The organism is Chryseobacterium luteum (genome assembly GCF_000737785.1).
Lineage (GTDB): Bacteria > Bacteroidota > Bacteroidia > Flavobacteriales > Weeksellaceae > Chryseobacterium > Chryseobacterium luteum.
In genome coordinates, this window is record NZ_JPRO01000010.1 from 1 (window position 1) to 115,343 (window position 115,343).

Annotated in this window: 113 protein-coding genes and 4 pseudogenes (1 of these 117 running past the window's edge); 68 read left to right on the forward strand and 49 right to left on the reverse strand. The window is 35.9% G+C overall.

Annotated elements, in window-relative coordinates; translation table 11 throughout:
* The first annotated feature begins 325 nt into the window (after positions 1 to 325).
* Positions 326 to 3,069 (forward strand): annotated as a pseudogene (locus IX38_RS11730) (sodium-translocating pyrophosphatase).
* A gap of 57 nt (positions 3,070 to 3,126) precedes the next feature.
* Here the strand turns inward: IX38_RS11730 and IX38_RS11735 are convergent.
* Positions 3,127 to 4,266, reverse strand: a complete 1,140-nt coding sequence (locus IX38_RS11735) for an aminotransferase class I/II-fold pyridoxal phosphate-dependent enzyme (protein WP_034705417.1) — start codon at positions 4,264 to 4,266, stop codon at positions 3,127 to 3,129.
* A gap of 88 nt (positions 4,267 to 4,354) precedes the next feature.
* Here IX38_RS11735 and IX38_RS11740 point away from each other — a divergent pair, with 88 nt between their 5' ends.
* From IX38_RS11740 to IX38_RS11755, 4 genes are all read left to right on the forward strand, one after another.
* On the forward strand, positions 4,355 to 5,398 hold the full coding sequence (locus IX38_RS11740; protein WP_034705214.1) for a M28 family metallopeptidase: 1,044 nt from the start codon (positions 4,355 to 4,357) through the stop codon (positions 5,396 to 5,398).
* A gap of 183 nt (positions 5,399 to 5,581) precedes the next feature.
* Positions 5,582 to 6,016, forward strand: a complete 435-nt coding sequence (locus tag IX38_RS11745; protein WP_051884665.1) for a GNAT family N-acetyltransferase — start codon at positions 5,582 to 5,584, stop codon at positions 6,014 to 6,016.
* Positions 6,013 to 6,381 carry a VOC family protein gene (locus IX38_RS11750; RefSeq protein ID WP_034705216.1) on the forward strand — a complete coding sequence of 123 codons (369 nt, stop codon included), beginning with the start codon at positions 6,013 to 6,015 and terminating at the stop codon, positions 6,379 to 6,381. Before IX38_RS11745 ends, IX38_RS11750 begins: the two co-directional genes overlap by 4 nt.
* 6 nt (positions 6,382 to 6,387) lie before the next feature.
* Positions 6,388 to 6,888, forward strand: a complete 501-nt coding sequence (locus IX38_RS11755) for an endonuclease V (protein WP_034705218.1) — start codon at positions 6,388 to 6,390, stop codon at positions 6,886 to 6,888.
* Positions 6,889 to 7,170: 282 nt separating this feature from the next.
* On the opposite strand, the gene IX38_RS11760 is transcribed toward IX38_RS11755, so the two are convergent.
* Entirely contained in the window at positions 7,171 to 10,515 is a 3,345-nt protein-coding gene (locus IX38_RS11760; RefSeq protein ID WP_034705220.1) for a DEAD/DEAH box helicase, read from the reverse strand.
* A gap of 239 nt (positions 10,516 to 10,754) precedes the next feature.
* On the opposite strand from IX38_RS11760, the gene IX38_RS11765 reads away from it, so the two are divergent.
* From IX38_RS11765 to IX38_RS11790, 6 genes are all read left to right on the forward strand, one after another.
* Entirely contained in the window at positions 10,755 to 11,813 is a 1,059-nt protein-coding gene (locus tag IX38_RS11765; protein ID WP_034705222.1) for a 3-oxoacyl-ACP synthase III family protein, read from the forward strand.
* A gap of 223 nt (positions 11,814 to 12,036) precedes the next feature.
* Complete coding sequence (locus IX38_RS11770) at positions 12,037 to 12,834, forward strand: SDR family oxidoreductase (protein ID WP_034705224.1); 798 nt, start codon at positions 12,037 to 12,039, stop codon at positions 12,832 to 12,834.
* A 429-nt stretch (positions 12,835 to 13,263) separates the two neighbouring features.
* Positions 13,264 to 14,175, forward strand: coding sequence for a helix-turn-helix domain-containing protein (locus IX38_RS11775; RefSeq protein WP_034705226.1), 912 nt, complete (start codon positions 13,264 to 13,266; stop codon positions 14,173 to 14,175).
* A 291-nt stretch (positions 14,176 to 14,466) separates the two neighbouring features.
* Complete coding sequence (locus IX38_RS11780) at positions 14,467 to 16,194, forward strand: hypothetical protein (RefSeq protein ID WP_034705227.1); 1,728 nt, start codon at positions 14,467 to 14,469, stop codon at positions 16,192 to 16,194.
* A gap of 167 nt (positions 16,195 to 16,361) precedes the next feature.
* Complete coding sequence (locus tag IX38_RS11785; RefSeq protein WP_034705229.1) at positions 16,362 to 16,652, forward strand: DUF3781 domain-containing protein; 291 nt, start codon at positions 16,362 to 16,364, stop codon at positions 16,650 to 16,652.
* Positions 16,653 to 16,789: 137 nt separating this feature from the next.
* A complete protein-coding gene (locus IX38_RS11790; RefSeq protein WP_165570731.1) occupies positions 16,790 to 17,869 on the forward strand; it encodes a ligand-binding sensor domain-containing protein in 1,080 nt (359 codons plus the stop codon).
* Between the two features lie 261 nt (positions 17,870 to 18,130).
* Here the strand turns inward: IX38_RS11790 and IX38_RS11795 are convergent, their stop codons facing one another.
* The 5 genes from IX38_RS11795 to IX38_RS11815 all read right to left on the reverse strand — a co-directional run bounded on the left by IX38_RS11795 (position 18,131) and on the right by IX38_RS11815 (position 23,641).
* Positions 18,131 to 20,131 carry a M13 family metallopeptidase gene (locus tag IX38_RS11795; RefSeq protein ID WP_051884668.1) on the reverse strand — a complete coding sequence of 667 codons (2,001 nt, stop codon included), beginning with the start codon at positions 20,129 to 20,131 and terminating at the stop codon, positions 18,131 to 18,133.
* A 189-nt stretch (positions 20,132 to 20,320) separates the two neighbouring features.
* Positions 20,321 to 21,157 (reverse strand): helix-turn-helix transcriptional regulator, encoded by an 837-nt coding sequence (locus IX38_RS23405; RefSeq protein WP_316934143.1) that lies wholly within the window; start codon positions 21,155 to 21,157, stop codon positions 20,321 to 20,323.
* A 74-nt stretch (positions 21,158 to 21,231) separates the two neighbouring features.
* Complete coding sequence (locus IX38_RS11805; RefSeq protein WP_051884670.1) at positions 21,232 to 22,668, reverse strand: serine hydrolase; 1,437 nt, start codon at positions 22,666 to 22,668, stop codon at positions 21,232 to 21,234.
* A 69-nt stretch (positions 22,669 to 22,737) separates the two neighbouring features.
* Positions 22,738 to 23,109 carry a hypothetical protein gene (locus IX38_RS11810; RefSeq protein WP_034705231.1) on the reverse strand — a complete coding sequence of 124 codons (372 nt, stop codon included), beginning with the start codon at positions 23,107 to 23,109 and terminating at the stop codon, positions 22,738 to 22,740.
* The gene (locus IX38_RS11815) at positions 23,096 to 23,641 is read right to left on the reverse strand and encodes an RNA polymerase sigma factor (protein WP_034705233.1); all 546 of its coding nucleotides are present in this window, start codon (positions 23,639 to 23,641) and stop codon (positions 23,096 to 23,098) included. The genes IX38_RS11810 and IX38_RS11815 overlap by 14 nt, the downstream gene beginning before the upstream one ends.
* Before the next feature lie 104 nt (positions 23,642 to 23,745).
* On the opposite strand from IX38_RS11815, the gene IX38_RS11820 reads away from it, so the two are divergent.
* Both IX38_RS11820 and IX38_RS11825 read left to right on the forward strand, forming a co-directional pair.
* Positions 23,746 to 24,078 (forward strand): DUF6249 domain-containing protein, encoded by a 333-nt coding sequence (locus IX38_RS11820; protein WP_034705234.1) that lies wholly within the window; start codon positions 23,746 to 23,748, stop codon positions 24,076 to 24,078.
* Between the two features lie 96 nt (positions 24,079 to 24,174).
* The gene (locus tag IX38_RS11825) at positions 24,175 to 26,319 is read left to right on the forward strand and encodes an outer membrane beta-barrel protein (RefSeq protein ID WP_051884672.1); all 2,145 of its coding nucleotides are present in this window, start codon (positions 24,175 to 24,177) and stop codon (positions 26,317 to 26,319) included.
* A 245-nt stretch (positions 26,320 to 26,564) separates the two neighbouring features.
* On the opposite strand, the gene IX38_RS11830 is transcribed toward IX38_RS11825, so the two are convergent.
* Positions 26,565 to 26,999, reverse strand: a complete 435-nt coding sequence (locus IX38_RS11830) for a winged helix-turn-helix transcriptional regulator (protein ID WP_034705236.1) — start codon at positions 26,997 to 26,999, stop codon at positions 26,565 to 26,567.
* 129 nt (positions 27,000 to 27,128) lie between these two features.
* Between IX38_RS11830 and IX38_RS11835 the strand changes: the two genes are divergently transcribed.
* From IX38_RS11835 to IX38_RS11880, 9 genes are all read left to right on the forward strand, one after another.
* The gene (locus IX38_RS11835; protein ID WP_034705237.1) at positions 27,129 to 28,253 is read left to right on the forward strand and encodes an alkene reductase; all 1,125 of its coding nucleotides are present in this window, start codon (positions 27,129 to 27,131) and stop codon (positions 28,251 to 28,253) included.
* Positions 28,254 to 29,342: 1,089 nt separating this feature from the next.
* A complete protein-coding gene (locus tag IX38_RS11845; RefSeq protein WP_228377942.1) occupies positions 29,343 to 30,221 on the forward strand; it encodes a helix-turn-helix domain-containing protein in 879 nt (292 codons plus the stop codon).
* A 67-nt stretch (positions 30,222 to 30,288) separates the two neighbouring features.
* Positions 30,289 to 30,864 (forward strand): Crp/Fnr family transcriptional regulator, encoded by a 576-nt coding sequence (locus tag IX38_RS11850; protein ID WP_034705242.1) that lies wholly within the window; start codon positions 30,289 to 30,291, stop codon positions 30,862 to 30,864.
* Between the two features lie 50 nt (positions 30,865 to 30,914).
* Positions 30,915 to 31,331, forward strand: coding sequence for a tautomerase family protein (locus IX38_RS11855; RefSeq protein ID WP_034705243.1), 417 nt, complete (start codon positions 30,915 to 30,917; stop codon positions 31,329 to 31,331).
* 47 nt (positions 31,332 to 31,378) lie between these two features.
* Complete coding sequence (locus tag IX38_RS11860; RefSeq protein WP_034705244.1) at positions 31,379 to 31,921, forward strand: nuclear transport factor 2 family protein; 543 nt, start codon at positions 31,379 to 31,381, stop codon at positions 31,919 to 31,921.
* Positions 31,922 to 32,024: 103 nt separating this feature from the next.
* The gene (locus tag IX38_RS11865) at positions 32,025 to 33,110 is read left to right on the forward strand and encodes an alkene reductase (RefSeq protein ID WP_034705246.1); all 1,086 of its coding nucleotides are present in this window, start codon (positions 32,025 to 32,027) and stop codon (positions 33,108 to 33,110) included.
* A gap of 26 nt (positions 33,111 to 33,136) precedes the next feature.
* Positions 33,137 to 33,637 carry a cupin domain-containing protein gene (locus IX38_RS11870; protein ID WP_034705248.1) on the forward strand — a complete coding sequence of 167 codons (501 nt, stop codon included), beginning with the start codon at positions 33,137 to 33,139 and terminating at the stop codon, positions 33,635 to 33,637.
* 37 nt (positions 33,638 to 33,674) lie between these two features.
* Positions 33,675 to 34,580 carry an alpha/beta hydrolase gene (locus tag IX38_RS11875; protein ID WP_034705250.1) on the forward strand — a complete coding sequence of 302 codons (906 nt, stop codon included), beginning with the start codon at positions 33,675 to 33,677 and terminating at the stop codon, positions 34,578 to 34,580.
* A gap of 12 nt (positions 34,581 to 34,592) precedes the next feature.
* Positions 34,593 to 35,513 (forward strand): NADP-dependent oxidoreductase, encoded by a 921-nt coding sequence (locus IX38_RS11880; RefSeq protein WP_034705252.1) that lies wholly within the window; start codon positions 34,593 to 34,595, stop codon positions 35,511 to 35,513.
* 419 nt (positions 35,514 to 35,932) lie between these two features.
* Here the strand turns inward: IX38_RS11880 and IX38_RS11890 are convergent, their stop codons facing one another.
* The 9 genes from IX38_RS11890 to IX38_RS11930 all read right to left on the reverse strand — a co-directional run bounded on the left by IX38_RS11890 (position 35,933) and on the right by IX38_RS11930 (position 43,545).
* The gene (locus IX38_RS11890) at positions 35,933 to 36,739 is read right to left on the reverse strand and encodes a helix-turn-helix domain-containing protein (RefSeq protein ID WP_034705257.1); all 807 of its coding nucleotides are present in this window, start codon (positions 36,737 to 36,739) and stop codon (positions 35,933 to 35,935) included.
* A gap of 547 nt (positions 36,740 to 37,286) precedes the next feature.
* Positions 37,287 to 37,913 (reverse strand): hypothetical protein, encoded by a 627-nt coding sequence (locus IX38_RS11895; RefSeq protein WP_034705258.1) that lies wholly within the window; start codon positions 37,911 to 37,913, stop codon positions 37,287 to 37,289.
* Between the two features lie 131 nt (positions 37,914 to 38,044).
* A complete protein-coding gene (locus IX38_RS11900; protein ID WP_131368672.1) occupies positions 38,045 to 38,599 on the reverse strand; it encodes a hypothetical protein in 555 nt (184 codons plus the stop codon).
* An 87-nt stretch (positions 38,600 to 38,686) separates the two neighbouring features.
* Complete coding sequence (locus tag IX38_RS11905; protein WP_034705261.1) at positions 38,687 to 39,163, reverse strand: hypothetical protein; 477 nt, start codon at positions 39,161 to 39,163, stop codon at positions 38,687 to 38,689.
* Positions 39,164 to 39,220: 57 nt separating this feature from the next.
* Positions 39,221 to 40,216 (reverse strand): ankyrin repeat domain-containing protein, encoded by a 996-nt coding sequence (locus IX38_RS11910; protein ID WP_034705262.1) that lies wholly within the window; start codon positions 40,214 to 40,216, stop codon positions 39,221 to 39,223.
* Between the two features lie 171 nt (positions 40,217 to 40,387).
* Positions 40,388 to 41,479, reverse strand: a complete 1,092-nt coding sequence (locus tag IX38_RS11915) for a hypothetical protein (RefSeq protein ID WP_051884674.1) — start codon at positions 41,477 to 41,479, stop codon at positions 40,388 to 40,390.
* Positions 41,480 to 41,796: 317 nt separating this feature from the next.
* Positions 41,797 to 42,513 (reverse strand): hypothetical protein, encoded by a 717-nt coding sequence (locus IX38_RS11920; RefSeq protein WP_034705267.1) that lies wholly within the window; start codon positions 42,511 to 42,513, stop codon positions 41,797 to 41,799.
* Between the two features lie 172 nt (positions 42,514 to 42,685).
* On the reverse strand, positions 42,686 to 43,051 hold the full coding sequence (locus tag IX38_RS11925) for a hypothetical protein (RefSeq protein ID WP_034705270.1): 366 nt from the start codon (positions 43,049 to 43,051) through the stop codon (positions 42,686 to 42,688).
* Positions 43,052 to 43,062: 11 nt separating this feature from the next.
* Positions 43,063 to 43,545 (reverse strand): hypothetical protein, encoded by a 483-nt coding sequence (locus IX38_RS11930; protein WP_131368673.1) that lies wholly within the window; start codon positions 43,543 to 43,545, stop codon positions 43,063 to 43,065.
* A 442-nt stretch (positions 43,546 to 43,987) separates the two neighbouring features.
* On the opposite strand from IX38_RS11930, the gene IX38_RS11935 reads away from it, so the two are divergent.
* The 8 genes from IX38_RS11935 (at position 43,988) to IX38_RS23205 (ending at position 51,139) form a co-directional block, all read left to right on the forward strand.
* Positions 43,988 to 44,806 carry a GLPGLI family protein gene (locus tag IX38_RS11935; protein ID WP_034705431.1) on the forward strand — a complete coding sequence of 273 codons (819 nt, stop codon included), beginning with the start codon at positions 43,988 to 43,990 and terminating at the stop codon, positions 44,804 to 44,806.
* A gap of 212 nt (positions 44,807 to 45,018) precedes the next feature.
* Entirely contained in the window at positions 45,019 to 45,483 is a 465-nt protein-coding gene (locus IX38_RS11940) for a hypothetical protein (RefSeq protein ID WP_034705274.1), read from the forward strand.
* Between the two features lie 309 nt (positions 45,484 to 45,792).
* On the forward strand, positions 45,793 to 46,287 hold the full coding sequence (locus IX38_RS11945) for a hypothetical protein (protein WP_034705433.1): 495 nt from the start codon (positions 45,793 to 45,795) through the stop codon (positions 46,285 to 46,287).
* A 219-nt stretch (positions 46,288 to 46,506) separates the two neighbouring features.
* The gene (locus IX38_RS11950) at positions 46,507 to 47,529 is read left to right on the forward strand and encodes a HEAT repeat domain-containing protein (RefSeq protein WP_051884677.1); all 1,023 of its coding nucleotides are present in this window, start codon (positions 46,507 to 46,509) and stop codon (positions 47,527 to 47,529) included.
* 17 nt (positions 47,530 to 47,546) lie between these two features.
* Positions 47,547 to 48,701, forward strand: a complete 1,155-nt coding sequence (locus tag IX38_RS11955) for an immunity 26/phosphotriesterase HocA family protein (protein WP_034705277.1) — start codon at positions 47,547 to 47,549, stop codon at positions 48,699 to 48,701.
* A 70-nt stretch (positions 48,702 to 48,771) separates the two neighbouring features.
* Positions 48,772 to 49,446 (forward strand): hypothetical protein, encoded by a 675-nt coding sequence (locus tag IX38_RS11960; RefSeq protein WP_034705437.1) that lies wholly within the window; start codon positions 48,772 to 48,774, stop codon positions 49,444 to 49,446.
* Between the two features lie 35 nt (positions 49,447 to 49,481).
* Positions 49,482 to 50,438 carry an SMI1/KNR4 family protein gene (locus tag IX38_RS21950; RefSeq protein ID WP_051884678.1) on the forward strand — a complete coding sequence of 319 codons (957 nt, stop codon included), beginning with the start codon at positions 49,482 to 49,484 and terminating at the stop codon, positions 50,436 to 50,438.
* Between the two features lie 104 nt (positions 50,439 to 50,542).
* Positions 50,543 to 51,139 carry a hypothetical protein gene (locus tag IX38_RS23205; RefSeq protein WP_034705279.1) on the forward strand — a complete coding sequence of 199 codons (597 nt, stop codon included), beginning with the start codon at positions 50,543 to 50,545 and terminating at the stop codon, positions 51,137 to 51,139.
* A gap of 7 nt (positions 51,140 to 51,146) precedes the next feature.
* Here IX38_RS23205 and IX38_RS11975 read toward each other — a convergent pair whose 3' ends face one another.
* The 10 genes from IX38_RS11975 to IX38_RS12025 all read right to left on the reverse strand — a co-directional run bounded on the left by IX38_RS11975 (position 51,147) and on the right by IX38_RS12025 (position 59,317).
* Positions 51,147 to 51,620, reverse strand: a complete 474-nt coding sequence (locus IX38_RS11975) for a hypothetical protein (RefSeq protein ID WP_034705282.1) — start codon at positions 51,618 to 51,620, stop codon at positions 51,147 to 51,149.
* Between the two features lie 94 nt (positions 51,621 to 51,714).
* Positions 51,715 to 52,641 (reverse strand): DUF2262 domain-containing protein, encoded by a 927-nt coding sequence (locus IX38_RS11980; RefSeq protein WP_131368674.1) that lies wholly within the window; start codon positions 52,639 to 52,641, stop codon positions 51,715 to 51,717.
* Between the two features lie 130 nt (positions 52,642 to 52,771).
* On the reverse strand, positions 52,772 to 53,866 hold the full coding sequence (locus tag IX38_RS11985) for a hypothetical protein (protein ID WP_051884682.1): 1,095 nt from the start codon (positions 53,864 to 53,866) through the stop codon (positions 52,772 to 52,774).
* A 107-nt stretch (positions 53,867 to 53,973) separates the two neighbouring features.
* Positions 53,974 to 54,882, reverse strand: a complete 909-nt coding sequence (locus tag IX38_RS11990) for a hypothetical protein (protein ID WP_034705287.1) — start codon at positions 54,880 to 54,882, stop codon at positions 53,974 to 53,976.
* Between the two features lie 55 nt (positions 54,883 to 54,937).
* Positions 54,938 to 55,303: a hypothetical protein gene (locus IX38_RS11995; protein ID WP_034705289.1), complete on the reverse strand. Its 366-nt coding sequence runs from the start codon at positions 55,301 to 55,303 to the stop codon at positions 54,938 to 54,940.
* A gap of 1,111 nt (positions 55,304 to 56,414) precedes the next feature.
* Positions 56,415 to 57,011 (reverse strand): hypothetical protein, encoded by a 597-nt coding sequence (locus tag IX38_RS12005; protein WP_228377943.1) that lies wholly within the window; start codon positions 57,009 to 57,011, stop codon positions 56,415 to 56,417.
* Positions 57,012 to 57,042: 31 nt separating this feature from the next.
* A complete protein-coding gene (locus tag IX38_RS12010) occupies positions 57,043 to 57,579 on the reverse strand; it encodes a hypothetical protein (protein ID WP_034705296.1) in 537 nt (178 codons plus the stop codon).
* A gap of 170 nt (positions 57,580 to 57,749) precedes the next feature.
* Positions 57,750 to 58,307 carry a hypothetical protein gene (locus IX38_RS21955; RefSeq protein ID WP_051884684.1) on the reverse strand — a complete coding sequence of 186 codons (558 nt, stop codon included), beginning with the start codon at positions 58,305 to 58,307 and terminating at the stop codon, positions 57,750 to 57,752.
* An 80-nt stretch (positions 58,308 to 58,387) separates the two neighbouring features.
* Positions 58,388 to 59,071 (reverse strand): SMI1/KNR4 family protein, encoded by a 684-nt coding sequence (locus tag IX38_RS12020; protein ID WP_034705297.1) that lies wholly within the window; start codon positions 59,069 to 59,071, stop codon positions 58,388 to 58,390.
* A gap of 45 nt (positions 59,072 to 59,116) precedes the next feature.
* On the reverse strand, positions 59,117 to 59,317 hold the full coding sequence (locus tag IX38_RS12025; RefSeq protein ID WP_034705299.1) for a hypothetical protein: 201 nt from the start codon (positions 59,315 to 59,317) through the stop codon (positions 59,117 to 59,119).
* A gap of 436 nt (positions 59,318 to 59,753) precedes the next feature.
* Here IX38_RS12025 and IX38_RS12030 point away from each other — a divergent pair, with 436 nt between their 5' ends.
* The 4 genes from IX38_RS12030 to IX38_RS12050 all read left to right on the forward strand — a co-directional run bounded on the left by IX38_RS12030 (position 59,754) and on the right by IX38_RS12050 (position 62,638).
* The gene (locus tag IX38_RS12030) at positions 59,754 to 60,398 is read left to right on the forward strand and encodes a BON domain-containing protein (RefSeq protein WP_131368675.1); all 645 of its coding nucleotides are present in this window, start codon (positions 59,754 to 59,756) and stop codon (positions 60,396 to 60,398) included.
* Positions 60,399 to 61,067: 669 nt separating this feature from the next.
* The gene (locus IX38_RS12040; protein ID WP_034705306.1) at positions 61,068 to 61,478 is read left to right on the forward strand and encodes a hypothetical protein; all 411 of its coding nucleotides are present in this window, start codon (positions 61,068 to 61,070) and stop codon (positions 61,476 to 61,478) included.
* Positions 61,479 to 61,780: 302 nt separating this feature from the next.
* Entirely contained in the window at positions 61,781 to 62,128 is a 348-nt protein-coding gene (locus IX38_RS12045; RefSeq protein WP_034705308.1) for a hypothetical protein, read from the forward strand.
* Between the two features lie 51 nt (positions 62,129 to 62,179).
* Positions 62,180 to 62,638, forward strand: coding sequence for a hypothetical protein (locus tag IX38_RS12050; RefSeq protein ID WP_034705309.1), 459 nt, complete (start codon positions 62,180 to 62,182; stop codon positions 62,636 to 62,638).
* Between the two features lie 567 nt (positions 62,639 to 63,205).
* Here the strand turns inward: IX38_RS12050 and IX38_RS12055 are convergent.
* The 5 genes and pseudogenes from IX38_RS12055 to IX38_RS12075 all read right to left on the reverse strand — a co-directional run bounded on the left by IX38_RS12055 (position 63,206) and on the right by IX38_RS12075 (position 68,392).
* Positions 63,206 to 65,548 carry a TonB-dependent receptor domain-containing protein gene (locus IX38_RS12055; RefSeq protein WP_034705311.1) on the reverse strand — a complete coding sequence of 781 codons (2,343 nt, stop codon included), beginning with the start codon at positions 65,546 to 65,548 and terminating at the stop codon, positions 63,206 to 63,208.
* Between the two features lie 324 nt (positions 65,549 to 65,872).
* Positions 65,873 to 66,553 carry an aspartate/glutamate racemase family protein gene (locus tag IX38_RS12060; RefSeq protein WP_034705313.1) on the reverse strand — a complete coding sequence of 227 codons (681 nt, stop codon included), beginning with the start codon at positions 66,551 to 66,553 and terminating at the stop codon, positions 65,873 to 65,875.
* Between the two features lie 74 nt (positions 66,554 to 66,627).
* Positions 66,628 to 67,028, reverse strand: a pseudogene (locus tag IX38_RS12065) (GNAT family N-acetyltransferase).
* A 193-nt stretch (positions 67,029 to 67,221) separates the two neighbouring features.
* Entirely contained in the window at positions 67,222 to 67,785 is a 564-nt protein-coding gene (locus tag IX38_RS12070) for a Crp/Fnr family transcriptional regulator (protein ID WP_034705315.1), read from the reverse strand.
* A 244-nt stretch (positions 67,786 to 68,029) separates the two neighbouring features.
* Positions 68,030 to 68,392, reverse strand: coding sequence for a winged helix-turn-helix transcriptional regulator (locus IX38_RS12075; protein ID WP_034705317.1), 363 nt, complete (start codon positions 68,390 to 68,392; stop codon positions 68,030 to 68,032).
* A gap of 107 nt (positions 68,393 to 68,499) precedes the next feature.
* On the opposite strand from IX38_RS12075, the gene IX38_RS23350 reads away from it, so the two are divergent.
* The 3 genes and pseudogenes from IX38_RS23350 (at position 68,500) to IX38_RS22355 (ending at position 70,320) form a co-directional block, all read left to right on the forward strand.
* Positions 68,500 to 68,949: an MFS transporter gene (locus IX38_RS23350; RefSeq protein WP_262483446.1), complete on the forward strand. Its 450-nt coding sequence runs from the start codon at positions 68,500 to 68,502 to the stop codon at positions 68,947 to 68,949.
* Entirely contained in the window at positions 68,949 to 69,635 is a 687-nt protein-coding gene (locus IX38_RS23355; RefSeq protein ID WP_262483447.1) for an MFS transporter, read from the forward strand. The genes IX38_RS23350 and IX38_RS23355 overlap by 1 nt, the downstream gene beginning before the upstream one ends.
* Before the next feature lie 374 nt (positions 69,636 to 70,009).
* A pseudogene (locus IX38_RS22355) lies at positions 70,010 to 70,320 on the forward strand (RteC domain-containing protein).
* Positions 70,321 to 71,938: 1,618 nt separating this feature from the next.
* Here the strand turns inward: IX38_RS22355 and IX38_RS12095 are convergent.
* From IX38_RS12095 to IX38_RS12105, 3 genes are all read right to left on the reverse strand, one after another.
* Positions 71,939 to 72,550, reverse strand: a complete 612-nt coding sequence (locus IX38_RS12095) for a GNAT family N-acetyltransferase (protein WP_034705321.1) — start codon at positions 72,548 to 72,550, stop codon at positions 71,939 to 71,941.
* A 175-nt stretch (positions 72,551 to 72,725) separates the two neighbouring features.
* On the reverse strand, positions 72,726 to 73,316 hold the full coding sequence (locus IX38_RS12100) for a hypothetical protein (RefSeq protein WP_131368676.1): 591 nt from the start codon (positions 73,314 to 73,316) through the stop codon (positions 72,726 to 72,728).
* A gap of 388 nt (positions 73,317 to 73,704) precedes the next feature.
* The gene (locus tag IX38_RS12105) at positions 73,705 to 74,124 is read right to left on the reverse strand and encodes a hypothetical protein (protein WP_131368677.1); all 420 of its coding nucleotides are present in this window, start codon (positions 74,122 to 74,124) and stop codon (positions 73,705 to 73,707) included.
* 952 nt (positions 74,125 to 75,076) lie between these two features.
* Here IX38_RS12105 and IX38_RS22360 point away from each other — a divergent pair.
* Together IX38_RS22360 and IX38_RS12110 are read left to right on the forward strand one after the other, a co-directional pair.
* Positions 75,077 to 75,202, forward strand: a complete 126-nt coding sequence (locus IX38_RS22360) for an MPN domain-containing protein (protein ID WP_262483448.1) — start codon at positions 75,077 to 75,079, stop codon at positions 75,200 to 75,202.
* A 541-nt stretch (positions 75,203 to 75,743) separates the two neighbouring features.
* Positions 75,744 to 76,010 (forward strand): transposase, encoded by a 267-nt coding sequence (locus tag IX38_RS12110; RefSeq protein ID WP_034705326.1) that lies wholly within the window; start codon positions 75,744 to 75,746, stop codon positions 76,008 to 76,010.
* A 261-nt stretch (positions 76,011 to 76,271) separates the two neighbouring features.
* Here the strand turns inward: IX38_RS12110 and IX38_RS12115 are convergent, their stop codons facing one another.
* The 4 genes and pseudogenes from IX38_RS12115 to IX38_RS23460 all read right to left on the reverse strand — a co-directional run bounded on the left by IX38_RS12115 (position 76,272) and on the right by IX38_RS23460 (position 78,267).
* Positions 76,272 to 77,267 (reverse strand): MBL fold metallo-hydrolase, encoded by a 996-nt coding sequence (locus tag IX38_RS12115; protein ID WP_034705329.1) that lies wholly within the window; start codon positions 77,265 to 77,267, stop codon positions 76,272 to 76,274.
* 87 nt (positions 77,268 to 77,354) lie between these two features.
* Complete coding sequence (locus tag IX38_RS12120) at positions 77,355 to 77,924, reverse strand: Crp/Fnr family transcriptional regulator (RefSeq protein WP_034705330.1); 570 nt, start codon at positions 77,922 to 77,924, stop codon at positions 77,355 to 77,357.
* 122 nt (positions 77,925 to 78,046) lie between these two features.
* Positions 78,047 to 78,139, reverse strand: a pseudogene (locus IX38_RS23455) (peptide-methionine (S)-S-oxide reductase); the annotation flags it as partial.
* Between the two features lie 47 nt (positions 78,140 to 78,186).
* Positions 78,187 to 78,267: a peptide-methionine (S)-S-oxide reductase gene (locus IX38_RS23460; protein ID WP_394331187.1), complete on the reverse strand. Its 81-nt coding sequence runs from the start codon at positions 78,265 to 78,267 to the stop codon at positions 78,187 to 78,189.
* Between the two features lie 569 nt (positions 78,268 to 78,836).
* Between IX38_RS23460 and IX38_RS12125 the strand changes: the two genes are divergently transcribed.
* The 4 genes from IX38_RS12125 (at position 78,837) to IX38_RS12140 (ending at position 82,587) form a co-directional block, all read left to right on the forward strand.
* Positions 78,837 to 79,817: an NAD(P)H-binding protein gene (locus tag IX38_RS12125; RefSeq protein ID WP_034705332.1), complete on the forward strand. Its 981-nt coding sequence runs from the start codon at positions 78,837 to 78,839 to the stop codon at positions 79,815 to 79,817.
* 19 nt (positions 79,818 to 79,836) lie between these two features.
* On the forward strand, positions 79,837 to 80,748 hold the full coding sequence (locus tag IX38_RS12130) for a helix-turn-helix domain-containing protein (protein ID WP_034705334.1): 912 nt from the start codon (positions 79,837 to 79,839) through the stop codon (positions 80,746 to 80,748).
* Positions 80,749 to 80,767: 19 nt separating this feature from the next.
* The gene (locus IX38_RS12135; RefSeq protein WP_034705335.1) at positions 80,768 to 81,538 is read left to right on the forward strand and encodes a hypothetical protein; all 771 of its coding nucleotides are present in this window, start codon (positions 80,768 to 80,770) and stop codon (positions 81,536 to 81,538) included.
* Positions 81,539 to 82,053: 515 nt separating this feature from the next.
* Positions 82,054 to 82,587 (forward strand): VOC family protein, encoded by a 534-nt coding sequence (locus IX38_RS12140; protein WP_034705336.1) that lies wholly within the window; start codon positions 82,054 to 82,056, stop codon positions 82,585 to 82,587.
* 367 nt (positions 82,588 to 82,954) lie between these two features.
* Here IX38_RS12140 and IX38_RS12145 read toward each other — a convergent pair whose 3' ends face one another.
* Complete coding sequence (locus IX38_RS12145) at positions 82,955 to 83,317, reverse strand: winged helix-turn-helix transcriptional regulator (protein WP_034705337.1); 363 nt, start codon at positions 83,315 to 83,317, stop codon at positions 82,955 to 82,957.
* A gap of 104 nt (positions 83,318 to 83,421) precedes the next feature.
* Between IX38_RS12145 and IX38_RS12150 the strand changes: the two genes are divergently transcribed.
* From IX38_RS12150 to IX38_RS12175, 6 genes are all read left to right on the forward strand, one after another.
* Complete coding sequence (locus tag IX38_RS12150) at positions 83,422 to 83,793, forward strand: DoxX family protein (RefSeq protein WP_034705340.1); 372 nt, start codon at positions 83,422 to 83,424, stop codon at positions 83,791 to 83,793.
* A gap of 20 nt (positions 83,794 to 83,813) precedes the next feature.
* Entirely contained in the window at positions 83,814 to 84,455 is a 642-nt protein-coding gene (locus IX38_RS12155) for an NAD(P)H-binding protein (RefSeq protein ID WP_228377944.1), read from the forward strand.
* Positions 84,456 to 84,942: 487 nt separating this feature from the next.
* A complete protein-coding gene (locus IX38_RS12160) occupies positions 84,943 to 85,296 on the forward strand; it encodes a nuclear transport factor 2 family protein (RefSeq protein WP_034705343.1) in 354 nt (117 codons plus the stop codon).
* Between the two features lie 325 nt (positions 85,297 to 85,621).
* Complete coding sequence (locus IX38_RS12165) at positions 85,622 to 86,227, forward strand: TetR/AcrR family transcriptional regulator (protein WP_034705344.1); 606 nt, start codon at positions 85,622 to 85,624, stop codon at positions 86,225 to 86,227.
* Between the two features lie 101 nt (positions 86,228 to 86,328).
* Positions 86,329 to 87,594, forward strand: a complete 1,266-nt coding sequence (locus IX38_RS12170; protein WP_228377945.1) for an alpha/beta fold hydrolase — start codon at positions 86,329 to 86,331, stop codon at positions 87,592 to 87,594.
* A 187-nt stretch (positions 87,595 to 87,781) separates the two neighbouring features.
* Positions 87,782 to 88,003, forward strand: a complete 222-nt coding sequence (locus tag IX38_RS12175; RefSeq protein WP_034705346.1) for a hypothetical protein — start codon at positions 87,782 to 87,784, stop codon at positions 88,001 to 88,003.
* Positions 88,004 to 88,023: 20 nt separating this feature from the next.
* Here the strand turns inward: IX38_RS12175 and IX38_RS12180 are convergent, their stop codons facing one another.
* The 6 genes from IX38_RS12180 to IX38_RS12200 form a co-directional block, all read right to left on the reverse strand.
* Positions 88,024 to 89,121: an adenylate/guanylate cyclase domain-containing protein gene (locus tag IX38_RS12180; RefSeq protein WP_034705348.1), complete on the reverse strand. Its 1,098-nt coding sequence runs from the start codon at positions 89,119 to 89,121 to the stop codon at positions 88,024 to 88,026.
* A gap of 286 nt (positions 89,122 to 89,407) precedes the next feature.
* On the reverse strand, positions 89,408 to 90,088 hold the full coding sequence (locus IX38_RS12185) for an NAD-dependent epimerase/dehydratase family protein (RefSeq protein ID WP_084680261.1): 681 nt from the start codon (positions 90,086 to 90,088) through the stop codon (positions 89,408 to 89,410).
* Between the two features lie 119 nt (positions 90,089 to 90,207).
* Complete coding sequence (locus IX38_RS23360) at positions 90,208 to 90,336, reverse strand: hypothetical protein (protein ID WP_262483450.1); 129 nt, start codon at positions 90,334 to 90,336, stop codon at positions 90,208 to 90,210.
* Positions 90,337 to 90,437: 101 nt separating this feature from the next.
* Entirely contained in the window at positions 90,438 to 91,304 is an 867-nt protein-coding gene (locus tag IX38_RS21960) for a helix-turn-helix domain-containing protein (RefSeq protein WP_051884687.1), read from the reverse strand.
* Between the two features lie 268 nt (positions 91,305 to 91,572).
* Complete coding sequence (locus IX38_RS21965) at positions 91,573 to 92,046, reverse strand: hypothetical protein (RefSeq protein ID WP_051884690.1); 474 nt, start codon at positions 92,044 to 92,046, stop codon at positions 91,573 to 91,575.
* A complete protein-coding gene (locus tag IX38_RS12200; RefSeq protein WP_034705349.1) occupies positions 92,043 to 92,984 on the reverse strand; it encodes a heme-binding domain-containing protein in 942 nt (313 codons plus the stop codon). Before IX38_RS12200 ends, IX38_RS21965 begins: the two co-directional genes overlap by 4 nt.
* 338 nt (positions 92,985 to 93,322) lie before the next feature.
* Here IX38_RS12200 and IX38_RS12205 point away from each other — a divergent pair, with 338 nt between their 5' ends.
* From IX38_RS12205 to IX38_RS12215, 3 genes are all read left to right on the forward strand, one after another.
* A complete protein-coding gene (locus IX38_RS12205; RefSeq protein ID WP_228377946.1) occupies positions 93,323 to 94,267 on the forward strand; it encodes a LytTR family transcriptional regulator DNA-binding domain-containing protein in 945 nt (314 codons plus the stop codon).
* Between the two features lie 4 nt (positions 94,268 to 94,271).
* Positions 94,272 to 95,153, forward strand: a complete 882-nt coding sequence (locus IX38_RS12210; protein WP_034705353.1) for a LysR substrate-binding domain-containing protein — start codon at positions 94,272 to 94,274, stop codon at positions 95,151 to 95,153.
* Between the two features lie 88 nt (positions 95,154 to 95,241).
* Positions 95,242 to 96,216 carry a YeiH family protein gene (locus IX38_RS12215; protein WP_034705356.1) on the forward strand — a complete coding sequence of 325 codons (975 nt, stop codon included), beginning with the start codon at positions 95,242 to 95,244 and terminating at the stop codon, positions 96,214 to 96,216.
* Between the two features lie 293 nt (positions 96,217 to 96,509).
* Here IX38_RS12215 and IX38_RS12220 read toward each other — a convergent pair whose 3' ends face one another.
* Positions 96,510 to 97,382, reverse strand: coding sequence for an SDR family oxidoreductase (locus IX38_RS12220; protein ID WP_034705360.1), 873 nt, complete (start codon positions 97,380 to 97,382; stop codon positions 96,510 to 96,512).
* A 103-nt stretch (positions 97,383 to 97,485) separates the two neighbouring features.
* Between IX38_RS12220 and IX38_RS12225 the strand changes: the two genes are divergently transcribed.
* On the forward strand, positions 97,486 to 97,839 hold the full coding sequence (locus tag IX38_RS12225) for a winged helix-turn-helix transcriptional regulator (protein WP_034705363.1): 354 nt from the start codon (positions 97,486 to 97,488) through the stop codon (positions 97,837 to 97,839).
* A gap of 573 nt (positions 97,840 to 98,412) precedes the next feature.
* On the opposite strand, the gene IX38_RS12230 is transcribed toward IX38_RS12225, so the two are convergent.
* A complete protein-coding gene (locus tag IX38_RS12230) occupies positions 98,413 to 99,030 on the reverse strand; it encodes an NAD(P)H-dependent oxidoreductase (RefSeq protein WP_034705364.1) in 618 nt (205 codons plus the stop codon).
* 88 nt (positions 99,031 to 99,118) lie between these two features.
* On the opposite strand from IX38_RS12230, the gene IX38_RS12235 reads away from it, so the two are divergent.
* The 15 genes from IX38_RS12235 (at position 99,119) to IX38_RS12300 (ending at position 114,188) form a co-directional block, all read left to right on the forward strand.
* Positions 99,119 to 100,015, forward strand: coding sequence for a LysR family transcriptional regulator (locus IX38_RS12235; RefSeq protein ID WP_034705367.1), 897 nt, complete (start codon positions 99,119 to 99,121; stop codon positions 100,013 to 100,015).
* 26 nt (positions 100,016 to 100,041) lie between these two features.
* On the forward strand, positions 100,042 to 100,221 hold the full coding sequence (locus IX38_RS21970; RefSeq protein ID WP_051884692.1) for a winged helix-turn-helix transcriptional regulator: 180 nt from the start codon (positions 100,042 to 100,044) through the stop codon (positions 100,219 to 100,221).
* 453 nt (positions 100,222 to 100,674) lie between these two features.
* Positions 100,675 to 101,499, forward strand: coding sequence for a helix-turn-helix domain-containing protein (locus IX38_RS12245; protein ID WP_034705368.1), 825 nt, complete (start codon positions 100,675 to 100,677; stop codon positions 101,497 to 101,499).
* 135 nt (positions 101,500 to 101,634) lie between these two features.
* A complete protein-coding gene (locus IX38_RS12250) occupies positions 101,635 to 102,735 on the forward strand; it encodes a catalase family peroxidase (RefSeq protein ID WP_051884694.1) in 1,101 nt (366 codons plus the stop codon).
* A 2-nt stretch (positions 102,736 to 102,737) separates the two neighbouring features.
* Positions 102,738 to 103,373, forward strand: coding sequence for a cytochrome b (locus tag IX38_RS12255; RefSeq protein ID WP_034705370.1), 636 nt, complete (start codon positions 102,738 to 102,740; stop codon positions 103,371 to 103,373).
* Positions 103,374 to 103,667: 294 nt separating this feature from the next.
* Positions 103,668 to 106,838: a bifunctional cytochrome P450/NADPH--P450 reductase gene (locus IX38_RS12260; RefSeq protein WP_034705372.1), complete on the forward strand. Its 3,171-nt coding sequence runs from the start codon at positions 103,668 to 103,670 to the stop codon at positions 106,836 to 106,838.
* Positions 106,839 to 107,037: 199 nt separating this feature from the next.
* Complete coding sequence (locus IX38_RS12265) at positions 107,038 to 107,604, forward strand: Crp/Fnr family transcriptional regulator (RefSeq protein ID WP_034705374.1); 567 nt, start codon at positions 107,038 to 107,040, stop codon at positions 107,602 to 107,604.
* A gap of 270 nt (positions 107,605 to 107,874) precedes the next feature.
* Positions 107,875 to 108,894 carry a sensor histidine kinase gene (locus IX38_RS12270; RefSeq protein WP_034705376.1) on the forward strand — a complete coding sequence of 340 codons (1,020 nt, stop codon included), beginning with the start codon at positions 107,875 to 107,877 and terminating at the stop codon, positions 108,892 to 108,894.
* Entirely contained in the window at positions 108,891 to 109,670 is a 780-nt protein-coding gene (locus IX38_RS12275; protein ID WP_034705378.1) for a LytR/AlgR family response regulator transcription factor, read from the forward strand. The genes IX38_RS12270 and IX38_RS12275 overlap by 4 nt, the downstream gene beginning before the upstream one ends.
* A 99-nt stretch (positions 109,671 to 109,769) precedes the next feature.
* Complete coding sequence (locus IX38_RS12280; protein ID WP_034705382.1) at positions 109,770 to 110,156, forward strand: hypothetical protein; 387 nt, start codon at positions 109,770 to 109,772, stop codon at positions 110,154 to 110,156.
* Entirely contained in the window at positions 110,153 to 111,232 is a 1,080-nt protein-coding gene (locus IX38_RS12285; RefSeq protein ID WP_034705385.1) for an alpha/beta hydrolase family protein, read from the forward strand. Before IX38_RS12280 ends, IX38_RS12285 begins: the two co-directional genes overlap by 4 nt.
* A 569-nt stretch (positions 111,233 to 111,801) precedes the next feature.
* Positions 111,802 to 112,182 (forward strand): hypothetical protein, encoded by a 381-nt coding sequence (locus IX38_RS21975; protein ID WP_051884696.1) that lies wholly within the window; start codon positions 111,802 to 111,804, stop codon positions 112,180 to 112,182.
* Positions 112,183 to 112,282: 100 nt separating this feature from the next.
* Positions 112,283 to 112,603 (forward strand): hypothetical protein, encoded by a 321-nt coding sequence (locus IX38_RS21980; RefSeq protein WP_051884698.1) that lies wholly within the window; start codon positions 112,283 to 112,285, stop codon positions 112,601 to 112,603.
* Positions 112,604 to 112,826: 223 nt separating this feature from the next.
* On the forward strand, positions 112,827 to 113,801 hold the full coding sequence (locus tag IX38_RS12295) for a hypothetical protein (RefSeq protein WP_131368678.1): 975 nt from the start codon (positions 112,827 to 112,829) through the stop codon (positions 113,799 to 113,801).
* A gap of 153 nt (positions 113,802 to 113,954) precedes the next feature.
* The gene (locus tag IX38_RS12300; protein WP_034705390.1) at positions 113,955 to 114,188 is read left to right on the forward strand and encodes a hypothetical protein; all 234 of its coding nucleotides are present in this window, start codon (positions 113,955 to 113,957) and stop codon (positions 114,186 to 114,188) included.
* A 340-nt stretch (positions 114,189 to 114,528) separates the two neighbouring features.
* Here IX38_RS12300 and IX38_RS12305 read toward each other — a convergent pair whose 3' ends face one another.
* On the reverse strand, positions 114,529 to 115,343 hold the 3' portion of the coding sequence (locus IX38_RS12305; protein WP_034705392.1) for a hypothetical protein. It continues 580 nt past the right edge of the window; only the last 815 of its 1,395 coding nucleotides appear in the window; its start codon lies beyond the right edge, outside the window — the gene reads right to left on this strand; its stop codon occupies positions 114,529 to 114,531.

Sequence of the window (115,343 nt, forward strand, 5' to 3'; positions counted from 1 at the left end):
GCAAAATGCAGAATCCATGAGGTTTACGGAGCTGAGCATGCCAGAAAAGTGATCAAAGCTTCCCAAAAAGATTACGCAGAAAAATTCGGAGGCTAAAAAACAGCATTCCAAAATTATATTAAAGGCAGATGAATTTTCATCTGCCTTTTTTTATTTTCTTATTTGTAACTCACTTGACGGTTTTCCCATCAAGGAATGCTTTTATGCTTGATTGTGTTCATTAAATTATGAAGAAATATAATATCGGACAGATTTAATAAAACAATGGAATTTTTATTATATTTATAAAACTAATTACTATTTATTAATATTAAAATAATAAACTATGGACTTGTTCTATTTAATTCCGGTTTTCGGTGTTGTTGCTTTATTGTATACTTTCCTCCAGAGCAACTGGGTAAGTAAGCAGAATGCCGGCAACGAAAAAATGAAAATAATCAGCGGACATATTGCTGACGGTGCTATGGCTTTTCTAAAGGCCGAGTACAAGATTTTAACCTATTTTGTAGTTGTAGTATCCATATTGCTGGCTGTGATGGGAGCCAGTAATTCCAATTCCCACTGGAGTATTGGTATTGCCTTTGCCGTAGGAGCCGTATTTTCTGCTCTGGCAGGATTTATCGGAATGAAGATCGCTACAAAAGCCAATGTAAGAACTGCAGAGGCGGCAAGAACTTCACTCTCCAAAGCGCTGAAGGTTTCCTTTACAGGAGGTTCCGTTATGGGAATGGGAGTGGCAGGACTAGCGGTTCTTGGTTTAGGTGCTTTGTTTCTCATCATTAAACAGATCTTTGCTCCTGATGCAACAGTAGATTCTCATGAAATGGAAAAGACCATTGAAATTCTTACCGGATTTTCTCTGGGTGCAGAATCCATTGCCCAAAAAATTTTGCCAGAGTAGGCGGCGGTATTTATACAAAAGCCGCAGACGTAGGAGCCGACCTTGTAGGAAAAGTGGAAGCGGGAATTCCCGAAGATGACCCAAGAAATCCGGCTACTATTGCCGACAACGTAGGTGACAATGTAGGAGATGTAGCGGGTATGGGAGCCGATCTTTTCGGATCATATGTTGCCACGGTACTGGCGACAATGGTTTTGGGCAGGGAAACAATGTCTGATGATTCCTTCGGAGGCTTTGCGCCTATTCTCCTTCCAATGCTTATTGCCGGAACAGGGATCATTTTCTCTATGATAGGAACTTTATTTGTAAGGATCAATGACAATGAAGGTTCATCTACTTCCAGCGTACAGAATGCTTTGAATTTAGGCAACTGGGGAAGCATTGTGATCACAGCTATATCCTCTTATTTCTTAGTAACTTATCTTCTTCCCGAAAAAATGACGCTTAGAGGACATGAGTTCACTAAAATGGGTGTTTTTGGAGCTATAATGGTAGGGCTTGTAGTAGGTACTTTAATGAGTATCATCACAGAATATTATACGGCTATGGGGAAAAGACCTGTTTCCAGTATCGTAAGACAGTCCTCTACAGGTCATGCAACAAATATCATAGGCGGTCTGGCAGTGGGAATGGAGTCTACACTGCTTCCCATTCTTGTACTGGCAGGTGGTATTTACGGATCTTACCTGTGTGCCGGCCTTTACGGAGTGGCTATTGCAGCAGCCGGAATGATGGCCACTACTGCTATGCAGCTTGCTATTGACGCTTTTGGACCTATTGCGGACAATGCCGGAGGAATTGCTGAAATGAGTGAACTGCCGAAAGAAGTCCGTGAAAAAACAGATATCCTTGATGCTGTAGGAAATACCACAGCAGCGAGTGGAAAAGGATTTGCCATTGCTTCTGCAGCATTAACTGCATTGGCCTTATTTGCTGCCTTCGTAGGCATTGCAGGAATCGATGGAATTGATATATACAGGGCAGATGTTCTCGCAGGATTATTTGTAGGAGGAATGATACCATTTATATTCTCTTCACTTGCCATTACCGCTGTAGGACAGGCAGCGATGGCCATGGTAGAAGAAGTGAGAAGACAGTTCCGTGAAATTCCGGGTATTCTGGAAGGAAAAGCACAGCCGGAATACGAAAAGTGCGTTGCTATCTCCACAGATGCTTCCATCAGAAAAATGATGCTTCCGGGAGCTATTACCATTATTTCCCCTATTTTAGTCGGTTTCATATTCGGGCCTGAAGTTTTGGGCGGATTTTTAGCCGGAGCTACCGTATGTGGTGTTCTGATGGGAATGTTCCAGAATAATGCCGGAGGTGCCTGGGACAATGCTAAAAAATCATTTGAAAAAGGTGTTGATATCAATGGCCAGACCTACTATAAAGGTTCAGAGCCTCATAAAGCTTCCGTAACGGGAGATACAGTTGGAGATCCCTTTAAAGATACTTCAGGACCATCAATGAACATCCTGATCAAGCTGATGTCTATTGTTTCACTGGTTATTGCGCCCACATTGGCAGTCCTTCATAAAGATAAAATTGAGGCTAACAGAAAAGCTAAACTGGAAAGTCTGACAAAAGCATATAATGCCACCTTATCCACGGCAGGTGCAGGTCTTCAACCCGTTGTTCCTGGTTCTCCAAAAGAAATCAAAGGACACCTTAATGAAAACGGTGATTTTGTCTATGATACCGGAACGATACAGGAAATAAAGCTGAAAGGAGGAAAAACAATCACATTGGGAGAAGGAAGCAGACTGTTTCAGCTGTACAATGCTGTAAAACAGAAAGATCAGGCTCTAATGGACCCTAATAACTGGTATACGGTGGAAAATCTTTATTTTGAAACCGGATCAAGTGATCTGAAGCCGGGTTCAGATATACAGCTGAATAATCTTGCTGAAATTTTAAATGACTATCCCGATCTGAAAATAAAACTAGGCGGCTATACAGATAACACCGGAAACGAAGAAAACAATCAGAAATTATCCAACCTGAGAGCCCAGACAGCAAAGCTGAAGCTTTTGGAACTGGGTATTTCATCAGACAGGGTAGAAGCGGAAGGCTATGGCTCCCGGTACCCTGTTTGTGAAGCGAATGACACCGATGAGTGCAAAGCAAAGAACAGAAGAATTGATGTAAGAGTTCTTGCTCTTTAAATCAAAATAAACTCAATAAAAAAGCACTGCCCGAGGCGGTGCTTTTTTGATATCTGGCTAAAGATTTTTCTGGAGATGTTCCAAAGCCTCGATGATCAATTCATCCTTTTTAGCAAAGCTGAACCGTACATAATCGGAGTTCTGCCGTGAATTATAGAAGGCAGAAAGCGGAAGACATGCAGTTCCTTTCTCTATCGTCAGCCATTTTGAGAATTCTACATCAGTCATGGTTTTAGAGATATTTCTGAAATTGACGATCTGAAAGACGCTTCCTTCAGCCTTTTTTGTCGCTTCTAAAGGCGTAAATGCAATCATTTCGTTAAAAATATCTCTTTTACGCTCCATTGCATTCTTATTTTCAGAGGAATCGAATACCTCCAGGTATCTGGCAATCGCATATTGGGCAGGAGCATTGGCACTGTAAGAAATATATTGCTGATGACACCTGAATTTTGATGTAAGATATTCCGAAGCAAGCAAATAGCTGACTTTCCATCCGGAAGTATGAAACATTTTCCCGAAAGAAAAAATACAGAATGTCCTGTTTTTCAGTTCAGGATGAAGAAAAGAACTGTAATGTTCGATTCCGTCGTAGCAGTAGGTATCATAGATCTCTTCTGAAATAAGATAAATTTCCTGATGTTTTATAGATTCATACAGCTGGTTCCAGTCGTTTTGTTTCCAGACTGTTCCGGTCGGGTTTTGCGGTGAATTGACAATAATGGCTTTTGTTTTTCCGGAAATGCATTTTTGAAGCTTTTCCCAGTTTATGGTAAAATCCTGATCAAGATCATAATATACAGGAACGCCGCCATTCAGAACCACAGAAGGGCCGTAAGTGTAATAGGAAGGCTGAATGATAATAACCTCATCTCCTTGATTTAAAACAGATTTGAGAGCCGTATGTAAAGCAAAAGTTGCACACGGGATGACCGTTATTTCATTTTCTTTAAGTCTGATGCTGTTTTTACGGGCAGCATTAAATAAGATGATATTGTGAATGAGCAGAGGATTTCCCGCAAGCGGTTCGTAATGATGCGTGTCACAGTCTATTGCCTCCTTCAGAAAAAACTTCAGCCGTTCATCAATATCAAAATCCGGAAGGCCTAAAGACAGGTCAAAACTGCTATGCTTTTTGGCCAGCTCAGACATTTCCGTGAAAAAGGAGTAATGTGTAAATCCGTAAATTTTTTCCATCTGTATTGCACTTATATCAAATATAAGGAAAATAGACATTCGTTGAAGATTAAATAAAATTTGTTATTTTTAAGCAAATTATTATCATATGAAAAAAATACTGATCCCGTTGTTGGGGCTGGCGGTACTCGTCGGTTGCGGAACAGCGAAAACTTCTGAAGGAGCTTCTGCCCAATCCACATCTGTGGCAAAAGGTGATAAAGCATTTCTCTCTGCATATAAGACTATTAAGGCTGGTGAGCTAAAGAAAAACTTGTATGTAATTGCTTCTGATGAAATGGGCGGAAGAGATACGGGAAGTCCGGGTCAGAAGAAAGCAGGTGAATACATGATAAATTATTATAAAAATCTGGGAATTGCTTTCCCAAAAGCATTAGGCTCGTATTATCAGAAAGTTCCGGCTGATTTCATGAAGAAAAGAGGCGGCGGAAACCTTCCTGATTCTGAAAATATCCTTGCTTTTATTGAAGGAAGCGAAAAACCTGAGGAAATAGTAGTGATCTCTGCACATTATGATCACGTTGGGACTAAAAATGGAGTGGTTTACAACGGAGCCGATGATGACGGAAGCGGAACTGTCGCCGTTATGCAGATTGCGAAAGCCTTTCATGAAACTAAAAAGGCTGGAAACGGCCCGAAAAGATCCATTCTCTTTCTTCATGTAACAGGAGAGGAGCACGGTCTGTTCGGATCAGAATACTACACCAGCAATCCCATATTCCCGCTTGCCAATACGGTAGTTGATCTCAATATTGATATGATCGGCCGTGATGATGCTGAAAACAGAGGAAAACAGTATGTCTATGTAATCGGTTCCGAAATGTTGAGCTCCCAGCTTAAAGTCATCAATGAGGCTGCCAATAAAAAGACCAATAATTTAGAACTGAACTATAAATATGATGATCCGGCTGATCCCGAGCAGCTGTATTACCGCTCAGACCATTATAATTTCGCTAAAAATAATGTTCCGGTAGCTTTCTTCTTTGATGGTATTCATGAAGATTATCATAAGCCGACTGATGATCCTGAGAAAATTGATTATCCGTTGCTGGAGAAAAGAGCCCAGCTGGTTTTTGCCACGGCATGGGAAATTGCTAACAGGGCAGAAAGAATTGTAGTAGATAAGAAATAATTTATTTTTGCCTGTTCACCGCAAAGCTGCAGGAGGAAAATTGTTTTAACAGCATAAAATTTTATTGAAAATAAATGCACATTCAGAACATTAATAAATTCTTGCATCTTTGCGTTGACCGGCATAAACCTTATCCCTGTATCAATAGAAACGGGCTTTAACCACTAATTTATTAAATATCAAATGAATATAACCATCCGCGAAGCCAGTCTGGAAGATATCCCACAGATTCAGACCGTTAGAAACTCCGTAAAAGAAAATATCCTTTCCGATCCTGCGCTGGTAACCGACGCAGACTGCGAAGAATTTCTGTTCACAAGAGGAAAAGGCTGGGTATCTGAAACCGAATCCCGGATTGTCGGTTTTTCTATTGTAGATCTGAAAGAAAATAATATCTGGGCACTTTTTTTACATCCTGATTTTGAAAACCTCGGAATCGGAAGGAAGCTTCATGATATCATGCTTGACTGGTACTTTGAGCAAACCAGGGAAGATGTTTGGCCGGGAACAAGAGCTGCAACATTCTACAAAAAATCCGGCTGGAGCGAAACAGGAACTCATGGAAATGAGATCAGGTTTGAAATGTCGTATAATAACTGGAAAAACAGAAAGCAATGAAACAAAATGTAAAATCCATCAGGCCGTTTATCGGGGCTGAAAATTTTGAAATAAGCAGAAACTTTTACAGGGATCTAGGGTTTGAAGAAGTGGTTCTTGATCCTAAATTTTCCTTGTTTAAATGGCAGGAAACCGCATTCTATCTTCAGGATTACTATGCTAAAGATTGGGTGGACAATACCATGATCTTTATGGAAGTAGACAATACTGATGATTTCTGGACAGAGCTTCAGAGCCTGAATCTTACTGAAAAATATGAAAAAGTAAAACTTACACCCATGAGAACAATGGAGTGGGGGAAAGAATGCTTTGTACATGATCCGTCCGGAATCCTGTGGCACTTCGGCGAATTTTTTAATAAATAAAAACGGATGATTTACGCTTTTGATACCTATTATTATGAAGACCACGCGAATACGGTATGTATTGCATTTGAAGACTGGACTTCAGAAAATGAATCCGATATTTTTATTGAAAAAACAGAAATTTCTTCAGAATATGAGAGTGGTGCCTTTTACAAAAGAGAACTGCCCTGTATTTTGAGCTTATTAAAGAAAATAGAATTAAAAGAAGGAGATATTATCATAGTTGACGGCTATGTTACCCTTGATAATGAAGGTAAAACAGGTCTTGGAGGTTATCTCTATGAAGCCTTAGATCAGAAATATATAATTATCGGAATTGCAAAAAATGAGTTTGCATCCCCCGACTCCCAAAGAAGAAATGTCTTAAGAGGACAAAGCAAAACGCCACTGTTTCTCACAGCAAAAGGAACCGATGTAGACGGAATACTGCCTAAAATAGAACAAATGCACGGAGATTTCCGGATACCGGCGTTACTGAAAAAACTGGATCAGCTTTCCAGAGCATAATTTTTTTGCATAACAAAAGAATCTGTTTGATTTCTATATCCGGCAGCAATAATTGCTTATTGCCCTTGTTTTTCTCCGGTATTTCTAAAGTATTCTGTAAAACTGATAAATATCAGTTGTTTATTATTTTTATTGATTCTAAATAAATATAAATTTGTCTCATCAAAATAAACACTTATCTAATCATATCCATATCAATTTTTGTTTTTTAAGCCGGCAGATTCTATCTGTCGGTTTCTTTTTTTGAGCAGATCTGTCTGAACAGGATATTGAAAGAGATTTTTATAAAGGCTTTGATTCCAGTATTTCCAGTAAATCATGTTTTGAAAGCTTCCGGATGCCGGTTCCATCAGTCTGGAGCAGATTCTGAGCCAGTTCATTTTTCCTTTTCTGAAGGCTTAAGATCTTCTCTTCCACAGTATTTGAGCAGATAAGCCGCACGGCGATCACGTTTTTCGTCTGCCCGATCCGGTAACTCCGGTCGATAGCCTGATTTTCAGCCGCAGGATTCCACCATGGATCCACGAGGTAGATATAATCTGCCTGCGTAAGGTTAAGGCCCACACCGCCGGCTTTTAAACTGATCAGGAATACCCGTATTTCTTCATTCTCCTGAAAATTACTAACTGCCTTACCTCTGTTTTTGGTCTGCCCTGTAAGATATTCAAAAGGAATATTTTTATGTTCAAGCTCTGCTTTAAGTAAATCCAGCATCTCCACAAATTGTGAGAATACAAGGATTTTATGATCTTTAGATTTACTCTGGATCTGTTCCATCAGTATCTCTATTTTCACGGCATGATCGCCGGAATAGCCTTCTTTTAAAAGCAACGGAGAATTACAGATCTGCCTGAGCCTTGTAAGTCCGGTCAGGACATGCATGCTGTTTTTATTAAGATCATCGTCATCATTGGCTGCAATAAATTCGCGGAGCTCCTTTTCGTAAGCATCATAAATCTTGCGCTGTTCAGCATCCATTTCGCAGTAGATCACCATTTCTGTTTTTTCCGGAAGCTCTTTCGCAACCTGCTTTTTTGTTCTCCGGAGAATAAACGGCTTTATTTTCTGCTGAAGTTCCTGAGCACGCTTACCATATTCAAACTTATCAATAGGAACGGCATAAATATCTTTAAAATACTGCTTGCTTCCCAGAAGTCCCGGGCATGCAAAAGAAAGCTGGCTGTAAAGATCAAAAGTATTATTTTCAATAGGAGTTCCCGTAAGAACGATCCTGTTTCTTGTATTCAGCAGTCTTGCTGCCTTATATCTTTCCGAATTAGGATTTTTAATAGTCTGCGATTCATCAAGGAAAACACAGTTGAACCGGAAATCTTTCAGAAATCGGATATCAGAAAGCAGCATTCCGTAGCTCGTAAGTATTACCTCATGTTCAGAAAAATGTTCCGTGGTTTTCAGCCGGTCCGCTCCGTAATGGGTCATTATCTTTATAGAAGGAGCAAACTTACTGATTTCTTCCTGCCAGTTGAAGAGCAGGGAAGTAGGAACCACCACAAGATTGGTAACATGTCCCCGTTTTTCGCGCTGGGAAAGCATAAATGCGATTACCTGAAGCGTTTTTCCGAGACCCATATCATCGGCCAGGCATCCTCCGAAGCTGAAACTGTCCAAAAAGTTCAGCCAGTTCAATCCGTCATGCTGATAATCCCTCAGCACCGCATTTAATCCGGAAGGAATATTGATTTGAGGAATATCCTTAACAGACGAGAACTGAAGAGAATAAGAGGAAAGCTCTTCCTGTACCTCGCTGCTTAAAATATCTTTTTCAAACAGTGAGGACACTTCAGTAAAATTGATCTTTGGGATTTTAAGATCTTCCGCATCAATTTCCCCGATCCGGAAAAATTCATTCATCCTGTTGATCCATTCTTCCGGGAGAACGCCAAGCGTGCCATCGTCCAGCTGTACGAATTTACTTCTGTTGCGGATGGCGCGGTGAAGCTGTTTCAGGGCTGCCTCTTTCTGCCCGAAGCTTACCTTTAATTTAGCATTGAACCAATCCTGTCCGCTGGTAATCTGAATGTTGATCCTGGCTTTGTGTGAATTGAGTTTAGTGTTTTTAAGCTCATTGAATCCCAGAATGACAACCCCTTCACTTCTCCATATTTCAAAAGCATGAAGAAACCAGTCCTGATCCAGAAATTTATCCTTATGCAGATAAAAATAATCATAACCGTCCATCTGTGCTTCAAAGTCAGGGTGCTGCTTCATGATAAGAGATGTAAAGCGGGCTTCTTCTGCATCACTCCGGTCAATTTTAAATACATTACCATTCCGGTCCGTACCGAAAAGCTGTTTCCTGGAATAGACGGGAACCTCTGCCTGTCCATACTTCATAACCGGAGTTAAAGCGACATAATTTCCCTGCTGGCGGAGATAAATGATGCGTTCGTTACGGTGCTTTTCTTCTTCAAGCTGTACTGGCGTTGCGGGCTGTATATATTTGTAATTGATTTGAATACGTTCTTCAAGTGAAGAAAGTACGTTCTGCATGAATGCTTCATATTTGGAGGCATGAACAAGAAGAATTTCATTATTGGCTTTAAAAAATTTAATCACCCGAAGCATATCAGGATCATCCACAAAGCTGAAACTGTTTCTGTTGTAAACAAAATAATCATTCCTGATCATTACATTTTTAAAAGGAATGGAAATATCATTGAACTGAAGCTCGCCCGTCACTTCATAAAAAGGGTCTTTTTTAAATACTGAAAGCTGTATTTCTGCCTGTAAAACTTCAAGATGCACAGGAACAAGAGACTTTGATGAAACTGTTTCAGACAGTTCCCGGTCATGATAATAAGTCTCCAGCCCGAGCGGGTTCAGGACAATGATTTTAAGAGCTTCAAGTTCTGCTGTATTGTACTCTTCATTATAATTATTCTGAAACGCCGAAACAGCGGTATAGAATTTAATATGAAGAGGATCCTCAGCTTTCCAGATAAGCTGCATGGCATCAACGGGATTTACCGGGTTTTTAATTTTCCCGGACTGTGTAGCCTCAGCTTCCATCAGGGAAAAGTTTAGATGACTGTAATAGCGGTGCCTGCCTATGACCAGTATTTTTCTTTTTCCGCCGTCCTGCAATGCCAGTTCATGAATTACTGATGATCGGCGGGGTAGAAGATGCTGCTTAAAAACATCCTCATCAATAGCTAGCATTTCCCTGATCTTAGGCCGGGCCTCAACTTGATCATCAGTATATTCCAGTTCAAAATACAGATCAAGGTCCGGTTCATTTTCCAAACCATAATTTTTGGCTTTGGCAATGAACAGCTTCTTACGGAGAAAAGGATCAAAAAAAGTCCTGAATTTTTTTTCCTCTATAATGCAGTGGATAATTTCTGCCTGATGCTCACAAAGTTTTTCTTTGGAACTGCTGCAGGTACAAGTACTTACTATGGAGCTGCCTATCTGGCTTACAGAAACATCCGGAAAATCTTTTAGCGGAGATCTTTTGGAAAAAACCCCGTTATTATTTTCAATGGCAGCAGGGTAGATGTTATTAAAATCCCCGGTCTCCAGGAATGCACTTCCCGAGGTATGTTTCAGAAGATCATACACAGAAAGTGTGCTGATGCTCATATTTTCAAGAATATATGCTGCCATGAACACGCGAATTTACAAAAAAGTACAGCAACAGTGCAATATAATGATAACGAATAGATAAGCCTTTGATAGAGCGTGTTTTGACGAAACTGAAAGCCTTATCGTATGCTTTGAATACCAATAATACTATTCAATTCTGTTTTATCATACGAATAATAAATATTTTATCGTTATTATTGTACAATATTTAAATTCAGGAATAAAATAAATGAATTTAAGAAGATTATAATTTTTTTTTAATGACAAGCAAGATTATAGGAGTCGGCAATTATATTCCGCCGGAGACAATTACAAATTTATTTTTTGACCAGCATCATTTTATTAATAAAAACGGAGAGTCATTAAAGGAAGCAAATGATATTATTGCCAGAAAGCTCAAGGAAATTACCGGCATCGAAGAAAGAAGATATGCATCTGAAGACCAGGTGACTTCAGATCTGGGACTGATTGCAGCACAGAGAGCAATAGAAAATTCAAAAATAGATCCTGAAACACTGGATTATATCATATTTGCCCACAATTTTGGCGATGTCCGTTTTGGCACCATTCAGTCGGACAGTGTTCCGAGCCTTGCCTCAAGAGTAAAGCATCTGCTGAAGATCAAAAATAATTTCTGTGTGGCCTATGATGTTCTGTTCGGGTGTCCGGGCTGGATAGAAGGGGTGATACAGGCTAATGCCTTCATCAGATCGGGTATTGCAAAACGATGCCTTGTTATTGGTGCTGAAACTCTTTCCAGAGTAGTTGATGTTCACGACAGAGACAGTATGATCTATGCGGACGGTGCAGGAGCAGTTATCATGGAAATCAGTGAAGATGATAGAGGCATACAGTCCCATTTATCGGCTTCTTATACCCTGAATGAAAAAGACTATCTTTTCTTTGGCAAGTCATACAATAATGAAAGCTGTCCTGATACGAAATATATCAAAATGGAAGGCAGGAAAATCTATGAGTTTGCCCTTGTCAATGTGGCAGATGCTATGAAAAAGTGCCTGGATGCAAGCGGATATTCTATAGATCAACTCGACAAAATTATCATCCATCAGGCTAATGAGAAAATGGATGAGGCGATTGTAAAACGTTTTTATCAGCTTTATGATTTAACAATGCCGGAGAATGTTATGCCGATGGTGATCGATAAATTAGGTAACAGCAGCGTAGCTACGATTCCAACTTTGCTTACGATGATCCTGAACGGAGAACTTCCTTCCCATGAAATAAAAGAAGGACATGTGGTTTTGTTTGCCTCTGTGGGAGCAGGGATGAATATCAATTCATTTGTCTATAAATTCTAATATAACTTACCGGAAGAGAATCACAGTTTATACTCATTATTTCTCTTCTTTTGAAAAAAGGCCCGGATTTTAAAATCTGGGCCTTTCATTATTGATCAGGCAGGTTTTCCCGAAAAATATAAATTATTCTAAAATCCTTTTTGGCTACAGGTTAGTCCAATTTGGCAACTTCAGCCTTTATCCTAATTTGCAACTTTGTCCTGTTAATTTAATACAGAACAACATGAGAACAATTTTTATAACAGGCGCTTCCACAGGATTAGGAAAAGCAGCAGCCCAATTATTTCAAAGCAGAGGCTGGAATGTTATTGCTACAATGAGAAATCCTGACGCGGCTCCTGAGCTTGCGGCTTTGGAGAATGTAACGGTTCTTCCCCTTGATGTTACCAATCCGGAACAGATAAAATCAACTGTTTATAAAGCTCTGGAACTGAGTAATGTGGATGTGGTTTTCAATAATGCAGGATATGGACTGATTGGTCCGCTGGAAGCTTTAACGGATGAACAGATCTTAAAACAGCTGGACACCAACCTTCTGGGAGTGATCCGCGTAACGAAGGCTTTTATCCCGTATTTCAGAGAGAAAAAAAGCGGGTTGTTTATTTCCACCACTTCTATTGGAGGACTGATTGCATTTCCGCTTGGATCAACCTATCATGCCACCAAATGGGCTCTGGAAGGGTGGAGCGAGAGTTTAGCTTACGAATTGAACAGGTTTGGCATCGATATTAAAACGGTTTCTCCCGGAGGAATTAAGACCGATTTTGTAAGCCGTTCCCTGGATGCGGCAACGAGTCCGGAATACGAAGAAATGACCAGTTCCCTTTTTTCCAATATGGAAGGAATGATGGAGGCTGCTTCCGAGCCTGAAGAGATTGCTGAGGTGGTGTATGAAGCAGCTACAGACGGCAAGAAACAGTTGAGATATGTAGCAGGAGAAGATGCAAAAGCATTATATGCACAACGTCTTGAAATGGGGGATGAGGTTTTCAGAGCACAATTCGGTAAACAGTTTATCTAAGAAATTTAAATATGGGGGCAGCATAAATCCATTTATGCTGTCTTTTAAATTTAAAAACCGGTTTAAACTTATATTTTACTTAGCTGGCCAATCGCAAAGGCGCAAAGATTTTATCTGCGATAAAATTTAAACAGAAATTTTTAAAATCTCGCTGATTTGGCAGATTACGCAGGTTTTTATAACTGAAATAAATCTGCTCAATCTCCCTAGCCTGAGTGAGGAATCTGTTTCTTTAGTAATTATTTCTGCACCATCAATTTTATTGAATACAATTTAAACAGGCTCTAACTTTTTACTTATAGAATTTTTGCTGAAAATCTTTTATTTTTTACGCTTTAAAACATCCATACAGTTAAAAAAAACTTTGCGCCTTTGCTATTTTCCAATAAAGAAGTTTAAACAAATGCTAAATATTAATACATTTATATCATGGAAAAGAAAGATACTCCTATGAAAATTTCGTCCATATCGGAACTTCACCATCTTTTGAAGCTTCCCAAACCGCTGCACCCTTTGGTGAGCCTGGTAGATAATACGAAAATGACAGTTGACAAAGAAATGCTGAACAGAAGTTTCCACCTGGATTTTTATAAAATATCGTACAAATTTTCCGAACATGGAAAGATGGGGTATGGACAGGGATATTATGATTTTAATGAAGGAGGCATGCTCTTTACTTCTCCGGGACAGATTCTTTCTACCGATTCGGAGGAAGAATATTGCGGATATACGCTGCTGATACACCCTGATTTTATACGGACTTATCCACTGGCCAAGAATATCAGAAAATTCGGTTTCTTTTCTTATGATACCAATGAGGCACTGCATCTGTCCGATCAGGAAAGAACAACGATAACCGGATTGCTGGACCATATCAGCAATGAGCTGAATACGGCTATTGATGAGATCAGCCAGGATGTTATTGTTTCTTATATTGAAGTTCTGCTGAATTACAGCAACCGTTTTTATAAAAGACAGTTTATCACAAGAAAAGCAATGAACAGCGACCTGTTGTCTAAAATGGAGATGATACTGGAAAATTATTTCAACAGGCAGGAAACATTAAACCGGGGGCTTCCCACAGTGGAATTCCTGGCCTCAGAAATGAACCTTTCACCCCATTACCTCAGTGATATGCTCCGAAATCTTACCGGACAGAATGCGCAGCAGCATATTCATGAGAAGCTTATTGAAAAGGCTAAGGAATATCTTACCGTTACCAGTTTTTCAGTGTCGGAAGTGGCTTATGCTTTGGGATTTGAGCATCCGCAGTCTTTTAATAAACTGTTTAAAAAGAAAACAAATAAAACTCCTTTAAGCTACAGACAGTTGTTTAATTGATATATACACATAAGGCAAACACCCTTCTTGAAATGAGCAATATAGCAAATGGGTAATGCACAAAGTAATTATCTTTGGTTTATTAAGGTAAAACTTTACAAAGATGTAGTGTCGTAGTTTTGTTGGATGACATATACTAAATCGGGCTTGGTAAAAACTGGCGAAAGTAAACTTCTGCTTAAAGATAGGTTAATGATGCTGTGATAATTATATACTATTTCAATTTTTCTGTTATATTTGGGATGCTTTGCAACAGCTAAGGCAATCTGATAACCGACAGACAAAATAACAATGGATTCTACAATTATTTTAAACAACTATTGGAAGCAATTCGTAGGGCATATCTGCGAATTTTACCCGCTCGAAAAAAGTTTTATAGCACAATGGGAGTATGAGCTCAACTGGCGGTCGCTAAGCCGCAACAGGACACTTGATTGGGACGATGATTTTATGGAACAGTATCAGGAGCGCCTCATCTGGCATGAAGTGGCATGGAATGATGCAATCATTTGGGATATACCTAAAATTGAAAAATTTAAGAAGAGGCTCGACTGGTATTACCTTCAGCAAAATGTAAACCTTGTATTAAGTGAGACACTTATCGAGAAATACCGCAAAAAATTAGGTTATGTTGTAGACAGTAACCTGTACCTTACCGAGACTTTAAAAGAAAAATACGGGCTTACCGTTTATCCTGACAGGAAATATGGTACCAAGCCCAAAGATCCGTTACTGGAAGACAATCTGCCAGAATACCTGCACAATTTGGGTAAGGGCAATAATGAGGCAGCTCTCTATGAAAAATTATTTCTGCCTGTTGTACAGGAAAGCAATATAGAGGCGATATTTAACGCCAAATTCGATTACAGCCAGCGGTACTATTTTCTTGAGGCAAAGGACCATGACATACATGGGCTTACGCCTGAATTTGAACCGGTAAAAAAGATTGAGAACTTTACAGAATTTATAAATGGACAGTTTGTAGGACTGCTAAAAGAGGAAGTTACTCTCAGGAACGGCTCGTTGCAGGAAGGTCCCGACCGCTTGTTGGAAGTGCCGAGATTTCGTCTTGAGCGTGTTTACAATGATACCACACTGCTGGTGAGTGAGAATGTAAAAGCAGTACTTGAAAGGTTCAGCCTGCCTGAAGAGCATCTATTCCACCCGGTAAAGATGCAGCACCGCAAAATAAAATCGGACACCCGGTATTATATCTTTCAGGTTGCGGGTAATACAATACTCAAAGACCTAGATTTTGAAAACTGCAGTTTCAGATTCCGAAGCCCTTATGCAGATAAGGAATCGGCTCTGGATGAACCGTTGGGTTACACGCTTAAAAACTTTGAGCATCTCGTTGAAACAGAAAAGGAACTTCGCGAGAAATATGACCAATATATAGAAGTGCGTCCGGATGTATATCTACTGCGAACGGACAAGGATATGTATTCCCAGCCGGACCATAGGAAAATAATAATCAACGACTTCCTGAAGCAGGCACTGGAAAAAGCATTCCCTAATCAGATGTACTTTAAGTCGGCACAACTGGTTTCCATAAAAATGGACCAGAAAATGTACGACAGCAAGGCTTTGGTTAACCGTGGTGAGGGCATAAGCGCAAAACCTATCTATATCCCATCTGAAGCCGATCTTTTCTTCCAGGCAAAAATGCAGCGCCTTGAGAATTCGAAAGAAGTTATCACCCCCGAAATGACAACGGATGATGCTTTCCGTGCGAAAGAATTGGAGCTAAACGTATTCTTTCCCGAGGAATTTAAGGACAAGATACTGTCTAAGAAGCTGAAAATAAGAGGCTACAAAATGCTTAAGCCAGCGAATTATTACAGCGATAACGAGTATGTGGGCAGAACGCCTGAAAGCTATAAATCGGTTGTCATTGCCGAAAATGGATATGGCGACAGCATCAATCTTCTGTTAGAAAAAGACAGCGATTACATGCTTCAGGATGTGTACTATGAATTTCTGCATGAGACAGGTCAGGTGAAAAAGCTGGGGCACTAAATGCTATAGAACGAATCCATGAGTACAAAGAAATTCTTTTGGAAAGGCTAAGATTTATTATAGTAAAACCACACGAAAGGATTCGTGCGGTAGCAGGGACAAACCTAATTCTGAAATTGACATTTATTTGCCAATAAAGACAAACAATCCAATATGACAAATGCTTTATGAAGAATTATAAAAAAGAACTTATCGATAAAATTGGCTACACTGAACTTGTTTATGGACGAATTAAAAAGAAACTAACACTTGACTTTACAAATGACAAAATTGAAGAGCTTATTTTAGCAATTATTTCAGAAACAGACGAACACGATTTTATAAAAACCGGTAAAAATATTTATATTACAGACAATATTAGAAACATCAGACTGACAATTAACTCTTACACAAACAGAATAATAACAGCGGACAAGCTGAACAAGATAAAAAATGCAAAAAACAAACAAATTAGCTAATATTGGTTTGGAAATATGGCGGCTTAAGTATTTATATGCTACACTTTGTTCAAGGTTTAACAGCAAGAATTCTAACGAAAAATCCGCCACATCACAAGCAAAAACGTTGTGTGTCATACTACCAAAATACCATTAAAATGAAATTAAAATTAGATAGACAAAACATCGTTATCCTTTGTTGCATATTTTTGATTGTTAGTACAACTTCTTGCATTCAAGGTCAAACAAATAAAGAAAAACACGCAGAACAGACTAAAACTGATCCCCAATTATTGAAATACACAACCGGAGTGCGGTCATTTTTGGAAGACAGTAAAGGCAATATTTGGTTTGGCAGCCACAATGAAGGAGTGTGTTTATTTCAAAATGGTAAGTTTCAATATTTCACAACCGAAAATGGGCTAAGTAATAATCAGGTAAGAAATATTTATGAAGATAAAAACGGTCTTGTATGGTTTGAATGTGGCAAAGGATTAAGTATTTATGATGGAAAAAAAGTATCTGTTTACAAAGAAAGAAATTACGATTCCACTACACAATGGAAATTAGCAGATAAGGACATTTGGTTTAAAGGTGACGAACTGGAGGGCTACAACAGATTTGAAAAGAAATCTGGAGTCTATCAGTATGACGGAAAAAAACTTTCCTATCGCACATTTCCTGTAATACCAAAATCAGCAGATGAGCTTAGGTTTCATTATGCTATTTCAACACCTTTTTTAAAAGGTAAAAATGGCACAATCTGGTTTGGAGCTTACAAAGCGTTAATTGGATATAATGGCTCAGATTTTAAAATAATAACTGATGAATCTCTTGGTCTCGACGAAACGACAGGTTTTCTACATATCCGGGGGTTTTTAGAAGATAGCAAAGGAAATCTGTGGATTGCCAATAATGGTAGCGGTGTTTTCAAATATAACGGTAAAGAAGTAATTAATTTCACAGCACAACACAAATTGAAAAAAGAGGACACCAAAGGCAATTCACTTGAAAGAGCTTATTCTATTGGAGAGGATGCTGAAGGAAATATTTGGATTGGAACAGTAGAATCTGGAGTATGGAGATACGATGGTACTTCTGTTAAAAATTTTACTGAACGGGACGGACTTGGGAGTAAGTTCATTTCGACCATATATAAAAGCAAACAAGGTGAATTATGGTTTGGCGGAAATGGGGTTTATCAATTCAATGGTAAGTCTTTTGAAAGAAAATTTTAATGCCCGTATAAAACCCAAATACACCGTTTGGGCACTACGAAAGCTAAAGTGCTAAAATGAAACGTTTCAGCAATGGTTATGGTTTGTTCTGTAATAAAATTTATAGGGTTAAAATAAAAAAACAGTTGATATCTGATTGTTGCAAGCTCAGTTTGATGTTGCTATAATTATCTGAATTTAAAACTAATGCATCCGCTGAAAGGTCATTATGGTAATTTCTCCTTTAAGTAAATATTCCATTTAACTTAATGAATACTTTAGCTACCAAAGTTTTACTCTGCTTTCCGGTTTAAGATAAAGTTGGTCATTTTTCTTAATATTAAAAGTTTTATACCAAATATCAATATTTCTCACCACACCATTTACACGGTATTGGGCAGGTGCGTGATAATCTTTTTCGGCACTTAAACGGTATGCTTCTGGGGTATAAAGGCTTCTGTTCACTTGTGCAAAAGACAAAAAGTATCTTTGATCAGGTGTAAAACCGTTGAGGTTTTTCTTTTCATCCGGATGATCTTTCAGATAGAGTTGATAGGCTGCGTGAGCAACGACAACACCCGTAAGGTCACCTATATTTTCTCCAAGTGTTTGTTTTCCATTTAAATGAATTCCCTCTAAAGGCGAAAAGTCGTTATATTGTTCTACCAGAAGCTGAGTGCGGTTCTCGAATTGTTTTCTTGTTTCCGATGTCCACCAATCGCGCATTACACCATTGCCGTCAAACTGAGACCCCTGATCATCGAAACAATGCCCTAACTCGTGCCCGATAGTAACACCTATTGCACCGAAATTAACCGCTGCATCTGCATAAGGGTCAAAGAAGATGGGCTGTAGAATACCAGCGGGGAATTCTATCGAATTATATAATTTACTGCTTGTGGCATCAACAGTCTGCGGCATCTGATACCATTCCTTACTGGTGAATTTTTTATCAAGAAGTGATCTTTCATAATCCCAATTCGCTCTTGCGATCAGCTGTTCGTTGTCAACCGGGGTTTCTGTATTAAATTTTAATGATGAATAATCTCGCCAAACCTCCGGATATCCAATTCTGACTGTTACTGCATTCAGTTTATCTATTGCTTCCTTTCTGCTTTTCTCATCCAGCCAATCCAGTTTTTTAAGTCTTTCCGAGAATGCTCTGCGAACATATCCAACCAGATCTTTGATGCTTTTGAGATAGGATTCAGGAAAATACTTTTCAACATAAAGTTTTCCAACCAGCTGTCCCAAGCGATTGTTTACATACTGAATTGATTTTTGCTCTCTGGGAACATCGGTTGGAATACCGCTGAGCTGAGTTCCGTAAAAATCAAAATGATTCTGTCGAAAGTCTTTTGATAAAATGGTAGAGTAGTTGACAATCCAATGAAATGCAAGATAGGATGACCAGACATCCACTGGTGTTTCGGCAAATAGCTGCGCTTTTGCCTTAATTGCTGAATCTGCCTGTAAAATCACCTGATCTACATCGGCAACCTGTCTTTCGGTAAGAAATATTTTCCACGGAAAACCTGGTGCATACGTATTTAAATCTACAGTATTGATCACGTGGGAATTTATTTTGCTGTCACGCATCTGAGCCGGAGTCCATTGTAAGGCGGCTAATTTTGTTTCAATGTTCAGGATGTCATCAGCACGTTGGTCAGCGTTTTTTATACCTGCCAAATTAAATGTACGGATGATGTATTCTCTGTAAGCTTTTCGGTGCTTGATGTTGGCAGCGTCATCCTTCGTATAATAGTCGGGAGCAGGTAATCCGATGCCGCTCTCATTTAAAGAAACTAAAAATTGGCTTCTGTCATTAAGGTCGGGTCCTGTATGAATAGCAATGATCGAGAAAGATTTTGGATCGGCCATCCATTTTGCAACTTCTTCATAACTATGAACAGCGAGAATGTTTTTAAGATCATTCTCAATGGGCTTAATACCCAGTTTGTCCATATGATCCGTATCTAAATATCCTAAGTAAACCGAGCTGATCTGCCCTAGAGACTTATTTGCCGAATGACCTGTTTTAGCTCCTTCACGGATCATATCACTGATCCTTAGATTAATTTTATCTTTAGCTTCACTGAAACTGTTAAAGCCCGAAGTACCGGCAGGAATTGATGATGATTTTAACCAACCCTCATTCACATAAGTGTAAAAATCATTACCAGGTTTGACCGACTTACTGATGAAGCGAGTTTCAATTCCCCAATCTCCAAAAGCAGCCTTGCCACCATTAGCTTTGGGTTTCTGCGCTTTAATAATAAACATCGAAGGCATCAAAGTAAACAGAAAAATTATTCTCCTTAATTTTCTACTTTCTATAAAAGTAAATTTTGATTTTGGTAAAAATGCGGAAGAATTTGGAAGTGAGATTGGTAGGTTCATCTTTTCTCGATTGTAATGCGACGAATTTACTACAACGTTTAGTGCAGTCATTGTATAAATGCGAACACGGTATTATTTTTTTATCGTAAGAAAGTAATCTTCCTTTACGAAATTTTTTGGTGTAGTTTTTATAAAAGAGTTAAAATTGCTGTTAAAGTGCGGCTGGTCATAATATCCATTGGATAAAGCCAGTTGGGTCATTGTTGCAGGTTTATGATTCGGATTTACAATATCATCTAAGGCTTCACGTAATTTTATGATATTAATAAAAAGCTTTGGACTTATACCGATCAAGTTTTTAAATAATTTTTGCAGATGGCGCTCAGAACAATTCAATGATCTTGCTATCGAAGCAACTGTGATGCTTCCTTTATTAGCAATAATTTTTCGTGTACTTTCAATAATCAAAGCTGTATTGCTGTCAGTTCTGAACAATGGGGTAAAAGTTTTCGTAATATATTGACATATCAATCTGCTGCTTAAACCAACCATCATATTTAAATTTAAAGTTTTCAGTATTGGTATTTCATTAGCAGGATAAATATTATCAGTAAATAAGTATGCATCTGAAATTCCAAAATGTGCCGGTGTCCAGGGAAAAAGCTGGATCATCGTTGCCTTTGTGCCGGAAAGAACATCAATAGACATTGTTTCAGTGATCTGACCACAGAAGTAGATTCCTTCAGATAATCTCTTGGTATGATCTTTATGTTTTATATGTAATCCATTTCCCTGAATGATAGCAATCGTAAAACATCCGTTAGGAGGAACTCCTTTATTTAATATAGGAGGATGGTTTTCAGGGTTGTCTAAAATCCACAGTTTCTTAATGAAATTGGCAATGTCACCATTGACATAATACTCGTTATAGATTGATTCATTTTGTAAAACTATGAAAATAGGCTTGATAGATCTTTATTAAACATTTATAATATCAAATATTTTGCTTCAGAGAGTTTTACCCCCGATTTGTTAATCAAATTTTATTTGGACAGCATTTGATTCAAAACTTTTTTCCCATTTTCATTTGCTGGGTTTAAATCAATGGATTTTCTGTACATTTCAATTGCTTTGTTCCTATCGCCCATTTTCAATAAAATTTCCCCATAGCTGTCATAAACGTTCCAACTTTTTGGGAATAGGTGAATATTGAGTTTGAAGATTTCCAAAGCCTCCTTCTGTTGATTATTTGACATCATTCGGTATGCCCAGCTATTCAGTTCATCTTCCTTAGGGTCAAATTCTGGATTAACCTTTTGTTCTTTTTTTACAAATTCAATGGCTTTATCAAATCCTTTTTCTCTCAGATTTTTTCTTAAATAGGTTAATGGATCGGCCTTCACTATATCCTGATTATAACATCCTGCTATTTCCTCGATAAAGTCTTCGGGTGAGCTTCCTGCCAGGTTGGTCAGTATGATGATTGCAAGATTATCATCAGGATAAACCAGCAAAGCTGATCTGTTTCCTCCGGACATTCCAATCGCTTTGTGGTTTTTCCGAAGTTTAGCGATTCCCCAGCCACGTGCCCAATTGGTAGGAGTTCCATTATTGAATGTACTTGGTGACCACATCATATCCAATGTTGATGATTTTTGAAATAACCTGCCATTTTGCAAAGCAATAATCCAATTCGCAATATCTTCAGAGGTACTGTTGAGGCCAGATCCTGTTCTTACGAAATCCGGAAATTCTGTGTAGACATTTATAAGTTTATTTTCAATTTTTTTGCCATCAGAAAAGCTGTTGTAGCTGTATGACGGAGCATAATTCTGAATAATATCTCTCGAATCTCCAAATACCGTATTGTTAAGATGTGCAATTCTAAACTGATTAGTATCAAAATCGGTTGTAAAAGGTTTTTTGGTGAGCTTTTCAATAATTTTCCCCAACAAATAATAATTGGTTTGATTATAACTGAATTGTTCTCCTGTTTTAAATTCCAGAGGAAGTGTCTTGAGTTTCTCCCAAATTGCTGCTTCAGTTTTTAAAGGTCCTATATCCCCGGTCATAGGATCAAGAAGTTTCAGGATCTCAGGTAATCCTGAAATATGGGTCAGCAACTGGTCCACAGTGATTTTTTGCCACTCAGCCGGCAGGTCACCCAGATATTTGCTGATTGGGTCATTCAATTTGATTCTATCCTGTTCGACCAACTGCATCACCGCAACGCCTGTGAAAACCTTTGTGTTGGAATTGATAGGAAAGATGGTCGTATTGCGTACAGGAATATTGTCCTGTAGATTTGCGATTCCATAAGATTGGCTTAAAACAATTTTCCCATTTTGTACAACCGCCAACTGCAATCCTGGGATTTTCCTTTCCTTCATTTCTCTATGAATGATCTCATCAACATTGGTCTTGGTTTGCTGAGCAGTAAATTGTAACGAAATGAGTAGCAATATAAAGTAGATTCTCATACAATTAAAACAACTCTATGAGACTTTTATTACATCGAAAATAAAATAAAAATAATTTTTAATATTTCATCAGCGAATATCTTTCCTGGAATTGATCATTTTTTCACCCAATTGGATTAAAATCACTGCAATGATAAAAAATGCAAAAGTGAATTTATATTTTGAGACTACAGAGAATAGCATCAGAATAAAATCTGAACTAATAAAACTAACAAACATCGGAATACTCATTAACATTAAAATTGATATCAGGATATAAATTTTTACATTAAACCGTCGCTGCTGTTTTGCTTCAATCTTCCGGATAATATTCTTTGAAAATCCCAGGGAAAAACCATCGGAATTTTCTTTTTCAAGGTGACTGTCCAGAAAATCATAAATTTCCTGAAAACTGTTATTTTCTTCCAGATCTTCGATATTTTTTTTCCTAGGGATATCCATCTTTCTGTAATTTTTCTTTTAATAATTTTCTGGCTCTCAGAAGGTATACTTTTATTGTTCCTTCGGGGAATTTTGTGATCTTCTGAACCTCCTGAATATTAAGTTCATCCAGATGATAGAGCGTGATCACCGTTCTGTATTGCAGCGGAAGTTCACGGATCAGCTTATTCAGATATACCTCAAATTCTTTCCCGATCAGCTTAGATTCAGGTGTCTCCGAAGTAAACTGAAAATCAATACTGTCATCCAGATTATCATATTTCTTTTTAACTTCTTTTTTCAGATAATTAATAGCAATATTGTAGGTGATCCTGGCGATCCAGGTCGATAATTTTGATTCTTTTTTAAATGATTTCAGGTTTTCAAAGACTTTGATAAACACTTCCTGACCGACATCTTCGATATCTTCGTCATTGGTCAGCATCCTGTTCAGAATAGAGTAGACCAGATTCTGATATTGTTTTACGACAATCTGAAAAGTATTCAGGTTGCCTTTTAAAATATCAGAAATGACTTTCTCTTCATCGAACATATTCTATTAGACATCATTTTTTAATATCGGTTACAATTTTCTAATATATTCAATATTTTGTAACCTGAAATGCATTTATTTGTCTATTGGTTAAATCATTTATAATGAAAAATCTCGCACCCTTTATAGTAATGATCGCAATATTGATTGCAATCTCCGTTGTAATCGTAGTTTTAACGAATTATGACCTGAAAAAGAAGATCCTGAATAAAGAAAATATTGATGATAAAATGTTTATCATTCTTAATAATCTGACCGGTTTTAGTTCGGAAATGCTGAAATGGGGAATTATTTTACTCTTTGGAGGCATCGGTTTGATCGTTCTGGAATTTCTTCCGTACAATGAAAATTCGCCGCTACCTTATGGCGTGATGACCGTCTTTGTATCACTAGGCTTTTTGACTTATTACTTTCTAATGAAAAACCAGAAGAAATAGTTTCTTCACTTAAATAATCAATCTTAACATTCCACTTTTTTAAGAACAAAAACCTTGTTCTCAGGATTCTTATGTCCAAAATTCTAAACAATAATTATGAAAACAAAAATAATTTCAGCGCTTTTTTTTATCTTATTATTAAGCCATTTGAATGCTCAGGAAAAAGTAAAAGATTCTCTTGTGCCTAAGCCGGAAACTTCCATCCAGGAGGTTGTTATTAATGGAAAAAAGCCTTTGATCAAAACAAAAATTGATGGACTGGTTTATAATGTTCAGTCCGACCCGGAAAGTAAATCTAAAAATCTTCTGGAAATGATGAGAAAGATGCCTTATCTCTCATTGGATGCCAACGAAAACATTCTTTTTAAAGGAAATACCAACTTTAAAATTTTAATCAATGGAAAAGAAACACAGCTCCTTACCAATAATCCCAAAGATGTCCTGAAAAGTATTCCTGCAAGCACGATCCGGAATATTGAGATTATTACCAATCCGTCATCAAAATATGATGCTGAAGGAGCTTCCGGAATCATCAACATTATCACGGCAAATAAAATGAGTGATGGTTACAACGCTTCTGTAAATTTTGGATCAAGGTTTCCAAAACAGGAGCATAACGCAGGATTTTCTTTGAATATTAAACAAAATAAATTAGGAATTTCGGCTTACGGTGGTGGTTTTCTCAAAAACAATCCTGAAATCGGTTACCAAAATTCCCAACAGACAGCTTCCAATGATCTGAAGCAATATGGAAGGACTTCAGGGAAAGGAAACGGCGGATATTTTAATGTAAACGCCAGCTATGAAATTGACAGTCTGAATCTTTTGAACGTTCAGCTAGGGGCAAATTTCGCCAATAACAGATCAAAAGATTTCCTCAATTCTAATTTTTCTCAACAAAATATTCTCACAGAAGATATTAACTCTATCAACAATTCTGACAGCAACGGAAAAGGATTTGAGGCCTCTGCAAATTATCAGATCGGTTTCAGGAATGATAAAAGCCAGCTGTTGACTTTTTCTTACAGATTCAATAATTACGATTATGCGGTTAACAGTATGACAGATTTTCAGAATAGAATGACCAACTCTGCCAGTAATATTAACCAAAATAATGACAATCAGAACAGCGAAAATACTTTTCAGATTGATTTTGTGAAAAATATCAGAAAAGTCTATCTGGAAACAGGGTTGAAAGCCATACTCAGAAAAAACGGCAGCCAATACACATCGGTTCCGGAAAACCTTCTGAATTCCGATGAATTTTTAAATCAACAAAATATTTACGGGGCTTATGTAACAACAAAGTTCAGTCTATTCGGATGGAATTTCCAGACTGGTTTACGATTAGAGAGTACGGATACGAATGTCAATTTCACTTCTACCAATACGAAAGTTGATCAGAATTATTTTAACCTGATCCCTAATATTTCCGTCGGTAAAAACTGGAAAGAACACCACGGCATCAATTTCGGTTTCTCCCAACGGATCAAAAGACCCGGGATCATCCGTCTGAACCCATTCGTCAATCAATCAAATCCCTATTTTCAAATCAGTGGAAACCCTTACCTGAAACCTGTTGTCAACAACGATTTGATGGCTAACTATTCTTACAATAATAAGATCAGTCTGAATCTTGGGCTTGGATATTCCTTTTCAAATAAAATTGATCTGAAAGTTTCTACCTATGATCCTGCTACAAATATTACCAAAACAACTTATGAAAACTCAAGCAGTGTAAGCCGGTTGGGCTTGGATTATAACCTGAATTATCCGGTTACAAAGAAGTTCACAGTAAGTGTCAACGGAAATTCAGCTTATTTCTTTATTAACGGAAAAGTCAATGAAGTTGAAACCCAAAACAATCTTTTTACTTATTATATTTACTTTTCAGCTAATTATCAGTTTGAAAATAACTGGAATGTCGGTTCAAATCTTGAAATCAACAGCAGAATGCCTGCAAGCCTTCAAAGTACGACCAATGCTTTTACAGGTTCTTCTTTCAGTTTCAGCAAAAGTATTCTGGATAATCAGCTTTCTTTTTCAGCGTATATCAATAATCCTTTTAATCAATTCAGAAAAGCCGTTACAGAAACTAACGGAACAGCTTTCTATCAGAATAATTATGTAAGGGATTATTACAGATCATTCGGTTTCAATATCACTTACAAATTCGGAAAGCTTAGGGACGAATTCAAAGAAACAAAGCGTAAGATCCAGAATAATGATCTGGCCAATTAGTTCATCCATATAAAAAGTGAATTACAAAGTTCTTTTTTACCATGGAATTTCTAATAAACTAGTAAATTAAAATAGGGTAAACTTTATTACAATTTAGTTTGAAAAAAATAAAACAGGCGAAATTGGCATATTTCATCTTTAGCAGTTTTGTATCAAGTCCGGAGAAATGCCTTATTATTTGAAGATTGAGAAAGAATTCTGAGAAACTGAATAGGAGCGGGTCTAAATGATATGATCCCTGAATTTTAATTCAGAAATTCATCACTTTTTTGCTCTGCATCCATCATTTGAAGCATATCGCAGGCTGATTTTGAAGTTTGCGTAATCTTTGGATTTTTTGCAATCACATCCTCTAAAAAAGATCGATGGGTGTCTCCCCACAGATTCATGGCATCAATAATGGGCATCAATGACCATCCGATTTCTGTTAATGAATATTCCACTTTAGGCGGTAACTGATGATAAATTTTCTTTTCTATCATCCCGTGGCCTTCCAGTTCTTTCAGCTGCACGTTCAGTACCCGGCGTGTTGCATCGGGCAAAAGCCTCTGAATTTCGCTCGGACGCTTTACATTCATAGATATGGCATTCAGCAGTGCCGGTTTCCATTTGCCGTTAAGCACCTCTCTGGTCAGATGCAGGCCGCAGTCTATAGTAAGGGGAATTTTTCTTTCGTACATAGCACGTTTATTTATACAAAAATACGAATTTAACAGAATCTATGGATAGGGATAAATTTATCCCTACGGTATTAGTTTACCCTATATTGTTTTACCCTGGCAAATATCGGAAATTTGTTAAAAAAAATAATGGAAGATACAACACAACCTTTGTTAGAAGGATATCAATTAGGCGATCTGCAGTTGAAAAACAGAATCGTAATGTCGTCACTTACCCGTGGGCGTGCTACTAATGCAGAGCTTATACCTACACCTCTAATGGCTCAATATTATGCTCAACGTGCGTCTGCCGGATTAATTCTTACTGAAGGCACCTGGGTCAACCCAAAATCTATAGGATTTATAAATGTTCCGGGAATCTACACCAGGCAACAGGTAGAAGGGTGGAAGCTGGTGACCCAGGCAGTACATGATAAAGGCGGGTTGATTTTTTCACAATTAGGTCATATCGGTTCCGCATCACACCCGGATTTCTTTGAAGGAGAGCTACCCGCAGGACCATCAGCCGTCAATCCGCAAACCCGTTCTTTTACTCCCGAAGGATTTAAAGATTCCCTGACACCGCGTGAGTTCACGGTTGCAGAGATTAAGCAAACCATACAGGATTATCAACTGGCAGCAAAAAATGCTCAGGAGGCTGGGTTTGACGGTGTTGAAATACATGCACTGGCTGGAATGCTGATCCCGCAATTTCTAAGCCTTGCCACCAATCAGCGCACCGACGAATATGGCGGAAGCATTGAGAATCGTTCCCGTATCGTATTTGAGATCTTAGATGCTGTCATCGAAGTCTGGGAGAGTACCCGCGTCGCTATTAAGTTTTCCCCGGCCGCATTAAGCAGCGTAGGAATCATGACGCCGGATGAAGAAACCATCCCGGTTTTTCAATATATCTTAAAAAGATTGAGTGAATATAATCTGGCCTATTTACATATTGTAGGACCTGCGGAAGATTTAAGCGGTACGCCTGTAGCGGAATTACAGGACAATTACTTCAGCCATTTCCGTCAAAACTACAGCGGCCGGCTAATGGCCAACCTGGGCTTTACGCAGGAAAGCGGCAATGCGATTCTGAAAAAAGGAACAGCAGATCTGGTATCCTTTGGTACGCCGTTTATTGCCAATCCCGATTTGGCAGAACGTTTCAAGTATAATATTCCGCTGTCAGAAAGCAATCAGGACACAATCTATACTGGTGGTGAAAATGGATATGCTGATTACCCTGAAGCGGAATATAGTGATTATGTTAAATAAGAATTAATCGGTGAGAATATTTCCCAATGGTATTACCAAATTAATTGAGAAGCTTTCATCCTGTAAGCTTCATCCAATGTTATCATAAACTCCTGAATGCATTTACATTCAGGAGTTTTTATTATTCTTTGGAAATAGTGAAAATTTCTACTAATGGAAATAAATATCAAACCGCATTTAGTACTGTTTTATTGTTTTATATTTTGCTGATAAACATGCATGGAATATAATCGGAAATAAAGGAGAAATATCGCTTCTTTCCGGTTCTGTAGTCATAACAGAAGAAATATCGAAATATTTAGTGGAAGATTTACAGAGAATTTCACAGTTGTTAGCATTGAAAAAACTAGACTTTTTACAGTAGTAGATTTGGCGTTATCGGTAAAAAAAATGGACTATTTTAGCCGATATAGCTTTAAGATTTTCTTTTTCATCATTTAAATTGCTGAGTAAGCTAAAAGTCCATCTTTTTATACCTGTACTTGAAATATTCGTTTCAAGGGTTTTGAGAGATTACCTAATCAAAACTGTAAAAAGGATAAAATATGATGTTGTCTTTGGATAATTATACTACTTAAAAAATAAAATTAGTTTTATATACTATAGAAAATTGATTTTTTGAGTAAAGCCCGGATATTTATAATAAAGAATCATAAAGATTGAACCAGGTTCGTGATATTTTTCTTTTCAGTTCTTATACCGGTTTCGCCTATGTGGATGTAAAGAAATTGACAAAATCTCATGTTAATATTGGAATAGATGATGCCAAATGGATATTCACACATCGTCAGAAACCGACACCTCTACAAGAGTTCCATTATTACCTTTAGCCCAGGAGCTAATTTTAAAATATGAAAATCATCCGGAAAGTGTAAATTCAAATATCCTGTTTCCTGTTCTCAGTAATCAGAAAATGAATTCCTTCATTCGTTTCCAAAACGAAAATGCTATCTTTACGAATAATCCCATAAACATATCGGAAAAATGATTTTTGAGTTTACATCAAAACCCAATTTCGATTTTATAGCTGAATTCTCGGCACAATTCGACATTCCTGTCTTCGACAATTGTCTGACAATTCCTGCCTCAATGGGAAAAGGCTACATCAAAAAAATAGTTTTTGGAACGGATTTTAGATTGATTATACACCGTTATAAATTAAACGAAGATTTTACCATAAAACGTAATGCATCCTTAGAACGAAATGATTTAATTAGCATCTTTTTTTATAATAATGAAAATTTAATTGATTTGGTTTATAACCAAGATCAACGAGTCCCATTTTCCCAAAATAATGAATCAGCAATTCAGCTAACCACAAGTGATATGAATTCTGTTATTAAATTTCCAGCCAATAGCGAAATTTATAAATGTATTGTTGGAATTACATCTGAAAAATTAGCCACGCTCTTGCGTATTGAAAAACCCAATTCAATTATTCAAAAAATAACAAGCGGTAAGGACTCTTTTACCTACTTTGAAAGTATGAATCAAGAGATGTTGAGAAATTTAAAGCAACTTTTTGAAATTAATGTAGAAAACAATTTAAGTAATTTTTATTATCAAATAAAAGTACAAGAATTGTTATATCATTTATTTGATAAGCTTTTGCAAAGAGTAAATCTACCACATCAACTCATAAATAATGCTGATGTAGAAAAATTATTGGTGTTGCGAAATATCATTTTAGAGGATTTAAGCAAGCCTCCTGTATTAGGTGCGCTGTCTAAGTTAATTGGAATGAGTGAAACCAAAATGAAACAACTTTTCAAACAAACTTTTGGAGATACTATTTACAATTACTATCAAAAAATAAGAATGGAAGAAGCTGCATTTTTATTAAAACAGGCTGGCTATTCCGTTTCAGACGTGGGCTACCAATTGGGCTTTTCAAACCTTAGTCATTTCAGCAGGTTGTTTGAAAAACAGTTTGGCATTACCCCAAAGAAATACTCTGTTGTCGGATAGGAAAGTGAAATCATTTGTACCTTTGAAGTGAGTTTAAACTCAATAAATTTTTATTTAATAAAAAGCCATGGAAACTTTAATCACTATTTTTATAGAAAAATTGGGTCTTGAAAAGCGCCATTTTGAAAAATTCAGTAACGAAATGTACACCAAAATAGTAAAGAAAAAAGAGCATCTGATTATCGAAGGTTCGGTTTGTAAATTTATTGGAGTCGTTACTTCAGGTACATTGAGGTCTTATATTCGGAACAATGGCGAGGAATTTAATAACGATTTTTATCTTGAGAATAGTTTTGTGAGTGCCTATACAAGTTATTTAACCCAGATGCCTACCAATTGCAACATACAAGCATTAACGGATGTTGAAATCAATTATATTACGTATAACCAGTTAAATAAATTAATTGCCGAAGACAGTGATTTTCTTAAGTTAGGAAAATATATCTCTGATAATTATTTTATTAGAAAATGTAAAAGAGAAACTTCTTTTTTAAAAAATACGGCCTCAGAACGACTTGAAAACCTTTCCACAATATTTCCTGGGATAGAGCAACAAGTGTCTCAATACCATATTGCTTCTTATTTGGGGATTAAGCCCGAATCTTTAAGTAGAATAAAACTCTTAACATACATCAAGAAATAAAAAAAAACTTGCACTTTACTTTGTACTTCATTAATTAAATATTTTGAAGTATGCCAATAATCAATCTAAAAGTAAGCGGTAACGAAGACCCTTCCTTAGCAAAAGAATTAGCAAAAAACATTAGTAATCTTACAAAAGATGTTTTAAACAAAAGACCAGAAGTCACGGTAGTTACCATATCATTTATTCCAGATTACCTTTGGTTTATTAATTCAGAATCTTTAGCTGAATTAAAACAGAAAAGCTTTCATCTTACCATAAAGATTTCCGATTCTACAAATCTCAAAGATGATAAGTCAAAGTATATTGATACGATCCACAAATTATTGAAATCCTCTCTTGGAGATATTCATCCTGTAAGCTACACAGCTATTGAGGAGATGAAAGCTGATGCCTATGGTTATGAAGGATTAACCATAGAATATAAGATTATCAATAATAAAATTATAAACAATGCAACAAAGTGATATTTCCTGTTTAAACCAATCCGTGAAAATTAATAGATAACAACAAAATGAAAATCTTAAAAATTATGTCAATTATTTTTTTGATAACTATTCAACAATATAATGGGCAACAAGAAGGAAATAATAAAAAGGAAATAAGACAAATTGTAAATAAATATAGTGAAAGTGTAATCGAAAGAGATTCGATTAAATTCTATGACTTGTTTAAAGCTGGTAATGTTACTTGGTGTGCAGCAACTAAAGACAAATCCCAAGCTAAAAAAATTGAAACTAAAGGAATAAAAGAAGCAGGCACTAATTATTTTTCAGGAACTTACAAAGGCTTTTTTAGAGCTTTATTTAGATACCAGTCAACCGAAGACAGGTTTGATAATATCAAAATTATTGAAGATGGTACTGTTGCATCAGTAACTATGGATTACAGTTTTTGGGCAAATTCCAAAATGACTAATTGGGGAAGTAAATATTTAACCTTAATTAAAACAGATGGAATATGGAGGATTACAAGTGTTATTTATTCATTAGAACTTACAGAATATTTTGACCAGCCATCACTTAAAAAAAGAAAAAAACTAAAAAATCAGCGTTAAGCCAAAGAAATACTCTGTTGTCGGATAGGACTATTTTACGGTCTTACATCGCTATTTTATCCTTGCCCATCAGCGCATCTTTGTATTATTAAAAACGAATAATATGCAAAGTAAAATAGCAACACTTTTAACGCCGTATTCAAAAGGCAATCTCCATCTTAAAAATCATTTGGTGATGGCTCCTATGACAAGAAGCAGGGCCATCAATAACATACCCAATGATTTAATGGCGGAATATTACGGGCAGCGAACCGGTGCTGGGCTTATCATTACAGAAGGTACCGCACCAACAGCTGATGCGTTGAGTTATGCCCGAATCCCCGGCATATTTAGTCAGGAACAGATTGAGGGTTGGAAAAAAACAACCGCGGCAGTGCATCAAGAAGGCACTAAGATTTTTCTTCAAATAATGCATACTGGTCGCATTGGGCATTATCACAATTTGCCAGAAGGTGCAATACTTGTTGGTCCTTCTGATATAAAGGCGATGGGGCAAATTCAAACAGACAATAACGGCTTGCAGGATTTTTCAGAACCCAAAGCATTGACAATAGATGGAATAGAAGCAGTTGTTCAAGGTTTTGTAAAGGCTGCAGACAATGCCATAGCAGCCAACTTCGACGGCATAGAATTGCACGGTGCCAACGGATATTTATTGGAACAATTCCTGAACCCGAATGTAAACAACAGAACAGATACGTATGGTGGAAGTATTGAGAATAGAGCGAAACTAACGCTTGAAGTAGCCGAAAAAACAGTTTCAGCAATTGGCAATGATAAAGTAGGTATCCGCTTGTCGCCATTTTCAAAGACAGGCGATTTACAGCCGTATGATGAAAGTGAAGTTCATAATACTTACGCCTTTCTAGCAACCGAATTGAACAAAATGAAAGTTGCCTACCTACATATTGTTATGAATCCGCTAATCCCACAGGCAACTTTAGATGCCATTCGTTCAAATTTTGATGGAACCATTATCAAGGCAGGTGGATTTACTCCCGAAACAGCCGAACAGGCATTGGTAAACGGTTCTGCTGATTTGGTTGCTTTCGGCAAAGCTTTTTTAGCCAACCCCGATTTTGATAAACGGATAGAAACAGGCGCTGCTTTAAATCCTGTTGACTTTAAAACATTGTATGCAACACCTGATGCAATAGGTTATACGGACTATCCAACTCTACAAAGCTAATATTCTTAACCACTAAAAAATTAAAAATGAGACCAACAAAAATCATCACCGTAAATCCCCGTGAAGGACAGGATTTATCAGTAGTAGGCGACAATTATAGATTACTTATTACGGGCAAGGAAACAGAAAATGCCTTTGCTGTAATTGATATGCTGATTCCCCCAAAAGGTGGCCCGATGCCTCACGCACATACAACTTTTCAGGAATCATTCTATGTGATAGAAGGCGAAATTGTAGTGCGAACCGAAGAACAAACTTATGTTGCTAAACCAGGTTCGTTTGTTAGCATTCCAAAAGGCGGCGCTATCCATTCCTTTAAAAATGAAACTGATGTGAATGCACACATCTTATGCATTGTAGTGGCAGCGGGTTTGGAAGAGTTTTTTAAAGAAATAGGACAACCCGTAGCATACGGAGCGTTTTTACCGCCACCGGTAATGAATTCTGAGGCTGCGGTAAGACTAAAAACCATTGCTGAAAAATATAACCAGGAAGTTTTTCCACCAGATTACTTTGAAAAAAAATAAGTAAGTAGAATTTCAGCTCAAAAAATCAAAAAATATTATGGCATTATCACAGGAAGTTTTAGACACCATTGCATTTGCAGAAAAGATGGGTTTCACAAAACTACATCTGCAACCACCGGCAGAAACAAGGGAAGCAATGAAACACGCTCCTCCTGCCGAAAACCCTACAGAAGTTGGTGAGGTTATCAATACGATGATTCCTGAAGGTGACATTGCTGTCCGGATTTACATTCCAATGGGCGAAGGTCCGTTTCCGGTCATTTCATACTTTCACGGCGGCGGTTTTGTGTTGATGAGTTTAGAGACACACGATGAAATTTGCCGCCAGCTTTGTGCAAAGTCAGGTTGTGTAGTGATGTCGGTTGATTACAAATTAGCTCCTGAAAATCCCTATCCACAGGGCCCTGAAAGCGCTGTTACAGCAACCAAATGGATGATTAAAAATGCTGCTGAATACAAAGGCATTGGCGAACGAATGGCTGTGGCTGGCGACAGTGCAGGCGGTTATATGGCTTTATGGGTTGCACAAAAACTAACTGCCGAAGGCATAAAACTAAAAGCACAGTTTGCGGCTTATCCCGTTACCGACCATTACTCTTCACAACATTTATCCTGGGAAGAAAACAAATCTGGTTACACCTTGACGGCTGAAATGATGAAGTGGTTTTGGGATAATTACTTAACTGATGCTACAAAATTTACAGAAGCGTCGCCGTTAAGAGCAACCAGTTTTTCAGGACTTCCACCCGCATTGATTATGACAGCCAATTATGACCCATTAAGAGACGAAGGAAAAGCCTATGCTGACAAATTAAAATCGGCGGGAGTTGAAACCATTTACAAAAACTATGAAAATGTACACGGCTTTTTCGGAACAGGTGAAATGGGACAAGAAGCAATGCAGATAGCAAGCGACTTTTTAAAAGATAAATTATCTACCTAAAAATCAATAAAAATGATAACGATTCAATACACAGCATTTGGTCATTCAGACGTTTTACAATTAAACCCAATGGATAAACCAACCATTCAGGAAAATGAAGTGTTGATAAAAATAGCCTCTACAACGATCAACCCTTTGGAAATGAAAATACGTGAGGGCTATTTACAACAGGCGATGCCCATCACTTTTCCATACACTCCCGGCTCTGATGTGGCAGGAATTGTTGAAGCTGTCGGCAATAATGTAAGCCGGATTAAAGCAGGTGATAAGGTGTATGCCACTACCTATGGTGGAACTTATGCTGAATATATTTCCCTCAATGAAGACCAAGTAGCAATAATACCAAGCAATATTTCACTCAACGAAGCCGCTGCCTTGGCTATACCTCTGACTACGGCATACACACTTTTAGTAGAAGCAGGTCAATTACAAGATGGTCAGAAAGTTTTGATACACGGTGCTTCGGGCGGCGTTGGTAGCATAATGGTACAAATGGCAAAAGCAATGGGTGCTTATGTCATCGGAACAACATCAGGAGCCGAACTTGACAGGGTGAAAGCGCTTGGAGCAGATGAAGTGATGGACTATAAGACCCAGGATTTCACTGCGATGGTTAAAGACATTGACATTGTTGCAGATTTAGTAGGTGGCGAAACACAAACCAAATCTTTTGAAGTATTAAAAAAAGGCGGAAAACTAATAAGCACGGTAATGCCTCCTTCTGCTGAGCTGGCCGAAAAATATCAAGTGGAAGCGCCGTTTATTATGTCAAATCCATCATACAAAAAACTGGACTTTTTCAACGAATTGATAGCGCAAGGGAAAATAAAAGCTCAAATATCAAAGACTATGAAATTAGAACAAGCAGCCGAAGCACAGGATTTGGTTTCAAAAGGAGGAGTGAATGGGAAAATTGTATTGGAGATAAACTAACAAAAATATGAGTAAGCAAAACAGCATCTTATTTTTTGGATTTTTAATAACGCTTTTCATAAGTTTAAGCATTCATATTGTAATGCTCCAGGTAATTGGCGTTGGCTTTCCCGACCACAGCCCCGTACCAAAAATCCCTAAATTATTGAACACCTGGTTTTCTGTATTAGCCCTTTTTACTTTTTATTATTTGGCAAAAGAAAGACTATCAAAGAAATCCGTAGTCATACAAACCCTTATCGTTTTTGCTATTTATTCAATGATAAAAGAATCTTTAATTCGTACGAGTAAAATATACCATCTCGGATTTCATCAACGACAAAGATCCGGTTTTGGAAAGAGCAATTGACTACGCAAAAACAGGAAAATAAAATTACATAAATAAAATATTTTATAGAACATGAATTGTTATTAGTGCATTAAATATAAAGCCAGACATTTTCTTTATCGGTCTCCACTATTTTGAAAAAATCACTTGGTTTCTTGTCAGTCAATTCTTTAAAATGTTTGATGAAATGAGACTGGTCAAAATATAAACCATCGTTGGATAGATCTGTAAGGTTTGTGCTCATCTTTTGGTAAGTCAACGCATTCCTGAACCGCTGGATTTTTCTGTATTCGGACACTGTTTTTCCAACGTTTTTAAGGAATATTTTGCTGATATGTTGTCGGGTAAAATTATATTTTTCAGCTATATATTCAAGCTTTAATCCGTTATTAACATCTGATAATATCTGCTCGGCGAGGCTTAGATCTTTTTTTAAAAATTTTGACAATAAATAATCCTCTAAAAGTTCAATTTGATTGTCTCTGTCATGATAAAAGTTGAAAATCAATTCTATTTTTTCTTTAAAATCCGGAAAAGGGGTAAAGTTTGAAATTTGACCTTGTTCGAAAATTTTAGAATCCTCGATAAAATGATTTATTTTAATTGGCTTAAAATAGATGGTTATCTCATTGACCAGGTTTTCATAAATAATTTCTAAAGGCTTTGAATATCTGGTAAATAAACTTGAAACTACATTCTTCTGTTTTGATGATTTTACCAAATATTGATTTTTTGAGAAGTATTCTTCAGTATTTTGATAGATTGACAGAATACAAAAATTGTTGGGGAAGGTGAAATAGCTGACAGGTTTAGATTTTCTGTCCTCTGAAAAAAAATAATAGCCCTCAATATAGTCTCTTAGAAACATATTTTTCGGTTTGTAAAAATCAACTTCCATAAATGAGATTAGCCTTTATCTTTTAGCGTCAATATATGCTTATAATATTATTTTAAATATAAGTAAGCATTTATATTTAAATAATATACAATGATAAAGCAATTCGTTAGCCAAATTACAAAATTAATGCGAAAGTGTTACTAAGATTTATTAAACGACAAAATCCGGTTAATGACTGGTTTTCTAGCCGAAACAGATCCATCGTAACTGTCTGGAAATTTGACAATTAATGCCTTTGATAAATAATAGATAACCAATGAATAGCTACCATTGATTGTTTTATGAAGTAAAATATCGAAGTTTGGCGATCACACATCCATTATATTCAAACGAAAGAATTGGCCACTATTATTGATTTGTATGACCGGAAAATAACTGGATGGAGCTTAAGTTATGAGGTGAGAACTGAGGAAACAAGTGTTGCTGATTGGAAAATGGCCGTCAAAAACAAAAAATGGCAAAAGGATTACTTTTGATTAGTGACAAAGGGGTGTTAACAAATAATGGAAGTTTTGAAAGCCACAAAGATTTTTGAAACCAATCCCGGCTAAGTCTTTAATTTTTTTACAAGTTTTGGTATCCAATATATTAGCGCATAAAGTAAGGCCAAAATTAGCCCAAGCCTTAGTAGGTTATGTTCTATTGCAATATCCGCAAAATCCCTGTTAGCAAATGTGGGTGTAAGAATACTTTGTTCAAATAACGGTCTTCCATCTACAGAGAGTTTATAAATTTCGACTTCTTTATTAGTTCCTGCAAAAAAATCAGTGACTGATTTCTTAAAGCTTTTGTCAGCAGCAAATGCCAGGTCACCTTTGTTGATTTTTACTTTTATGATTTTGCCTTTTTGCAGATATTTTAAAAATAAGTCATTCTTTGTTGTCGAGTCACCATAGTCTGTTGCGTTATAACCAAAATTCAAATTGAAAGGTTCACCCTTTACTTTCAGATAAATATATGATGATTTGCTGCCTGGCATATGTTGCCTCTCGAATGTTCTTTGCCATACTTCTGTAACCTGATAAGTGTTTTCCACAAAATCATCTTCTGTAAATGACTTTGAGGCTTGCATCCGGCTCACGTTTCGCCCAACTTGTGCCATTATGGAAGAAAAAAAACAGTATGCGATAAACAGAATACCAATAGCTAAAAATATTTTTTGAACTTTATTCATTTTTTTAAGTTTTTGTTATACTGAATATCAAAATGACTGCAATGTGTAATTGAAATATTTGAAATACTGAAAATCGCTGTCAATATTACAAATGATAAGCGCAACAATTAATGTGTGATTCTTTCATAAACTCAATTATAATGGATGATGATTTCTGGGTTAAATCCTTTTACTTTTTTAATTAAATAATTTTGCTGGTCCAATCTGTTGCTGATAATAAAAGAGTAGGGACTACTGTTATTTTGCTTAATTATAACAACATTGTTTCTTCCACTTCTGTTATAGAACGAGTTAAAAGATATTTCTGTGATGGCATCTATGTTAATCTCAAATATATTAATAGCCTTAATAACTATAATTTTACCGGACGTAATGATGAAGGAAGGAAAATATTTACTTATTTTCAAGATAGAATCATTAACGTTTTGTAATTCTGCGACCTCATTATCATCCAACATGTTGATCATTTTTTCATAATTTGTAAAATATCTTCTGAATAAAAAATACATCATTAATAACAGGGGTAAACTTAAAATCAAGACGAAACTCGATGGTATTTTAAAACTTATAAATAAGACGACAGAAGCTGTTAGCAGCAAAGAAAATGCAATGATAAATCCTAAAACATAACGTTTTATCAAACGGATTCTTTTTATCCAAAACTCTTTTTTGCCACTATTATTCATTTCTCAAATTGATTTAGACACTTCATTTTTTTTATAGTTGATATCTTTTAACTCTTTGATTATATACCAACTCTTTAATTAAATTATTTAACTCAAAAATATTTTTAATTCAACATAAAAACTAACCATGAGTAAAGCAATGTAAAACATGATCATATAAGATGAGGTATCAATAGATATTTTCTTTACCGCTATTTTTCTTTGAATATATGCTGTTATAATCAAAATATTCATTCCTATGTAGCCTGTACCAAACATCGCAATATATCCCCATGGACTTCCAAGTTTGATATCAGTTCCTGAAAAATGATTTAAAAAAGGAATTCCTCCAGCACAAAACAAACCCATAATCAAAGGATAAACCAATATTGATAGGAATCTCAGCATCTTTTTATCCTTGATAAAGCCGGAAAAAGGCAGCTCAATATATTGAAGTAATTTTATTGCTGTATTGCTGTTATTTCCTTTTAAAATATTCCATAAACGTTCTATCTCAAATACTATAAATACCTGAATAAAGATGATCATTAAATTTGATAAAATTTCTACTAAATAGATATTCATAAACAGGCAGATAATTTGTATTCAAAATTGGAGTTTAAAATGAGAAGATTTTGTTTTTTATTTCCAAATCTGCCACCATTTTTTATTGGTTTCTACTATAAAATCGTCGTTATTTATTTTCTGGTGAAAAATACAGATTTGATCCGTCAGATAATCATAAACATCATCTTCCAAATAAGGTTTTTGCGGATCCATTAATTTTTTGACCGCAGCGGTAATATTTTCAACATCCTGTTTATCTGTTCTGGTAAATGTAGTAAGATGATCAAGAATGAATTCAGCAAATGCTTTGTGAGAATCAGAAAAATTCACATTTCCATTTCGATACGCTTCGTCTTTCAGAATATCCAGATTGCGAAGCATTTCACCCTCTAATGATTCTGCCTGTCCGGTTGTGGGGATCATATTCTCACGAATATTTTTCACAATCTCCGGATAGGTGTATCTGGTAGGGAATTCAGGTTGCTGGGTAGAAGAGGGTTTATAAACGGGCTGAAGCTGTTCACATTTCTCAACCAACAACTTCACATCTTCCGGTGAATGTTCTAACCAGCTTCTAGGTGTGACTCCAAATTTATTCTGGCAATCAAGATCGGCTCCCAGCATCAGAATTTTTTCAAGAACTTGCAGATGGAACGCTCTTTTTTCTCCCTCAGTCCGCCAAGGAAATCCCTGAATTGCCCAATATGCAACAGATGCTCCGTTTTTGTCCAATGCATTTACATCGCCACCAAAATCAATAAAAAGATCTAAGGCCTTAATTAAATTTTCTTGTTGTACGGCTACATGGAGAGAATTATAACCAGCTTTGCAATTCATGTTGGGATCTGCACCGTTATCTAAAAAATATTGAAGAAATATTAATCTGTCATCCTCATTTTTAATTCCATAAGAGGTAAGAACTTCCATTATCAATGGTGAATATGACCTTTCTTCATAGACATTAAGATCCAAATTATTTTCTTCAACCACAATTTTTACGGCATTAAGATCTCCTTTAGCAATTGCAGATAGTAGAGTTTGCTTATGAATTTTCGGGATCAAATTGATCATTATTCTTCGTTTTGTAGGTTAACTTTAAAATTTTATTGATGACTTTCTAATTTGTTAAAGTGATTTCAAACCTCAATCAATTGATACTTTTTACTATTTTAATGATCGTTTTTATTCCTATCTAACGCATTGGTCAAACTTTACTATTTCAGAAGTATTGATTGGTACAATCTATTCTGTTTTTGGGAATTTTGAGGCGGTCACTTTCGGAATAATCACCAGGTAATCGTATCCCTTTATTATTCTGGCTAATTTTACATCCTTAACGATTAATTTTCCATTTTCTAAGGCCATTCTGAGGGGAAGCATATCAAAACAAGACCATTCATTGGAATTTACATGATCAAAGAAAGGCTTTAATAATTTGAAGCTTCCGCTATTTTCATCTACAATCTCATCAGGGAAGCCTTGGAATGGTGATGATTGTGTACCGGATTTTCCTAATATCATTATGTGTAAGGAATTTTTAAACTCGCTGTCAGCAACATTATTAACTAAGTTTCCAATATCATATATTTTCAATAAGCTTTCACCCTTTGCAAGATGGTTTGCTCCAAATTTGAATAAATTTTTCTTATCCTTCCATTCTGGATAGACCTTCATTAAATTACTTTTCATTAATTGAATTCGTAGATGATGGCTGTCTTCATCATTATATATTTTTGCTGTTAATTGAAGTGCTTCGGCTTTCTCCTTTTCCTCCTGACTTAAATTTAATAGTAAAAGTTTTTTAATTTCACTTTCAAACTCTACAGTTTTCATGAAAAACGGTTTGTTCTGGTCTTTTAAAAATTCAGCGAAATATGATTTTGATTTATTCTCAATATTCTCATAAATTTTCTTTGCTTTAGCGTTTTTTGTCTTTAGTTTCAGTTCACTGCAGACCAGCCTGTCTGCTACCAATAATATTTGGTCAGTTCCGTAAATAGAAGTTTTTGAATTCACTAACTGCTTTAATAAATTAAATTCAGGATCAAAAGCATAAAAGGAAAATACATTTCCAAAATCAGCCACATAATTTCTCAATTGGGTGTCGGATAAATTTTTGATTTTGGATTCAATAATTTTCGCAGAGTAAGGGTCTATTTCACAAAAGAAATTATCAAACTTAACTTTGTTTGTTAGTGCTGAAAAAAAGAAAGGAATTTCGTTTATGAAATGATCTTCGCCGATAAGTACAAAATCTGACTTTTGTACTTTAGATACTATGGTATCCCAACCTTTTCCTTCGAAAGACTGGTTTTTTACGGAAAACGTTGTCATGTTTTTCCCTGCAATTTGTGTTATCACTGAATCTTGGGAGAATAATACTGAATTTAGTAAGGTGAAGATTACTACTAAAGATTTTAATCGATTTGATTTCATGTTTTTTTAAATATCCCTGAATTATCAAAAATTGTGAGACCTTTTTCTGTCGCATATAGCATTATGGCATCAGATAGTCTTATTTACCAGAAATTTGTAATTTCCATTTTTCTCTTTCCATAATAATATTAATAAAATCATTATTAATAAATTACATCTATATAGCGGCTTTTTAAAATGATGTGAAAGAGTATTAAAGCCTGGTTCATATAAAATTAGGGTTCTGACCTGGAAGTATTATCAAGAATCATCGTTGCTAACTTGTTGTTCTTAAAGTACATTGTAATGAATTGCTTCTTTTCATCAATAAGCAATAGATCCTTTTCAGGGACATTTTGTCTGGTAATTTGTGCTCCTGCCGGATTCCAGAAATATTTATCAAAACCCTCTACCACTCTAATACTATCTGGCTTACCGTACTTCTTAATAGCTTTCTCTTTTGAGTCACCTATTTTAAATCCCATGTTTGAAGTAAAATACTTTGTATCAATTTTTTTTGCAGTTGAAAAAAACTCCTTGTAATATAGAAGGCGATCTTCTTCACTTGATGGATAATTATTATGGTCACTAAAGTCACTAAAATCTTTTTTTTTAATGAGTTCACTTGGGACATTATTATTGTCGAAACAGGCAGTTACAATCCTTGAATTGTCAGAAAACAAAATAAACATTAATGTCTGCTTTAGACTGTCATTCGTAAACCAAGCCGTATTTTCAGAACGTAAATGAGAGGTAGTCACAGGTCTGTTTGCAGTTGGTTTTCCTAACATTTTGTCAGTAACTGGATAATTATCTGCAAAAAATGGTTTTATCAGTTCTTCCGGACTCTTTAAATCTGAGTCCTTCATAGCTACATTATCATCATTATTCTTCTGTTGGCAAGAAAAGAATAATATTGAAAGTAATAGTAGTGCTATAGAAGTCTTTTTCATAATAATCTTTGTAGGTATTGATTGAAATTAAATAAATCTTTACATATTAATTATAATATAAGATGCATCTAAAAAGTTGTAATTCAGAATTAACAGACATCTATTCTGTAGTAATATTCAATGCGGCGGGACAATCTTTTTTTAGTTCTTAAATGCACAACCGGTAAGTTATTTACTTCATTACTTCATCATAGGAAGCTTCGCTTGTTATTGCATTTGGGTTTTCCGGGTCATAATAGATGTTGACTACAGAATTGTTATCTTTTCCCATGAATGAATCTTGTTGCAATGTTGCTGTATGAAGCGTTCCTGTACGATCTTTGAATTGTAATTTCCATATTTGAGCGGCTCCTTTTCCAACCCGTCCATTTCCTTCCTGACTGATGATTGTCGCTTCAGCTTTTACATAATTTTGATATGATTTTTTTGCTTCATCATTCATCTTTGCGAAAGGTCCGTGGTTATAAAACCAATAAGCTCCAATGCCAAAAACAATAAGTAAAACTAAAAATCCGATTTTTGCTCCTTTAGTTTGCATAATTTTATATTTTATTTGTGTATAGTTACATTGTCCAAAGAAAAATCATTTCCGTTGTAAACAACTGTTCCGCTAAATTTTAGCTTGCCGTTTTTTACTTCCTGATAATCATCTGTCATAAAAGTAAGTGCTTCATTTGAAAGGTTTTTATCATCAGCAAAACTGCCAAAATTACGAGGTTCATCTCCGGTAAGGGGAATGTCTCCTTTACTGATTTTAATTTGTAAATTGATTAGCTTTTCTCCTTTGCAAAATCCGTCCGAATAAACTGTCATTTCATTTTTTGTACCCTCAGTGACAAACATTGAATTGCAAAGTCCTGCATATCCCTCAACTGTTATTTGTTTTCCATTCATAGATTGGTCTGTCGACAATGTTTTTATCTGTTCCGTCGTCAAAAGTTCTCCTTGTTTGTTAGGTTCTCCTTTTTTAGTGCAACTTGCCACCACTGCAATAACTGTCATGATCAAAAGAGTTATTTTTAATGTTTTCATTTTATCTTAATTGTATGTTTTTGCACTTGTCTTATTTTAGCATGTCGCATAAGGTCACGAATTATTTTATCTTGATACCACTACAAATCTATTTATAGTTTTTGTTTCCTAATTGTAAAAATGTAAACTCAGCCAAAAGATGTCGAAATAGAAAGGGTTTAATTATCGAATTTTGAAATCACCAATCAATTATTTGAGAAACTTAAATCCAAATCTATCTCATAACTTTGATTTACAAAAAATAATTATTTTTTTTCTGATACTTTCCATTTATACAATTACAAGGTTTGCGGTATATTTATATTTACATCTTGACTGAAAAATACTGAAGAACTATTAAAGTAATTGATATTATAGAAGTTTGACAAACATCTAAGTGTTTTTATTACTGTAATGTTTATTTATAACTAAAAGTTCACTTATGCAAAAAAAAATAAAAATTATGAAAATACTTATCACATTCACTTTAGTTATGCTTGGCATATTTGCAAATGCACAAAACAAACGTTTTACTTATGAGTACCAATTTGTGCCGGATTCTACTAATGTTTCTGATTTGAAAAATGAAGTAATGAATTTAGACGTTTCAGAATCGGGCTCTAAATTTTATAGCTACACGGTTTATAATTCCGATTCTCTGATGAAAATTGATGTGGAAAAACAGATGGCAGCAGGAGGAATGCTCAATCTTAAATCTAACAATCGAAGAGGTTTGGTGAGATATGCTGTTACTAAGAAATATCCCAAATATGAGGTGTTCTTACAAAATAGAATATTGAGGGATCAGTATAACGTTTCTGAAGAGAGACCCATCGTATGGAAAATAACTTCTGAGAAACTTAAAGTCGGTGAATGGATGACCCAAAAAGCAGAAACTGATTTTGCCGGAAGACATTGGTATGCCTGGTTTACAACAGATATTCCTATTCAGGACGGACCTTATAAATTTCACGGACTTCCCGGTCTCATGGTAAAAATGGAAGATCAAACCCAATCTCACCGCTTCACCTTAAAAGCTGTAAAAAACATCAGCTCAATTCCGAAAGATGTTTTTGGAGCTAATGAAATTTCAGTTAACGCAAAGCAATACAGTAAAATATTGAAGGATTATGAGAATGATCCTGCAAGGGGATTTAAACAGGCACAGATGGGTGGTGCTATAATGGTTACGAAAGACGGGCAAAGTTCTAACATTAAAGATCAGGAAGCGTCTATAAAAGAAAAAATTAAAAAAGACAATAACAAAATCGAACTAGATTAAATATAGAAAATTCTTGTGGCCGATGTTGTAATGAAATCTGGTTGTTTAATGAAATTTTGCGCAGTAGTCTAACCAATATTCAATCAAGTGAAATTTTTTAAAACGAAAAACCTGTTCAACATTTTTGCTGAAATTAATAATTAATTGTAACCAAACAAACCGGCAATAGAAGTTTTAATTACAAAATTACAAGTAAATCAAATCATTAAAATATGGGATATAATATCGCAGGCTTACTTATAAAAAGTCAAAGTGACCAGACAATCATCGAAAATCTTCTGGGCGGCAAAATTAGTTTTTCTAAGGAAATAGGTTTTGAAGATGCAACCAGCAGTTTTCGGGAAGATAATACGATTGATATTTTACAGACGGAAACGGGAACCCTGATATTTACGGAGTTTGGTACGTTGTACGACATTTCAAACTTCGATGGGGAAATTATACAATTCATCATTTCCGACATTTCAGATACTTATTATTTTGAAAAGTATGTCAGTGGGAAACTTGAGCGGAAATATATCTATTCCCAGGGAGAGATTTCAGAAGATGAAGGCTCCGGTATCATACAAGAAGGCGAAGATCTGGAAGATGTGATCTGGCAACAAGCAGATGATTTCCTTCAAAATAATTTTACGGAAACGATGTTCGAGCTAAAGTTTAAAAGATTTCACCTTTAAAGTTTTTCGATATAAGATTTATAACCTAAAACTATTATTAGGGCAAACAGAAATTTGATTTATACCACATACGATTATCAGCAAAATCCGGTTGATGCTTTAGGTCTTTCTGAATATGAAAAATGAGGTTACAGAAAAAACTGGAAGAAGTAGTTACGGAATTATTCAGGAATTGATAATATCCATTAACCGCTGTAAATCAGGTTTGCGATAAGCAGGTTAACCAAATAATTAAATTACGATATGATGGATTTTTTGAAAAAAATATTTGGAAGTAAACTGCCTGATTCTTTAAATGAGAATAAACTTATGAAGGAAAAAACAGATAAAACAGACAAGATGCTATTTATAGAAAAATATTTAGTGAGCCAAGACGGTAATTTTTTCTACGATAACTTTTATGATAATGACATTGATGCTATTGCGATGTGGATTGACTGGCGTGAAGAAGATGAAAATATTATTACATACTGTGAAGACATACTTCAAACAAATGTACTTTCCGTTAAAACCAATAACGCTGATAATGAAAGAGGATTTGAAACCATCATAAACTACAAAAGTCAGGAAACATTAATTCCGTATAAAGGAGCTGGTGCAGACAGAGATACCACGTTAATAACCCTTAATCAGGTCCTCCAGCCTGAATTTGAAATTAGGATTTGTAAAGAAAGTCTCGGAAATGATACGCTTTGTTTTCTGCCGTTATCTCAAGAGAAATGGTTATTTCTTGACACCAAATATCCCGGGCAGGTGATTGAAAAATTTGAAATCATAACACCAAATGCAAAAATGTTTATTTAATATATTCTTTAATAAAAAAACACTACCAAATTTATATTATTTATGAAAAAATACTATTAAAATTTTCCTTCTTTTGACATCGTTGATCATTACCTCCTGCAATTCTCAAGACAAAAAGTTTGTTGATTTAACAGAAATATCGAACGATGGAAGATCTTCAGATTTATTCACCGGGAAAACAATTTTGAAAAAAAACGCTGTAAACTGCTGAAAATAAAAATGAAAGAAATAGCTGAACTGAAAATACTTTTTGACGAAATAAATACGTTAAAAAATAAAGCTTCAATGAACGTTTGTCAATTCTGTTCTGAGTTAACCGATTCAGACGACGATGAATATTTGACATTTCATTTTTCTTTACTGGAACAAAAGAAAAGGTATTTTCAACCGAACCTGAAACTGTATTTCAGTTTCAGACAAAACAGAGAAAAAGCACATTACTTTCTGAAAGATAAGCTTCAGAATATGAATGATGAGCAATTGAAAAATGATATAGAAGACATACTTGATGACATTAATTTCCACACCTTAGAAGAACTGCAGCAATGGGTTAGGGATATTAAAAATGGAAATAGAAGCGATACAAATAAATTGATTACATCGGTTACAAGAAGTTCTTTTGTGGAATTTCATTATAAATTGATTACAGACCGACACCTTGATGTCGAATTAAGAAAACAGCTGCAAAACAAGTTTCAAGAACACGGAGAGAAAGCTGAAATTTTGCTGCTGGGAAAACTGGAAAATGATGAAGATATTGATTTTCAGGCAGAAATTATTTTCATCTTAGGAAGCATCAGCGAAAAAAGTAAATACAAGAACCAAATTTTGGCATTTGCCAGAAAGTTTGCAGAAAGTGAAGACGATTATACGAGAGATCGGGCAATCATTGTGTTAGGATGGGTCGGAACTATGAACGATACTGATATCTTAAGGCGACATTTACTGGAAGATGAACATCCAAATTGCAGGGCCTGGAGTGCATCATCCTATATGCAGATGTGGTTCAGAAACAAGAGGGATGCGCTAAAACTGAAAGCATTTGAAGCCTATAAAAAGGCTCTGGATAATGAAAAGGATTATTTTGTACTGTCCGTTATACTGAGTTCTGTTCAGGAATTAGGAAAGACTAAACTTGGGATTTCACAAACCGCATTAGACGAAGTTGATCAAGAAAAGATAGATACTGCAAAAACTAAAGCCATGAAATTTTTAGAGAGAATTCTAAAGCCAAAGGCATAAGCTTAAAAAATGTGAAAATGATTTTTGAATTAACCAATGAACAAAGAAAATACCTGGGGCTGATTCCTGTGGAAAGCACCTGGGAAATAGTAAAGTTAAATGATATGTATCTGTACTTTGAAGGCGATACGATCAGAAAAAAAATATCAGTTACCGAAAACTCCTATTCAGAGGAGGAGTTAAATGAGAAAACAGCAGAAAACAGAACTATTTTACTGCCCAAAACATCAAAAGGAAAACCTAAAAAGCTCAACTTTACGGCAACGCAGTCATTCAGTTCGCTTGGCGTATATTTCAGTTTTTCAGAAGACTATTTAAGAATCGCAAATTATACCACACAGACGGCCTATCATTCCGAAAATTTTGAAGAAAAAGGAGATCTCAAAACGCTTCACAGATGGCTTACAAAATGGATTGAGGAAACAGCTGAAAAAGATTTAATCGAAATCGAGGCCTTTAAAAATGCAGAAAGAAAACGCTATAAATATAAAGAAGGCGACTTTTTTGCTTTTAAGATCGATCGAAGACACTATGCATTTGGCAGAATCCTGATTGATGTTGCTAAACGGGTAAAAACGGAGAACCTCAAAGCCAATAAAAATTACGGCTTAACCCAGCTGATGGGCAAAGCTTTGATTGTGAAATTGTATCACAAAATAAGCAGTACGCCGGATATTGATCTGGCAGAACTTTCACAGACGTTGGCTTTACCGTCGCAGGCTGTAATGGACAACCAGTTTTTCTATGGAGAAAAGGAGATTATAGGATATCAGCCTTTGGAAATTTCAGAATATGATATGTTGATTTCGTATAGCAAAAGTATCAGTTCAGATGATAAAAACACGGTCTACCTGCAGTATGGGTTTATTTATAGAGAGGATGACATTGCCAAATTTAATAAATACCTGAAAATAGAGGATAAGAATTTACATACAGGTTACAATGAAAACCCATACAGAAATGAATCGATCGGCTATGGCCTGGATACTGAAAAACTTCAGGATTGTATTGCAGACCAATCCAATAAACCCTATTGGGAAAGCAGACACTTGTATGACATCAGATACGATCTCAGAAACCCGATGAACATTGATGTTAAAAGAGAAATATTTGAGTTTTTCGGATTGGATGCAGATAAGACCTATGAACAGAATTTAAATCTTGCAGAATAGATGAGAAAATTTTCTCCGCCGAGCATTATTTGAATTCTAAATGAGGCCAAAACAAAAGAATTAAAAATAAATGAAACAGTTATTATTGATATTGATCTTGCCACTGATTACCTTTTGCAGCAAAGCTGAACAGACAGATCTGGCTCAACTGAAACTGAACGAACCAGTTGAGAATCTGCTCAGTGAAACATCACGAAAAAGTATTGGAACAGACAGTGTAGAATATCCTTTTGCAATTTTGGCAGAAGATACAGACAGTACAAAATTTGTATTTTCCGGCATTCCTGTGGATAAGGTTTATTTTCTTTTATCGGCAAAAGTTAATAATGACAGCGTTATGAAAAACGGGGGAGGACATTTCGAGAGCACCTTTTTTAAAACTGGAAAACAACTGGAGAATAACCTTAAAATCTTAAAAAAGCAGAATGGTTCAACTGAGATTTTTGGTTTCAGAGCTGAAATCAAAGGTGAAAAAAATCAGAGCGAAGTAAAGCAATTGCTCACAAAAAAGTATGGCAAAGGAACGAAAAACCCCAATACAGATAATGGTCTCTATTGGAATGTACAGAAAGAAAACAAATATATTTTCTTCGCTCCGGATTATGACAGGCTGATCATCCTAAACAGTAAAAACCTTTCAAAATCATGCTACTGGGATATTCAAAATGGTATCATCAGTATAGGAACAGAAAAATGTGATTCCGAAAAATATTTTAGTGAAATGGGTATAAATATAGAAAAATAAGACTTAATAATCCTTAGCAAAAACAAATCAAATATATGAGCATCACGAAAAAATTTCAGGAAATTATAAGCCTTCAAAAAAGCCACGATGAGGAATCTCCCGGAATCTTAAATCCTCCGATTTCAAATAGCGATATTGAAGAAATTGAAAAATTACTGGAAGAAAAATTGCCGTCCGAAATACTGGAGTTATACTGTTTTGCAAATGGACAAAATGATATAGGAAATGGTGTTTTGTTTGGGCATAGTTTCTGTAATTCTGAAGAAATCATAAGACAATTGCAATTCAGCAGAAGTTCAATTAAGCCAGAAACTAACAGTATTCTAAATCCTGAACAATCTGAACATTTAATAGAAGAAATCATCGGTTTTTATGTGCGTTATGCACCCAGGAATCAACTTTTCGGTCTGCAAAAATCGTGGTATAAAATGGAGTTTAGCTGCTCGCCACAGAGTAGTGAAGGACCTTATCTTTATCTAAAAGAAAATACCACTGACAGAAACAGGGAAATTTTAGATATTGACATTGACGAACTCAGAAAGGTTCTGGAAATGGTTAAAAACCTACAGGAACTGGAAAGGGAAAGCTACCATTGGGATGAACTGAAATGTATTGTTTACTCAAATGGGAAGTATGAGGTTGAACGTTCTTCATACGACTTTGATCATCAAATTCCATTTACCTCAACACCCGAAAATGCAATTCAGAAAAAATATTTTCATTACAAATGGCTGCCCGTTTTTTCAGATTCCGGGGGTAACTATATCGGAATAGATCTCGATCCGGATATTAATGGAACAAAAGGCCAGATCATTAACTTCGGAAGAGATGAAGAGGATATGTTTGTGCTCGCCGAAAATTTGGAACAATTGTTTGATAAATTATTGGTAGAAGCCACTAAACATGAAAACCGACTCGTTGATTCTGAAACACATCTACATGATATAGTAATAGAAATGATTAAGGAAGAGCATTCTAAAACAAAGCTGTAGTATTTAATGAATGATCATCATTCTATAAGTTCAACACGATAAGGCTTCAATATATAAAAGGAATAAAATAGTTGGGCTCAGTTTATTTTTAAAATTAATTTCAAATGAGAAACTCACCTTTAAAATTGAAAAACATTGATTATATTCTATCTGCTTTTGTACTGAGTTTTTTTCTAAGCTGTAACGGAGAAAATTCCCAAACTAAGAAAAACCAATCTATTATTCCGGAAGTTAGGGAAATGAAAGCTCATCAAGCCAAGGTATTCCTGACCTACATAGATTCTATAGTGAAACTTCCTGATACAAAATTTAATGATGCAGGTATCAGGTTCTTAAATAAAAGATTTTTAAGTGAACTGCCATTGGGAATACATGACTCAATAAAAGAGGGGAATAGGAAAGATATCTTTATACAGTATTATCAAAATAATGAAACATACCTTGAAGTGGGATCGGGAATTATATTTCTGATTCCTGAAACTATTACAGATTCTTTGGTTGTTGCAGATTTTACAGACTATTTTGGACATATTAAGACTGAAAAACCACTCATAGGTATTACGGCGCAACCTCTACCGGTACATATACGGGTTTCCTCCCACAGGGAAATTAAATTAACTTTTAAAAATAATGAAAACCGCGACCAGGCTGGGGTTACTACGGTTGAGGTTTTAAACTTAAATAAAGAACGGAATGAGTAGAGTACAACTAAACAATTTTTAACGAGTTAAAGTTTATAAGTTTCGTTAGGATGAGTTGTTCAGTACTTTCCAAAACATTTTCTCCTGCAAGTTTTTCTTTAAGAGATGGGCTGCCAAAAACAATGATCAGAGATTGGTCACCTGTCTTGACAGGATAAAATTGATCTTCCATTCCTTCCTTCAAAAGTATTTGATTGAGTTGGATGATTAAGTCGAAGTCAAACCATTCTTCACACAAAAGTTTGATTTGATGATTTTCATTGCTCAATGTAAAACTTATTTCAACAATATAATGCTCTCGGTTTTCAGTCCATCCTTCGTTCTCAATATTAAGGTTTTGAGGCGAGAATTTACTTTTGCTAATGGATGATAAATTTTTAATTAATTCAATGTAAGCCTTACTTTTTTCAAAACTTTCACAGTCAAACCAGACATAGTCTTTTCCAGCTTCGACAATTCCATATTTTTCAAGGATTTCCATATTTTTTACTTTTATAATCGCTAATCTTCTTCATAATTGCTTCTAAAGATGGCATAATTTTTATCTGTCATTATTTAAATCGGCTGGATTGGTTTTACCCTGCTAAATTTACATCTTTATATTCTCCCTTTTTATCCACATTGATATCGATGGTGTGTCCCCAAAAAATGTCGTCATCGCTACAATAAATCGTGGAGGAGCAGTCTTCATAAAACACGATGCTGGTGACAGACACCCGTTTTCTGAAATCCTCCACAGTGATTGGTGGTTCATCTTCGCCGGTTTCCTCATCTTCTCCTAGCCAGAGGTCATTTTTCAATGCTATCATTTTACTTTCCATTTTCAGCAGTATTTTGTCATAAAACTTTGAGCTCATCTGCTTATCTACAAAAGGAAGTAATTTGTCGAAGTCATCTGGTTCTGCATTGTAAACACTTACTTCAATAATTTGATTCTCTGTATTGAATTTACCTTCATACCATTTCAATTTGTCATTGTACGTCAGTATTCCTGTTGACGGTATATGTATGGTCTGGTGTTTAACTTCTAATTTTTTAGGTTCTTCATACTGTTCATTCGACAATGTATCAAAAGCATTTTCTATTTCCTGCTCGGTAATAGAAAGTTTGAAAAATTTCAGCTTTCTGAAAAGTTCAGTGATATTGGTTTTAATGCTTTTTTTGTCGGTGATGATTTCAATTTCATTTCCAATAATTTTAAGTTTCTTATAATTTAAACTATTGGGTAAATAAATATGACTCTCTGAACTAATGTCTTCAGAAGATCTGGCAATAGTAATTCCCCATTGAAAATTTTCACCTTCCGGATGACTATTCAATATACGTCTTTCATCGTTCCAATGTTCAACCTGAAAATTCCGGAGTAATAGTAAAGCAGAGTAATTTTCATTCGCTGCAGCGAATGGTGAATATTTTTCCAAAAATTGGTTGAGTTCCTTTGTGTTGCCAAGTCTTGCGTTTTTTAGCAGGTCCATCAATTTAAAGTTCCATGTTTCTTTCATTCTGTTTTGTTTTTTTTGTATTTCTTTCGTTACATTTATTGACAACCTTTTGATGATTTGTGATGGGAGTAGAAATGTTATCGACCAAGTAGAACTAAAGCAGAAAATCCGATATTATTGAAAACTACCGTTATTTTATTTCACGATTCAAGATGATCAGCTCATTGCTGTGTTTTTTATCATTTGCCATTGGATAAAAAATAACTGCATAACAATTTTCTTTCGTTTTGTTTAAGCTCGAAATGACAAGGTCTTTATGATCCATTTCTAAAACTTCGTTAGTCAGCAGGTTTTTATAGCCTTTTTCTTCTTTACCGTAAAATATTTCCAGCAATTGCTCATTTTTTGTTGTGATCCATCCGTTGCCGAACTCATTATTAAATCTCGTAATAAAAGTTTGTTCTCCAACCTGTACAGGTTGCCAGGTATTATAAAATCTATCTCCAATTTCTATCAGATTCATAGTATTACAGGCATTTTGTGCAGAAATGATTTCAATGGAAATTTTCCCTTTTTCCTCGCAAAGGATGTATGAATTTTCTTCAAATGATAAACTTAATATCTGCCGGAAAAATTGATGGTTTGATTTGATTGTTCTTTCTCTTACCAATTTTCCCAGTTCATCAATTTGTCGGTGTACCCAATTTGTGTTGTCCTTTGCCAACAGATGGATTTCATTATTCTGAATAAATATTTTATTGTTTCGTGGAAGTGCAATTTTCACATTATGCTTCTTTTTTATGACTCCGTTTTTAAATTCGATCGCAAGAAGTTTGTCAGGTTTTGTATCAGACCAACTGTCAGCGTTATGAAAAATTGAATACTGATTTGATGTTCCGATAAAGTCTCCGACAAACGGTCTGTTTCTTTTTGGTAATTCAATATTTTCACGATTAAAAACCGGAATGCTGATTTCCAAATCTTTATTTGGGTCATAGGGTACAAAAGAAACATAATTTTCCTGATCCGGGCTCAGAAACAAAGTGGGTAAAATGCCATCGTCTTCAACAAAGCTTTCCTCGCTTCCATCGTTGTCAATAACAGTATACACCAGATTATAAGTTTCGTCTTTTTTATAGATATAATTTGTCAGAAGCGTTTTTTCAGCGAAATAAATACTTTCTTTCGCTGAAATTCCAAAGTCTGCAGCTAAAGTTGTCAACGTACCAGATTTGGTTTTTTTGATTGTCGATTTGAATAGATTTATTTGATCAATATTTTTCATAAAGGTCTTTTGTAGTGTTACAGTTTAATAAAGCTCAATTGAAAAATTGCTGTTGAATTTTGCAATCAGTCCGCCTGAGGCAAGGAAACCTTTGTTAGGTGCAGTATTTATTCAATTCCGTATTTCTTTTTTATTTCTTTTTTCGTTTTCTCATCCGCTGACCTGAATCCGAACCCATCACCCTGACTTCCGAAAATCTGATAACCGTACTTCAATCCATAAAACCTGTCAATAAGCATTTTTAAAGGAGCAACTTCTAATTCTTTGTCAAAAACAGCTTTTTTAATAACGGGTAAATACCTCTCCATCATTTGGATATTTGAATGTTGAACAACAGCCCACATAACATTTTCGAATTTCTTGCCTACTAAACTTCTCCCTATATACGTTTTATTGGTTTTGTATAATGAATCAATAATTGACTGATTTTTTTTGTCCAAAACCTGCTGGCTGTCTGACATTTCTTTTGCTTCGTCGTAACTTCTATATTTTTGGTCATTCACATCAACATTATATATTTCTTCAATTAAGGAGAGATTCAGGTTATTAGACTTAGCATATTCCGAAATATCCAATTCTTTCTTAACATCAGTATTGGACTTGCATCTAGCTAATTGCTGATTGTAATCCTCTCTTACAATATCGTACTTAGGATTAATTTTGATGGAATTTTCAAAAGCTAAAATATATTCGCAACTCCCTTTTGCATTGACAAATTTTTTAAATGCAACGTTAATATTTTCCTTTGTTTCATTCAGGTTAAGGAATGCGTTTAATATGTTAAAATAATCTGCCAGATTGAAATTTTCGGGCTTGTTTTTTACCGCATTCCTCGTTTCTTTTAAAATCATAATACCATAGTTATACTCCTTATCTGAAACATTTGGAATTTTATTCGGATTATAATTTAGGATTTGAGTTTCAAAATTATCTATTGTGAATTGAGTAAAAAGCTTTTGTGAATAACCAGGTGTAAACCCAAATACGAATGTTATAAGTATTATTAATTTTCTCATTTTCTTAACAATGTATAAAACTAAACTATATTTTTTTCTCTTAATGCATTATTTTTTATTCCCAGATTTCCCATTCACCATTCTGAAAGTCATATTTTGCGTAGTCTCCGGAGTCTGTAAATTCAGAAGCGGTCATTCCTACTTCAAAAATTGAGTTTTTGCTCCAACTTGCTCTAAAAAAGAGGGCTTCATTCGTTAATAGTGCAGTCCCATAATCTTCATCCTGATGACTAAAAGACAAACCATAATCATTTTCCTCGGATAATTCATAACCGTAACTTACCAATCTGTCATTTAGTTCCTGGAATTGCTGTGCCGTAAATGCAACCAAATTTTCTTCGTTTTCGAAAAAGTTTTCATCATCTGAGACTTCTTCTTTTTCTTTGGTTTCAATTCTGTAGAGTGAAATGTCGTAACTCATCTTTTGAGGTATGTGCGTTAAATTATCAATATTGATTTTTGTCTTTTTCTAATATAACGATTTAAAAAAACATAAAGCTCGTTTGGTTCGTCATTCAAAAAACAGGTGTCATCATCAGGGAAATCTTCTGTCCAAATTTTTCAGCTCTTATGTCAGTATTTTTGGGTTCAAGTAACAGAATTGTAATAAATTAAAATTGTAAAAATGGAATGCCTAAATAACAAACCAGATATTTTCTTTGTCTGTATCCACATTTTTAAAAGATTCCTTTGGTTTTTTACCGGTTAACTTTTTAAAATTTTTTATAAAATGCGACTGGTCAAAAAATAAATTTTGATGAGATAAGGTTGTAAGGTTTTTGCTTTTTTTTGTTGATCAAAGCATTTCTGAAACGGTGAATTTTCCTGTATTCGGAAGGCCACAAGATTAATATGTTTTGAAGATTTTATTTTGTAAGAATTTTCCGAAAATTGATCGTCTGCGTTTTCGTAAATAGAAAATATGCAATAGTTATCCTGTAGGGAATCAATAATAGTATAAAATTTATGAATTATAAAGAATTTATTTCTAATCAAGAATGGCTTAAATTTAACGATCCTGTTTGTGAATTGGAGTAAGTGAAAATTAATAAAGTAATTGGCAGAATGATTTTAAAAGTTTTATTCATTAATATATTTTTTAATTGTTTTTCTGAACATTAAAAATTGTACGGTTGTAATGATTAAATAAATGATAGAAAAGCTGACAAACATTATCAAAATCGTATTAACCTGCAAGGGAAATGATAAGTAAATCATGGCATAAATCAAACAGATAACAGGAATCCCTATAAAAGTCAACAGAGATAAAAAGCGGTTATCTCTGATTTTTTTGATCAGATTCAGGAAAAAAGTCAAAGAAAAAACCAGCAATCCACAAAGAAAAACCAGTGAAAATCCAAGACTTATAAGGATTTCTAAAATGAATAAAAGAGTATCCAGAAAGCCTTCACTATCGGATTGCATTTCAGAAATTACGACTCTGTACAAGATGAATAGAATTATGCTGATCAGAACATTAGTAATCCAGTATTTAAATATTAATTTTTTCATATTTTACAATTTCAAATGCTTTAGTCTGCTTTTACAGTATAATAAGTGTCAAAACTTTTGTAAATTCTTGTCTCTTCGAGTTTGCCTTTGTCGTAGATTTCAACTTTTTCTTTGTCGGATGATTTTTTATCGAAATATGTAACTTCTGTCAGTCTTTTTTTATTGTCGTAAAGTTCCACTTTATCATTTCGTCCGTCTTTCATGTAATGGATTGTTTTCAGATTTCCGTTATTTTTGTAGTAATAACTTTTCTCGTTATAGAAATTTCCAACTTTGCTGGTTTGCCCTTCATACGTGAATTCTTTGGTGTATTTTCCCTCAGATATCAACTGTTGTTTGTCGTTGTAAATGTAATAATAAGCCTGATCTATTGGTTTGAGAAGTTCATAATGCATTGTGAATTCCGGATTACTGCAAGGCCGATGGATCATCACTTGTTCTTTCTTAAAAACTGTCGAATCATTCTGCGAAACCCATAAAGTATCACTTTCGGAAGCATTTTTTTTATGTTTAAATTTTGAAATGATGATGTTTTCCTTGTTACCATTCTCCTTTTCTGAAGTAATATTACAACTGAACAAACTCCAAATAAATAATAAAGCCATTATTATTTTCATACTTTTCATTTTAGCGAACACTTGTTATTATTTACAAACTTACCATTGGTACAGGACAATCTCCTGTTTTATATGGATGATCATTTTCATCTTTTATATAATTTACTTTTTTAGTTTTGGGTTTATAAACCAGTTTGAAATGGCGTACATCAAATTTGTCTTTTTTGTCTGGTGTGAAGGTGAGATTTCCTTTTTCAAGAGCAAATTCCCCATCTATATACTGCATAGTTTTCGATTGACCATAGATGTAACCGTCTTTTTCAACTTGCTGTTTTTTAATCGGATCAAAACTGTATGTTGTAATTATCATTCTTGCATTGCTTGCTACCCAACCATATTCCAGGAGATTTTCTGTCACATAAACCAAGGAATCTTTCTTTTCCTCAGTTGTGTAGATATAGCATTTTGCAGAATCATTCCCATAAGGAAAATCGGGAACTTTTTCTGTTGCCGGAGGATTAATTTTTGGAGCCACGATAGGAGGTGGAGCCACTTTGTTGGATCTCTTTTTCTGTCCAAATACAAAGCTGCATATCAATAATGTGGTAATAATGAATAAGTTTTTCATAGTTGTTTTTATTTAATAATTGTCCAGCAAAATCACCGCCAATGTTTATAGAAAGTCATTACTGATTTGTTTCCATATACTTTTTATGGTTATTAAATGTGATCTAATTCATACTAAAGGTAAATACATTGGATTGATTTACACTTTGTTAATTTCATCTATTATTGTATTCATTTGATTAAATGGATATATTTCACATCACATTCGCCAATTTTCAGATAATAATTCATTGCATTTCCCGAGTTTTGGATAGTTATTTCATTTTTATACAAAACACCTTGTATATCTTGAGGTAATGGCAAATCTTCCTCAGATGCTTCTCCTTCAGAGTCTATTGCTCCTAAATATTCACTCCATTCTATATTTTTGAACGTGATATAATAACCGTCTTTTTTTTCGTTTAAGTCGATTTTTGCATCCCCCGAAAGTTTCCGGGTATTGGTTTCCATCTTGTATTTTAAAACTCCACTTTTGTAAAAAAGAGAGAGGAATATTTTACAATCCGTAACTACATCTTGTTTAAGAGTGTAATTTCCTTCAATATCAAATAATAAATTGTCGCTTTTTGCTTGTTGAACAACATTTTGAACAGTGTCTTTAATAGTATTGATGTCCGTAATATCTTTCGGTTCTGATTTTTGTATTTCTTTGCTTTTTTGCTTCTCTGTTTTATTTTCACAAGATTGCAATGAAAAAAGAAGCATTAAAAGTGTGATTAGGTTTTTCATTGTATCTGATTTATACTGATTTTCCTTGTGAATTAAAAACTTGAATTTTGCACTGCTGTCTCGCTTGCACCAATACCTTGTTACCTGCCGTTTTGGGTCTTGCTTTGGATTTCTTTAAGCGAATTGTCAAGCCAAAGTTCGTACCAGTTTAAAAAAGTTATTCTGCCTTTGTTTCCTAATTCTATCGTTGGATAAAGTCCTGCATCGTTGGTTCTGTCGTCCGTCCACATATTTCCTTTTTCTTGTCCGTTCACAATTAAGCTTATTGTTACACCACAACCGTAGTCCGTTGTATTAAGTCTGCCGAAGTCGTGTTCTTCACCACCAATAATTTCCCACTTTTGTTTAAACAACTCTTCTTCGAGTTCTTCATTACCCGCTTCGTTTGCTTTTTCTATTTTTTCATACAGTTCTTGAAGCTCATTTTCAACATTCCAACTTTCAATATGTGGAAAAGCTTTTGACAAATCAAAATATTGGTGATTTCCTTTTTCTTTATTGTCAAAATAAATTATACGGCTATCGCCCAAGGTATTAACACCGTAAAATGGTCCTGCACCACCGTTACCAATTGTTGTCAAAAATGAAACATAATCTTTAGGAAGGTCGATTTTGTGATCAGTCTCAAATTGAGTGACTTGTTCACTTGTTAAAATTGGGTTGAGCAAATATTCGTGTGTGTCCGCACCGAATAATTTCAAGTCTTTGTCGAATCTTTTAAGTTGTTCGAGTTTGTTTTTAATTCTGTCTAATTGTTCGATCATAGTCTAAGATATTGGTCAATAATATAGCAGGGAATGTCTTGGGGCTTAACGTTCAGCAATTTGTTCGTAATGGATTTTATTACCAATCATTCCCATATTTACTGTTTCAATTTCATAAAGATACTTTGAAATTTTTATTTTGTCCGTACCTTTAATTGTCAAAGTGAAAATGTGTTTTGTATAACCTTGATATTCGTCTCTAACTTCAACAATGTCATTTAGCCCAATCGGGTGCCAATCTTCCATAGAATCTCATCAATTGCTTTATATAATTTTTTCTGCTCTTCTGTCATTTTGTTGTTATTGCGGATATTCAAAGAATTTTTTAATAGATTTTTTGGTCTACCAAAATTTGTCGCTTTAATAGCGTAATTCCCCAACAATCTTCTGTATTTTCATTGTCAAAATAAGACCAATAATTAACAGTATATTAGTGAAGATTAAAATCGAACTTGGAGAAAAGCTGAAAGAATATTTCAAGAACAAATATAAAACAAAACACTGCCTACAACATCTATATTGTTTTAGGGGATGACGTAAAAATCCGACAGTCGTTTTTCAAGTGAACTTTAGTAATAAATTCAGCTTTTGTAATTATATTTGACTTTGTCGAACTAACGTTTCCCACCTGAGGGCAAAGTCTCAAAACGTTGTTGGCAATTATAACAGGAACACTATGGACATGTCAAAATTCGACCATTTACCAGACGATCTTAAGGAGCAAGTTATTAAGGCTGAAAAAGCTTTTTTCATTTCACAAGACATTAGCGAAAAGATTATTGACACTTTTAATGTCTGCAATTTAAGGGTTTCTGCAACTGCTGACGGGACTGTTTCAATAAGTGGAATTGTTGACAATGATAATGAAAAAAGAGATATACAGAATTTTGTATTGCAATTGGAAAGTGTTTCAAGTTGTTACAATGGTCTTGAGATTTTATCAAATTCTACAATGCTAAACTTGACCCTAAATGAAAAAAAATATTCTGTTACCACTTTGGCTCAATTGGATCGTATTTTTAAATATTCTCAAGACATCCAATATGTAGAATTTAGCTTTAGTGGACACCATGAAACTGCAATATTGCTATTAAAGAATCTGACTTATTCATTTGCAATCTATCTTAAATTTGATGAAGACACAGGTTTTACAACTCACAATTCTAAAGGGAAAGATGATGAAATGCAGGATTTCGTACTGACAAATGGACAAAAAGATGAATATCCAACCTCACAGCTAGTTGACAATAAAGACGGGTTAGAAATCCTCAAGTACTATTTATTAACAGGAAAAATGTATCCGGATATTGAATGGCGAGAAGAATAACCGGCACTGATAAGTATTTATCTCAGGTGGGCTGAAGTTCAAAATTGAACAGTCGTTTTTCAATTGAACTTTCGCAATAATATCAAGTTTTGTACTTTGATTGCCCGCCCGAACGTAATTGACATATGAAAAGTAAGAGTTTTTTTATCAAAATTACAGGTGGTCAATTTAAACTGAAAATTGGTGGTCAATGCTATTGAATTTTGCATCTTATTCAGAATTTGAAATAAGACTTTGCAAAGAAAGTTTAGGGAATGATACTTTGTGTTTTATACCGCTTCGTAACGAGCAATGGGATGAACCTGACATAAAATATTCAACACAGGTGAATGAGAATTTTGAAAAAAACAAAATAAACGAAATTATTTAATTAAAAATACTGACCTTTAACATCAGTTTGGCAAAAAAGGGATTTTGTTTTTAATTGAAAGTTTTTTTATATCTTTTAACTTTAGATTTGGTGAAAATTTCGGCTATCTCAGCCTACTTCGAAAAGCCTAAAACGGTGGTGGGGATTTTTAGCAAATTCATTTCAATAATTTAGTTGTCAAAATAAGTTATTAATTTCAGCTTGATGAGCAATGCATTAAACTATATAAGGTTTTATTACTATTTTGGACAAATTCTTGAATACCGTTTGAGAGACTAAATAATTTATAAATAATCAAAATGAGTTGGGACGTACTTGTATTCAAACTAAATCGTGAAATAAAAAGCGGATCAGAAATTGACGAAACAACAATTGATGATATCGGTTCAGAGGCATCTGTATTAGAAAAGCTCCATTCTCATTTTCCTGATTTAAAGCTTTTTGATTATGGGGAAGTTATTGAAAATATGGGGAAAATTGAACGGGAAAATTTTTCAATTGAATTCTTTATTTTAAAATCGACAGAAACCCAAAATTTCCTAAGCTTTAATTTATATGGTAAAGAAAGTATTTATCCTATTGTAGAATTATGTAAAAGGAATGGATGGTGCGTATTTGATACAACATTAGGCGAGATATTAAATTTGGAAGAGCCTGAAAAGAACGGCTATGAGCAGTTTAATAAAATTAGAAATGGAATTACATTATAACAGTAGCGGCAACATGAGTTTTACAATAGCATAGCTGACCTACAAAAGTTCAAGTTTAGTTTTTTCAATTTGGTTTTCGTACTTCGATTTGACTACGTCGAACTAGAGTTTCCTGCCCGAAATGTTAGCGGCAATTTTCACAGACCACATCAATCAATCAATCAATCAATTATGGACCAAGAATTTATACAAATCAGTGACAATCTTTCGTCTGACTTAGATTATGATTGAGACTAAAAACGTGAAAAGTTATTAGAATTTGATATAAAGTTCAATAGAATCCGGCATAATAAAAATTAATTATGAAGAAAAAAAAATTCATTATTATCTCAATTTCTATAATTTTAGCCTTTGCAATTTTCCGATTGGTGAACCCGGATATTTCTAAGGAAGTTATTGCTTTGAATTGTAAATCTACTTATCAAAAATCAATATTCGGAAAGGAATATGAAGGTTTTAATTACCATAATGCGAAGATGGATTTGGCAAAATGCCTGTGCGCAAAATATTCCAGTTCCAAAAATAAAAAGTACAAATTGGAGATCAAAAAGATTCTTTTAGAATTCGAATATGAAAAAATAGAAGAAACCAATTTTGACGATATTTGTAAGAACAGCGAAACGTATTTTGGATATTGGTATTATGAATAATTTAAACAATCAGATTATCGATTTTACAGTTCACATGAATAATTTAGAATTATGAAATACATTAAAATTTTAATATTATCCACAAGCTATTTTTGTGCTTTATCTCTACAATCCTGCAACAAAACACCGCAAAAGACAAGTGTAAAAGTTGCTAAAAACGAAATCAAGGAAGTTTCTATGTCAACTTTTGGAGGGAGGAGTACGATCCGGTCATCGACTTACCAAATTACGAAAGACAGCATCAGGTATTCCCTTTTGGCGGTAGACTCTACTCAAAATGTTCATAAGTCGTATATTAATAAAAATCAAGATTGGAAAAATCTGGTTAATAAAATCGATTTGAATCAATTCAGAAATCTGAAAGACGGAAATTCTCATCTGGCTTATGACGGAAATGACACAGAAATAACCGTCGTTACAGATCATGAAACTATAACCAAACTAAATGCAGAAAACAATAAAAGTTGGGACAATATTGTCAAATTCCTCGATACAACCTATAAAAAATAAACCGCACATAAAGTCATAATATCAACACCTTTATTTGATGCTAAAATCTGAGGGCGAAATCTATAAAGACAATTTCAAATATTCTTCTGTTTTCTCTTTTGTTTCAATAACCTAAGCTTTTTGTTCATCACAAGAGCTGGTTCTCTGTAACAAGTCACAATGCTACTGTCTTTTTCTTATGTATGTAAACCATCAATAATTTAGCTGTATATTCTATACGTAGACCTGCCACATCATTCTCTTTATTGATTCTATTATAAGCAGATTATATTTCAAATACCATGATTTCATATGAGGATACCTGATTTTCTATAGCAAATATATTCCGCAGTCCCTGCTGAAAAAAATCTTTTTGGGTATCCGGAAAGCATAGCTTCCCAAACCCTCCGCAAAAATATTTCAAGCTTTCATCAATGTTTTTTTTATTGTTTTCAAGGAATTGATTACCGTTTTCCTTGTGCCTGTCCGAATGGTAATCTGCATAGAAAAGTCAGAAACCTCACAAGATACAGTTGCAGTTCATTGAAATTTTGATCCTTATGATTCTCAAAAAGATTGAACGCAATCTTAATTCGCTCTGTTCTTTTCCTCAAATTTCACATTTCGATCCTGTTCTTTTACTTTTTTATTTCCAAAATTGTAAGTTAACGAAACTGTCAGGTTTTGTCCATCATAGTAATTGTTGAATGAGTGTACAGAATTCTGATAGTAGATCTCCCCGTGACTTTTCGCCTGACGGAAAATATCAGAAACATAGACATTCATCTGAAGATCTTTGTTCATCAGATTTACTTTTACGCCGGATGTGAAATTTCCAACAAAATAAGAGTAAACATTTCCCATACTTGAAGGCAGACGGAACCAGTAATTCATAAAAAACTGAATTGTTTTGTCTTTTTTTAAAGCAAAACTATTCTGGAGGTTGAAAGTTGTGCTGTTTCCTTTTCTGGAAGCTGCATCGGTCGCAAAAACCTGAGTTTGCATATGAGAGAAATCACCTGAGTAATTCACTTCCCAGAAATTGAATAAAGTATCGGAAAAACTTAAGGAAATTCCTGTACTGTTTTTATTGAAAAAATTATAAAAGTTGCTTGTCTTATTTTCTCCATCCAAAACTACGAGCTGGCTGAAAGCATCTAATTCTCTCTGAAAATACGCCGAGGCAGAAAATTTTCCTTTATACAGGTAAGAAAGTTCAAAATTATGATTAATAGAAGGATTTAAAGCTGGGTTTCCGGAATAGTAGGAATTAATATTAGTGTACCAGCGAAATGGATTGATAGCACGGAAACCCGGTCGGTTGATCCTTTTGGAGTAATTGATATTAAAAGTATTGTTATCATCAGCTTTGTATGATAGATAGACAGTGGGAAATAATTTACCATAAGAATTTTCTGTGTTCTGTCCGGTGGAGGCCGATGCACCGCTTACGGTAGAATATTCATACCTTAAGCCTGCTTTTACGGTCCATCTTTCAGCCAGTTCCTTTTCAAGGCTCATATATGCAGCATAATTCTTTTCTTTATAATTAAAGATATTGGTTCTCAGCGGATCTGTAATATAAGTTCCATTGATCAGATTCTGGTATTTGATGTCGGAATTGTTATCGAAACTGGTGAATTTGATTCCGGCCTCTGTCTTTGCAAATTCAAACGGAAGCGTTAGATCGGCCTGACCGGAATATATTTTGTAATTCAGTTCAGACGGCGTTTTTACGATGAAAGAATTGCCGGAATTGTCATTAGTTGTGAAATCAATATTGCTTGCGGGCGTGTTGGAAAAATAATTTCCTGTAATGCTCAATTTGTTATCCCGCTTTCCGAATTTCAGGTCATAGTAGGCGCTTATAGTGTTGTTTTTATTTTTGGTGCGGTGTTCTGCATAGGTAGACAGAGAGTTGGTATAGTTCCCATTTTGAAAATAATCTGAAGTGTTCGTTATATCCATTCCGGAGTTTCCCAGTCCGTAATCGTAGACCAATCCTATACTTGATCTTTTATTGAGCTGATAGTCCAAACTATAATTAAGACCTCCGCCGTTCCCGAAATCTCTCCTGTCATCTGAGCTTGCCATTCCGTCTGAACCTGCAATCTTGTAGTTTTCATAGGAATGTTTCTGATTGTCATATTGTCTCAACTTTAGTGATGACCTTAGTTTTTCACCTTGATAATTAACCGTCGCGGAATTGGAAAACCCGGCATATGTGGTCTGGAGAAGACTGGTTGTCAGATTGCCATTCCAGCCCATGTTTTGGTTTTTCTTCAAAACAATATTGATCAGTCCGCTATTTCCCTGGGCTTCATACTTGGATGGTGGTGCGGTGATGACCTCTATTTTTTCGATATTTTCGGAACTAAGACCTTTTAGATAATTAATGAGTTCAGTTCCGGTAAGGTTCAACATTCTATCATTGATCATCACCGAGATCCCACTTTTCCCAACCATAGAGATCCCCGCATTTTCATCAACTTTGATCTGTGGTGTGTTGTTAAGCGCTTCTATGCCGTCCATTCCCTGCGAGGCAACAGAATTGGCGATATTAAAGATCAATCTGTCTGCTTTTCTTTCGATTAATTTCTTTTTCGCCGTTACGACAACGCCTTCGATCTCTTTTGCAGACTTATTTTCAAGAGCAAAATCGTGTTTTGTACTTCCGTTGACAGTGATGTCATCTTTTGAAACTTCGATTCCGTCCAGAATACAAACCATTTGATAAATTCCATTTTCAGGAAGTTTCAGAGCAAAATTTCCTTGTTCGTCGGAGATGGCAGTTTGTTTGAATTGATTTTTTACCGCAATGATCTCTACATACGAAACCTGTTTCCCCGATTGTGTGATCTTGCCTGTGATACTTTGTGAGAAAACCAGGAAAGGGGTTATTAAAATAATTGAAAGCAATGTCTTCTTCATGATTCTGTTAATAGTTCATTATTATGACAATGCTGAGCTATTTTTTATTACATGCCATCACCCCATTTTTTTTGATTTAATGGACTGTTGCTCCATTTTTGATAAAGGGAACAGCTAATTTCATTTTTAAAAAATTAAAGATTGGGGGATTGTTGAGTGAAGAAAGCATAGCTTCCCAAACCCTCCGCAAGAATATTTCAAGCTTTCATCAATGTTCTTTCTTATTGTTTTCAAGGAATTGATTGCAGTTTTCCTTGTGCCTGTCCGAATGCTCACCTGCGTAGAAAAAGTCAGAAACCTCACAAGGAAGTGTTTCTTGTTTTGTCAGGAAGTTATAAATTCCACAATAGCTTGTGAATGGATTTTTGTAGTGTCAAACACAGGAATTTCAAAATCGTCCTGGCTTACTAACATCGGTATTTCTGTACAACCTAGCACAATACATTCTGCTCCTCTGTCTACCAGATCTTTTACAATTGCTTTATACTTTTCTTTTGTTTCAGGGTTAATAAATCCAATGCCCAATTCTTCCCTTAACGTGTATTGGATGTATTCCCTCGTTTCCTGTTTTTCAGGGATCAAGACCTCAAGACCAAATGATTCAAATTTGTTTCTGTAAAAATCCATTTCCATGGTAAACTTTGTACCTATGAGCCCGATTTTCTTAAACCCATTTTTGTTTATTGTTTTGGCTGTTTCTGTAACGATGTGGATCACCGGCAAATTAATCTCTTGCTCAAGTCTGTCGGCATAGAGATGTGCAGTGTTTGCACACAATGCAATTCCATCTGCTCCGACTTTCTTTAAATTTTCACAGGCATTTAAAAGCAAATCATATGAATTGTCCCAACTTTGAGTATAGATGTCTCCAAAGTTCAGTGAGTAGATCATACACTCGGCAAAATTTAATCCGCCTAATTTTGCATTGACTCCCTCGTTTATAAATTTGTAATAATCTAATGTCGATGTCCAGCTTATTCCTCCAACTAATCCGATTTTCTTCATTTTTTATTTTTTTTTGTGGTTTGATATGTCAGATGACATAAATCTATGCGTTGTTTTTAGTGCTGTATCAGCCACTAATTTTCCAGAGTCCGTTTCATCATAATATCAGTTTGCTCATCATTTCCCAGTTTGAATATATGTTTGTCAAATGCTCTGAATCCATTTTTTTCATAGAAGCGGATCGCTCTAGGGTTTTGTTCCCAAACGCCCAGCCAGACAAAATCTGCAGCCAGTTCAATAGCTTTTTCATAAAGTATTTGTCCGACTTTTTTCCGTGAAACTCTCTCAACACGTAGATCCTTTCAATTTCAAGTGCTTTTTCACTTTTAATTTCAGTTTGAGAATCTCCGTAGTTTACCTTTAAGTAACCTATAATTTCATTTTCAAACTCTGCAAAATAAAATTCTGAATTTTCATCTGATAGTTCACCTTTGACTTTCTCTGTTGAGAATGCAGTTTCCAGATATGATCTCAAATTTTCTTCGCTGTTGTCCGAAGCGAATGTTTCGGAAAATGTGAGTTTTCCAATTTTTTGTAGGGTGATAAGATCTTTGTTTTCTGCTTTTCTTAACTGTATATCTTGCATTTTGTCTGTTCTTATTTTTTTCTGCAGACAAAACTCCCCATTCTATATCAGTAATAATTTAACAAATGATAAAAAAACAATACTATTTTATGTTAGCTCTGATCCGGCTTAAGCTCACTTGTGTAATCCCTAAATAAGAGGCAATATATCCTAGCTGAACTCTTTGTAATAAGTTGGGATAGTTTTTTAACAGAAGTTCATACCGATCGGCAGCATTTCCGAAATGCCTTGCCAGCAATCTGTCTTCTGCTCTTAAAAGTAAATTTTCCGCAAACTTAATACCCCAATTGGCGATCTCTATGTTTTCACTGTATAACTTTCGCAGGCTTTGTGTATTGAGTCTGTAAACTGTACAATCTTCCAGCAGTTCAACACTCTCATAGCCTTTCTCATTGGCAATATAACTTTTGAAAGAAATGATGGTGTCACCTTCTTTCCCAAAGGAAAATGTAGTTTCATCGCCATCATTTTGAATATATGTTCTGGCGATTCCATTTTTGATAAAGTAAAAATTTTTTTCATTTTTATCCTGTTGGATGATCACATGATTTTTAGGAAAATTGAGTTCAATGATGTGGCTTTTGAGTATCTGCTTAGAAGATTCTGACAAGGGATAGATCCTGTCAAGTATTTGTTCAATATCCATTACGATGATTATGTGGATGTAGGTTTACAACGAATCAAAGATACAAATTTCTTATGCCTTGCCATCTTCACATTATGAATCTCCAATAAGCAGATCATACTTCAACTGCTATGATTTCATATAAGGATACCTGATTTTCTATAGCAAATATATTCAGTGGTCACTGCGGAAAAAAATCTTTTTGGGTATCCGGAATCAGAGATTCCAGACCCTCCGCAAAAATATTTCAGTCTTTCATCAAATCTTATTTCTCTTTTTTAGGTGGAAATTCAATTCCTTCTTTTTTAATAAGGTCATACCCATACATCATAATAGTTTCAATAACAGGAATAGCCTTTTTGCCTTTAGAGGTCAAACTGTATTCTACTTTGGGAGGTACAACAGGAAATACCTCCCTGTTTATTAATCCTTTACTTTCCAATTCTCTTAACTGGCTTGTGAGCATCTTGTCCGTGATATGCGGAATATCTTTTTTTAGTACGCTAAAACGAAGAGGCTTTTCCTGTAATCGCCATAAAATAGGCATTTTCCAAGTTCCACCAATGTGGCTTAGAGCAAATTCTATTGGTGTATAGTACAGTCTTTTATCATGAAAAAATTCAGGCATAACGATAATTTCTTAGTAATACTTTCCAAAAAGTTAGTATATAACTTAAAGGTAAGTATATAGTTTATAGATAGTTCGTTTTGCAAATTTGCAAAAAAATTATTTATATGAAATCAAAAAGAATACTTTACATTTTGGCATTAGGTATTTTTGGAATTGCCACAACCGAGTTTGGAGTTATTGGTATATTGCCACAACTGGCATCTGTATTCGGAGTAACTATTGAGAAGGCTGGCTGGTTATTGAGTGGCTTTGCATTAACCGTTGCTATTTCAGGACCATTTATGATGCTGCTTTTATATTCTTTCAACAGAAAAAATTTGATGGCATTTACATTGGGAATATTTGTTCTGTCCAATTTACTTTCCATTTTTGCACCTAATTTCTGGCTGTTGTTGATAGCAAGAATTTCACCTGCATTATTTCATCCTGTTTACTGGTCAATCGGACTTTCTACTGCCGCAAATATAGTTCCTGAAAGAGAGGCTCCGAAGGCAGTGAGCATTGTTTTTGGTGGCTTTACCATTGCAAGTATTCTGGGCGTACCCTTTGATTGATGGCAGATGTATTTAATTGGCAATCGTCCTTTGTTTTATATGCCATTATAAATACAATTTCACTTGTAGGATTATTACTTTTTTTACCAGATATTCCAATTCCAAACAAAAAAGAAACAGGTACAAACGGCACTATTTTAAAAAAGAAAGTTTTGTGGATGAATTTATTATTAGCTTGTTTTATGATTGCTGCGATGTACGCCACTTATGGATATATGGCGGACTATCTGAGCAATGTAAGTAAGATGAATGGAAAGCAGATAAGTATTTTGCTATTTATTTTTGGGATAACTGGAGTTTTGGGAAATCAATTAGCCGGTAAATTTTTATCTAAAAGTATTTACACAACAACGCTTTTTTTTATTCCCGCTTTGGCAGTTGTACATATTTTACTTTATACTTCAGGCACACAGTTTCTGCCAATTGCAGTAATGGTGGGCGTTTGGGGCTTAATACATACGGGTGGTTTTATAATAAGTAATATCAATGTAACATCTTCTGCACCCGAAAATCCTGAATTTATCAATAGCATTTTTACTTCCTGTGGCAATATTGCAGTTACCTTGGGTACAACCATTGGAGGTTTTTGGATTTCGCATTTCGGTGTTCATCAAATTATTTGGTCAAGCATATTGTGTTTAGCAATCTCTTTATTAATACTTATTCTTAAAAAGAAAATATGCTGATATGACATTAAACAACACACTTAAGCAAACTGTTCAATTCCCCGAACCATTATTCAAAGAAGCAGTCGTAAAATACTTCATTGCATATAGTAAATTACTTGACCTCTCTACCGTACAACAAACATTAGATCGCTGAAATTGTAGTGAGAAACTGTAGAATGCCTAAATACAAGAGATTTAGGCATTTCTATTTTAGAACCATAACATTAAGATTTCAAAATAGCTGAATGGATAAATTTTATAATAAAATGCTACATAAGCTGGAAATGGCAATCAACGAATCGGAAATTGAAACTAGTTACAGTCTATTTTGAACCGACCATCGTTTTTCTACTTCCCACAATTATAATGCGGCAAAGATTATTAACGACCTGATACAAGTGTATATTGAAGACCAAATGAATAATAACAATCAAAAGAAACCGTCTGATTGTTCGTGTTTAAATTGGGCAGAAAATAATACAGCATTAACTGAATTGATCTACGCACTGCATTCGGAGAGTGCATTTGACAACGTAGATATGATAGCTATCGCCAAAACATTTGAAAGTACATTCACTATTAGCTTGGGTGATTATATCACACATTTATGCAACTTAAATCCGGAAAAATAAACCGCACCAAATTCCTTGACAGCCTTAAAGAAAGCCTGTTTAAAAAAATGGATAAAGAGGACGAAATTTAGCAAATTACTTTCCCTGTTAAAATCAGTCTATAACTCTTTTCGTTTATTCTGATTATGAAATGCACCTATTTCAATAATAATCCTCATTACAATGTTTGTAAATCTATTTTGCTCTGTATCATTTTTATTTAATACAGTTCATTAATATTCTTTGGTAAGATCGGTGGCACAATTGACTCTTTCCCATTGATTGTTGCACCTGCGTGCCCAACATTTCTTGCTCCTTCCAGAAAAGGAATTGGGAAATTCAATTCGGGTTTTGAAATCTCATCTAAATAATCAATTTCTTCTTGTGTAAGTTCTACGGTAAAGCATTCAAATTACTTTTTAATTAATTTGAATTAAGGTTCTACCGTTTGAATTTTATACGATAGGTTGATAAAAAATATGCATAGCTGATCTTTCTGAAAGTTTTTCGACAACATTTTTCACATAATACAATCAGCCTACACTCAACTTCAGTTCAATTGCAAATTCACATAAATCACTGTAGCGCTTTTATCATCGTTTTGAATGAGGTACTGATTTAAATTGTTATTTATCAATCATCTAAAGTTTTTGAACAAAGCCTCTTTTAAATTTCATACTGACTACAACATTCTTTCTATCGATCCTCTAGTAAGCAGATCATATTTCAATGACCATCATTCCATATAAGGATACCTGATTTTCTATAGCAAATATATTCCGTTGTTCCTGCGGAAAAAAATCTTTTTGGGTATCCGGTATCCGGGATCCCAAACCCTCCGCAAGAATATTTCAAGCTTTCATCAATGTTCTTTCTTATTGTTTTCAAGGAATTGATTGCAGTTTTCCTTGTGCCTGCCTGAATGGTGATCCGCATAGAAAAAGTCAGAAACCTCTGCAGTTCATTGAAATTTAGATTAAATAATGCAAGGTAATTTTAGGACGATGACGGTTATAGGTTTAAGTTGTGCCCGCTTAAAAAGCACTAATTGTCACCCGAGCACTAAATTAGTTAAAAGTAGAAACTTTCGAGAACCACGGCACCCAGGCATAAATTAAACCTGATGTTGTGTGCATGTCGCTTTTTTGTACTTAGCACGCAGTCTTAGGATTATTGGAGTCGAAGTCAATATATATAGCCCAAAGATTATTTGTAAGAATATTTTGTAATCATCAGAATTTCCTAATCTTTCGAATGTAAATCCGTTCGTATTGATTAGAACGTCAGAAATAATAATGAAGTTAGACGCGATTAGAGCAGGAACGATACTTCTTCTTCTTAAAATTAAGATAATTGTTAAAAAGTCTAAGAAAGTCAGTGAAACCCAATATAAATTTTTCCATGTTGGTACATCTTTATTCAATATCAACCCGTGATTTAATAAGTCAATTACATGAGTGGTAGTCCCAATGGCAAAACCTAAAACATAGATTGCTAGTAATATTTTTATTGTCTTAGGATATTCTAAAAAGTCTATTTTCAATTTATTATCATTTTTTAGTCGAAAGTCTTAATGTCTGATCGGCGTCGATAGTGCCATTGCACACAACGGTTTTGGGCTTTGCGTTCGGGCGGGAAATCGAAGCACAAATCTCAATCGAAGAAATACTGTTGAACTTTGCAGCTTAGCCCACTATTGGAAAACCCATGTTACCTGATGGCATATTTTTCAATTTGTTCTTTTAAGTTGTTTTTTACATTTTCTTCCCATTCGTCTTTCAAGATACTCAATTTTATTGCGTCTATAATTTTTCCGTCAGCATCTTTACTAAATTGTCTTAATATCCCTTCAACTTTACATCCAATACTTTTCATAGCGTTTATACTTCTTTCGTTTTTGCTATTTGCTCCGAAACCTACTCTTATCATTTGTAGTTTGTCAAAGGCAAACTCTAAAAGAAGATATTTACAGTTTTTGTTTAGTCCAGTTCCTTGAAATTTTTTTCCATACCAAGTAAACCCTATGTCAAGACGTTTAAATTCGTTAGAGATTTCGTAAAGTCGTGTCATTCCTACATATTCATTATTTCTTTTGTCAAAAATAATAAAAGGGTAATGATTTTTCTCTTTAAATAATTTTACTGCTGTGTCAAAGTAGGTGTCAAAATTTTCTTGACCATTTCCTCCATTAATATTGAACTTCCAAAGTTCAGGTTCATTAATTGCAAAGTTTATTAGTTTTTCTTTGTCTGAAACTTCCAAAGGTCTTAATAAAACACAGTCGTTTTCTAAAATATATTTTTCTGTAAAGTCAAAATTCATAATTTTCAATATTAAGCGGTATTTGGGAATGCTTGCAGGTAACGGTTTTGGGCTTTGCGTTCGGGCGGGAAATCGAAGCACAAAACTTCAATTTTGCACTAAATTTCAATCGAAGAACTGAACTTGAATTTTGCACTTCAGCCCGCCTGACGCAAAACCCGTGTTGGCGGTAGTTTTATTTCTCGTTGGCATCATGAAAAAGTTGCTCTTTGTCGTCATAGTAATTAGGGTTGTCGGGAATAATTCCCTTGTCAATTGCTTGTTGATGTAATTCCGGTGTCAAGAACAGTACGAATATACTTTGGTCCATTGGTGGTATAATATAAAAACGCTTATTGCAATTTTCTTTTGTCAAAATTTGTTGATTAATAAAATTGTCTATAAATCCGTCTTCTATCCAATCGTTGGATGGTTCAAAATCTTTGATAGTGTAATGATAACTATTTGAACTTGTTGCAAGGTCAATTTCTCCATTGTCAAACCCATGAATTGTCTTGATTTGGATATTTGCAAGTTTCAGGTAATCCTTTGTTAGTTCCAAATATCTTTCCATGTCATCGTAGCCCTCGCTGTCGTGCCACAAGTTTTCAGCTATGGAATAAATACAAAGAATTGGCAACTTTTTATGTTCATTTAAATATTCAACAACCTCTTCACGCTTTAAATTTGTTTGCTCAAACCAATGCAATTTGTCGAGTTCAGCTAAATATTTATCAGCACCTTGCCGAATTAAAAGGTCATACTTGCCCAATGATGTGTCTGCCATATTTTTTGAACTGTTAGTCTTTTTATTGAAATTATTGGGTTCACTTTTTTTATTGTTGCAACCTGACAAAATTATCAGCAAGGTTATTATAAAGGTCAATCGTTGAATAGTTATCATGGTCGTCTTAAAATTACCGCCAAAGTTTCGGGACTTGGCGATGGTGGTCAAATCGAAGCCGAAACTTTCAACTAAACTACAAATTTTAATCGGAGCACAAAAAGTGAATTTTAGATTTTCTGCCCGCTATTGCCAAACCCTTGTTGGCAGATGCGCCTATTCCTTCGCTTGTTTTTTTGTTTCGATAAATTTAGTAATCAACCGACAAAACAATTTATAATTCGTAGCGATATTCACTTTCCTATTGCAAACGAAAATGATAGTTGGATTTTTAGTTATCATCTATCGTAATAAAAACCAATTTTTTGTAGTTGGGATATTTCTCTTTGTTGATGATTATTTTCGCAAAAACGGGACTATGTTTCCCTGTCGGTGGGCAAGGCTTCCAGAATTTTCTTTCCCAATGAATTTTTATCGTATCGTTGCTTTGCTTAGCATATAATTCCTCAATTTTAGGGGTAAAACATCCGCCTCCCATACTAAATAGATAATCGGCATTTTGGGTATAGTATTTTTCATAGCTGACTTTGCTATGGTTTGTTGTGTCAACTATTTCTGCATTTAAAGCATCCTCATAATTTTCAACAGCTTTAAAATCATTGGTGTAGTTGTGCGTAGTTTCTTCTATTGTAAATTCGGAAATGTTTTTATTGCACGAAGAGATAAAGGATATTAATGCTACAAGTAACATTTTTTTAATTATTGGCATACTTTTTTTCATCGTGTTTACTTTCGTTAAATTTAGAAATATTTTTGAATGTCTAGCAGTTTTTTGTCAGAGTAGAATAGAGGTTGTCGGAACAGTTGTCAGAAACGCGATTGAAAATTTCGTTAAGTCAGCGTTTTTTTCAGTCCGATAGAAAATGAATGCAGACCTCTCAGCGCAAAGAATTTTGGTCTGGATTCAGTTTCTTTTAAGATTCAAGTTTGTCCAATATTTAGAACCGTTGTTTTTATGCCGGATTTTCAATGGCGTTTCTGACAACTTATTTATATACGCTACAATGTAGCGCATATCGACCCTAAATTAGATGGCTTTGCGTTACTTTGCGTTTTCACAAATTTATAAAAACAGTCAGTATAAAACTGATGTTTAATGATTTTAATTGGACCATCGTACTTTTTTTGTGAAGTTGAATGATAGGGTCAAAAATTTCTTCCAGGCTTTTCTCTATGATTTTAAATTATGTGGATAATAGATTTGTCGTCTGGATCATATTTTATGGATCTGAGGAAAAGTATTCACTAATCCTATCAAAAAGTTTTATTCGACAATACTGTTCCCGTTACATATTCAACTTACACTCAAACTCAGGCCATATTCAAATAGACATACATCATCATTGTAGATGTTTATCATTGTTTGAAATGAAGTGCTGAATTCAACTATTATTCTCTTACAGTTATAGCTATTGAACCAATTTCTTTACTTTTAAAACCTCCACAAAATTCTTTTTATTGACTTTTCATAATAATGTAAGTGTGGAAAAACAGTTCTACGCAGTACTTGGAGCAGGACATATGAAATTCAATATTGTCAACGAAATTAAATTGAGCTATTCAAGAAAGGGAAATTGTGAAAGTTTATATCATCGTCAGCGGATGCAGTAGATGTTTTCAGGGAACATTTTGATGCGGATGAAATGGATTACAGGGAATACTTCTTTGCATTGTACCTGAATCAGGCGAACAAGGTGTTGGGCATCAAAAAAATATCGGAATGCGGAATCTCTTCAATATGTTTTACTGTCTTGTATCTATCATATTAACAATGAGTTAGGGGGAAAACCGGAAAGAAAGTGAATTATCACCTCTTTCCGGTCTTGTAGCCATAACCGAAGAAATATCGAAATATTTAATTGAAGATTTAGAGAGAATTTCTACAATTTCACAAATAAATAATCCTGTATAAGGAACTTGACAGGACTCTATTCAAACCATTTATTAGCGGATAGCCAATACCAATAAAGATGTATGATTACTATACTTATCAATCCTATGATTTTAGCAAGACCTCTTAAATCGTCTTCTCTTTGCATTATATAAATGTTAGAAAAGTGAATCTAGTGGGGCAGTTTAAAGATGAAAATGATATGACATTTAGATAGAATGAAAGGCTTCCGTTGGCGTTGAAAATTACCGGCAGCTTTTGTTATTGCTCGTAAAAGCTTTAAATAAGGATTGTTTTTTGATTAGTTACAGTAATAGTTAGTATTCCTTTCATAAGTGTTATCATGGGGTGTAACGAGCAATGTAATCTTCCCCAAAAAGAGGATCATTTAAAAATATAGTTTTTAAATTTGGAAGACTATGAAAAACAGTAAATTTTCAGAAGTTCAGATCATCAAGATTCTATCTGAACAAAATCAAGGAAAAACAGTAAATAATATTTGTCGTGAACACGGCATCAGCCAGCCCACATTTTACAAATGTAAGAGTAAATATGGAGGTTTGAATGTGCAGCAACTCTCCAAAATGAAGGAACTTGAAAAGGAACTTTCGCAGTACAAAAAAATCGTAGCGGAACTTACGCTGGAAAATGTGGTGATGAAAGATGTGATCGCAAAAAAGCTTTAACACCTTCCGAGAAGCGGGAACTGTTTGTTTATTCCGGATCGGACACGGGATAAGCACTCGGAATGCGTGTAGACTTTTTATCATAAACAGTTCGGTATTTTATTACAAGAAAAAAGAAAAACAATAACAATGATAAGATTCGGGATGAGCTGGTTTTGCTCGCAGAACAGCAGTCGAGCCAAGGTCACTCGATGGGAGGTGTCAGCTGTTAAAATTAAGCTACAGTATTGCGTTGAATACCGTAGCTTTTAATGTCTCTATTTATTGTGCTGCTGTGTAGGTACTGTAGTTAGCTGGCACCCAAACATAACTATTATCTTCTGCCCGAATTCTGCCGATGCCTGGATAAGAAAGGTGGTCGGCGGCTACTAAATATCCTTTTTGTGCCGCGTCCTGAAATGCTTTTTTCCGTTGTGCCGCTGCAGCAGACGGGTTTACATCATAAACAATAGTAACCGCTGGGTCTGCAAACTGTACGGCTGCAGCGTGCATAATATCGCCCCAGAATAACAACTTTTCGCCTTTGCTTTCCAATGAGAAAAAGGTGTGCCCTGGAGTATGTCCGGGACTGGCCAGTGGCAATATGCCGGGTAGTACCTGTTTACCATATTCAAATATTTTTACCTTACCAGCTTTCAGGTAAGGCCCAACGGTCGCTTCGGCTTGTACAAAATAATTCTTCAAATTTTCCGGCGCTTTGCGCTTGCTTTCCGCTGTCAGCCAAAAATCAACTTCGGGCTTGCTAATATAAATGGTGGCGTTAGGAAACGCCAATTTCCCCTTATCCATTAATCCACCGGTATGATCGATGTGAATATGGGTGATCAGAACTGCGCTAATTTGCTCAGGCTGATAGCCGGCGCGTCGAAGGCTTTCTATCAAATGCCCAAGTGTAGGTCCGTACGCTTCCGCTGTTCCTGCATCAACAAGTATCAGTTCGTTGCCTTTTTTGATAAGATAACCATTAACAGAAAGTTCTACAGGATCGGATTGGTAATTCAGTTTCAGCAAACGATCAATCTCACCCGGTTTTACGTTGGTAAGCAGCTGATGAAAGTTTTGGGGTACAGTACCATCGGAAAGAGCGATTACCTCGAAATCTCCTACCGGCAACCGGTAATAACCAGGTTGGTAAGCTTTTTCCTGATTTACTGTTTGCGCAAATGTGCTGGAAGTAGTCAGCAGGATGCCGATCGAAAAGATCCCGGCAGCGGTAATTTTTAATAGTGCTTTAGAAGCAAAAAATGCATGTTTCATATCTAATTATTTAATGAAACAAAATTCCAGGATTTTTTTAGCGGCACACAGGATAAACGTCACTTTGATTTTGTGACAAATATCACGTTAACGGCGATATAAACGGCTTAAGGTTTCACGGGTTACCCCAAGATAAGAAGCAATGTGCGTCTTAGAAATCTGGGTAAATAGTTCGGGGTATTGACGAATAAAATGTTCATAGCGGTCCTTCGCACTTCCCATAATCATCAACTGTAAGCGTTTCTGCAATGAAATGTATCCCAGATTTGCCTTTACCTGCAGGAAATGCTCATACTTCCAAGTAGTTTCCCCTAATTTGTTGCGATCCTCCAGTGTGATACCAAGCACTTCACAGTCTTCCAGACAATCTATGTTTATGGTGGCCTTGGTTTCCTTGAAAAAAGCTTCCCGATCTGTCATCCACCAGTCCTCTGCACCAAACTGATAAATAAACTCGTTACCTGTTTCAGGGTCGGCTATATAGGCTTTTAAACAGCCTTTTAATACGAAGTACTCCTGCCTTAAATATTCACCTTCTTGCACTAGGAAAGCATGCTTTTTCAGCTTCCTTGACTTGAAATGTGATAAGATATGGGCAAACTCTTCATCACTCAGCGGGCAAACCGCTTCTATATTTGTTCGGAGTAACTGGGACATAGATAATTTTAACCTGATATTAGGCTATAAAATTAACCTTTTATAGATAATACCAAGCTACAATATAATTTCTAATCTTTTTGCTACCTAGTCAAATCAAATAACCCCATACCAATATTGTATTACCTGCCTGGATTGACTTCAATATATTTCTGGTGATAGGTTTCTGCCGTGTAAAAATTTACCAGTGGTACTACCTGTACCACTAAAGGATTATGGTACTGAGTGACATTTTTTTATCACTTGGGTAAGAACCGGAACCTTATTCCATATATATATAATAAATTCCCGAACGATACTGGGTTCCTATGTCATTTCCCTGCTTGTTGATGCTGTAGGTCAATAAGATAGATTTTTTAAAGAAAACTCATCTCAGACACTACTGTCCGTAAGACCAAAAAGATTTTAAGAAATGCTCGGAGAAGATTCAACCAAGCGCTACCAGAATTTTATGTAAGAAAACAAACACATAGTCCATGGGATATCTCTTGGTGATATAGCCAAATACCTGGATATCAACCACCAATCGCTTAGCAGAATAAGATCCCAAAATAATTAGTTGCTTCATTTTAATTGGTAGCAATTAAAAAGGATAGTCAATACCGTCGTCTAATGGCAATAGATAGCTGTAAAGTTTGAACCTAATGGTACATATCCATTCTATTTAAAATGCTTCTGTTTATTAGACGGAGGAAAAGCTTTTAACCCGTTGGTAGATATCTGCCACTTGACGTGTAAAAGAGCGTATCTTGTTACGCAAAACCCTGAGAAGTAATTGAGTTTGTCTCGAATACTGATTTAATTAGTTCTATAAAATGCCCGTATCCTAAAAAATGGCTATGACAATCACAGGTTTGGCTACGTTCGGCTGATTCGTTAAGCCGACATTTGTACTATATAAAAATCAAGTATATGAAAATTATTATTACAGGTTCTTTAGGACACATCAGCAAGCCACTTGCTAAGGAGTTAGTACAAAAAGGTCATGCGGTAACGGTGATCAGCAGTAACCCTGACAAACAAAGGGATATTGAAGCCATAGGCGCAACAGCAGCGATCGGTTTAATCGAGGACGTGAGTTTTCTGGCAAAAACATTTACCGGTGCCGACGCAGTTTACACCATGCTGCCGCCGTTTAAATTTCAAGAAAATCCCAATCTCGATGCCAGGGAAGAAGCTCGCAGGCTTACCAGCAATTATGTTGCGGCAATTCAGCAATCGGGAGTAAAAAAGGTAGTTCACCTCAGCAGCATAGGGGCTCATACCGACAAGGGAAACGGGTTGCTCGCCTTCCATTTTGTGGCAGAGAAGGTTATGAAGGAATTACCTGCAGATGTATCAATCACGTTTATGCGGCCGGTGGGTTTCTACTACAACCTGTATCAGTTCATGGATATTGTAAAAGGGGAGGGGTTTTTGAAAGGTTTTGTAGGGCTGTTTCTTACGCTTCGTCACTACGGATTAACAGGTTTGCTGCAAGGGAAAAAGGGGCTTATTGTATCCAATTACGGTGCTGAAGACAAAATGCCCTGGGTTTCACCACTAGATATTGCCGCTTCGATATCGGAAGAACTGATATCGACATTTAAAGGGCGCAAGGCACGCTATGTGACCAGTGAAGAGTTGACCTGCAAACAAATTGCAACTATTCTTGGAACTGCCGTTGGGAAACCTTATCTGAAATGGGTAGCCATCAGTGACAAACAAATGCTGGATGCGTTACTAAAATATAAAATGCCTCTAAACCTGGCAAATGATATTACGGAAATGAATGCCAGCCAGCGTAATGGCGGGATTTTGTTTGAGGATTACTACAAGAATATACCGACAATGGGCAAAGTAAAAATGAAAGATTTCGCCCTGGAATTTGCGACCGTTTACAATTCAAAATAAATTAGATTAGTACAAAAAAATGGAACCGTATCAAATGAAAACCATCAGCCAATACCATCAGGTTTTGGGGATAGCCAAACCGGAACATCCTTTGGTGAGTGTCATCAGCATGAATGATTTCAAACCACCGGCAGGGAACAGCCGGATCAGCGTTGTATTCGATTTTTATGTCATCTCGCTGAAAAGAAATTTTGAGGGTACGATCAAATACACCTATGGACAGCAGGCCTACGATTTTGATGAGGGTGTCATGTTTTTCATAGCGCCAAAACAGGTGTTTTCATTTGACGCCGATCAGGATTATAAAAATTCAGGCTGGATGCTGCTTGTCCACCCGGATTTTTTATGGGGCACACCGTTGGCAAAAACGATCAGGCAATATGGGTTCTTTGACTACTCGGCAAATGAGGCACTTTTCCTCTCTGAGAAAGAAGAGACAACTATTGCAGGTATTGCCCAGCTGATCAAACAGGAATATCATGCCAACATCGATAAGTTCAGCCAAGGCTTGATAGTCGCACAAATTGAACTGTTACTCCAGTATTGTGACCGGTTTTACAACCGCCAGTTTTTGACCAGGAAAATCAGCAGTCATCAGATCCTGAACCGCCTGGAAGAAATGCTTGAGGAATATTTTAACAGTGATGACCTGATCCAAAAGGGATTGCCGACCGTACAATTCATTGCAGATACCTTAAATATCTCACCCACCTATCTAAGCGCTTTGCTGAAAGCATTGACCGGTCAGAGTACGCAACAACACATTCACGAAAAGCTTATCGCAAAAGCGAAAGAGAAATTATCTCTTACTGACCTGTCGATCAGCGAAATCGCCTATACGTTAGGTTTTGAACACCCACCTTCCTTCAGTAAATTATTTAAGAGTAAAACCAGTCTTTCGCCTCTGGAATTTCGGACCAAATTTAATTAACGGAAATATCTATAAAATTATGATCGCTTTTTTTACCGTTTTAAGATCCAGAAATGAGCTCTTGTTTTACTTCGGGCTAATCTGCCTTTTGATCGCTGTTTTGATATTGCTGATTGCAAAATTCAGCTATGTTCAGATAAATGGCGCTAACGTCTGGTATAAACCTTTTAAATTCGCTTTGTCGATCGGTATGTTTTGCTGGACGATGGGCTGGTATACCGGGTATCTTGAACTACCTGAACAAGTCAGCATATACAGCTGGACAACCATTATATTATTGGGGTTCGAGTTATTTTATATCACTTTTCAGGCTGCTCGCGGTCAGTTGTCGCATTATAATGTCAGTTCATCCCTTTATACTTCGCTTACTGCGGCCATGGCGTTTGCAGCCATGGGCGCCACTTTGTATACCGGCTATATCGGCATTTTATTTTGTACAGGAGAATTTCCCGAACTCCCCGGCTATTACCTCTGGGCTATTCGTATAGGTGTATTTTTATTTGTCATATTTGCGTTTGAGGGTGCGATCATAGGTGCCAATGGTTCACATAGTGTTGGTGGTTCGGGTGATGAGGATGGTATACCTTTGCTTAACTGGAGCCGTAAATATGGCGATCTGCGTATCGCGCATTTTGTGGGAATGCATGCTTTGCAGGTATTACCGCTAATGGCTTATTATTTGCTCAGAGATATTAAGCTGATTATAATTTTAGGATTAGTTTATGGGGCTTTGGCACTTTTCTGCCTGATACAAGCACTTAACAGCAAACCTTTATTAAGCTTTTCGTAATTTTTCTCTTTCCAGCCTGCAGCAATGGCCTCTAGATCAACCACTGTTTTCACTTTAGCCAGGGCATTGAACACTGAAAGGTAGTTTAATAAAGTATAAGAAAATTAAATTTGCTAATTTAAAAAGTGTAGTAAAATCATCAGGAATATTAATATGAAAGCATAGCTAGATTTTACTATGAACAGGAAAGAAAAATTTACCTTAATCAGGTATATGCAATTGCTTAAGGGAATTTCGAACCGGAAAATCTTGATTAACGTTACAAAGGTGAGTAGTTTTTACGGTTCTATCATTTATTAATTGGAGCTGGTTAATCTGGCTCAACAGCTGGCTTGCAATTGGAATTTATACAACAATTGGAATTTATTTCATTTTTTCCAAGGACCAAACTAGCAACTGGTTAGATAAAAAATGATTTTGATGAAATTGAATATTAATTGTGCTTTAATATGTACTACTGACATAGAGTTGTCACTAACCTCGAGTATCTTTACATAAATAAACTTAACAATATTATGGAAGCGAAAAAACTTAAAATAGTGCCTGAGCACTACACAACAGTAACACCTTGGATTATCTCTCCGTCCTCAGCCAAATTAATTGAATTTTTAAAGGTTGCTTTTGATGCGGAAGAGATTCCTCACAGCAGAATTACAAATGAAGAAGGGACTATCATTCACGTAGTCGTAAAAATTGGAGATGCCTTAGTTATGCTTTTTGATTCAAGAGAAGGCTGGCCGCCGACCCCAAGTTTTCTAAATCTGTACGTCGAGGATGTTGAGGATGTTTATCAAAAATCAATTAACCTTGGAGCTAAATCAGTAACTGACATAACTTCTTTATGGTTTGGAGAAAAGGTTTGCAGGATTATCGATCCATTTGGAAACTTGTGGTGGATAAATCAACGCATTGAAGAAATTGATTTTACCAAACCCGAGGAAATTGGACGAATAGCTTCTACTCCGGAAGCAGTACAAGGTATTTCATATATTCAAAAATCTTTGGATGAAGCTTTAAAAACACTGAAACGATTTTTTGAAAACAGATGAGAATTATCTTAATGAGATGGCGATCTGGCTAACGCAAAATATAACCAATGTAATTAGAGTAGATTTGTTAATCAAAGCAAATGCATTCTGCCACTTCCAAATGGCTCACTACTGATTATGAAAGGTTTCATCTATTGCTTACTTTTGGTGCACTTATCTCACCTACGGATCCGATAGCTGTACTGCCTATTGTAAAAAGCATTTGAGAATAATATCTGTAAATAGGACTTCACTGCTAAAAATCCGCTACTACGCCAAGCCACAATCATTAGCTGCAAATAGCAAAAATAATTGCTTAGATTCTTTCACTAATAAGTCACAATATTTTAGACAATCTATTTAATTCAAAATTGGGTTTGGTCCTATATTAATTATCGGTTGTAATTTTCTTTTTGTGATTTGCACCCCATTGAGACAAAGCAGTAATAATATCTTTCAAGGATTCACTGTATTCGGTAGGAATATATTCAACAATAACGGGAATTTGGTCGGCGAACACTTTTCTTTCAACCAAATGGTTCACTTCTAATTTTTTCAATTCGCTTGACAGCATTTTTGAAGAAATACCTTTTACGGTTCGCTGCAATTCATTGAATCTGCTATTTCCGCCCAAAATTCCAATCATTACTCTTATTGTCCACCTACCGCCAAGAACAAATATGGCGTCTTCGGTTGCAGATATACGATTTGTGCATTGTAATGGTGAATATTCTAATTTACTTGCTGCCATATTTTTTTAATCTACTAACCAAAACGTTACTACTTACTTTTTGTAAACTACTGTATTTTGGTTAGCAAATGTACATAACTTTGTTAAATAAAATTATTTAAAAAATGAAAGCAACGAAAATCGTGTATTACGTTACAACTGGAATCATTTCCGTAATGATGCTATTTATCGCGTTTGAAACGCTAACAAAACCTGAAGTCAAGGTGTCGATGGAACATTTAGGTTTTCCAGACTATTTCAGAATTGAATTGGGGATAGCAAAAATTATAGGTGCAGTTTTGATTTGGCTGCCTGTCCGATTGTTGAAAGAGACGGCGTACATTGGTTTCTCTATTATGTTTGCCTCGGCGACCCTGGCACACGCCGTGGTAGGCGACCCCGTAAGTAAAATTATGACAGGAATAGTTTTTCTTGCCATTTTAATTGTGTCGTATGTGAGCAATGCAAAACTTCAGGAAATAAATAGAAATAATTAATAAACTAAAAAATAAAAATTATGATTTTAGTAACAGGAGCAACCGGACAGTTTGGTTCAAAGGCAATTGAACATTTGCTAAATAAAGAAGTAAACCCTTCAGAAATTTCAGCTCTAGTTAGAGATGCCGGTAAAGCAAAGAGCTTAATAGAGAAAGGAATACAAATAAAGGAAGGCGATTACACCAATTATAATTCGATGGTAAAAGCTTTCCAGGGTATAGATAAATTATTGCTGGTGTCAAGCAACGATAGAGAAGCAATTGAGAACCGTACAGTGCATCACAAAAATGCAATAAAAGCCGCCAAAGAAGTAGGAGTAAAACATATCGTTTATACATCTTTTGTAAGAAAACCAGGATTTGAAGATTCAGCCATCGCAGATTTTCAAAATTCTCACCTTGAGACTGAACGTTATTTAAAAGATAGCGGAATTAACTATACAATTCTTCAAAATGGAATATATGCCGAAATGATACTTGCTTTTGTAGGTGATAAAGTTGCAGATACTAAAACCATCCTCTTTCCTGCAGGTGAAGGAAAAGCAAGCTGGGTTCTTCGTGATGAATTGGCTGAAGCTGCAGCTCACGTTATGGTAACCGAAGGCCATAAAAACAAAACCTATACGTTAACAAATACAGAATCTGTTGATTTTAAATCATAGCTGAAAATATTTCAGAAGTATTAGGTAAAAAAATTGAGTACAAATCTCCTAATGTTACAGAGTACAAAGCTATTTTGGAAAAGGCAGGTATTCCAGAAATGTACATCGGTATGTTCAATATGTGGAGCACAGCTTTAAAGCAACAAACAATGGACAAGGAGGATGACAGCTTAATGATTTTTTTAAATAGAAAACCAACCTCTGTAAGCCAATTTATAGAAAAAATTTACAATTGATTTATTGCTATTTAAATTTTGCAATAGTCGTCAAAATAATAATTTCATGGCCTATTTAGCTTTTAAATAACTGCAGCTAACAATAAGTATAAATAATTTCTTTATTTTGCGCTTAACCAAAGGTCTTTGCAAGTTTAATACGTCTAATTTTCCTATGAAAATCCTCTCAGGTAAAACCGGAGCTATTCTTATACGAGAACGTTGTGCATCATAAGAGAAACAGCCTTAGAAAAAAATAAAAGAGAATAAATATGAACAGTCAAATTCAGGAATTAATTAAAAAAGCGTATTCTGCTTTTAACTCTCGGGACATAGATGCTGCACTTTCGACATTTCACACGGAAGTAGAATGGCCAAAAGCATTTGAAGGTGGTTACGTACGTGGTCAAGAAGATGTCAGAAAATATTGGACAAGGCAATGGACAGAAATAAACCCGAATGTTGAACCAATCGGATTTATTGAACGACCCAATGGAACGTTTGAGGTATCAGTTCTACAAAAAGTAAAAGACCTGAAAGGCGATCTAATATTTAATGGAATCGTAAAACACATTATCACGATTCAGGATGATTTATTTCGAAGAATGGATATTGAACTTGAATAGAGCAAAAAGTAAGGACGCACAACACCGTGTATATTTAATTGTTTTAGTCGTTGCTCATTTGGAAAATTCCTGTATAGTAAATTCGGTGCTTAAAAACGAAAGTAATCTTACACATCAACATTAGCGGCAACTTTGAGAATGACAGAATTTGAAAAATACATAATATCATACTTTTGAATTGTTGAAATGAGCGACTTGAGCACAATAAACTTTTGGTAACATCGAAGCTAAATCATAAGATACCATGTTATTATTTTGTTAATTTTTTTTTATTTGTAGTTTAAATAAGACTTTTTGGTCTAAATTTGAATTATTAAATTAAACAATGAACATAAAGGGAAAGGCGGAAAGAACGAAGCAGTTTATCATTGAACAGGCGGCACCCATATTCAATTCTAAAGGAATTGCAGGAACAACTATAGATGATATACTGGCCGCTACAAAAATGGCGAAAGGTGGTATATACGGGAATTTTGAAAACAAAGAGGCGATTTCTATAGCCAGTGTAGATTTTCTCTTCGGTAAAATGTCTGCTAAAGCGTATTCTGTTATGTCAAAAGAGACAACAGCAGTTAAAAAACTTTTTGCGTTCATTGATCTTCGTAAAAATCCGCTGGTTCCCTTTATCGAAGGCGGATGTCCGATATTGAATTTCGGTGTAGACTCGGATAACACAAATCCAACAGTTAAAAAAAAGGTAAAAGCTATGATCGAAGGCTCTATGGCCTCTTTTATTGATATTTTAAAACAAGGTATTGCAAACGGAGAATTATCAGATAAACTGAAGCCTGAAGAGTATTGTTTAAAAGTACTGGTAATGCTGGAAGGAGCAACTCTGATTTCGAGAGTAACCGATAGTGTTAAGCCTATGCACACAGTCATAAAGATGCTTAAATCGGAGTTGAAATCTTTTGAAATTAAACATAATTAATGAACTTATGGTTTAAATGATGGAATCAGGAAAACCATTTTTTTTAATCAAAATAAGACCAAAAAGTCTTTTAATGTTAATCAATCTAATAAATATCAAATATGAATCGCAAAAACTTTGTAAAAACTACAGCACTTACTGCCTTAGGCGTATTTTTAATCAATCCTTTGGAGGTATTAGCAGAAAAAACAAATCCAATAAAAACAAATCAGATGAAAACAAAAGATCAATTAAAGGATATAGAGCTACCGGAAGGCATACGCGAGCGTTATGTTACCGGAGTCAACGGACTGACAGTACACGTATTGGAAGCCGGTTTTGAAACACCGAAACGCCCTGCAGTACTTCTGCTGCACGGATTTCCGGAACTTGCGTATAGCTGGCGGAAAATAATGCTTCCATTGGCCGCTGCGGGTTACCACGTGATCGCTCCTGATCTCCGTGGCTATGGCCGTACAACCGGATCGGACAATTCTTTTGATGGAAATTTTGCCTCTTTCAGGACACATCAACTTTCTCGCGATGCTTTGGGTTTGATGATGGCTATGGGGCAAGATTCCGTTTACGCTGTAGTTGGACACGATGTGGGTGCGACGGTAGCAGCCTATTGTGCTCTCGTTCGACCAGATTTTTTCAGATCAGTTGTTTTGCTAAGTTGTCCCTTCGGTGGAGTGCAACCTTTACCTTTTGGCGTTGGAGCACAAGCTTTACCGAATTCACAACCGGCAGTACCTGTAAAAGATCCACTTGCATCACTACCAAGGCCCCGCAAAGACAGTACCACCTATTTCTCATCACGCAACGCCAATAATGATATGCTGAACTGCAAGCAAGGCCTGCACAATTTTCAGCGGGCTTACTTTCACGTGAAGAGTGCCGACTGGAGCCATAATAAACCATTTCCACTTACCTCGGGAACGGCGGAAGAATTCGCTAAACAGCCGATGTATTATGTTTTGGATCTTGATAAAACAATGCCAGAGGAAGTAGATCCTTTTATGCCTTCGCAAAAAGAAATAGCCGCTTGTAAATGGCTTACAGATAGAGACCTTGATGTCTACACACAGGAGTTTAAACGTACCGGTTTCCAGGGCGGATTAAACTGGTACCGCTGCACCACGATTGGATTAAACAGGTCTGACCTCGAACTTTTTTCGGGTCACACCATAGATGTGCCATCTTGTTTTATTTCAGGGACCGCTGACTGGGCAACATTTCGTCCGCCAGGGGCATTGGAACAGATGCAGCGCAAGGCCTGTACAAAAATGCAAAGCTTTCACATCATTGAAAATGCGGGCCACTGGCTGCAACAGGAACAACCTGAACAACTCACTGGATTGATTGCTGATTTTTTGCAGCACATTTAATAGACGGTATATTATAAGCCCTAGGTAACGATAAGTATTGTGGTTATTGGGATTGTTTACATCAATTACTTTAATCGAACCCATTGCTGCAAAATGAAAATTGTATTGAATAAGACAACTCACGTCCTTGCTCATTTTTAACTTTACATTATGAAGGATTGTAAAGGAATTAAAAGTCTTTGCTTTTATGGTCATTGATCACAGTGTAGAAGACCTTAATCTGGGTCTGACTAAAAAGCAGCAGCATCCTGTTGATTTGCCGCCAAGACATAAGGTATTTTTAAACATTGATCTTAAACAATGCGGACTTGGCGGTGATGATATGGAGATAAGCACTTACTTATTGCAGTTTCTTATTGCTTTTTTATTTATAACAATATGTCTATCAGGGTATTGTCGTATTGAGTGAATCTCTCGCCTGATAGCTATTTATGAAATTCTTTGAGAAACAGCAAATAGCTCCATTGGTCTACTCCTGCCTTTAAGCTGGGTTTCTCCAACCGATGTTATGGCATAGCTCGCAGGGAGATGAAGTACCTTAACGAAGTCTTCTGATATCAGGAGGTCTGCGCCTAACTGATTACAAAGTCCCTGGATCCTTGCCGAAGTATTGAGTACGTCGCCTGTAAAAATGATTTCCTTTTTTAATGATCCAATTTCGCCAGCAGTCACCTTACCATAATGCGCTCCCGCTTTGAAGCCCGGTAAAAAGCCAAATTTGCTGTTGTACTTTTCAGTTTGTTTTTCAAGAGCGGATTTCATAGCGAAAAAGCATTCAATACTATTGTTGTTATTTCGCCCATCTTTCAGTTTCCAGGATATAATCATCTCATCACCGGCGTATTGATAGATTGCACCGGCATGGTCAATAACAGCACCAGACAGGTCGACAAAATATTCTTTTAACATTTGGAAATATTTAACATGGCCTAGATTTTCAGCGATTGTTGTTGAAGACTTCATATCCACGAACATAAATATTCTTTCTTCCTCTAAAGGATGATGATACTTACCCAGAAAAAAATTATTCAATGTGCCAGTACCAATACTATCGCTAAATTCAGTGTAAAATTGTGTAATCACCACTATCGAAGAGATGTAAAGTAAAATGCCGATGACAGAGTAGCTGGTAAAAAATGTCCAGATAGGTGATGATAACTTAAAGAAAGACTGCTCATCATGCGCAAATAACGCATTGACAAACGAAAGTACGATCAGGAAAACAATGAAAATGACCAGATACACAACTGACTTAAATAAAATCTTTCTGGTAAAGCTATCTGTAATAAACTTCTTACTGAAATAACTGATCTCCAGAATACCAGTCAATAATCCCATTATCAAGCCACCGGCAGGAATTGCCAAAATATTTCCTGCGAAATCATACTTGACACCAGATGACGGGTAATGATCAAGATTTCCGAGCAGACTTTTCTCCAGCACGGAATATAGCAGGCTAAAAACAAACCATATCATTCCGAAAGGAATGATTCGGGTAATATTTCTTCTGGTTTTAGGTGACAGCATAGGTTTAAAGTAATGGAAATTTACGAAAATATTATCAGCTAGCTATATCTTTAAGATCTTTGATCATTTCTTGACTTATCAGAAAATGCATTGGCAATTTATAGTTATCATTAAATTTGTTTTTTATCAGTTGTAGAACTGAATGCGGAAGCAAAAACGCCATATGACAAGTTTTCTTATGTCGCCTTAATGGGCGAACTGGAAAGACGATGAGTTTGGGATAAATTTTATAACCTTTAAAAATGAAAAATTCCTAAGAGCGAACCTGTCCGTAAAAGAACTGATACTATTCCCTTCCTAAATGCCATGCTACCGTTTCTCTTATGCCATCGATGTAAGAGGTCGGTTTAAAGTTGAACGCTTTTTCGAACTTAGCCGAACTGAAATGAAGTGGAAATTCATTTTGGTAATTCATCTCATAAGCCTCTTTCATAAATGGGTTGAAATAACCGAATATTTTCAATAAGATCTTAGGCAGTACAGTAACCTTATCCGAACTTTGCATATTCTGTGCTGCCAATTTAATGAATTGCCTTGCCGTCATCGGGGCTGCAGACGGCAGGTGCCATACCTGACCGAATGATTTCTCGCTGGTAGCCAGGATATATAGTGCTTCAGCAGCATCCGGCGTATAGTTAAAAGACCGTGGCACGTCGGCATTAATGAACCATTGCGAACTGTTTCCTTTCTTCATCCTGTCAAATACCATCAGGCCTGCAAAGCTTTTTTCTATTACCCTCGGTCCATAAAAATCAGTTGCCCTTGCAATAGTTGCCTTTATCGTTCCGGCTGCCATTTCCTGCAGCAGCATACGGGCTACGTCTGCGCGGACCCGTCCCTTTTTACTTATATAATTGTATGGGGTATCCTCGGTTATCACGCCATCAATCTTACCATACATATAAATATTATCAAAAAAAACAAGTTTTGCACCCGTAGCCTTACAGGCATTGATTACGTTTCGCATAATAACGGGCCATTGTTCCTTCCATATTTTTGCGTTATACACGATCCCAATGGTAAGATAGACAACATCCGAACCGAGTATGGCAGAAAGTACCTCTTCAGAATTAAGCGCATCGGCGGTTATAGATCTGTGCCTTCAATATTTTGAGGTGTTCTTGAGACGAGCCTGATGTTTACATTGTGCTTTTTTAATACAGGTATAAGTTCGGTAGCGATGGTACCATTGGCACCTAAGATGGTGTGGGTCATAATTTTAAGATTTAGAATATTATTTATTTCTAAAGCAAAACTACATCACGATTGTTTACGGCCATTGTAAGAAAACGAACCTCCCAAAGTATCACTAAAAATTATTCAATTACGTCCAGGCTCTTAGGCCCCGAGCCCACGGTAAAAAATTCTTTTCCCTTTAAATCTTTTATAAACTGTTGCGGTGTTGTACCCAAAAATTGCTGAAAGTCTTTAATAAGATGACTTTGGTCATGGTAATTAAATGCTGTTACGATCTCAAACATATCGGGCATTTTTTCCTGGGTATTGGTAAGTTGGGCAATAACCATTTTAAATCTTAAAAAACGCAGTAATTCCTTAGGAGAATAACCGGCATACTTCTGAAACCGAATCTGGACGGTACGCTCGGTTAATTTGGCGTCCGATGCAATGGCTTTCACCGGATGGGTTGCAGGGTTATAAAAGTAATGCTCGCCGTCAATAAGTGGCTGGACAACAGCATCCATCTCACGTATATAATGCGCAACGTAATCAGCAATTATAGTCAATCTGGCCTTGACATCAGTAATCTCGGAAAGTGTTTCATATAGCTCATGCCAGGAATACTTACCAGTCAGTTCATCAGGATTATAAACCGTCTGTCCATCAAAATTATTAAGCGGTACATTAAAGAGACTGTAAAATCCGCTTAATCTAAAATTCACTACTATTGAGTCAGCCCCTTCATTAAGCTCATAATTAAGCATCTGTTTTAGCGGACCGATAACTGAACAGCCCTTTTTGATTACTTTGGTTGAGGATGAATTGTTGAATGATATTGGAATGGATGTGCCAAAATTAAACAGCAAAAGCATCTCAAGGCTTGGAGATAAATGCTTTATTACCGGCGCTCCACCATTATGATATATATGGTAAAAATGGCTGATGACAGCATTTAGGCTTCCATCAACCGTGTATAGCATACCGTTCTTATCTTCCTGTTCCATTATTTACAGTATTAGACAGCTTCTCTCTTTGGCAATTCGTCTATTATTACTATTACTTTAAGTTCTCAACTGATATCATTTAAGTATTGTTCGAATTGCTGTGATAAATATACTGATTATACTCCAAAATCGTTTCTACATATTTAAAGATCAATGTGTACATTATTAACTATATGTACCACAAATTTCAATGTTCGTTAATGCAAATTACTGGCAGTTATCAATTTATCACGAAATGTATCATAATTTACTGTTATCATTTTTGACGTTATGGTGAAACTGCAATTTTTTGAGACAAAATATATTTCGTCCGCAAATGGGAAATCATCTCATCAGAATGCTCTTTTCGTAAATATTTACCTTTATACAATTGGTAAACAGGATTTCCATTATCATCAAAGGTAAGCCTTTCCACAGACTTTATTTCTTTTGGAATATTTCCGCCAAACCAAACCTCATCAGGTTTTTGCTTCCAGGTAATTTCATACAAAACTGCATCCTTACAGTATTTTATCGAATCTGTTTTCATTGCATCTTCAAAAGCAACTGAATTTCCATACAATGTAGACATCGTTTTTTCTTTAGTCTGAATGGATGATGTAATTGGGTGAAGCAGCAACGGGTTTATCGGCAAGTCACCCAGATTTTCGACGGAAGCTTGTTTGTTAATGAACTGTATATTTTCTTTCTGACAGGAAAACAATGTCCATACGAGTAAACTATAAAACACTATATTTTTCATTTCTGAATTTTTTTAAGTTGAGAAATAAGATATAAAGGTGAGGTAAATGTATAATCCCTGTTTTTCATTGGCTTATGGCATTCAATACATTCTTTATCAAAATCCGGCGAATCGCCGTAAGGTTTCAAATCCGTTCCTTTCCATCTTCCCCAACCCCAACCTTTGGTTTTTGCATATTTCCGGGAATCTTTTACCATCAGTTCCACCTGTACAAAATTCCCTATGCTTATATTTCCGTCGGCATTCACATTTTCTTTCCAGGCGGCTTTTGCAAGAACGGCTCCATCCGGCCAAGGATTGATATTTTCATTTTCAATAGCTTTTACAGCCACATCATTTCCGTAAATAATCCTCATTGTTCCATTATCGAAACGGTCGGTTGTACTGATAGCTTTCCAGTTTCTGAAACCCGGAACATAAGCCAATCCGTTGGGTGAATTTTTAACTTTTTGATTGAACTTAATCTCATTCTTTAAAGATTTAGAAGAGCTTTCCGATGGTTTTCCGGGAGTTAGGGATAACGCATATTCTTTCAGGGTCTGAATATCATTTTCTGATAATCTTGCAGAAGAATGAATTGCTGCATAATCCGGAAGCGGCATTTCTCCGGAAAGAATTTTGTTTACAGAATAATAGATAGTAGAATTTTGCTGTGGTTTCGGTAAATCATTGAATTTGGAAAAATCCAATGCACTTCTACCTTCACGGATGTGGGAAGCCACCAGGTAATTGGCGGGGGTAATTTTGTCGTACCAACGCCAATTGGTTTGCGAAGAATGACAATCGAAACAGGAATATTGTAAAATGGCATTTACATTTTTCGGAACTCCTGCAAGCGGTTTCATTGGAATTCCTTTATCAATTTCTTCCGGACGGAAAAACTGAATCAAAATAAAAACAGCCAATAAAGCAATGATAATTTTATTATATACCTTCATACACTCAACTTTTAGATGATGAAACAAAGTTACTGCAAATCAATGCTTTTCATTATAATAAAATCAGTGAACAGGTAAAATCAAGCCTTAAAAAGGAATTTTAATGGCTGAACAGTCAATGCAATTTCTACAAAAAACGTAATTTAGATTCATTAATATTTTAAAAAGTGAAAAGAGACCAATTGTACCTGCTGACTTTTATTACCATTAGCATTTTAATTTTAATATGCAGTTTCTTTTCGTTTCGGTATCTGTACCAGTCCTCAAAAAACGACTTGCTAAGCAGCAAGTTAGAATCCGGAAAACGAGAATCTCGTGAAGTGGGAAAACTTTTGGAATTGCAACTAAGAGAAGGGATTTCTCCTGAAAAAGTAATCCAAAACCTGCAAAACAGTATTGTTAATACTGATACGCAAAGTGGTTTCATCTGCATGTACAATACTGCAGGAATCGAACTTTGTCATCCAAACCCTGCTTTGATTGGTCAAAAAATAGATGAAAATAATTCCCAGTTCCTTTCGGAAAAAAATACGTTTTCTAAATTCCGCGAAATCCTGACAAAAGGAAAAGGAAATACCGGAATTCGAAATTTCCCGGAATCTGAAAACCGAAGTTCCGAGATTGTGAGTGTTTATCCTGTTTCGGGAAGCAATTGGATGCTCGCTTCTCACGCCAATATAGAAGTCCTAAACCAGGAAATATCAGCTTTGTATAAAAATTTTCTGCTGACCTTTTTGGTGTCTTCTTTTCTGCTTTTAGGAATAAGTTTTTTTCTTATCCGATTGATTTATAAAAACTTTGAAAAAGAAAAAAATAAAGAAATCAATAAATTGAATCTGGAAGTCAACACACTTTCTGCGTTGAATCAGCAACTGAAATACCAACAGGAAAAATTAATGGCAATTCAGGAAAGTAGTTCTGATGATGAAGCCGAAATGCAACCCACCAGAAAACGCATCAACATTTATCATAAGGACGAGCTTATCTCATTAGAAGTTTCTGATATTTCGTACTTTGCAATAGAAGATAATTCAGTGATGATTTGTACCGCCGAAAACAAAAAATACTATTCTGCAAACAGCCTTGACGAGATTGGAAAAACCTTGGAAACGGAACATTTTTATAGAGCAAACCGTCAATTTATCATTAATATCAAAGCCATTAAAAACATTCTGATTTATGGGAAAAATCAGCTGAAAATCATCATAGAGCCGGAATCGGAAGAGAATATTATTATTAGTAAAAATAAAGTAGCCGACTTCAAAAATTGGCTGGAAAAATAAAGAGATGGAATTCCGATTACTTGTTTTTTATACTGTTGCCCGATTGCTGAGCTTTTCTAAAGCATCGGAAGAGCTTTTCATCAGCCAGCCCGCTGTTACCAAACACATCAAGGAACTGGAAGCCAAATATAAAGTTGCACTTTTTGAAAGAAGCGGAAACCGTAATGTAGAGCTTACCGCAGCCGGAAAAATCCTGCTGAATTATGCCGAAAAAATGAAACAGCTTTCCCGGGAATTGGGTTTTGAACTGAATCATCTTTCACAAAATTTCTGTGGTGAACTGAGAATTGGGGCAAGTTCCACGATTTCGCAATATGTAATGCCCCGGTTTTTGGCACAATTTCATCAAAAATTTCCTGAAATCAAAATTCGCCTGACCACAGGAAACAGTTCGGAAATTCAACAAGCACTGTCAACGAAAGAAATCAATCTCGGAATTATTGAAGATTCCGGAAAAATTCCGGAAATCCATTATGAAGATTTCCTGGAAGATGAAATTGTATTAATTGGAAAAAACTTCAGTACCGGAATTTCTAAACAAACCATCTCTGTAAAAAATCTTATGGATTATCCGTTGGTTCTGCGAGAGAACGGTTCGGGTACATTAGAGGTTATTACAGAATATCTCCTTAATAATCATATCAAAATTTCACAATTACAACTGGAAATGCAGTTGGGAAGTACAGAAGCCATCAAAAATTATGTACTCGAAAGTGATTGTCTGGCAATGGTTTCCCTACATTCCGTATTGAAGGAACTGAAAGAAAGTACCCTGAAAATTATTGAACTGAGAGAAGGGAAAATCCTTCGGAAGTTCAGGTTTATTGAGCTTCATGGTCAAAATGATGCTTTATCAAAATTCTTCAAAAACTTTCTCATAAGGTAATGTTTTAATAACTTTAAGTTATCAATCATAACTATTTATGATAAAATTCATTAATAATGATTATGGAAATTTGCATTAAAATAAGAATATGCAAAACCATCAATCCACTGTTAAGAATAATGAATTTATTTTTTTCTTCGGAAATACTTTTCAGAAAATAGTATTTTTCGTTTGTCTTTTATTATGCTGCACTTCGTTCATAGAGCCGGGTTTAGCTTTGTTTCTGGGACTTATTATTGCTCAGCTGACCGGACATCCTTATATGAAGTACAATCATAAAGCTACCCATTTTTTGTTGCAGTTTTCCGTTGTTGGCCTGGGTTTCGGGATGAATGCCTACAGTGCAGTTGCTGCCGGAAAAGACGGAATTGTTTTTACCGTATTTTCCATTTTCAGCACATTGCTCTTAGGATGTTTTTTGGGTAAAATCTTTAAAACTGAAAATAAAACTTCCTTTCTCATCAACAGCGGAACGGCTATTTGTGGAGGTAGTGCTATTGCAGCCATCGCTCCGGTTATCAAAGCTAACGAAAAGCAGATTTCCGTAGCATTGGGGACAATTTTCATCCTTAATGCGATTGCATTATTTATTTTCCCCATGATTGGTCATTCGCTCAATCTTTCCCAGACGCAATTCGGAACTTGGTGCGCCATTGCCATTCATGATACAAGCTCGGTTGTAGGTGCAGCCAGCAAATATGGAAACAAAGCTTTGGAAGTAGCAACAACCATAAAATTAGCCCGAGCTTTATGGATCATTCCGCTGGCCTTTTTTGCAGGATTTATATTCAAAAATAAGAGTAAGAAAATAACCCCCCCTTATTTCATCGGTCTTTTTATTGTTGCAATGCTTTTGAACACCTACATTTCCGAATTGAAAATTATTACTCCTGCAATCGTCAGAATCGCTAAAACGGGATTAACATTAACTTTATTCTTAATCGGTGCGGAATTATCTAGGTCAGTCATAAAATCTGTCGGGGTAAAACCATTGTTGCAAGGCATCTTTTTATGGATTTTCATCGCAGGAATGGCTTTAATTGTCGTGAAATATATGTTTTAAAAAAAGCATTTGTTTTTCCCGTTGAAAAACAAATGCTTTTTTTAAAATTAGAGGACTAAGAAGTGTTTTTGGCATAATCTCTAGTTTCATATCTATTTTGATAGGCAAGTTCGGCTTTCAGAGTTTAAAAAAAACTCTCTGCTAAAGCATTGTCATAGCAATTCATTTTACTCATCAATTTTTATTTCATTTCAGGTATTCGTAATGTGCTTCGCAATTCAAATCTCAAAAACGATATACAAAGAGCGAACAGTTTAAACTACTCGCTCTTTGTATTTATTACAGTTGTGATATTATTTAGAAGCATAAACTTCTTTTAAAAATGCTTTTCCTGTAGTTGGTTTTCTGCCCAAAAGATCTTCCAGATCTGTTGTTTCAGCTGAAAATTCTTCTTGTTTAATCGCTTCGGCAATGCCTGCGAACATTCCTATGTATTGAGCTGGAACACCTGCTTTCGTTAAAGTTTCTACGTAAATATCTTGTGGAGGGCTGACATAGTTGATGTCTTTACCAACTATTTCACTTAATTCATGAGCGATTTCCTGTAATGATACACTTTCCGTATTGCTCAATGAGTAAACTTTATTGTCGTGACCTTTGCTTGTTAATACATTGGCAGTGGCTTCACACATATCATTACGCAAAACATACGCTGATTTTGAGTTTCCAGCGGGTAAAAATATTCCGGTTGTTAAAACGTCTTCTCCAAAAAACATCGGTAACAGATCCAGATAAAGATTATTTCTGAAAATGGTGTAAGTCAACCCACTTTCTTTAATTAATTCTTCTGTTTTGATATGCGATTTTGCAATGGAATAAATAGGTGAAGTTTCGGTATCGTTTTTTCTTTCAAAGCTGGTATATAATATATGTTTGACACCTGCCACTTTAGCTGCATTCACTACATTCTCCTGCTGTTTTTCGCGTTTTTCGATATCTGAGCTTGATACTAGCAATAACTTTTCAACACCTTTAAATGCCTCTACTAATCCTTCATAGTTATCATAATCGCCAATTCTTACGTTAATTCCTTTTGCTTTTAAGTCTTCAACTTTCTCTTCGTCTCTTACTAAAGCCGAAATACTTTGTGCCGTAAACCCTTTTTTCAATAGAAAGTCAATGGTCGCCTTTCCGTAATTTCCTGATGCTCCTGTTATTAAAATCATATTTTTAATTTTTTAAATATTGTTATACAAAGATATAGTACATTTGCTTCTTAAAATATAGCAGTATACTAAAGTATAGCGGTAAACATTTATTATTGAAAAAATGGAAAGTATAAAGAATTTCAAATCCTGTCCCGTTCAGTACGTACTACATATTAATGACACATTAAACGTAATTAGTGGAAAGTGGAAACTACCCATTATTGGTTCAATCCTTTTCGGCAAAAAGCGATTTACGGAAATACAGCGTAATATTTCTAAGATCACCCCCAGAATGTTAAGTAAAGAACTGAAAGAACTAGAGTTGAACGGAATGGTTATTCGAAAAGTTTATGATTCAACACCAGTGGCCGTAGAATATGAACTTTCTGAATCAGGAAAATTAATTACAGAGGTTCTGGATAAAATGATTGAATGGGGTATAGAACATAGAACATCTGTACTATCACGCACATAATCGGTGCTATTCACCTACCACTATTGGTAGATATAAGCTTAGATATAAGGATTTATGTAAAGATAAAAATCTCAAAAAACGATAGTTTGTACTTGGGATGATTTGGCTAATTTGAATAGGGCTAAATTTAGTTGCAAACCGCTGTATTGCCGAGACGTTAGCGCATATTTTCACACAACGCACTAAAATCAAAAAAAATACAAAAAGTGGTTTAAAAAAAGTCCTCTAAATCTTTCTCAACCAACCTTATTCCTACTTAAAACTTCAGACTTTTGCCAATCAAAATGCAACGTTTGCGAATGACTGCCTTTCCAAACGGCAAATCTAGTCCTGTAAAAAAAATGCTTCACTAAATATCTCAAGCGCAACGGTTGCATGAAAATAAAAATTAGCCACTGCATATTTTTGCGCTTTAAAATCAGAAAACAACAGTATCTCAACCTAAAAAATGCAATAAAACCCCCAAATTTGGCGTTCGTAACGCCAAGTATAACGTTTCTGACGCCAAATTTAGGGTCATTTTAATATTTTTTAGTATAAAATGGTTCTGCTTAAAAAATGTAGATGGATTTTTCAATTTTTAGTTTCAGTAATCAAACTATCAGAAAAGGTTTCTTCTAAATGTTGGCTGTATGCTTTCATATGTTCTACAATATTGGCATTTTTTATCACGTCATAAAAGTGGTAACTTTTTAAAGGAGTCATTCCTGTAAAAGCATTCATTTTATGAAAACCAAAAAAAGAACCTTCGTCAACTGATTTTTGATCGAAAAATTCTCCGGGAAGTGTAAAAGCGGTTGCTGGTGCATTCCAAGTGGTTGTGAGCATGTATTTTTTGCCCTGCAACATTCCGCCGGTTCCATAATTAATATCTGGGTTGCTGGAGCTTCTGCCGTCGTTTCTAAAAATTCCATTGTTGCCTCCTGCAGTAAAAACTTCGTCAATGTATTTCTTAAAGTTAAACGGAACCTGAAACCACCAAACTGGTGTGTGGTAAATAATAACATCAGCCCAAACAAATTTGTTGACTTCTTCTTCAGCTGTGTATCCGTTTTCTATTGTAGTGGTTTGAATTATTATATCTTCTGATTGATTAAAAAACTGTTGAGTAGTTTCAGTAATGGTGTTGTTGAATAATCCACCAGAAGTAGCAAAGCTTTGTCCTGCGTTTATGATAAATATCTTTTTCATAATTTTTTATAATGGCGCAAAGGTAGATTAGCTTTTGTTATTATTCAAATAGTATAATTTATACCTTTGTATTATAAATTTAATAGATATGGTCAATTTAGAATGGTATCGCACCTTTAAAACGATTTATAAAACAGGAACATTAACCAGTGCTGCTGAGGCTTTGTTTATTTCGCAACCCGGTGTGAGTGTGCATTTAAGTTCCCTGGAAAGTTATGTAGGTTATAAACTTTTTGAGAGAACAGGACGTAAAATGATTCCAACCGAGAGAGGAAAAATTTTATACAATGCTATTATTGAAGGATTGAAAACCCTGGAAGATGCCGAAAAAAATTTCCATAGAAGTACGGAGAAACATACCCCTACAATTAGTATTGGGATTTGTTTTGAGACTTTTCAAATCACATTGGAGCAATACATTTCGAGTTTGCCCTTTAATGTGATTATTCGTTTTGGTGATTATAGAGAAATGCTGGAAAATTTAGATAAAGGAATTTTAGACTTGATAATTTGCCCACAAAAGGAAAATTCAACTACTATTTCTTATGAAGCTTTTTCATCAGAAACTATTGTTTTAGTGGGAGGAAGCGAAGTGGATGATTCGGAATTTCAGCGATTGGTAAAACAAAAAAAATATATTGAAGCCGAGCATTATTTAAAAAGCCCCAAATGGTATGGAACCACTGGCGCCATGGAGAATCTTTTTCGTTTTTGGCAATTGAATTTTGGAAACTTTCCTGATTTCAGACCCAATTATATTGTTCCGAACTTGAACTCAATTGTCCGTTGTTTGAGTGGATCCAATGGATTAGCTGTTATTCCTGACTTTTTTTGCCAAAAAGAAATAGAAAGTGGTGCCGTAAAAGTGATTTGGGAAGGACATAAAAAACTTGAAAATACGCTCTACTTTGCCACTAGAAAAAAAACTTCATATGAGAAAGAGCTTGATTTAATTAAAGATTTGTTTAAAAAAGAAATGGTGTAAAATCAACATAACCCATTGTGTGGACCATGTTGATTTTTGTTTTTGCTGTTTTTTTTATTTCAACCGAGGGATCAGAAATTACTTTTAATGGGAAGAAATTACCTGGTATAACTGAAAGAATGAATACCTTACAACTGCGAAAGCTTGAAGAACATGAAATAATCAGCATGACTATTTATGCAGAAGTACAGCCGTGTAGAATATGAGCTCGCAGAAATTGGATACGCATTAAATCGGGTATCATGGATTTAGAAGTTTGGGGCATATAATAGGGTTAGGCTATATTCTTAAAACAGTATATGTATCTATTATTCAGTGGATGAAAGAGGATAGATTTTCACAGAAAATCTTGTTTTATTTTTTGGAATAACATAGCTTTAATGTGTATCCAATTTAATGTGTATCCAAAAAAATGTTTTGCAAATAATATATAAGAATGTGCTTTCAGCAATCACTATGCTTGTAGAAATATTTCTGTGTAAAATAATGGCTAAAAAGTACCTTTTATCGCTAATCTGCTTTTTGTTTTCCATTACTTAATCCGTCTCAGCTCAAAAAACATTAATTAATGTCAAAAAACGATGCAATATACATATTGATAAGATAAATACGAATTAAAGATCTTTAACCTATATTTATCTTGATAAATCTACCATAGTTTGAAAAAGCATATTTTAAATAGTTCGGTCCCACAATTTTCCTGTATAGAGATATTTAGGATAGAAGAATTACGTGCCGGTACATTCGATTATTATCAGCGGTTTAATTTCCATCAGCTGCTATGGAGTACGGAGACAGATGCCAATATCACTTTTAGTATTGACTTTAATGATTTTGAAGCGATTGGCTCCCAAGCCGTCGTCATTTACCCCTATCAGAATATTAAAATTGATCTGACTGATAAAAAAGGATATTTATTTTTAATTCACAATGATGTATTCTTTTGGATCAATCAGAAGATCGGATCAGATTACCTGAATGGTTTTTTTATCAATCAGTTGGTACCACTTAGCGGTGAAAATGCAATAACAATGAGAACCCTCGTTGATTTGCTTTTAAAAGAGTATAACAGGTACAATAGGGCTTTAATGATGGAAAGCTATATGTTTTCGATCTTATTTCATGTGTCAACTCTTTTTGATGACAGTCCAGCGGTCCGAGAATATTTGGACTATCCTGTTTTCGGGAAACTGATGAGTCTGATAGAAACACATTTTATTACGGAGAAAGGAGCAGCATTTTACGTCAAAAAGTTAAATATTTCAGCCAAAAAGCTTAATCAGATCTGCGAAAGTATCACGAACAAGAAGATAAAGTATCTGATCCAGGATCGCATCATTTTGGAAATCCGTAAAGAACTGCATCTCGGCAAAAAGACTGTAAAGGAAATAGCATACGAGTTGGGGTTTACCGAACCCTCTTATCTTACACGTTTTACAAAAAAACATACCGGCCTAACGCCTAAAGAATTCCAAAAGCAGTAATGTCCTTTTATTTAGCTAAAAAGTGTACTTCTGCCACCTCTCAATTACTCTACATTTGTACGGTAAAGTAATAGTAATGGGAAACTACATATCGATAAAGAATCATAGTTTTCACATCTAATAATTTTTGAAAATATGAAAAAAAATTCTTTAGTTACCTATTTGAAGAGAAAGCGTGTACTCTTTATCGTAATAGGTATTGCTCTGATTTCAGGGACATTAGTTTTAGCCTTTGCTTATACAGCAGGACTTTTTGGCGGACGCATTACCAGCGAAACATTTTTACAGGACACTCCCAAAACATATCCGGCAGGTTACCGTCGGGCCCACGGAAAGGGAATCTGTTTTGAAGGTACTTTCCGCGCCTCAGGTCAAGCAGTACCATATTCTATAGCAAGGGTTTTTGCGCAGCAAAATGTTCCGGTTATAGGCCGCTTTTCACTGGGCAGTCCCGATCCCTATGCGCCTGATAATTCCACCCGAACAGTAAGTATGGCCGCGATGCTGACTGCTGATGACGGAGAACAATGGCGGATGAAGCTTAACAATGAACCTTTTTTTGCTACCCGTGATGCAGAAGGTTTTCTAAAGCAAATGGAGGCATATAAGCCTACTTCGGCTACGGGCATTCCAGATCCAGCACGAGTTGCAGCTTTTTTAAAAGAATATCCAGAAGCACAGAAATATGTAGAATGGGATGCTACAGCACCTTGGACCCGCAGTTTTGCAGGAGCACAATACAATGTTATTAATTCGTTTATCCTGATTGATGCAAAGGGCAAAAAGCAGGCGGTACGCTGGTCTATGGTCCCACACGCACCGTTCACTTCATGGAGTGTCAGTCAGTGTGAAGAGGCCAGCCACGACTTCCTGTTTGAAGATTTGAAGAAGCGTCTTGAAAAAGGGTCGTTATACTGGGATCTCGTGCTGACTTTGGCCGAACCAGGCGATCCGGTAAATGACCCTTCACAGGTTTGGCCGGAAAACCGAAGACAGATCGTGGCCGGCACCTTGGAAGTATCCCATGTTTTTGACCAGACGAAGGGTGGTTGCAGGGATGTTAATTTCGATCCTACGCGCGTCCCAAAGGGAATTACCCTTTCGGATGATCCGGTTCTGGCAGCCCGTGCCGGTATTTATTCTCATTCGCACAGCGATCGGGTACGCGAGATCGGTTATGGTAAGGCTACGGATGCAGTAGGCAAACCTCAAAAAGAAACATTACGAAATAAGTAATCATGGCTAAAAATAAAAAGATACCTGCGGCTTCACCAACGCATTTCAATGTAACTGCCCGTATATTGCACTGGCTGATGGCATCGATGATACTTACCATGATCTTCGTCGGGTTGGGAATGATGACATCCCTAAGGTGGAGACCGTGGTTGCTGGATCTCCATATTCCGTTAGGTACAGCTATTCTATTATTGGTCATCATCCGTTTGATAAACAGGTTAAGTTTTTCAGTACCAAAAATGCCTGCGAGCATTTCAAATTTTCAGGCAAAAGCGGCGGCAGGACTCCATTGGCTCATGTATGGTATGATGGTGGCTTTGCCAATAACAGGATGGGCACAATTGTCTGCTGGAGGGTTTTTGGTAAAGGTCGTTCCCGGTTTAAATCTGCCCCCAATCCTTCCACAGAATCCATTTTTATTTGCGTTGATGCATGACGCGCACAAAGTGATGGCCTGGATGTTTTTCTTGATGATCATAGGACATCTTTCCGCAGCATTATTACATGCCTGGGTATATCGAGACGGGCTTTTTTCCAGTATTACGTGGACAAGAAAAATAATTAATAAATCTGAAAATCTCCTGCCGGATGAACAGAATAATGATAAAAATAATGTGGGGAATGAAAGGCTTATGTAAATTATTAACTCTACACTTTATTAGTTCCGGATTGCAGTTTATACAACATTTTCATTTGAGATAGCTTTAATTTTTTTCCTTTAGCTGTGCATAATGTGAGTGAATTTCTTTATCAATGTTAGAATGAACTTGCATCTATTTTTGAGACAAATTTATATACCCCTTATCTCTATTCTTATTTATTTTAAGAAACAATTTTGAGCAGATTAACCCAATAGCTCTATTATTTTTTAAGATATCTTAAAAAATAATTCTTTTTATGTTCTCATCTTTATGTAAGATAAAAAGAAAACAATGATCGAGCAAATACCTCAACCCAAAGTATACCCTATTATAAAAAATGTTCTGGCGTTAGACGCGGATGCACCTGTGCAAAGCTTAATGCGGTTAGCTGATACCTATGGCAGCATATTTAAATTTCAGGTTGGAGATCAGACAGCAGTAGTAATTTCTGATCCGGACCTAGTAGCGGAAGTCTGTGACGAATCACGGTTTGACAAAAAAGTCCATAAGCCCCTTGAAAAAATAAGAGATTTTGGAGGTGATGGACTGTTTACAGCTTATACCGAAGAAAGCAACTGGGGGAAAGCACACCGGATTCTCGTTCCGGCATTCGGTCCGGGTGCCATTAAAACCATGTTTCCGCAAATGCTGGATATAGCGGAGCAATTGCTGGTTAAATGGGAAAGATTAGGACCGGAAACATCATTGGATGTGCCGGATAATATGACCAGGCTTACTCTGGATACCATAGCGCTTTGTGCATTTGATTTCCGTTTCAATAGTTTTTACAACGAAGAGATGCATCCTTTTGTAGGTGCTATGATCCATGCACTACAGGAAGCAAGTCATTACGTCAGACGTCTGCCCATCATCAACAGGCTTATGCTTATTACAAGGAGGAATTATGAACAGGAAATCAACCTGATGAATACCGTAGCAACTGATATTATTGCCAACCGCAGGAAATTACCCTCGGAGCAATGGCCTGATGACCTTCTGTCTTTGATGCTGCGAGGTAAAGATCCTTTATCAGGAGAAGGCCTCGATGACCGCAACATCAAGTATCAAATGTTGACTTTCCTTATTGCAGGACATGAGACAACCAGCGGTATGCTATCGTTTGCCATTCATCTTTTGTTGAAAAATCCTGATAAGCTAAAAAAAGCGCAGGCAGAAGTAGATAAAGTATTGGGAAATAACACACCTCGTTTTGAGCATCTTAGCCAGCTCAAATATATAGACCAGGTTCTAAAAGAGAGTCTCCGGTTATGGCCGACCGCTCCCCTATTCGGGCTTTATCCTTACGAAGACACCATAATCGGAGGCAAGTATGAAATTAAAAAAGAAGACGCAATTCTGGTCCTTTTGCCTTCTCTGCACCGAAGCAGTAAATCCTGGAAAGGCGATGTAGAAGCTTTTGAACCTGAAAGGTTTGATACTGAAAACACCAACAAGATGTCACCCGGAAGTTATAAACCTTTTGGGAATGGTCAACGCGCCTGCATTGGCCGTCCGTTTGCGATGCAGGAAGCTACCCTTGTACTGGCAATGATCCTTCAGCGGTTTGACTTACATGAAACCGATCCCAGCTACCAGCTAAAGATAAAGGAGTCTCTAACACTGAAACCCGATGGCTTTTTTATCAAAGCTGTAAGACGTAAAGGAAAAGATATTGATCCTGCTGCTACCCGTAATGATTCCAAGCATATTATAGCAGAACCTGAAGTTGAATCAAAACTTCCGGCGCATCACACTCCATTATTGGTTTTATTTGGTTCCAATAGCGGAACGTGTCAGGATTTTGCCTACCGGATCACAAAAGACGGAAACGCACAAGGCTACGATACCAAAATGGCTACTCTGGACAGCTTTACGGAAAATCTTCCAACAACCGGAGCAGTGATTATTATAACCGCATCTTACGAAGGGCTGCCACCTGATAATGCCAAAAAATTTGTCAGCTGGCTGAAATCCAAGCAGGAAAATAGTTTACAAGGCGTTCAGTATGCTGTATTTGGGTGTGGGAATACCGATTGGAATAAGACATATCAGGCAATACCTACTTTCATAGACGATCGCTTACATGAGTTGGGGGCAAAACGGCTCATATCCCGTGGCGAAGCGGATGCAAAGCATGATCTGTTTGGAGATTTTGACAGATGGTACGAATCGCTTTGGCCGGATCTTGCCAATCATTTTTCTTTACAGGTAAATACAATAAAAGAGGCAGGCAGCTATGTAATAGAGGTCGTAAATGATGTAAGGTCAACTATTTTAAATGAACCCGACATGAAACGTGGCATTGTGATCGTTAATGAAGAACTGGTTGAAATGCAAGTACCAAATGCACGTTCAAAGCGACATCTGGAGATAGCATTACCAGACGGTATGACCTATCGAAGTGGTGATTATCTGTCTGTATTGCCGCTAAATCCGGAAGATAAGGTTACAGCCTTATTGAAAAGATTTCATTTAGATTATGATACACAGGTTATTGTCAAGACGGACAATATAAACACACCACTCCCTAATGGTTATCCCGTCAAAGCGGGCGATCTGATCAGCCAATATGTTGAACTGAACCAAGTAGCAACCCAAAAGCAGATTGATAAGTTAACCGCATATACACTATGCCCGCCGGAGAGAATAAGATTAGCCCAATATGCCAGCGATGAATCCTATAAAAGTGAGGTATTAAACAAAAGACTTAGCCTTACGGATCTTTTGCAGCTCAATCCTGCCTGCGAAGTGCAGTTCGAGGTATTCTTAGAAATGCTGCCTGCAATGAAGCCTCGCCGTTATTCTATTTCTTCATCTCCTTTATGGAATAAAAACCATTGTACGCTAACGGTAGCAGTAACAAATGCGCCGGCCTTTTCCGGTTTGGGAAATTATAAAGGTACAGCATCCGGTTATTTGGCTGACCTACCCGTTGGATCGGGAATTACTGTGAAAGTAAAGCCATCGCCAGAAGCCTTTCATCTTCCTGAGGATATTTCCCAGCCTTTAGTTATGATTGGTGCAGGTAGTGGCATAGCGCCTTTCAGAGGGTTTATCCAGGAGCGGGCCATTCAAAAAGCAAACGGGGAACCAGTAGGAGAAATGCTGCTCTTTTTCGGATGCCGTGCAGAAAATGTAGATTTCCTTTATAAGGACCAATTGCGAAACTGGGAAAGAGAAAATGTAGTCCGTGTCCTTCCTTCTTTTTCGACAATACCTGACATCGATACGCCATATGTACAGCACAGTGTCTGGAAACACAAGGAAGAGGTAAAACGGTTATTTCAAAACGGGGCAACTATTTATCTCTGTGGCGATGGCAAGTATATGGCTCCGGCAGTCCGAGAGACACTGATCAAAATTTATCAGGAGATAATCGACTCAGATTTCGAAACTTCATTAAAACATTGGGAAGAAAATGTTGAGAAAAACAACCGCTTTGTAACTGACATTTTTGAGTAAACAGAATGCACAGCCTGAACGATTTATTTCTTTAAAACCTGAGTGCACTGAACTATAAGTTGAGGAGATACTATGAAATATATTACCTTAGCGGAACAGATTATTGCTTCGGTACATTGTGAATATCAACCCTGCAGGATCAGACGCAGGGTTTATATTTTTCAATCACCGTATTTTCATATAGTAAATAAAAAAACAGATGAAACTGATTGACTATCTTAAAAAAAACGTTGGGCTACCCGGCGATCTGATTACCTTACTGGATCATCTTTTCGAAAAAGAGGATTTGCCGAAAGGCCATGAGCTGCTCGTGGAAGGAACTAATTCAAAGAAATTTTTTTTTGTTGAAAATGGTTTGATGCGGTTATATTATCTGAAAGACGGTAAAGATATTACCCATCATTTTCTTCAGGAGTGCTCAATTTATACGCCTATAGAAAATGTTTTTCTAAACCAATATTATCCTTACAACTTGGTACTGCTTGAAAACAGTGTTATTAGGACGGTTGATTATGCGGTGATCGAACAATATGTGGACACAGACCCCCAACTTCAGCGCTTATCACGTTTTCTGGCCGTGTCCGCTATCAAGCAGCTTTCAGATCAGCTCCATTCAATTAAATTTCAAACTGCGCAGGAACGGTATAATATTCTGCTTCAAAACTATCCCGGCATCCTCTTGCGTGTCCCTCTGGGGCATATTGCCTCCTATCTCGGGATTACCCAGCAGACACTTAGTGTCATCAGGGCAGAAAACGGAAAATAGTTTACAACTGCAAAGACCAAAAAATGCTGCAAAATGATATGATAAATCTTTAGATAATGGTCCTAAGACAGCAGCATAGTTTCAGCAAGCCTGCAAAATAAAAGATATAACACGGCCTTGAAATTGTAGCCATTTTCGAAACAGGATTGATATACATACTCCTTATACTACATTTAGATTGATTAGATATTAAATTTTTTCACCCTTTAATTTTCCAGTTTCAGCTCTTTAGTACATTATCGGATTTAATATTTTCCTTTCTTTGTATCAATGATCAAGAATGAGAGAAAAATATATCTATACAGTGCCTTATTGATTACTCTTGTGGTCAATTCAGCAAAACTGATGGCCCTTAATACCGATGGAATCATTGCGCGTTACTGGCAGTTCAATATCTGGGAATATGGTTTTCAGTTTATCTACAATATGATTTTCTGTCTGGTACTGCTGTATGTTAATCTCTCACGAGGTAAGCTTTTTAATGTATTCAGAGAAAACAGACAGTGGTTTAAACTATATGTATTCAACACCTTGATTGTGGTGACAGTCATTATGCTGGGAAGCCTTATCCATTCTTTACTATTTGGAGCCGTCCAACTTCCGGGAAACAGGATAAGAGGATATTTTGCACGCTTTTTACTCAGCAGTATAATGATTGCCGTAGTTATCCGTCTTATTCTTCTGATGCGTGAAAGCAGAAATAAAGACCTGATCAACGAACAGCTGCATACCGCATACCTTCAGGCCCAGCTGCAATTACTTCAGGAACAGTTAAATCCACATTTCCTTTTCAATACGCTGAGTAGCCTTTCTGCAATCGTAAGGGAAGATCCACGTCTTGCGCAAACGTATATTTTGCACCTGTCCAAAGTTTTCAGATATACATTGGTACACTCAGGCAACGAGCTGGTCTCCCTGGAAAAAGAACTTCAGCATCTGGAATCTTATATCCAGTTGGTGAAAATGCGGCTCGAAAATACCTTTCAGATTCAGATTAAAGCCAACGAAAGAATTTTAGGCAAACAGATTCTTCATTTGTCACTGCAACCCTTGGTAGAAAATGCCGTTAAACATAATAGAGCTACAATTTCAGATCCGTTAATGGTAGATATTTATGAAGAAAATGAATGGCTCATTATCCGAAACAATCTTCAGCTTACCATCAGTGAAACAGAAGGAACCGGACTTGGACTCGCCAATCTGAATGAAAGATACAAGTTACAAGCCCATCATGAGATAGAAATACATCAGACCAAAGAATATTTCATGGTAAAACTTCCGTTGTTATGACACAAAATCTACATATCATAATCATTGAGGACGAAGCGGCGACAGCAAGAAATCTGGAATATATCCTGCAAGAAATTAATCCGGATATTAAGATTATTGTAACATTACAAAGTATAACAGAATCAGTACAATGGCTGACGATTAATGGTAATGATTATGATCTGATATTTTCAGATATACGGCTTTCGGATGGATTGTCATTTGAAATATTCAGGCAAATAAACATCAAAAAGCCCGTCATTTTTGTTACGGCATATAATGATTATGCCATTGAAGCCTTTCGGAACAATGGTATTGATTATGTTTTAAAACCTTTTGACAGGGAAGAAATACAGCGGACAATGCTTAAATATAACACCCTTATTGCTGCTGATTTTAAGAGGGAACAAACCAAAACAGCAGCCCTTCTGCAACAGCTCCAGTCTGCAACGAAGCAGTATAAAAAATCATTCCTGATCCATTATTGTGGCAGGCTTATCCCCGTAGAAGCGGCTAAAATCAATTGGTTTTATACCGCTAACGAGATTGTATATTTACATACGGGAGATGGCAGGCAATACGTAACAGAATTTACATTGGAACAACTGGAATATGAACTGGATCCTACCCTGTTTTTCAGGGCTAACCGCCAGTTCATTATCAACAAAAATGCTATAGATACCGTTGAATATTTTTTTAATGGAAGACTGCTTGTCAAAATACATCCATTACCTCAGGAACAAGTGCTTGTCAGTAAAGCAAAAGCAATGCAATTTAGAAAATGGCTTGATCAATAATCATTTCACCCCGGAATTTAGCAGGTTCACCCTTTTTTATCTTAACAGAGGCAATAGGTATTGCTACATTTGTTTCATTAAAAACTAAAATTTTCCAAAATGCTTTTAAAACCAAAAAAACAATTGCTTCTTCTTGTAACAGCTTTTCTATGTATGGCATTTACAAGCTTATCGGCACAGACAAAAAAATTAAAGGATAGCACTCCGGAACAGCGTGCAAAGATGCAGACCGAGTGGATGAAAACTAAGTTAGCCTTAAATACTACGCAAGTCCAGCAGGTCTATACTCTTAACCTTCAATATGCTCAAAAGAATGACCCTGTTATTCAAAGTACTGAAGGCAAACGGGCTAAATTCAAAAAACTTAAAGCTTTACAGACAGAAAAATCTAATGCGCTCAGTCAAATTCTGGACGCAGGACAATATAAAAAATATCAGGAACTTAAAGATCAGATGGTTCAACATTTTAAAGAAAAAAGAAAATGAAAAAATTATTACATCCATGGATAATGATCATATTCATTACCTCTTCAGCATGCTCTCAGAGCAGTAGTAACGATAATGATGAAATGGCTTTACAGGCAATACAACGTAACATTCTTCAGGGACCTATACAAAAACCTACGTCAGGATATGGTGCAGATGGTAATTATGAAGTAGAAGAAGTTACTTTTAATAATCCTCAATATGCAGGAACGCAGGTTTCAATTTTCTATCCGAAAGGGATCACTTCTCCCAAGCCTACTATATTCTTCTCACACCCATTTGGCGGTGAGGATAAAGATTACAATATTGAGCTGTATAATTTTATTGCAAAGAAAGGCTATGCAGTGGTATTTGTACCCTACCGTACGATCGATATCAGTGTTGATCACCGCTACCAAACCTTATGGGAAGGATTCATAAAGGCTGCTGCAGATTATCCCAACATTATTGATACTCAAAAAGTAGGATTTATGGGACATTCTTTTGGCGGTGGAGCAAGCATCGATCTTGCGTACAAGGCATTTACAGAAAAAGGATGGGGACAGAATGGCCGTTTTCTTTTTACTATGGCACCGTGGTATTCTTTTAATTGGAACAGTCCATTAACCACCCAACAGCAATTGCATAGTTTTCCGTCCAATACCAAAATGATAACACAGGTGTATGACGAAGATGATGTAAATGATCATCGGATGGCAATTGATATCTTTAAAAACATCAATATAGCCAACTCTGAAAAAGATTTTATCTATTTTAAATCATCCACCATTAACGGATACAACTATATAACGGATCATGCTATGCCAAGCTCCCGCAGTGCCTTTGATGCATTAGATTATTATGGAGTCTACCGTCTTTTAGATGCTATGATGGATTACAGTTTCAATGGAAATACCAATGCTAAAAATGTAGCTTTAGGTAATGGCTCCACTGCACAAATTACCATGCCTTCTTACAACGGACAATCTATGACTCCACTTGAAGTCACAGACAATCCTACCCCGAAATATCTGCAAGGTAAATATCAGTTTCCATGCGGAAGCAGTACTAATCCAAGAGGAAGCTACTGCAATTAATATATAACAACATCTTACTAATTGACAGCAAAAAGGAATCTAAAAAGGCTTTCACCATAAAAATGGGAGAGCCTTTTTTTAATTCAAAAAATAGGTCTCATTAATTTAAAATATATAGTTGATTATTCAGTTCTAAGAAAAGAAAGGCAACAATATATTTTAATGTACCAATCTAATTATAAAAGACTTTTTGTAGTTGTTTCCTTTGTTAGGACAAAATTCTTATACTCTTTATCTTTAAGAGTATAATCATTTGGAAAACGCATCACAAAGAAGGTGAGCTTACTATGCGAAAACAAATTCCTTCCGATTCTTATAAGAGTTACTATGACTTCGCAAGGAACTTGGGAAACCTACCAAACGAGCAGAAAGAAGAGCTTATTTGATCTTCAGAGATCTTTAGCCATGGTAGATATGCAAGCCTTTGAATAGCCATAGAAACCAAATGAAATGGTTGGGCAGAGCCAATCGGAAACCTCATACAGGGACCTTAAAACAATCGAAGATCCTGATGATATTATCTTTGATTTTAAGGAAGTATTATTATTGACCGTAGCCATATTCGTATAGTGTCAGTATATGTAGGTGACCAGGGCCGAAAAACATCTGACACCTTTAATGAAAGACGTTCTGTTAATATCACCCGGGAATTAGAGAAAAAATATGGACTGCTGCCGACAACAGTAAAGGAGCATCAACAAAATGAAATGATATTCAGGGCTGTAGATTATATCAAAGCTGATGTAAAAAGCCAGATCGCTTCAGTAATACGGCATCTTCCAAACTACTATAAGTTTCAAAGTATAGGCGAATACAATGCCCTGATATCTCTTTTTAATATCACCACCGAAGTGGTAAAAGGCGAGATTGATGGAGTACAAAAACATGGACTGGTTTACTTCGCTTTAAATAAAAAAGGAGATAAAAGCAGTAATCCTTTGAAGGCTTAGCTATTTAGACCTCAAAGAAGACCCTGCAAACGCTATAATTAAAAATGCCATTGAGCTTTCCATCCATACAGCCAAGGACGAAATCATTTTCAGTAAACAATTGCAGAAGCAGGGGATCAGTACCGTTGTTCGTCGTAATGGGACAGGACGTATTTACGGAATCACTTTTATTGATCACAATTCTAAAACAGTTTGGAACGGATCGCGCTTAGGCAAAGAATTTTCGGCTAATGCTTTTAATGACTTGTGGAACCATCAAAAACAAACAAAATATAAAACTAAAAACAACTCGAAAAATATAAAAGCCCACAAAAAATACACCAGAGACACTTCTGAAAAGCTGCATAAGCTGTTGGACTTCCTCAATAAAACAAAAGATTCATATGCCAAAAATGTAATAAATCATCGCTCCTTATCATAATTCCGAGAAAAATTGATGAAATATAATTAGGACGCATACAATGTAATACATAATATTATCGTTAATTTAACTCTAAATTAAACTAATTATTATGCTATATCCTGTTAGAGATAGCCCTGATAGTTTGGTCCAATGCCTATTTAAGGATTTATAAAAATAAATATATACTTAACTAATTATGAAAATAACATTAAAAAATATAGCATCAAACTCCTCAAATCAAATGAAAAATAATGATCAGCTTCATTTTAAAATCTTTTTTAGTATTGGGCTTATCATACTTCTATTCTCTTCTTGTAGTGATGACAAGTCTGATGAAATCCCAGCAGATATAAATACATTAGCATGCAAAAACAGGCCTAACAAGATATCTTTCGGTGATGACACCAGTACAATCATCTATAATATGCAAGACAAGCCAATAGAAATAACGACCAAAGAATATAACCAAGCTGCTCCTACAGAACAGCCCGTAACTACAGTTTTTAAAATAGATTATAATGCGCAGGGAAATGTTAATAAGGTATCAAAATTTGTAGCTAATCACCTGGAATCATCCTACGGATTGGAATATAATTCCGGCGGAAAATTAATAAAACAATCAGAATTCAATGGCCAGGGTGCATTAGTTGCATCAACTACTTCACAGTATGATGGCAATGTATTGATGAGCATAGCTACACATAAAGAAGGTAATTCGGTAGATGTGACAACTATTTATCAATATGCAGATGGTAATCTAATCAAAAAATCAATTCAGAACCTTTATGACCTTGATTCACAAGAGTATTATAATGCAGACTACACCTACACTTATTTCCTGGACAGGGAAAGCAAAATAAAGACTTACTTCGAAGGCCCTTTAGGATTGCTTTTTATATCAAAACTTTCAAATCAGCAATCGTTGCAGTATCTTCCCAACCGTGCTGACTACCAATTGTACTTTGCCAAAGAGACCCCTTCTGAAAAGAAGATGCTGAAGAATATAGAAATTATAGCACATCGTTATACAACACATGATACCACAAACATTAAATATTCGTACGAATATGATAGTGACGGATTTCCAACTGTGCAGAGGGGTACCTATAAGAATATTACCCGACGCTATGTACCAACTCCATTTGGTGGTTCTGTATTTCTCGTTACCCCCCATAATAACACTTATGAAAGGAATACTAACTATTACTGTAACTAATCAAAAAACAATCCTTATTTAAAGCTTTTACGAGCAATAACAAAATCTGCCGGTAATTTTCAACGCCAACGGAAGCCTTTCATTCTATCTAAATGTCATATCGTTTTCATCTTTAAACTGCCCCACTAGATTCACTTTTCTAACATTTATATAATGCAAAGAGAAGACAATTTAAGAGGTCTTGCTAAAATCATAGGATTGATAAGTATAGTAATCATACATCTTTATTGGTATTGGCTAAGCGACCATTTTAAAATAAGTGAAATACGATTGCAAGATGGAAGAGAATATTTCAATCTGACAAAACTTAAAGATGAATTATTGCAAAACCCATTGTGCATTATGAATATAAGGGAAAATGTTATTCATTTGGTTGAAAATCAGTAAATTGTTTTTTTACTACAATATATATTTGAAGACTTTCCCTTTAGGTAAACTTCCCTTGTTTTTTATCTAATATGTTTATGGCAAAAAATATAAATGGGTTGTACTACAATTCAAAATTGGCGACGAACTTGTGGGCATTAAGTTGATCAGATTTTTCTTACCGCCAGGAACCTAATAAATATAACTCTATAAATTAGATAATTAGTATATCATAAAGCACCTACCACAGTAAGTGCTTTACATTAATATTTCATTTGTGTTATTAGACTTTTTTTACCTACAATTTTGAAATGGTAAAGGGGATTTTTTATCTGCTTTTAATTTTTTAAATATCTGATCATTATAAATCTCCAATTCTAAAGACAAGAAGGTGCGTTGACAGTCCTGTCAAGTTCATTCCTGTACCCGAACAGTTACCTGACTGACCTCTTCCTAATTGGATTTGCCAATCTCTTGTTGCTGTTATTTGTGTGGTAAAGGTTATTGATCCTCCATGATTAGAGGTACCTCCTTCCATATGGGATGCTGTGCTATGAATCCTTTGAACTGCACTTGAGCCTGTGGGAAAATCAACTATGTATGAACTAAGGGTACATCCTGTATTATTATGAGTCGCTTCATAAACGAAAACCATTTGGTAATTTCCGGGAGGAATAGTCATTGTACTGGTTGAAGTATTATAACTCAGTCCATCAATTGTATTTTTTACTACACTCATAGGTACAGTTTGTTTATTACCCGCTGCTACTCCGTTTAAAAAATTCGTTAAACCGGTATTTAATCTAAAGATTGCTGGGGTTGGTAGACTCAAAGCACTCAAAGTATTGATAGACTTCAACACTCCATTTCCATCCACAACCATTAGTCGGTCTGTATTTGGGTCACCTGCCTGAATACCTTGTGCACGAATAGGATTTGTAGCATCTATATGAAGTTTATTCGTAGGAAGAGCTACCCCAATACCTACTCTCTGAGAAGCTTGGTCAAGCATCATTGTTGGAGTTGTGCTCTCTACATTAGCTATTAGATTATTAAAATACAAACCTTCTCTCTGAGTACCTCCTGCATTATCAGCACTATGATGACGGATAATGGTACCATAGCCCTGGTTATTTTCTAAGAACTGTAAAGCGCCTCCACCTGCAAAATCATTCA

Coding starts and splice junctions, on each gene's coding strand:
- IX38_RS12250 (WP_051884694.1), top strand. CDS start 101,635: ATGAAAAAAAATTCTTTAGTTACCTATTTGAAGAGAAAGCGTGTACTC.
- IX38_RS12050 (WP_034705309.1), top strand. CDS start 62,180: ATGAAATACATTAAAATTTTAATATTATCCACAAGCTATTTTTGTGCT.
- IX38_RS11795 (WP_051884668.1), bottom strand. CDS start 20,131: ATGTTTATTATTAAAGCGCAGAAACCCAAAGCTAATGGTGGCAAGGCT.
- IX38_RS12285 (WP_034705385.1), top strand. CDS start 110,153: ATGAAAAAATTATTACATCCATGGATAATGATCATATTCATTACCTCT.
- IX38_RS11750 (WP_034705216.1), top strand. CDS start 6,013: ATGAAACAAAATGTAAAATCCATCAGGCCGTTTATCGGGGCTGAAAAT.
- IX38_RS11880 (WP_034705252.1), top strand. CDS start 34,593: ATGATAACGATTCAATACACAGCATTTGGTCATTCAGACGTTTTACAA.
- IX38_RS11940 (WP_034705274.1), top strand. CDS start 45,019: ATGGGATATAATATCGCAGGCTTACTTATAAAAAGTCAAAGTGACCAG.
- IX38_RS12160 (WP_034705343.1), top strand. CDS start 84,943: ATGAACAGTCAAATTCAGGAATTAATTAAAAAAGCGTATTCTGCTTTT.
- IX38_RS11995 (WP_034705289.1), bottom strand. CDS start 55,303: ATGAGTTACGACATTTCACTCTACAGAATTGAAACCAAAGAAAAAGAA.
- IX38_RS11845 (WP_228377942.1), top strand. CDS start 29,343: ATGGGAAAAGGCTACATCAAAAAAATAGTTTTTGGAACGGATTTTAGA.
- IX38_RS12170 (WP_228377945.1), top strand. CDS start 86,329: ATGAATCGCAAAAACTTTGTAAAAACTACAGCACTTACTGCCTTAGGC.
- IX38_RS12265 (WP_034705374.1), top strand. CDS start 107,038: ATGAAACTGATTGACTATCTTAAAAAAAACGTTGGGCTACCCGGCGAT.
- IX38_RS21970 (WP_051884692.1), top strand. CDS start 100,042: ATGTTGATTTTTGTTTTTGCTGTTTTTTTTATTTCAACCGAGGGATCA.
- IX38_RS12150 (WP_034705340.1), top strand. CDS start 83,422: ATGAAAGCAACGAAAATCGTGTATTACGTTACAACTGGAATCATTTCC.
- IX38_RS11830 (WP_034705236.1), bottom strand. CDS start 26,999: ATGTACGAAAGAAAAATTCCCCTTACTATAGACTGCGGCCTGCATCTG.
- IX38_RS12275 (WP_034705378.1), top strand. CDS start 108,891: ATGACACAAAATCTACATATCATAATCATTGAGGACGAAGCGGCGACA.
- IX38_RS11890 (WP_034705257.1), bottom strand. CDS start 36,739: ATGGAAGTTGATTTTTACAAACCGAAAAATATGTTTCTAAGAGACTAT.
- IX38_RS12045 (WP_034705308.1), top strand. CDS start 61,781: ATGAAGAAAAAAAAATTCATTATTATCTCAATTTCTATAATTTTAGCC.
- IX38_RS11740 (WP_034705214.1), top strand. CDS start 4,355: ATGAAAAAAATACTGATCCCGTTGTTGGGGCTGGCGGTACTCGTCGGT.
- IX38_RS11765 (WP_034705222.1), top strand. CDS start 10,755: ATGACAAGCAAGATTATAGGAGTCGGCAATTATATTCCGCCGGAGACA.
- IX38_RS11865 (WP_034705246.1), top strand. CDS start 32,025: ATGCAAAGTAAAATAGCAACACTTTTAACGCCGTATTCAAAAGGCAAT.
- IX38_RS11735 (WP_034705417.1), bottom strand. CDS start 4,266: ATGGAAAAAATTTACGGATTTACACATTACTCCTTTTTCACGGAAATG.
- IX38_RS12225 (WP_034705363.1), top strand. CDS start 97,486: ATGGAAAGTATAAAGAATTTCAAATCCTGTCCCGTTCAGTACGTACTA.
- IX38_RS12040 (WP_034705306.1), top strand. CDS start 61,068: ATGAGTTGGGACGTACTTGTATTCAAACTAAATCGTGAAATAAAAAGC.
- IX38_RS11920 (WP_034705267.1), bottom strand. CDS start 42,513: ATGAAAAAGACTTCTATAGCACTACTATTACTTTCAATATTATTCTTT.
- IX38_RS11950 (WP_051884677.1), top strand. CDS start 46,507: ATGAAAGAAATAGCTGAACTGAAAATACTTTTTGACGAAATAAATACG.
- IX38_RS11985 (WP_051884682.1), bottom strand. CDS start 53,866: ATGAAAAATATTGATCAAATAAATCTATTCAAATCGACAATCAAAAAA.
- IX38_RS11755 (WP_034705218.1), top strand. CDS start 6,388: ATGATTTACGCTTTTGATACCTATTATTATGAAGACCACGCGAATACG.
- IX38_RS12070 (WP_034705315.1), bottom strand. CDS start 67,785: ATGGATATTGAACAAATACTTGACAGGATCTATCCCTTGTCAGAATCT.
- IX38_RS12175 (WP_034705346.1), top strand. CDS start 87,782: ATGGTCATTGATCACAGTGTAGAAGACCTTAATCTGGGTCTGACTAAA.
- IX38_RS12255 (WP_034705370.1), top strand. CDS start 102,738: ATGGCTAAAAATAAAAAGATACCTGCGGCTTCACCAACGCATTTCAAT.
- IX38_RS11820 (WP_034705234.1), top strand. CDS start 23,746: ATGAAAAATCTCGCACCCTTTATAGTAATGATCGCAATATTGATTGCA.
- IX38_RS12095 (WP_034705321.1), bottom strand. CDS start 72,550: ATGAATTTTGACTTTACAGAAAAATATATTTTAGAAAACGACTGTGTT.
- IX38_RS11770 (WP_034705224.1), top strand. CDS start 12,037: ATGAGAACAATTTTTATAACAGGCGCTTCCACAGGATTAGGAAAAGCA.
- IX38_RS11815 (WP_034705233.1), bottom strand. CDS start 23,641: ATGTTCGATGAAGAGAAAGTCATTTCTGATATTTTAAAAGGCAACCTG.
- IX38_RS12055 (WP_034705311.1), bottom strand. CDS start 65,548: ATGAAGAAGACATTGCTTTCAATTATTTTAATAACCCCTTTCCTGGTT.
- IX38_RS12005 (WP_228377943.1), bottom strand. CDS start 57,011: ATGAAAATAATAATGGCTTTATTATTTATTTGGAGTTTGTTCAGTTGT.
- IX38_RS12185 (WP_084680261.1), bottom strand. CDS start 90,088: ATGCGAAACGTAATCAATGCCTGTAAGGCTACGGGTGCAAAACTTGTT.
- IX38_RS12215 (WP_034705356.1), top strand. CDS start 95,242: ATGCAAAACCATCAATCCACTGTTAAGAATAATGAATTTATTTTTTTC.
- IX38_RS11760 (WP_034705220.1), bottom strand. CDS start 10,515: ATGGCAGCATATATTCTTGAAAATATGAGCATCAGCACACTTTCTGTG.
- IX38_RS11980 (WP_131368674.1), bottom strand. CDS start 52,641: ATGAAAGAAACATGGAACTTTAAATTGATGGACCTGCTAAAAAACGCA.
- IX38_RS11775 (WP_034705226.1), top strand. CDS start 13,264: ATGGAAAAGAAAGATACTCCTATGAAAATTTCGTCCATATCGGAACTT.
- IX38_RS12100 (WP_131368676.1), bottom strand. CDS start 73,316: ATGGCAGACACATCATTGGGCAAGTATGACCTTTTAATTCGGCAAGGT.
- IX38_RS21965 (WP_051884690.1), bottom strand. CDS start 92,046: ATGAAAAATATAGTGTTTTATAGTTTACTCGTATGGACATTGTTTTCC.
- IX38_RS11825 (WP_051884672.1), top strand. CDS start 24,175: ATGAAAACAAAAATAATTTCAGCGCTTTTTTTTATCTTATTATTAAGC.
- IX38_RS12270 (WP_034705376.1), top strand. CDS start 107,875: ATGATCAAGAATGAGAGAAAAATATATCTATACAGTGCCTTATTGATT.
- IX38_RS11860 (WP_034705244.1), top strand. CDS start 31,379: ATGAAAATCTTAAAAATTATGTCAATTATTTTTTTGATAACTATTCAA.
- IX38_RS12165 (WP_034705344.1), top strand. CDS start 85,622: ATGAACATAAAGGGAAAGGCGGAAAGAACGAAGCAGTTTATCATTGAA.
- IX38_RS12130 (WP_034705334.1), top strand. CDS start 79,837: ATGGAACCGTATCAAATGAAAACCATCAGCCAATACCATCAGGTTTTG.
- IX38_RS11955 (WP_034705277.1), top strand. CDS start 47,547: ATGATTTTTGAATTAACCAATGAACAAAGAAAATACCTGGGGCTGATT.
- IX38_RS12060 (WP_034705313.1), bottom strand. CDS start 66,553: ATGAAGAAAATCGGATTAGTTGGAGGAATAAGCTGGACATCGACATTA.
- IX38_RS12105 (WP_131368677.1), bottom strand. CDS start 74,124: ATGTTACTTGTAGCATTAATATCCTTTATCTCTTCGTGCAATAAAAAC.
- IX38_RS11935 (WP_034705431.1), top strand. CDS start 43,988: ATGAAAATACTTATCACATTCACTTTAGTTATGCTTGGCATATTTGCA.
- IX38_RS12135 (WP_034705335.1), top strand. CDS start 80,768: ATGATCGCTTTTTTTACCGTTTTAAGATCCAGAAATGAGCTCTTGTTT.
- IX38_RS12230 (WP_034705364.1), bottom strand. CDS start 99,030: ATGAAAAAGATATTTATCATAAACGCAGGACAAAGCTTTGCTACTTCT.
- IX38_RS23355 (WP_262483447.1), top strand. CDS start 68,949: ATGGCAGATGTATTTAATTGGCAATCGTCCTTTGTTTTATATGCCATT.
- IX38_RS11780 (WP_034705227.1), top strand. CDS start 14,467: ATGGATTCTACAATTATTTTAAACAACTATTGGAAGCAATTCGTAGGG.
- IX38_RS12300 (WP_034705390.1), top strand. CDS start 113,955: ATGCAAAGAGAAGACAATTTAAGAGGTCTTGCTAAAATCATAGGATTG.
- IX38_RS12115 (WP_034705329.1), bottom strand. CDS start 77,267: ATGAAACATGCATTTTTTGCTTCTAAAGCACTATTAAAAATTACCGCT.
- IX38_RS12295 (WP_131368678.1), top strand. CDS start 112,827: ATGAAAAATAATGATCAGCTTCATTTTAAAATCTTTTTTAGTATTGGG.
- IX38_RS12210 (WP_034705353.1), top strand. CDS start 94,272: ATGGAATTCCGATTACTTGTTTTTTATACTGTTGCCCGATTGCTGAGC.
- IX38_RS11850 (WP_034705242.1), top strand. CDS start 30,289: ATGGAAACTTTAATCACTATTTTTATAGAAAAATTGGGTCTTGAAAAG.
- IX38_RS11960 (WP_034705437.1), top strand. CDS start 48,772: ATGAAACAGTTATTATTGATATTGATCTTGCCACTGATTACCTTTTGC.
- IX38_RS11805 (WP_051884670.1), bottom strand. CDS start 22,668: ATGAGAATCTACTTTATATTGCTACTCATTTCGTTACAATTTACTGCT.
- IX38_RS11875 (WP_034705250.1), top strand. CDS start 33,675: ATGGCATTATCACAGGAAGTTTTAGACACCATTGCATTTGCAGAAAAG.
- IX38_RS11895 (WP_034705258.1), bottom strand. CDS start 37,913: ATGAATAAAGTTCAAAAAATATTTTTAGCTATTGGTATTCTGTTTATC.
- IX38_RS11915 (WP_051884674.1), bottom strand. CDS start 41,479: ATGACAACGTTTTCCGTAAAAAACCAGTCTTTCGAAGGAAAAGGTTGG.
- IX38_RS12235 (WP_034705367.1), top strand. CDS start 99,119: ATGGTCAATTTAGAATGGTATCGCACCTTTAAAACGATTTATAAAACA.
- IX38_RS23205 (WP_034705279.1), top strand. CDS start 50,543: ATGAGAAACTCACCTTTAAAATTGAAAAACATTGATTATATTCTATCT.
- IX38_RS11975 (WP_034705282.1), bottom strand. CDS start 51,620: ATGGAAATCCTTGAAAAATATGGAATTGTCGAAGCTGGAAAAGACTAT.
- IX38_RS11870 (WP_034705248.1), top strand. CDS start 33,137: ATGAGACCAACAAAAATCATCACCGTAAATCCCCGTGAAGGACAGGAT.
- IX38_RS12280 (WP_034705382.1), top strand. CDS start 109,770: ATGCTTTTAAAACCAAAAAAACAATTGCTTCTTCTTGTAACAGCTTTT.
- IX38_RS12180 (WP_034705348.1), bottom strand. CDS start 89,121: ATGCTGTCACCTAAAACCAGAAGAAATATTACCCGAATCATTCCTTTC.
- IX38_RS21960 (WP_051884687.1), bottom strand. CDS start 91,304: ATGGAACAGGAAGATAAGAACGGTATGCTATACACGGTTGATGGAAGC.
- IX38_RS12140 (WP_034705336.1), top strand. CDS start 82,054: ATGGAAGCGAAAAAACTTAAAATAGTGCCTGAGCACTACACAACAGTA.
- IX38_RS11900 (WP_131368672.1), bottom strand. CDS start 38,599: ATGAATAATAGTGGCAAAAAAGAGTTTTGGATAAAAAGAATCCGTTTG.
- IX38_RS11835 (WP_034705237.1), top strand. CDS start 27,129: ATGGAAGATACAACACAACCTTTGTTAGAAGGATATCAATTAGGCGAT.
- IX38_RS12010 (WP_034705296.1), bottom strand. CDS start 57,579: ATGAAAAACTTATTCATTATTACCACATTATTGATATGCAGCTTTGTA.
- IX38_RS11785 (WP_034705229.1), top strand. CDS start 16,362: ATGAAGAATTATAAAAAAGAACTTATCGATAAAATTGGCTACACTGAA.
- IX38_RS23360 (WP_262483450.1), bottom strand. CDS start 90,336: ATGACCCACACCATCTTAGGTGCCAATGGTACCATCGCTACCGAACTT.
- IX38_RS11945 (WP_034705433.1), top strand. CDS start 45,793: ATGAAGGAAAAAACAGATAAAACAGACAAGATGCTATTTATAGAAAAA.
- IX38_RS11910 (WP_034705262.1), bottom strand. CDS start 40,216: ATGATCAATTTGATCCCGAAAATTCATAAGCAAACTCTACTATCTGCA.
- IX38_RS11925 (WP_034705270.1), bottom strand. CDS start 43,051: ATGCAAACTAAAGGAGCAAAAATCGGATTTTTAGTTTTACTTATTGTT.
- IX38_RS12145 (WP_034705337.1), bottom strand. CDS start 83,317: ATGGCAGCAAGTAAATTAGAATATTCACCATTACAATGCACAAATCGT.
- IX38_RS11855 (WP_034705243.1), top strand. CDS start 30,915: ATGCCAATAATCAATCTAAAAGTAAGCGGTAACGAAGACCCTTCCTTA.
- IX38_RS12030 (WP_131368675.1), top strand. CDS start 59,754: ATGTCAAAATTCGACCATTTACCAGACGATCTTAAGGAGCAAGTTATT.
- IX38_RS12110 (WP_034705326.1), top strand. CDS start 75,744: ATGAAAAACAGTAAATTTTCAGAAGTTCAGATCATCAAGATTCTATCT.
- IX38_RS11790 (WP_165570731.1), top strand. CDS start 16,790: ATGAAATTAAAATTAGATAGACAAAACATCGTTATCCTTTGTTGCATA.
- IX38_RS12260 (WP_034705372.1), top strand. CDS start 103,668: ATGATCGAGCAAATACCTCAACCCAAAGTATACCCTATTATAAAAAAT.
- IX38_RS11745 (WP_051884665.1), top strand. CDS start 5,582: ATGAATATAACCATCCGCGAAGCCAGTCTGGAAGATATCCCACAGATT.
- IX38_RS12155 (WP_228377944.1), top strand. CDS start 83,814: ATGATTTTAGTAACAGGAGCAACCGGACAGTTTGGTTCAAAGGCAATT.
- IX38_RS11810 (WP_034705231.1), bottom strand. CDS start 23,109: ATGGATATCCCTAGGAAAAAAAATATCGAAGATCTGGAAGAAAATAAC.
- IX38_RS12075 (WP_034705317.1), bottom strand. CDS start 68,392: ATGCCTGAATTTTTTCATGATAAAAGACTGTACTATACACCAATAGAA.
- IX38_RS12025 (WP_034705299.1), bottom strand. CDS start 59,317: ATGGAAGATTGGCACCCGATTGGGCTAAATGACATTGTTGAAGTTAGA.
- IX38_RS12020 (WP_034705297.1), bottom strand. CDS start 59,071: ATGATCGAACAATTAGACAGAATTAAAAACAAACTCGAACAACTTAAA.
- IX38_RS22360 (WP_262483448.1), top strand. CDS start 75,077: ATGGATTACAGGGAATACTTCTTTGCATTGTACCTGAATCAGGCGAAC.
- IX38_RS11930 (WP_131368673.1), bottom strand. CDS start 43,545: ATGAAAACATTAAAAATAACTCTTTTGATCATGACAGTTATTGCAGTG.
- IX38_RS21950 (WP_051884678.1), top strand. CDS start 49,482: ATGAGCATCACGAAAAAATTTCAGGAAATTATAAGCCTTCAAAAAAGC.
- IX38_RS12220 (WP_034705360.1), bottom strand. CDS start 97,382: ATGATTTTAATAACAGGAGCATCAGGAAATTACGGAAAGGCGACCATT.
- IX38_RS11990 (WP_034705287.1), bottom strand. CDS start 54,882: ATGAGAAAATTAATAATACTTATAACATTCGTATTTGGGTTTACACCT.
- IX38_RS11905 (WP_034705261.1), bottom strand. CDS start 39,163: ATGAATATCTATTTAGTAGAAATTTTATCAAATTTAATGATCATCTTT.
- IX38_RS21955 (WP_051884684.1), bottom strand. CDS start 58,307: ATGAAAAACCTAATCACACTTTTAATGCTTCTTTTTTCATTGCAATCT.
- IX38_RS12120 (WP_034705330.1), bottom strand. CDS start 77,924: ATGTCCCAGTTACTCCGAACAAATATAGAAGCGGTTTGCCCGCTGAGT.
- IX38_RS12125 (WP_034705332.1), top strand. CDS start 78,837: ATGAAAATTATTATTACAGGTTCTTTAGGACACATCAGCAAGCCACTT.
- IX38_RS12200 (WP_034705349.1), bottom strand. CDS start 92,984: ATGAAGGTATATAATAAAATTATCATTGCTTTATTGGCTGTTTTTATT.
- IX38_RS23350 (WP_262483446.1), top strand. CDS start 68,500: ATGAAATCAAAAAGAATACTTTACATTTTGGCATTAGGTATTTTTGGA.